The sequence below is a fragment of the Streptomyces sp. NPDC053755 genome (genome assembly GCF_040677675.1).
In the GTDB taxonomy this organism is placed as follows: Bacteria; Actinomycetota; Actinomycetes; order Streptomycetales; family Streptomycetaceae; genus Streptomyces.
In genome coordinates, this window is sequence record NZ_JBFASK010000013.1 from 1 (window position 1) to 115,343 (window position 115,343).

The 115,343-nt window shown below is 73.2% G+C and carries 94 protein-coding genes and 1 pseudogene (1 of these 95 running past the window's edge); 51 read left to right on the forward strand and 44 right to left on the reverse strand.

The genetic code is table 11. The features are described from left to right. Window positions 1-268: SH3 domain-containing protein (locus AB0K65_RS15035; RefSeq protein WP_365716401.1), on the forward strand; the 268-nt coding region annotated here is incomplete at its 5' end. Window positions 269-378: 110 nt separating this feature from the next. Here the strand turns inward: AB0K65_RS15035 and AB0K65_RS15040 are convergent. Further along, window positions 379-2,430: an NAD-binding lipoprotein gene (locus AB0K65_RS15040; RefSeq protein ID WP_365716403.1), complete on the reverse strand. Its 2,052-nt coding sequence runs from the start codon at window positions 2,428-2,430 to the stop codon at window positions 379-381. 561 nt (window positions 2,431-2,991) lie between these two features. Between AB0K65_RS15040 and AB0K65_RS15045 the strand changes: the two are divergent. Continuing rightward, window positions 2,992-3,202, forward strand: a pseudogene (locus AB0K65_RS15045) (HGxxPAAW family protein); the annotation flags it as partial. Between the two features lie 96 nt (window positions 3,203-3,298). Here the strand turns inward: AB0K65_RS15045 and AB0K65_RS15050 are convergent. Then, window positions 3,299-3,937 carry an HAD family acid phosphatase gene (locus AB0K65_RS15050; protein ID WP_365716405.1) on the reverse strand — a complete coding sequence of 213 codons (639 nt, stop codon included), beginning with the start codon at window positions 3,935-3,937 and terminating at the stop codon, window positions 3,299-3,301. Window positions 3,938-4,154: 217 nt separating this feature from the next. On the opposite strand from AB0K65_RS15050, the gene AB0K65_RS15055 reads away from it, so the two are divergent. Further along, entirely contained in the window at window positions 4,155-4,283 is a 129-nt protein-coding gene (locus AB0K65_RS15055; RefSeq protein ID WP_365716407.1) for a hypothetical protein, read from the forward strand. Between the two features lie 118 nt (window positions 4,284-4,401). Here AB0K65_RS15055 and AB0K65_RS15060 read toward each other — a convergent pair whose 3' ends face one another. Further along, window positions 4,402-6,198, reverse strand: a complete 1,797-nt coding sequence (locus AB0K65_RS15060) for a protein kinase (RefSeq protein WP_365716409.1) — start codon at window positions 6,196-6,198, stop codon at window positions 4,402-4,404. 308 nt (window positions 6,199-6,506) lie between these two features. Further along, window positions 6,507-8,294: a hypothetical protein gene (locus tag AB0K65_RS15065; RefSeq protein WP_365716411.1), complete on the reverse strand. Its 1,788-nt coding sequence runs from the start codon at window positions 8,292-8,294 to the stop codon at window positions 6,507-6,509. 855 nt (window positions 8,295-9,149) lie between these two features. On the opposite strand from AB0K65_RS15065, the gene AB0K65_RS15070 reads away from it, so the two are divergent. The 3 genes from AB0K65_RS15070 to AB0K65_RS15080 are packed head-to-tail and all read left to right on the forward strand — an operon-like array spanning window position 9,150 to window position 11,047. Further along, a complete protein-coding gene (locus AB0K65_RS15070) occupies window positions 9,150-9,377 on the forward strand; it encodes a DUF2945 domain-containing protein (RefSeq protein ID WP_365716413.1) in 228 nt (75 codons plus the stop codon). Continuing rightward, window positions 9,377-9,718 (forward strand): DUF3140 domain-containing protein, encoded by a 342-nt coding sequence (locus tag AB0K65_RS15075; RefSeq protein WP_365716415.1) that lies wholly within the window; start codon window positions 9,377-9,379, stop codon window positions 9,716-9,718. Before AB0K65_RS15070 ends, AB0K65_RS15075 begins: the two co-directional genes overlap by 1 nt. A 51-nt stretch (window positions 9,719-9,769) precedes the next feature. Continuing rightward, window positions 9,770-11,047 carry a cation:proton antiporter gene (locus AB0K65_RS15080; RefSeq protein WP_365716667.1) on the forward strand — a complete coding sequence of 426 codons (1,278 nt, stop codon included), beginning with the start codon at window positions 9,770-9,772 and terminating at the stop codon, window positions 11,045-11,047. 90 nt (window positions 11,048-11,137) lie between these two features. On the opposite strand, the gene fabV is transcribed toward AB0K65_RS15080, so the two are convergent. Next, window positions 11,138-12,346, reverse strand: coding sequence for an enoyl-[acyl-carrier-protein] reductase FabV (fabV, locus tag AB0K65_RS15085; RefSeq protein ID WP_365716417.1), 1,209 nt, complete (start codon window positions 12,344-12,346; stop codon window positions 11,138-11,140). A gap of 390 nt (window positions 12,347-12,736) precedes the next feature. Next, window positions 12,737-12,934, reverse strand: coding sequence for a hypothetical protein (locus AB0K65_RS15090; RefSeq protein ID WP_365716419.1), 198 nt, complete (start codon window positions 12,932-12,934; stop codon window positions 12,737-12,739). Window positions 12,935-13,121: 187 nt separating this feature from the next. Here AB0K65_RS15090 and AB0K65_RS15095 point away from each other — a divergent pair, with 187 nt between their 5' ends. From AB0K65_RS15095 to AB0K65_RS15105, 3 genes are all read left to right on the forward strand, one after another. Then, entirely contained in the window at window positions 13,122-14,099 is a 978-nt protein-coding gene (locus tag AB0K65_RS15095) for a hypothetical protein (protein WP_365716421.1), read from the forward strand. A gap of 493 nt (window positions 14,100-14,592) precedes the next feature. Beyond that, the gene (locus AB0K65_RS15100; RefSeq protein WP_365716423.1) at window positions 14,593-16,455 is read left to right on the forward strand and encodes an HSP90 family protein; all 1,863 of its coding nucleotides are present in this window, start codon (window positions 14,593-14,595) and stop codon (window positions 16,453-16,455) included. Continuing rightward, the gene (locus AB0K65_RS15105; RefSeq protein ID WP_365716425.1) at window positions 16,456-19,563 is read left to right on the forward strand and encodes a hypothetical protein; all 3,108 of its coding nucleotides are present in this window, start codon (window positions 16,456-16,458) and stop codon (window positions 19,561-19,563) included. It begins immediately after the preceding gene. A 296-nt stretch (window positions 19,564-19,859) separates the two neighbouring features. Here AB0K65_RS15105 and AB0K65_RS15110 read toward each other — a convergent pair whose 3' ends face one another. The 5 genes from AB0K65_RS15110 to AB0K65_RS15130 form a co-directional block, all read right to left on the reverse strand. After that, window positions 19,860-19,997, reverse strand: coding sequence for a hypothetical protein (locus AB0K65_RS15110; RefSeq protein ID WP_365716427.1), 138 nt, complete (start codon window positions 19,995-19,997; stop codon window positions 19,860-19,862). Next, window positions 19,994-20,590 carry an NUDIX domain-containing protein gene (locus tag AB0K65_RS15115; protein WP_365716429.1) on the reverse strand — a complete coding sequence of 199 codons (597 nt, stop codon included), beginning with the start codon at window positions 20,588-20,590 and terminating at the stop codon, window positions 19,994-19,996. Before AB0K65_RS15115 ends, AB0K65_RS15110 begins: the two co-directional genes overlap by 4 nt. Before the next feature lie 46 nt (window positions 20,591-20,636). After that, window positions 20,637-22,646 carry an ATP-binding cassette domain-containing protein gene (locus AB0K65_RS15120; protein ID WP_365716431.1) on the reverse strand — a complete coding sequence of 670 codons (2,010 nt, stop codon included), beginning with the start codon at window positions 22,644-22,646 and terminating at the stop codon, window positions 20,637-20,639. Window positions 22,647-22,950: 304 nt separating this feature from the next. Continuing rightward, entirely contained in the window at window positions 22,951-23,292 is a 342-nt protein-coding gene (locus tag AB0K65_RS15125) for a DUF5713 family protein (protein WP_365716433.1), read from the reverse strand. A 195-nt stretch (window positions 23,293-23,487) separates the two neighbouring features. Continuing rightward, window positions 23,488-24,594, reverse strand: a complete 1,107-nt coding sequence (locus AB0K65_RS15130) for an aliphatic sulfonate ABC transporter substrate-binding protein (protein ID WP_365716435.1) — start codon at window positions 24,592-24,594, stop codon at window positions 23,488-23,490. A 1,015-nt stretch (window positions 24,595-25,609) separates the two neighbouring features. On the opposite strand from AB0K65_RS15130, the gene AB0K65_RS15135 reads away from it, so the two are divergent. From AB0K65_RS15135 to AB0K65_RS15205, 15 genes are all read left to right on the forward strand, one after another. Further along, a complete protein-coding gene (locus tag AB0K65_RS15135; RefSeq protein WP_365716437.1) occupies window positions 25,610-26,788 on the forward strand; it encodes an LLM class flavin-dependent oxidoreductase in 1,179 nt (392 codons plus the stop codon). Continuing rightward, a complete protein-coding gene (locus AB0K65_RS15140; RefSeq protein ID WP_365716439.1) occupies window positions 26,785-27,327 on the forward strand; it encodes a GNAT family N-acetyltransferase in 543 nt (180 codons plus the stop codon). The genes AB0K65_RS15135 and AB0K65_RS15140 overlap by 4 nt, the downstream gene beginning before the upstream one ends. A 161-nt stretch (window positions 27,328-27,488) precedes the next feature. After that, window positions 27,489-28,433 carry an amino acid ABC transporter permease gene (locus AB0K65_RS15145; RefSeq protein WP_365716669.1) on the forward strand — a complete coding sequence of 315 codons (945 nt, stop codon included), beginning with the start codon at window positions 27,489-27,491 and terminating at the stop codon, window positions 28,431-28,433. After that, complete coding sequence (locus tag AB0K65_RS15150) at window positions 28,430-29,194, forward strand: amino acid ABC transporter ATP-binding protein (protein ID WP_365716441.1); 765 nt, start codon at window positions 28,430-28,432, stop codon at window positions 29,192-29,194. The genes AB0K65_RS15145 and AB0K65_RS15150 overlap by 4 nt, the downstream gene beginning before the upstream one ends. Before the next feature lie 82 nt (window positions 29,195-29,276). Beyond that, the gene (locus AB0K65_RS15155; RefSeq protein ID WP_365716443.1) at window positions 29,277-30,260 is read left to right on the forward strand and encodes an ABC transporter substrate-binding protein; all 984 of its coding nucleotides are present in this window, start codon (window positions 29,277-29,279) and stop codon (window positions 30,258-30,260) included. A gap of 68 nt (window positions 30,261-30,328) precedes the next feature. Further along, window positions 30,329-30,892 (forward strand): NADPH-dependent FMN reductase, encoded by a 564-nt coding sequence (gene ssuE, locus AB0K65_RS15160; protein WP_365716445.1) that lies wholly within the window; start codon window positions 30,329-30,331, stop codon window positions 30,890-30,892. 109 nt (window positions 30,893-31,001) lie between these two features. After that, a complete protein-coding gene (locus tag AB0K65_RS15165) occupies window positions 31,002-32,117 on the forward strand; it encodes an LLM class flavin-dependent oxidoreductase (protein WP_365716447.1) in 1,116 nt (371 codons plus the stop codon). A 153-nt stretch (window positions 32,118-32,270) separates the two neighbouring features. Next, the gene (locus AB0K65_RS15170) at window positions 32,271-33,599 is read left to right on the forward strand and encodes an LLM class flavin-dependent oxidoreductase (RefSeq protein ID WP_365716449.1); all 1,329 of its coding nucleotides are present in this window, start codon (window positions 32,271-32,273) and stop codon (window positions 33,597-33,599) included. Between the two features lie 19 nt (window positions 33,600-33,618). Continuing rightward, complete coding sequence (locus AB0K65_RS15175; protein WP_365716451.1) at window positions 33,619-35,013, forward strand: NtaA/DmoA family FMN-dependent monooxygenase; 1,395 nt, start codon at window positions 33,619-33,621, stop codon at window positions 35,011-35,013. Continuing rightward, window positions 35,010-36,173, forward strand: coding sequence for an LLM class flavin-dependent oxidoreductase (locus AB0K65_RS15180; protein WP_365716453.1), 1,164 nt, complete (start codon window positions 35,010-35,012; stop codon window positions 36,171-36,173). The genes AB0K65_RS15175 and AB0K65_RS15180 overlap by 4 nt, the downstream gene beginning before the upstream one ends. A gap of 80 nt (window positions 36,174-36,253) precedes the next feature. Then, complete coding sequence (locus AB0K65_RS15185) at window positions 36,254-37,564, forward strand: sulfite oxidase (RefSeq protein WP_365716455.1); 1,311 nt, start codon at window positions 36,254-36,256, stop codon at window positions 37,562-37,564. A gap of 301 nt (window positions 37,565-37,865) precedes the next feature. Next, the gene (locus tag AB0K65_RS15190; protein WP_365716671.1) at window positions 37,866-37,988 is read left to right on the forward strand and encodes a putative leader peptide; all 123 of its coding nucleotides are present in this window, start codon (window positions 37,866-37,868) and stop codon (window positions 37,986-37,988) included. A 119-nt stretch (window positions 37,989-38,107) separates the two neighbouring features. Then, window positions 38,108-39,076 (forward strand): glutathione S-transferase C-terminal domain-containing protein, encoded by a 969-nt coding sequence (locus AB0K65_RS15195; RefSeq protein WP_365716457.1) that lies wholly within the window; start codon window positions 38,108-38,110, stop codon window positions 39,074-39,076. A gap of 99 nt (window positions 39,077-39,175) precedes the next feature. Further along, on the forward strand, window positions 39,176-40,468 hold the full coding sequence (locus tag AB0K65_RS15200) for a S1 family peptidase (protein ID WP_365716459.1): 1,293 nt from the start codon (window positions 39,176-39,178) through the stop codon (window positions 40,466-40,468). Window positions 40,469-40,594: 126 nt separating this feature from the next. Then, window positions 40,595-42,775: a hypothetical protein gene (locus tag AB0K65_RS15205; RefSeq protein ID WP_365716461.1), complete on the forward strand. Its 2,181-nt coding sequence runs from the start codon at window positions 40,595-40,597 to the stop codon at window positions 42,773-42,775. A 99-nt stretch (window positions 42,776-42,874) separates the two neighbouring features. Here AB0K65_RS15205 and AB0K65_RS15210 read toward each other — a convergent pair whose 3' ends face one another. The 6 genes from AB0K65_RS15210 to AB0K65_RS15235 form a co-directional block, all read right to left on the reverse strand. Beyond that, a complete protein-coding gene (locus AB0K65_RS15210) occupies window positions 42,875-43,255 on the reverse strand; it encodes a hypothetical protein (RefSeq protein ID WP_365716463.1) in 381 nt (126 codons plus the stop codon). A 136-nt stretch (window positions 43,256-43,391) separates the two neighbouring features. Beyond that, entirely contained in the window at window positions 43,392-44,411 is a 1,020-nt protein-coding gene (locus AB0K65_RS15215) for a LacI family DNA-binding transcriptional regulator (RefSeq protein WP_365716465.1), read from the reverse strand. 138 nt (window positions 44,412-44,549) lie between these two features. After that, on the reverse strand, window positions 44,550-45,605 hold the full coding sequence (locus tag AB0K65_RS15220) for an ABC transporter permease (RefSeq protein WP_365716467.1): 1,056 nt from the start codon (window positions 45,603-45,605) through the stop codon (window positions 44,550-44,552). Further along, window positions 45,602-46,573 carry an ABC transporter permease gene (locus AB0K65_RS15225; protein WP_365716469.1) on the reverse strand — a complete coding sequence of 324 codons (972 nt, stop codon included), beginning with the start codon at window positions 46,571-46,573 and terminating at the stop codon, window positions 45,602-45,604. The genes AB0K65_RS15220 and AB0K65_RS15225 overlap by 4 nt, the downstream gene beginning before the upstream one ends. Continuing rightward, on the reverse strand, window positions 46,570-48,288 hold the full coding sequence (locus tag AB0K65_RS15230) for a sugar ABC transporter ATP-binding protein (protein ID WP_365716471.1): 1,719 nt from the start codon (window positions 48,286-48,288) through the stop codon (window positions 46,570-46,572). Before AB0K65_RS15230 ends, AB0K65_RS15225 begins: the two co-directional genes overlap by 4 nt. A gap of 263 nt (window positions 48,289-48,551) precedes the next feature. Further along, a complete protein-coding gene (locus AB0K65_RS15235) occupies window positions 48,552-49,637 on the reverse strand; it encodes an ABC transporter substrate-binding protein (protein WP_365716473.1) in 1,086 nt (361 codons plus the stop codon). A 794-nt stretch (window positions 49,638-50,431) separates the two neighbouring features. On the opposite strand from AB0K65_RS15235, the gene AB0K65_RS15240 reads away from it, so the two are divergent. Then, window positions 50,432-53,716 carry a LamG-like jellyroll fold domain-containing protein gene (locus AB0K65_RS15240; protein WP_365716475.1) on the forward strand — a complete coding sequence of 1,095 codons (3,285 nt, stop codon included), beginning with the start codon at window positions 50,432-50,434 and terminating at the stop codon, window positions 53,714-53,716. Between the two features lie 228 nt (window positions 53,717-53,944). Then, window positions 53,945-55,093: a S1 family peptidase gene (locus AB0K65_RS15245; protein ID WP_365716477.1), complete on the forward strand. Its 1,149-nt coding sequence runs from the start codon at window positions 53,945-53,947 to the stop codon at window positions 55,091-55,093. Window positions 55,094-55,417: 324 nt separating this feature from the next. Here AB0K65_RS15245 and AB0K65_RS15250 read toward each other — a convergent pair whose 3' ends face one another. Further along, window positions 55,418-56,395, reverse strand: a complete 978-nt coding sequence (locus tag AB0K65_RS15250; RefSeq protein ID WP_365716673.1) for a GNAT family protein — start codon at window positions 56,393-56,395, stop codon at window positions 55,418-55,420. A 98-nt stretch (window positions 56,396-56,493) separates the two neighbouring features. Between AB0K65_RS15250 and AB0K65_RS15255 the strand changes: the two genes are divergently transcribed. Beyond that, window positions 56,494-57,288, forward strand: coding sequence for a GNAT family N-acetyltransferase (locus tag AB0K65_RS15255; protein WP_365716479.1), 795 nt, complete (start codon window positions 56,494-56,496; stop codon window positions 57,286-57,288). A 59-nt stretch (window positions 57,289-57,347) separates the two neighbouring features. Here the strand turns inward: AB0K65_RS15255 and mgrA are convergent, their stop codons facing one another. Next, entirely contained in the window at window positions 57,348-58,340 is a 993-nt protein-coding gene (mgrA, locus tag AB0K65_RS15260) for an L-glyceraldehyde 3-phosphate reductase (protein ID WP_365716675.1), read from the reverse strand. Between the two features lie 120 nt (window positions 58,341-58,460). Between mgrA and AB0K65_RS15265 the strand changes: the two genes are divergently transcribed. Continuing rightward, entirely contained in the window at window positions 58,461-59,330 is an 870-nt protein-coding gene (locus tag AB0K65_RS15265; protein WP_365716481.1) for a LysR substrate-binding domain-containing protein, read from the forward strand. A gap of 97 nt (window positions 59,331-59,427) precedes the next feature. Here AB0K65_RS15265 and AB0K65_RS15270 read toward each other — a convergent pair whose 3' ends face one another. Then, window positions 59,428-59,967 (reverse strand): hypothetical protein, encoded by a 540-nt coding sequence (locus AB0K65_RS15270; protein WP_365716483.1) that lies wholly within the window; start codon window positions 59,965-59,967, stop codon window positions 59,428-59,430. A 65-nt stretch (window positions 59,968-60,032) separates the two neighbouring features. Further along, window positions 60,033-60,764, reverse strand: a complete 732-nt coding sequence (locus AB0K65_RS15275; RefSeq protein ID WP_365716677.1) for a TetR/AcrR family transcriptional regulator — start codon at window positions 60,762-60,764, stop codon at window positions 60,033-60,035. Between the two features lie 161 nt (window positions 60,765-60,925). On the opposite strand from AB0K65_RS15275, the gene AB0K65_RS15280 reads away from it, so the two are divergent. Further along, window positions 60,926-62,146, forward strand: coding sequence for a saccharopine dehydrogenase C-terminal domain-containing protein (locus AB0K65_RS15280; protein WP_365716485.1), 1,221 nt, complete (start codon window positions 60,926-60,928; stop codon window positions 62,144-62,146). Window positions 62,147-62,231: 85 nt separating this feature from the next. Here the strand turns inward: AB0K65_RS15280 and AB0K65_RS15285 are convergent, their stop codons facing one another. The 7 genes from AB0K65_RS15285 to AB0K65_RS15315 all read right to left on the reverse strand — a co-directional run bounded on the left by AB0K65_RS15285 (window position 62,232) and on the right by AB0K65_RS15315 (window position 73,104). Continuing rightward, the gene (locus AB0K65_RS15285) at window positions 62,232-63,617 is read right to left on the reverse strand and encodes an FAD-binding protein (RefSeq protein WP_365716487.1); all 1,386 of its coding nucleotides are present in this window, start codon (window positions 63,615-63,617) and stop codon (window positions 62,232-62,234) included. Between the two features lie 264 nt (window positions 63,618-63,881). After that, window positions 63,882-64,883 (reverse strand): transcriptional regulator TrmB, encoded by a 1,002-nt coding sequence (locus AB0K65_RS15290; RefSeq protein WP_365716489.1) that lies wholly within the window; start codon window positions 64,881-64,883, stop codon window positions 63,882-63,884. A 128-nt stretch (window positions 64,884-65,011) separates the two neighbouring features. Further along, the gene (locus tag AB0K65_RS15295; protein ID WP_365716491.1) at window positions 65,012-68,746 is read right to left on the reverse strand and encodes a S8 family serine peptidase; all 3,735 of its coding nucleotides are present in this window, start codon (window positions 68,744-68,746) and stop codon (window positions 65,012-65,014) included. 131 nt (window positions 68,747-68,877) lie between these two features. Then, entirely contained in the window at window positions 68,878-70,482 is a 1,605-nt protein-coding gene (locus AB0K65_RS15300; protein WP_365716493.1) for a TROVE domain-containing protein, read from the reverse strand. Window positions 70,483-70,893: 411 nt separating this feature from the next. Beyond that, entirely contained in the window at window positions 70,894-71,244 is a 351-nt protein-coding gene (locus tag AB0K65_RS15305; protein ID WP_365716495.1) for a PRC-barrel domain containing protein, read from the reverse strand. A gap of 127 nt (window positions 71,245-71,371) precedes the next feature. Further along, window positions 71,372-72,484 (reverse strand): serine/threonine-protein kinase, encoded by a 1,113-nt coding sequence (locus tag AB0K65_RS15310; protein WP_365716497.1) that lies wholly within the window; start codon window positions 72,482-72,484, stop codon window positions 71,372-71,374. A gap of 263 nt (window positions 72,485-72,747) precedes the next feature. Beyond that, window positions 72,748-73,104, reverse strand: coding sequence for a phage holin family protein (locus tag AB0K65_RS15315; protein ID WP_365716499.1), 357 nt, complete (start codon window positions 73,102-73,104; stop codon window positions 72,748-72,750). A gap of 378 nt (window positions 73,105-73,482) precedes the next feature. Here AB0K65_RS15315 and AB0K65_RS15320 point away from each other — a divergent pair, with 378 nt between their 5' ends. From AB0K65_RS15320 to AB0K65_RS15335, 4 genes are all read left to right on the forward strand, one after another. Continuing rightward, on the forward strand, window positions 73,483-75,132 hold the full coding sequence (locus AB0K65_RS15320) for a hypothetical protein (protein WP_365716500.1): 1,650 nt from the start codon (window positions 73,483-73,485) through the stop codon (window positions 75,130-75,132). Window positions 75,133-75,268: 136 nt separating this feature from the next. Further along, the gene (locus AB0K65_RS15325; RefSeq protein WP_365716502.1) at window positions 75,269-76,585 is read left to right on the forward strand and encodes a MoxR family ATPase; all 1,317 of its coding nucleotides are present in this window, start codon (window positions 75,269-75,271) and stop codon (window positions 76,583-76,585) included. Window positions 76,586-76,689: 104 nt separating this feature from the next. Beyond that, the gene (locus AB0K65_RS15330) at window positions 76,690-77,949 is read left to right on the forward strand and encodes a VWA-like domain-containing protein (RefSeq protein ID WP_365716679.1); all 1,260 of its coding nucleotides are present in this window, start codon (window positions 76,690-76,692) and stop codon (window positions 77,947-77,949) included. 262 nt (window positions 77,950-78,211) lie between these two features. Next, complete coding sequence (locus AB0K65_RS15335; RefSeq protein WP_365716504.1) at window positions 78,212-79,441, forward strand: cation:proton antiporter; 1,230 nt, start codon at window positions 78,212-78,214, stop codon at window positions 79,439-79,441. A 141-nt stretch (window positions 79,442-79,582) separates the two neighbouring features. Here AB0K65_RS15335 and AB0K65_RS15340 read toward each other — a convergent pair whose 3' ends face one another. After that, the gene (locus AB0K65_RS15340; RefSeq protein ID WP_365716506.1) at window positions 79,583-79,876 is read right to left on the reverse strand and encodes a YkvA family protein; all 294 of its coding nucleotides are present in this window, start codon (window positions 79,874-79,876) and stop codon (window positions 79,583-79,585) included. Window positions 79,877-79,933: 57 nt separating this feature from the next. Continuing rightward, entirely contained in the window at window positions 79,934-80,587 is a 654-nt protein-coding gene (locus AB0K65_RS15345; protein WP_365716508.1) for a TetR/AcrR family transcriptional regulator, read from the reverse strand. A 211-nt stretch (window positions 80,588-80,798) separates the two neighbouring features. Here AB0K65_RS15345 and AB0K65_RS15350 point away from each other — a divergent pair, with 211 nt between their 5' ends. Beyond that, the gene (locus AB0K65_RS15350) at window positions 80,799-81,941 is read left to right on the forward strand and encodes a PP2C family protein-serine/threonine phosphatase (protein ID WP_365716510.1); all 1,143 of its coding nucleotides are present in this window, start codon (window positions 80,799-80,801) and stop codon (window positions 81,939-81,941) included. A 210-nt stretch (window positions 81,942-82,151) separates the two neighbouring features. After that, entirely contained in the window at window positions 82,152-82,688 is a 537-nt protein-coding gene (locus AB0K65_RS15355) for an NUDIX hydrolase family protein (RefSeq protein WP_365716512.1), read from the forward strand. Window positions 82,689-82,697: 9 nt separating this feature from the next. On the opposite strand, the gene AB0K65_RS15360 is transcribed toward AB0K65_RS15355, so the two are convergent. Continuing rightward, complete coding sequence (locus AB0K65_RS15360; RefSeq protein ID WP_365716514.1) at window positions 82,698-83,210, reverse strand: GNAT family N-acetyltransferase; 513 nt, start codon at window positions 83,208-83,210, stop codon at window positions 82,698-82,700. A gap of 490 nt (window positions 83,211-83,700) precedes the next feature. Here AB0K65_RS15360 and AB0K65_RS15365 point away from each other — a divergent pair, with 490 nt between their 5' ends. Together AB0K65_RS15365 and AB0K65_RS15370 are read left to right on the forward strand one after the other, a co-directional pair. Further along, on the forward strand, window positions 83,701-86,472 hold the full coding sequence (locus AB0K65_RS15365) for a lectin (protein ID WP_365716681.1): 2,772 nt from the start codon (window positions 83,701-83,703) through the stop codon (window positions 86,470-86,472). A gap of 21 nt (window positions 86,473-86,493) precedes the next feature. Then, the gene (locus AB0K65_RS15370) at window positions 86,494-88,314 is read left to right on the forward strand and encodes a ThuA domain-containing protein (RefSeq protein WP_365716516.1); all 1,821 of its coding nucleotides are present in this window, start codon (window positions 86,494-86,496) and stop codon (window positions 88,312-88,314) included. A 115-nt stretch (window positions 88,315-88,429) separates the two neighbouring features. Here AB0K65_RS15370 and AB0K65_RS15375 read toward each other — a convergent pair whose 3' ends face one another. The 3 genes from AB0K65_RS15375 to AB0K65_RS15385 form a co-directional block, all read right to left on the reverse strand. After that, window positions 88,430-89,005 carry a hypothetical protein gene (locus AB0K65_RS15375; RefSeq protein WP_365716518.1) on the reverse strand — a complete coding sequence of 192 codons (576 nt, stop codon included), beginning with the start codon at window positions 89,003-89,005 and terminating at the stop codon, window positions 88,430-88,432. A gap of 116 nt (window positions 89,006-89,121) precedes the next feature. After that, window positions 89,122-89,925 (reverse strand): SGNH/GDSL hydrolase family protein, encoded by an 804-nt coding sequence (locus tag AB0K65_RS15380; RefSeq protein WP_365716520.1) that lies wholly within the window; start codon window positions 89,923-89,925, stop codon window positions 89,122-89,124. 232 nt (window positions 89,926-90,157) lie between these two features. Next, window positions 90,158-90,892 (reverse strand): TioE family transcriptional regulator, encoded by a 735-nt coding sequence (locus tag AB0K65_RS15385; protein ID WP_365716522.1) that lies wholly within the window; start codon window positions 90,890-90,892, stop codon window positions 90,158-90,160. A gap of 58 nt (window positions 90,893-90,950) precedes the next feature. Between AB0K65_RS15385 and AB0K65_RS15390 the strand changes: the two genes are divergently transcribed. Continuing rightward, window positions 90,951-92,171, forward strand: coding sequence for an erythromycin esterase family protein (locus AB0K65_RS15390; protein WP_365716524.1), 1,221 nt, complete (start codon window positions 90,951-90,953; stop codon window positions 92,169-92,171). 18 nt (window positions 92,172-92,189) lie between these two features. Here AB0K65_RS15390 and AB0K65_RS15395 read toward each other — a convergent pair whose 3' ends face one another. The 4 genes from AB0K65_RS15395 to AB0K65_RS15410 form a co-directional block, all read right to left on the reverse strand. Next, window positions 92,190-93,302, reverse strand: a complete 1,113-nt coding sequence (locus AB0K65_RS15395; protein WP_365716526.1) for an ABC transporter substrate-binding protein — start codon at window positions 93,300-93,302, stop codon at window positions 92,190-92,192. Between the two features lie 337 nt (window positions 93,303-93,639). Further along, entirely contained in the window at window positions 93,640-93,903 is a 264-nt protein-coding gene (locus AB0K65_RS15400; protein WP_365716528.1) for a hypothetical protein, read from the reverse strand. A 197-nt stretch (window positions 93,904-94,100) separates the two neighbouring features. Further along, complete coding sequence (locus AB0K65_RS15405; RefSeq protein WP_365716530.1) at window positions 94,101-94,625, reverse strand: transglycosylase SLT domain-containing protein; 525 nt, start codon at window positions 94,623-94,625, stop codon at window positions 94,101-94,103. 457 nt (window positions 94,626-95,082) lie between these two features. Next, a complete protein-coding gene (locus tag AB0K65_RS15410; protein WP_365716532.1) occupies window positions 95,083-96,429 on the reverse strand; it encodes a nicotinate phosphoribosyltransferase in 1,347 nt (448 codons plus the stop codon). Between the two features lie 269 nt (window positions 96,430-96,698). Between AB0K65_RS15410 and AB0K65_RS15415 the strand changes: the two genes are divergently transcribed. Then, the gene (locus AB0K65_RS15415) at window positions 96,699-97,148 is read left to right on the forward strand and encodes an SRPBCC family protein (RefSeq protein WP_365716534.1); all 450 of its coding nucleotides are present in this window, start codon (window positions 96,699-96,701) and stop codon (window positions 97,146-97,148) included. Between the two features lie 208 nt (window positions 97,149-97,356). Further along, window positions 97,357-98,193, forward strand: coding sequence for a hypothetical protein (locus tag AB0K65_RS15420; RefSeq protein ID WP_365716536.1), 837 nt, complete (start codon window positions 97,357-97,359; stop codon window positions 98,191-98,193). Between the two features lie 7 nt (window positions 98,194-98,200). Here AB0K65_RS15420 and AB0K65_RS15425 read toward each other — a convergent pair whose 3' ends face one another. From AB0K65_RS15425 to AB0K65_RS15440, 4 genes are all read right to left on the reverse strand, one after another. After that, the gene (locus tag AB0K65_RS15425; protein ID WP_365716538.1) at window positions 98,201-99,154 is read right to left on the reverse strand and encodes a YihY/virulence factor BrkB family protein; all 954 of its coding nucleotides are present in this window, start codon (window positions 99,152-99,154) and stop codon (window positions 98,201-98,203) included. Continuing rightward, on the reverse strand, window positions 99,154-99,849 hold the full coding sequence (locus AB0K65_RS15430) for a phosphatase PAP2 family protein (RefSeq protein ID WP_365716540.1): 696 nt from the start codon (window positions 99,847-99,849) through the stop codon (window positions 99,154-99,156). The genes AB0K65_RS15425 and AB0K65_RS15430 overlap by 1 nt, the downstream gene beginning before the upstream one ends. Window positions 99,850-99,896: 47 nt before the next feature. Further along, on the reverse strand, window positions 99,897-100,103 hold the full coding sequence (locus AB0K65_RS15435; RefSeq protein WP_365716542.1) for a DUF6011 domain-containing protein: 207 nt from the start codon (window positions 100,101-100,103) through the stop codon (window positions 99,897-99,899). Window positions 100,104-100,207: 104 nt separating this feature from the next. Beyond that, window positions 100,208-100,822 (reverse strand): GNAT family N-acetyltransferase, encoded by a 615-nt coding sequence (locus tag AB0K65_RS15440; protein WP_365716544.1) that lies wholly within the window; start codon window positions 100,820-100,822, stop codon window positions 100,208-100,210. A 181-nt stretch (window positions 100,823-101,003) separates the two neighbouring features. On the opposite strand from AB0K65_RS15440, the gene AB0K65_RS15445 reads away from it, so the two are divergent. Genes AB0K65_RS15445 through AB0K65_RS15490 form a run of 10 tightly spaced genes read left to right on the forward strand, consistent with a single transcriptional unit; the run spans window position 101,004 to window position 112,375 of the window. Next, a complete protein-coding gene (locus tag AB0K65_RS15445; protein ID WP_365716546.1) occupies window positions 101,004-102,293 on the forward strand; it encodes an ATP-grasp domain-containing protein in 1,290 nt (429 codons plus the stop codon). Beyond that, window positions 102,290-103,204, forward strand: coding sequence for a DUF364 domain-containing protein (locus tag AB0K65_RS15450; protein ID WP_365716548.1), 915 nt, complete (start codon window positions 102,290-102,292; stop codon window positions 103,202-103,204). The genes AB0K65_RS15445 and AB0K65_RS15450 overlap by 4 nt, the downstream gene beginning before the upstream one ends. Next, a complete protein-coding gene (locus AB0K65_RS15455; protein WP_365716550.1) occupies window positions 103,201-104,322 on the forward strand; it encodes a pyridoxal-phosphate dependent enzyme in 1,122 nt (373 codons plus the stop codon). The genes AB0K65_RS15450 and AB0K65_RS15455 overlap by 4 nt, the downstream gene beginning before the upstream one ends. Next, the gene (locus tag AB0K65_RS15460; protein WP_365716552.1) at window positions 104,319-105,377 is read left to right on the forward strand and encodes an enolase C-terminal domain-like protein; all 1,059 of its coding nucleotides are present in this window, start codon (window positions 104,319-104,321) and stop codon (window positions 105,375-105,377) included. The genes AB0K65_RS15455 and AB0K65_RS15460 overlap by 4 nt, the downstream gene beginning before the upstream one ends. A gap of 2 nt (window positions 105,378-105,379) precedes the next feature. Next, entirely contained in the window at window positions 105,380-106,636 is a 1,257-nt protein-coding gene (locus AB0K65_RS15465) for an MFS transporter (RefSeq protein WP_365716554.1), read from the forward strand. Window positions 106,637-106,694: 58 nt separating this feature from the next. Beyond that, window positions 106,695-107,516 carry a class I SAM-dependent methyltransferase gene (locus AB0K65_RS15470; protein ID WP_365716556.1) on the forward strand — a complete coding sequence of 274 codons (822 nt, stop codon included), beginning with the start codon at window positions 106,695-106,697 and terminating at the stop codon, window positions 107,514-107,516. Beyond that, a complete protein-coding gene (locus AB0K65_RS15475) occupies window positions 107,513-109,075 on the forward strand; it encodes an ABC transporter substrate-binding protein (protein WP_365716558.1) in 1,563 nt (520 codons plus the stop codon). Before AB0K65_RS15470 ends, AB0K65_RS15475 begins: the two co-directional genes overlap by 4 nt. Next, window positions 109,072-110,019, forward strand: coding sequence for an ABC transporter permease (locus tag AB0K65_RS15480; protein ID WP_365716560.1), 948 nt, complete (start codon window positions 109,072-109,074; stop codon window positions 110,017-110,019). Before AB0K65_RS15475 ends, AB0K65_RS15480 begins: the two co-directional genes overlap by 4 nt. Beyond that, window positions 110,016-110,825, forward strand: coding sequence for an ABC transporter permease subunit (locus AB0K65_RS15485; RefSeq protein WP_365716562.1), 810 nt, complete (start codon window positions 110,016-110,018; stop codon window positions 110,823-110,825). The genes AB0K65_RS15480 and AB0K65_RS15485 overlap by 4 nt, the downstream gene beginning before the upstream one ends. Beyond that, on the forward strand, window positions 110,822-112,375 hold the full coding sequence (locus tag AB0K65_RS15490) for an ATP-binding cassette domain-containing protein (protein ID WP_365716564.1): 1,554 nt from the start codon (window positions 110,822-110,824) through the stop codon (window positions 112,373-112,375). Before AB0K65_RS15485 ends, AB0K65_RS15490 begins: the two co-directional genes overlap by 4 nt. A gap of 282 nt (window positions 112,376-112,657) precedes the next feature. Here AB0K65_RS15490 and AB0K65_RS15495 read toward each other — a convergent pair whose 3' ends face one another. Together AB0K65_RS15495 and AB0K65_RS15500 are read right to left on the reverse strand one after the other, a co-directional pair. Then, on the reverse strand, window positions 112,658-113,320 hold the full coding sequence (locus AB0K65_RS15495; RefSeq protein ID WP_365716566.1) for a class I SAM-dependent methyltransferase: 663 nt from the start codon (window positions 113,318-113,320) through the stop codon (window positions 112,658-112,660). A gap of 142 nt (window positions 113,321-113,462) precedes the next feature. Continuing rightward, window positions 113,463-114,122, reverse strand: a complete 660-nt coding sequence (locus tag AB0K65_RS15500) for a DNA alkylation repair protein (RefSeq protein ID WP_365716683.1) — start codon at window positions 114,120-114,122, stop codon at window positions 113,463-113,465. 405 nt (window positions 114,123-114,527) lie between these two features. Between AB0K65_RS15500 and AB0K65_RS15505 the strand changes: the two genes are divergently transcribed. After that, window positions 114,528-115,343, forward strand: the 5' portion of a protein-coding gene (locus tag AB0K65_RS15505; protein WP_365716568.1) for a class I SAM-dependent methyltransferase. It continues 12 nt past the right edge of the window; the window shows 816 of its 828 coding nt (coding positions 1-816); the start codon lies at window positions 114,528-114,530; its stop codon lies off the right edge, out of view.

Consider the following 115,343-nt stretch of genomic DNA (forward strand, 5'->3'; position numbering starts at 1 on the left):
CGGTGGTGGCGGGGGTGGGACGTCGGTGACGGCGTGGGCCGAGGCCAACGTACGCTCGTGTGCCTCGACCACCTGCAACATCGTCAGCAAGGTGTACCCCAACCAGTCCTATCCCGCGCACTGCTGGGTCGTCGGACAGAAGATCACCGCCGAGGGCGTCACCAACGACAAGTGGATCCGCCTGCCCCTCAACGCCGGCGGCGTCGGCTACGTCAGCGGCATCTACCTCAAGGGCGACGAGACCGGCGGCGTACCCACCCCGTGCTGACACCCGGCACCCTGACCGGCAGGCAGGCACAGGCGCCGGGTTCCCTGCCCGGCACCGGCGTCCGTCCCTCCCGGGACACCCTCGGGAGGGACGGACGCCGTGCGTGACGTTCAGCTCTCCGCCACGACGATCACGCAGTCTCCCGGCTCGAACCGCACCGTCCCCCGCTTGTCCGGGTTGACCGTGACGCCGTAGGACGGGCCCGTCGAGGACGCGGCACGCAGGCGGTATCCGATGGCGCACTCGCGACGACGGCGCGCGGACTCGACGACGGTGGCGAAGGTGACCTCGCGATGCGGAAGGACGTAGTCCTCGGCGGGCTTGAGATGGATCTCGCTGCCGTCCGCGGTGAAGAGCTCGTCGAAGAGGCCCGCGAGATGCCGGTTCTCCGCGATCTGCGTCATGAGCAGGCTGATCAGCCGGCCGCTGACGATGAAGTCGGCGCCCTGGCGTACCGGCGCCAGCAGGCGGTTGCGGTCGTCGGTCATCTCCGTGATGACGGGCAGCTCCCGTCGGGCCGACTCCTCGACGGCCCGGAGGTGGAGCAGGGTGACCAGCGTCCGGTCGTCCGTCTCCGCGTCCTCCGTCGTGGGGTGGCTCTCGTCGCCGATGACCATGACACTGTCGTACGACGGGACGTCCAGCCGGGCCAGTGTCCGCCGCTCGGTGACGTCGCCGCCGACGAAGCTCACCGACAGGTGCCTGAGCGCCCCGCCGGCGGTGCACACCGCGTCGAGCGTGGCGTCGTCACCCAGGGCGACGACGTCGAGGGTGGAGCCGGGCCGTACGTACTGGTCGAGCTGCTCGATGATCAGCGGGGCACGCCGGTTCCAGCCGAGCAGGAGCAGCCGCTCGGCCGCCCGCGTCCGGGGCGGCACGGTGACGATCGCGTCCCGGTCCACGGCCCCCGCGGACGGGACGGAAGGGAGGGGCACGGCGGGCGCCGGGGGCGGGAGGGGCGTGCGCCGTGCGAGGGTGCCGGCGGACCGGCCGGCGTCCGCCGTCGGCACGGCCGCGCACGCACGGCGGGAGCGCGCCGCGGGGAGGATGCCGACGGTGGGAGCGGGGACGGCGGTCGGGGCCGTGTCGTCGTCCTCGGCGATGACGACGAGCCGGTCGCCGGCGCCGATCCGGGTGTCCGGGCACGGGTTCACGGCGAGAGTGCCGTCGGCGTGGACCAGGCCCACCACCGAGGAGGTGGCGAAGGCACCCAGGGCCTCGCCGAACGGGCGGCCGGCGAGGGCGCCCGCCGGTACGACGTAGAACTCGGCGCCCGCGAAGTCGAGCAGCTCCTGGTAGACGAGGGAGAGGCCGGGCTGGCGCGAGGTCTGGACGAGCAGCCGGGCGACGATGTCGTCGATGCTGAGCACGTGCCCGTGCCGGCGTGCCGCCAGTGTGGCCGCCAGGTGGTGCCGCGGATCCCGCACCGCCGCCACGACCACACGGTCACCGGACGGTTCACCCGTCGCGTCCAGGGCGAGGAGCGTCTTGACGACCTGCGAGTCGCCGTTCCGGCCGCCGGGCGGGAGCACCACGACCGCCTTGGCCGTCTCCGGGCTCACCAGGGCGAGGACCGTCGGGTCGGTGGTGGGACCGCTGCGGCAGATGATCCGGGTGGTGCCGGTGTGGGGGACGTGACCGGCGATCTCGGCGTCCATCTCGGCTTTGTCCTTGTCGGCGAGGACGGCGACGGCCGCCCTGCGCTGGTTGGCGTTGGCGGCCACCAGCTCCGTGATGACGGGGTACACCTGGTCGGACCAGCCGAGCAGTACCGTGTGCCGCTGCTCCAGGACCACCGACCGTCCCAGCCGCAGCGCCATCAGGCGCTCACTGAGGCCCGTCGTGATCAGGCCGACGAGTGCCGACACGAACAGCAGGGCCACCAGCGCCAGCAGGACGGAGGTCACCACGTAGAGGGGCGGCCCCACCTCACCGCCCAGCCGCAGGGTGCGTCCGACGCTCTGCCAGACGGCCGCCACCCGGCCGGAGAACGTGGCCGGCGCCGCACGGTCCGCCCAGACGAGCACCACGCTCGCGGGGACCACGATCGCGAGGCACACCAGCGAGAGCCAGCCGATGAGCACCGGTGTGCCGTAGGCCATGAGGTTGTCGAACCCGTACCGCAGACGCGACCAGGTACGGGACGCGCGTGGTGCTGCCATGAGTCCCCCTGAACGACTGCCGCACGCACACGCTTTCGCGGCACGTGCGTCCCTCGGTCCTGCGGCCCAGTGTCGTGGCACGCACCGCCGAGCGCCCGGCTTCGGCACGCCCTTCACCCGCAGGTGGCACACACCTCACCCCCCTGCCGTACCGGCCTGGCGCGGGGCGGAGGCCGCGCCGAGGGCGGCACGCCTGGGGCGTGCCGGGTGTCGCGGGGCGGGCGGGACTTCCGTGGCGCGCCCCGCGGCAGGACCGACTCCACGCATCCGCCGTCCACCCGCAGCGCGCCAACCCCTCTGGACCGGCCCACCCCGCCGCGGCCCGCGTGGCCGGTCACTGCCCCCGGATCTCGTCGACTGAGAGCTGCGTCGCGGCCCGCGCGCGCTCGAACCGGTCGGCGAGGACGGCTGTGTGGCCGCGGCAGGTCGGGTCGGTGACGTGAAGTCCCGGCTTCTTGGCGATGGACGGGCACCTGCCACGCCCTGGTCGGGCTCACCTTCTCCGGCGGTGCGACGGTCGCCGCGTGGGTCCCGGGCTTCCGGCCCGGGCTTGCCGAGGTCGTCCTGGCGGCCCTGGTCACCTGGGCGCTCCATCTGGGCGGCCAAGGGCAAGGCGAGCGGCCCGCGTGTGCCCGCCGAACAGTCCTGGCGCGCGAAGGACCGGACGGCCTCGCAGGGCCACCCGGACTGCGTGGGCTGCCGCATGGCGGGGCGCGGCCGCTCCGCGCCCGCGGTCGCGACGGTGAGGCGGCCGGCGGCCGAAGCCGCCTGAGTCCCGGTCGGGCGCCGGGGAGTCGTGGCCAGGGAAGGGCGGTGCGCCCTCGGCGGCGGTGCGAACGATCCGTCCCGGCGCCGAGGGCGGCGTCCGTCAGGACAGCTTGCCGCCGTAGTCCGGCAGCTTGAAGGTGCGCTCGGCGTGGCCGCCGACGAGGTCGGTGGTGTTGTTGCCGATGTTGGCGATGATCGTGTAGCCCTTGGCCTCGATCTCCGCCCGCTGCGCCGTCTTGTACGTGCTGACCGGCCCGAACAGGTCGGGCAGCGAGCGCACGTACAGCCCGTCCACGGGGTAGCCCGCCTGCTTCAGGTTCCAGTCCGTCAGGGAGTAGATGATGCCCGGACGGGCGGTGACGAAGAAGACGGCCACTCCGCGGTCGTGCGCGCCCCGCACCAGGTCGCGTACGTCGGCGATGGCCGGGGTGGGCAGCTCCCAGAACGGGTGGAAGTCCGTCTCCAGGGAGGAGTTGTCGATGTCGAGGACGATCGCCTGCCTCTCTTCGTCGGCGTCCTCGGAACGCGCCTCGATGTACGGGCGGGCTTCGGCGACGACCGCCGCCACGTCACGGCGCCAGGTGGCGTAGTCCACCCCGCCGAGGGCGGCCGACGAGAGGGTGGTGTGGTTCTCGGCGGCGGTGGCGGCGGGCGCCGGGCCGACGACGAGGAGGGTGGTCAAGGCGACGGACGCGGTGGCGCCTGCGGCGGCGCGTCTGCGGAGGGGGGTGGAGGGCATGTGGGGGCTCCCAAGGAGTCGACCGGGTCACTGGTTGACATGCTCGCGGCCAATACTGGACGGTAGGCGTCCAAAGGGCTACCGGTCGGTAGCCACTTTCTGAGCGGACGCCGACATCCCGGTGGGGCCGGGCGCGGGGTGGGGTCCCGAGGGCGGCGTGCGTGGCCGGTTCGCGACGGGGCGGCATCCGGCTACCGCTCGAAACACGATGCGGACGGTGGTGGACCTCCTGGCCGCGAACCCGCGGGAGGTCGTGTCGGTCTTCCTCGAGGACCACGTCAGCGCCGACCGGCTCGGCCGGTCGCTCGGAGCGGTACGAGGTCTCTCACCGCTGCTCTTCCCGTGACCCGAACGTCGTCTCCGCCGACCACCGGACGTCGGACGGCAGCGGCCACGGGCCGGCGTCGGTCGTGGCAGCTCGACGCGCACCCGTGAGGGGGCCGGGCCGGCACCGGTGGCGGTGATCAGGACGCCGGGTGGCTCGACACGACCTTCCCCTTGGTGTCGGCGGCCAGATAGCCGACCGCGTTGTATTCGTTGATGAGGTAGAACCGCAGCGTCGGAAGGTCGTCGTTGAAGGTCCAGCGGTCGGCGATGACGTAGCGCATCGTCGGGCGCTCCACCTTCAGTTCGCGCTCACCGCGCTGCATCAGCGCCGGAAGGCTGTCCCACGGCAGGGTGGCGACGTCGAAGGGCTGGTCGTCCGTCGCGCTGATGGTGCCGCCGGGGCCGGTCCTGCGGGCGACGCCGTCGCGGTACTCGTACGCGTCGTAGGTCTTCGCACCGGGCCGGGTCGGGATGGCGGCCAGGGCGTACCCCTCGTATACCGTCAGCTCCTTGAGGGTCGTGCTGCCGCCGGCCTTGCGGAACGCCTCGATGACGGTACGGATGTTGGCCGGGGTGAGAAGGCTTCCGCGGGGCGCGGCGGCGTCGGAGTCGGCATCAGCGCCGTCGGCGCCTCCGCTCCCCGTCGCGCTCCCGCTTCCGTTCCCCGAGGAGGTCCCTTGCCCCGTGCCCGTGCCCGTGCCGGTCACGTCCCGGCTGGGGGTCGAGCCGCCCTTGGCCCCGGGGTCGGCGGTGCCGTCGGGGATCAGTTTCACGGCACCCAGCACGGCGGCGGCCGCCAGCACGAGCGAGGCCGCGATCACGGCGGCGCGGCGGCCCGGGCGTGTGGCGACGGCGGTGGACGGGACGTGCGGGCCGAAGCCGTCGGCGGCCGCGCGGGAGGGCACGGTCGGCGCGCCCCAGGCCTGCTGCCCCGGCGGCGCGTAGGCGGGGTGGGGATACGGCGCACCGAACGGGCCGGAGGAGGACGGACCGGCGGGGGCCGAGGGGCCGGACGGGGTGAAGGGGGTCGGCGGGATGGAGGGTGTGACGGCCGGTGCCGCGCTTCCGGACGCGTGCGCTCCGGGTGCGGTCGCGGTCGACGCCTCGGCCAGGAGCCGGTCCAGCTGCGCCCCGTCGGGGCGCAGCGCGGGGTCGCGCACCAGCAGCCGCTCGAGTACGGGCGCCAGGGCACCGGACCTGACCGGCGCGGGGATCGGGTCGTCCAGGACGGCGACCACCGTCGCCAGGCTCGTGGCGCGGCGCAGCGGGTGGTGGCCCTCGGCCGCCACGTACAGAAGCATGCCGAGCGACCACAGGTCGGAGGCCGGATTGCCCTCCTCGCCCCGCACCCGCTCGGGGGCGATGAACTCGGGCGAGCCGATCAGGTCCCCGGTGGAGGTGAGCCGCGAGGTCGACTCGCTGAGGACGGCGATGCCGAAGTCCGTGAGGACGGCCTGTCCGTCCGAGCGGAGCAGCACGTTGGCGGGTTTCACGTCACGGTGCTGGATGCCCGCCGAGTGGGCGGAGCGCAGGGCGGACAGGACCTGGCGCCCGAGGGCGAGGACGTCGGGGACGGGCATCGGGCCCTCGGCGAGCCGGTCGTACACCGAGCGGCCCTCGACGAGTTCCATCACGATCCAGGGGTGCGAGCCGTCCTGGGGTTCGACGATGTGGTGGATCGTCACGACGTGCGGGTTCGAGAGCCGTGCCAGGGCGCGGGCCTCCCGGACGGCCCGTTCGCGCAGCTGCGCGGCGAGTCCCGGGTCGGCCTCCTCGACGGCCGGGTCGGGCGGACGGACTTCCTTGAGGGCGACGTCGCGGTGCAGGGCGATGTCGCGTGCTCGCCAGACGGTGCCCATGCCGCCGCTGCCCAGCCGGGAGATCAGCTGGAACCGCCCGTCGACCAGTGGTCTTCCGTCCTCACTCGTACTCATGGGCGGTCATCGTAGGCGGTGCCGGTGACACCCCGTCCCCCGGGCGTCACCCCTGGGACGGGGGCGAGCCGGCGCCCCGGGCGGAGAGGCGTCGGCACCCCGTATGCCGGGCCCGGCACACGGCTCAGGCCCCGAGGACGAGGCGGCGGCGATGGTGGGCCCCCGCGCCCCCTTCCAGCGCGCGGGAGCGGTCCGTCCCCGGCGCACCCGAGGTGCGCCACAGGGGGCCGCTCCCGTGTCACCGGCTCCGATCTCCGGGGGCACCGTCTTCCGGTGGGTCCCCCGGAGGACGGGGGACCCACCTTCCCTCACTGTCCGGCGGTGGTGTTCACGCACTCCTGGAACGGGCTCTGCTGGAGGCACCGGGGAAGTGTGTCCTCCCACTCCGCCAGCCGGTCCGTGGCCGCGGTGCGTTGCGCGGGCGCGGAGTCCGGGCTCTGGGCCACCTTCATCGTGTCGTTCACCTGCTTCGCGAAGTCGGTCGCCGCGGCCTGCTGCGCGGGCGGTGTACCCGGCTTCAGGGACGAGACCAGTATCTCCGTCGTCGTCTTCACGACATTCGTCGCCGTCACCTTCACCGAGGCCGGCGCGCTGGAACCGAGGATGCCCACCAGCACGCTCGTGGTCGTCTTCACCGTGTTGGTGACCGCCACCTTGACCGCCGGCGAGGCGCCCGACTTCAGCACGTCGACCAGGACGTTCGTGGTGGTCTTGACGGTGTTGGTGACCGCCACCTTCAGCGCCGGCGAGGCGTTGGACTTCAGGACGCCGACGAGGACGTTGGTGGTGGTCGTCACGGTGCTCGCCACGGCGACCTTCACCGAGGTGGGGGCACCCGACTTCAGGACGTCGGTCAAGACGCTCGTGCAGGTCTTGACGGTGTCGGTGACCGCCACCTTGACGGCGGGCGGGGCGTTCGACTTGAGCACGTTCACCAGGACGGTGGTGGTGGTCGTCACGGTGTTGGTGACCGCCACCTTCACCGACGCGGGAGCGCCCGACTTCAGGACGTCGACCAGGACGGTGGTGGTGGTCGTCACGGTGTTGGTGACCGCGATCTTCACCGAGTCCGGGGCGTTGGAGGCGAGGACGTCCACCAGGACGCTCGTGGACGTCTTGACGGTGTTGGTGACCGCCACCTTGACGGCCGGTGTGGCGTTCGACTTGAGGACGTCGACCAGGACGGTCGTGGTGGTCTCGACGGTGTTGGTGACCGCCACCTTCACCGACGCGGGAGCGTTCGACTTCAGCACGTCCACCAGGACGTCGGTGGACTGCTTCACGGTGTTGGACACCGCGATCTTCACCGATGCCGGTGCGTTCGACTTGAGGACGTCGACCAGGACGGTCGTGGTGGTCTCGACGGTGTTGGTCACCGCCACCTTCACCGACGCCGGGGCATTCGACTCCCTGACGTCCACCAGGACGTCCGTCGACTGCTTCACGGTGTTGGTGACCGTCGCCTTGACCTCAGGCGGCGCGGCCGACTTCTCGACGCCTGCGAGGACATCGGTCGACTGTTCGACGATGTTCGCGAGCGTCACCCGCTCCGCCAGCGGTGTGTTCGGGTCCTCGATCACCTTCAGCGTGCTGCTGAGGTTGTCCGCCGTCTCCTTGACCTCCGGGGAGGCGCCCTCCTGGTTCGCCAGTTCCTGGACTCCCTGCTTCAGCTCCGGCGTCTGCTTCCGCAGCTCCGCGTTCTGTTCGGCCGGCGGACGTTGCTCCTCCTCGTCCTTGGGCGGCTGCGGCGGCTGCTGCTCCTCCTCCGGCGGCGGGGGCTGCTCCTCCTCGTCCTTGGGCGGCTGCGGTTGCTGTTGCTCCTCCGGTGGCGGCGGCGGGGGTTGCTGCTCCTCCTCCGGCGGCTGCTGTTCCTCCGGTGGCGGCGGGGGCTGCTCCTCCTCCGGTGGTGACGGCGGCTGTTCCTCCTCCCCCGGAGGCGGAGGCGGAGGCGGTGCGGCGGGTACCGCGGCCAACGCCGGGGCGCGGGCCGGGGAAGCCGCCTCGGCGCTCGCCAGACCCGGCGACAGCGCGAGCACCGCAGCCAGGCAGGAGGCGCCCACGAAACGGAGAACATGGTGCTGGGCGATGGTGGACATGGTCGGATCCAAATGTGCTGGGCACAGACTTCTCGGCGCCGTGATGCCCGTCCCTGAGGGCGGCGACGGCCCGGGGCCACGGAGATTTACCACTCAAACGTGGCGCAGGCGTGTACAGGACCCACTCTTCTACCCCGTCGCACATCCCGCAACGTGGCCCGGGCCGTGTCCGCCTCACTGCCCTCCCCGCGGCAGCGCATGGACGTCGACCGGTGGCACCCGAAGAAAGTGGAAGCCGAAACGACCCGGCCGCACCGGTGTTGGCGGTCGGGGCCATCCCCCCGCCGCTCTCCGCGGCGCCGGCGTCCGGCGCCCCCGGCGCACCTGCCGCGTCCCGCTCACCCGTCGGTTCCGAGACGGCCGGCCGGAGCGGCACGCCGGAGTACGTCCGCCGCTCCGCCGCTCCCCCGGCCGACCGGGCGCGCCGGATCGCCGAGGAGAAGTCGGTCACCCCGTCGCAGCTCGCGCCCGCCCGGGTGCTGCACCGGGGAGCGGTGCAGGTCCCCGGGACCAAGCGCCGCAGCCTCCTGGAGGAGAACGCCGCCGCCACCGGTCACCATCACCGCCGACGACCTCGCGGCCATCGAGGCGGTCGCCCCCGCGGCAATCGCCTCCGGTGACCGCCATGCGCCCGAACTGACGACCTCCCCGAACGGCTGACGCTCACCCCGACGCGCCCGGCACCCGGGCGGGGCACCGGCCCGGCCGCCTCCGCGCCGTGCGTATGCCCGGCCGTACTCCTCCGCTGCCTTTCCCCGTGCGGACAGGGGCGTACGGGAGCAACCTGGGCTCTAGGAACCGCCCCGCGCGCCGTGCCGCCGGGATGGTGTGACCGGGAATCCGAAGGAGAACGCGATGTCGAAGAAGGACGGCCTGGGCAAGGGGGACAAGGTCTCCTGGAAGAGCCATGGCCAGACCGTGACGGGCAAGGTCAAGAAGAAGATCACCGACCGCACCCAGGCAGCCGGCCGGACCGTCGACGCCTCGAAGGAGGAGCCGCAGTACGAGGTGGAGAGCGACAAGTCCGGCCGTTCCGCCGTGCACAAGCCCGGCGCCCTCCGCAAGAAGGGCTCGCGCTCCTGATGGCGAGCAGGCAACAGGGCGACGACCGGGACGAGATCGTCTCCGCCTTCGAGGAGGCGGTCAACATGACCGCCGGCCGGCTGGAGAAGTGGCTCGCCACCGACGAGTCCAGGAGCGTCGGACAGAGCGACGGAGGCGAGAGCGTCGGGCACGCGTCCGGCAGGCGCATCGTCGAACTCCTCCGCACCAAGAAGGCCGATCTCAGCGACGACGACCTGGCGCACATGCGCAAGGTCACCGGATACGTCCACCGCCACGTCAGACAGCGACCGAGCGGTGATGTCACCGACACCCGGTGGCGTTACTCCCTCATGAACTGGGGCCACGACCCGAAGCGATGACCCGTCGGGACGCCTCGGCGGACACGCATGAAGAGGGCCGTTTCGGACAGGATGGGCCGGGTGATCCTTTCCGATGGCGTCTACCTCGCGATGGGCTTGGGCGCGCTCGGCGCGGCCGTCGTGCCGAGGCTCGTGTTCAAGCGGCCCCTGTCCATGCCGATCGTGTTCCTCGCCGCCGGCGCGCTGGTGGCCGTGCTGCCGTTGCCCGTGCCGACGGTGGATCCCGTGCGGGACCGGCTGTGGGTCGAGCACGCGACCGAGCTGTGCGTGATCGTGTCGCTCATGGGGGCGGGCCTGGCGCTCAACCGGCCCTTCGGCCGCCGCGCCTGGGCGGGCCCCTGGCGCCTGCTCGGCATCAGCCTGCCCCTGACCATCGCCGGTACGGCCCTGCTCGCCGCCCTCCTGCTCGACTGGCCGCCGGCGCTCGCCCTGCTCGTCGCCGCGGTCCTCGCACCGACCGACCCCGTGCTCGCGGCCGAGGTGAGAGTGGGGGAGCCCACGGACGCGGAGGACGACGAGGACGAGGTCCGCTTCGCCCTCACAGCGGAGGCGGGGCTGAACGACGGCCTGGCCTTCCCGTTCGTCCTGGCCGCCCTCGCCCTCGCGACGGCGGCCGGCGACGGCTGGTCGGGCGAGTGGATCGGCCGGTGGCTGCTCGTCGACGTCCTCTTCAAGATCGCGGCCGGCGTGGCGGTCGGGTTCGTCGCCGGGCGTCTGCTCGGCCGGATGTTCTTCCGCGCGCAGGCGAACGCGCTACGGCTGTCGGAGCACATGGAGGGGTTCGTCGCCCTGGGCGCCACGTTCCTCGCCTACGGCGCGGCCGAGCTGCTCCACGGCTACGGCTTCCTCGCGGTGTTCGTGACCGCCTGCACCATCCGCGCGGCCGAGCGCAGCCACGGCTACCACCGGGTGCTGCACGAGTTCACCGAGCAGATCGAGCGGCTCCTGACCGTGTGCCTGCTCTTCCTCCTCGGAGGTTTCCTCGTCACCGACGGCCTGCCGGCCCTCACCTGGCAGGGCGCCCTGGTCGCCGTCCTCCTCGTCCTCGTGGTCCGGCCGGTCGCGGGCCTGCTCGGTCTGCTCGGGTTCGCGGCGGGGCCCAGGGAGAAGACGGTCACCGCCTTCTTCGGCATCCGCGGCATCGGCTCGCTGTTCTACCTCGCGTACGCGCTCGGGCACGGCACCTCCCTGGTGGCCGACGAGGCGCGGCAGCTCTGGGCGGTGGTGGCCTTCGCCGTCCTGATCTCGGTCGTCCTGCACGGCGTCGCGGCGACACCGGTCATCCGGCGCCTCGACCGGTTGCGGCGCACCTCACCCGCACCTCCCTGAGGTGCGACCGCGCCGACCGCGCCGACCGCGCCGACCGCGCCGACCGCGCCGACCGCGCCGTACGCGGCGGGCGGGGGCGGCGCGGCGGGGTCAGGCGGCGGGAGTGGGCCAGGGGACGTCGGTCTCGACGGCGGCGGTGTAGTCGAAGCCGGGGACGGAGAAGCCGTACAGGCGGCGCACCTCGTCACCGAACCAGTCGAGGTCGGCGAGTTCACCGATCGTGTCGCTGGTGGCGGTGGACCAGCGGTCGGCGACGGCGCTCTGCACGGCGGGGTCGAGCTCCCAGGTGTCGAGGCGGACCCGGCCCTCGTCGTCGCAGTCGAGGGGGCGGGCGCCGGTCAGCCGGTCCCACAGCTCCACCAGTTGACCGATCGGGGCCACCATCGCGTCGCCGAGGACGCCGCGCAGCAGTCCGACGTACAGGGCGATGCCGGGAACGGCGGTGGAGGACTGGGTGACGGCGGCGGCGTTGACCGAGGTCACCGCCCGGCCGCCCACGGTCTTGCCGAGGCGCTCGTCCAACACGCGTGCGGTGGCCTCGAGATGGGCCTTCGCGGCGCCGATGGTGCCCTGACGGTAGATCGCCGCCGTGAGCGGCGAGCCGATGTAGGACAGCGCGGCGGTGGTGAAGCCGTCGGCCAGCAGGCCCCGGTCGGCCAGGAACGTGATCCACCGCTCCCAGTCGGCGCCGCCCATCACCGCCACGGTCTGCTCGATGTCGTCGCCCTCGGCCGGCGCGGCGGTGATCTCCTTCACCTCCGGAGCACCGGACTCGTCGAAGACGAGCGTCTTGGTCGTGTACGGCGAGCCGATCGGCTTCAGGACCGATGCGTACCCTTCGCCCGTGTCCGGGTCGGTACGGCGAGGCGCGGCCACCGAGTAGACCAGGAAGTCGAGCCGTCCCCCGAACCGCTCGACGAGGAGGTCGGCCACCTGCTCCTTCACCGCGTCGCCGAAGGCGTCGCCGTTGAGGAAGACCATGTCCCGTCCGTGCTGCCGGGCGAGCCGGGCGGTGGCGGCGGTGCGGTACCAGCCGGCCGTGCCGGTGCGCCTCGCCGGTGCCTTCTCGAAGCACACGCCGATGCCGCGGATGCCGACGCGGGCCAGACCCGCGATCGTGGCGGCCAGGCCGTACCCGGCGGACGAGCCGATGACCAGGGCCACCGGTCCTTCGCCTCCGGGGGCCGCCGGCGCGGGCACGGCCCGCCACATCTCCTCCACCAGCCGTCGGCAGCCGCCGGGGTGGGAGTCGAGGAAGAGGAAGCCCCGGCTCTTGGGCACGATGACGCGTTCGCTCACGATGTGGTGTCCCGGGTGTCGTCACGGACAAGGTCGCGGCGGCCGGCTCGGCCACCCCGTCCCGCAAGTCTGCGCGCGTGCGGAGGATGGTGGTGATCTTGACCGGCACAAGGATGACGGGGCGCGCTTGGAGGGTTCCCACTGGCGCGGGCGGGGCGACCGGCCCGGCGGGCTGCCGGCGACCAGCCGGGTGTCACCCTTCGTGCCCGAAGTCAGGGCGGGTTGCGAAAGCCCCGCCTGTCCCGCGCCGCCTGGCACGCCCGCTCGCCGCGTTGTCGGGATCGTCCGAGTCCTCCCCCTGCACGAGGACGATCCTCCGCCCGGCGATCGCACGCACCGGACGCCGAGGCGCCCGCCCTCCGGGCGGAGGGCGCTACGTGCGCAGCCGCCTTAGTCCCCGCTCGAGTCTCCGTTGCGGCCCAGGCCCCGGCGCCCGTTCCGGCCGGTCCGGCGCACGAGCCGGCCGGCGGCGAGCGTGCCGGCTGCCACGGCGCGGACCCACCCGGGCCCGCCGCGATCCGCCCACACCACGCACACGCACCCGCCGACGACGAGCGCCACGACGCCCAGCAGTACCAGAACGGTCACTTTCCACCCCTGTACGAGTCCTACGGTCGCGGCGATTCTCCCAGGCCGCCCGCAGGCATCATCGCCGACCCGTTCGACATGGATACGGGTGTGCGATTGTCGGTCGCGCGTGATAGTCACTACACCCACGGGGCGGGCTGAGGGTGATCATCGACCTCCCCGTTCGAACATGACAAGGGGTGGGGACATGGCGTTGCTCCGCGATTGGGGGCTCACGCTGGGGAAGTGGACAGGACGGCCCGTCGCGCAGATACAGAAGGACTCCGGCGATCCCGATGTGTGGCGTGTGCGGCAGGCTGCCGAGGCGGCGGACTGGGCCACGGTGCGGGACGTGCTCGAAGCGCGTCCCGAGAGCGAGGACCGCACGGAGCTGCTGTGGGCCGTGGGCGACACCGCCGACGTGGAGCACTGGATCGCGCCCGTCATCGAAGCGGAACCGGACGCAGCGCTGCCTCGCCTCGTGGCAGGGGTCCGTCACGTCAACTGGGGCTGGGAGGCCCGCACGGGGGCCCGGGCGAAGGACGTCTCCCGTCGGCAGTTCGAGCTGTTCCACGAACGACTGCGCACCGCCGAGCAGTGGTTGTACGACGCAGCCGAACGCGAGCCGCAGTGGACCTCGCCCTGGCACGCCCTGCAGACCAGCGGCCGCGGCCTGGAGGTCGGTCAGGCCGTCGCACGCCGCCGCTTCGAGGCGACGGTGCGGCGCGACCCGCACCACCTGGGAGCGCACCAGCAGCAGTTGCAGCAGGTCTGCGACAAATGGGGCGGCTCGCACGAGGGGATGCACGCCTTCGCACGTGAGTCCGCCTTCGGCGCACCGGGCGGTACGCTCCTGGGCCAGCTCGTCGCCATCGCCCACCTCGAGCAGTGGCTCTCCCTCGACGACGGAGCCGACGCCGCCTACATGGGCCGGCCCGAGGTGAGGACGTCGCTGCGGGAGGCCGCCGACCACTCGATCCGGCATCCGGACTTCGTCCGCCGAGGGCTGTGGAACCAGGTCTTCAACACCTTCGCCATGGCCTTCGCGCTGGCCGGGGAGCGCGAAGCGGCGCGCGAGTGCTTCCGCGTCACGGACGGCCGCGTCAGCGAGTTCCCCTGGTACTACATCAACGGTTCCGACCCCGCCGCGGCCTATCGGCAGCAGCGTTCGGCAGCCGGGCGCTGAGCCGGGGCACGACGAGGTCCGAGGTGTCGGGCTCCGAGGGCGCCGCCGGTCGCCGACGGCCCGCACGGGCACGGCGCTCGGCCGGTCGCCTCGCGGTCACGGCCGCCGCGACGCATCGCCGGCGCGGTCGGCGCCGTCGGCCACGGCGACGGAGCCGCGCACCGGGACCGTCCGTCGTCGGCCTCACACCCCGGCCGTCCGTTCGGCGCGGACACGTCCGCTCGCCGGATCCGACGCGGCCGTCGGAGGCCGTGACCGTACACGGCCTCCGACGGCCCGTTCCCCGGACGCGGCCACGTCGCCGTCGGCCCGTCGGCCCGTCCGTCCGACACGGCCGCCTCGTCGTCGGCCCCGTACTTCCGTACCTCCGTACTTCCGTACTTCCGTACCTCCGTACTTCCGTACCTCCGTACCTCCGTACCGCTTCCGTCCGTACCCGCTCCCGCCCCCGCTCGCTCGTACCGCGGGAGCGCCCACCGAAAGACTTCGCCAGGTGCCTCACTCCGAGACCACTCACTCCTTCCAGGTCGACTTGCGCGGCCTCGTCGACCTGCTCTCCCACCACCTCTACTCGAGCCCCCGCGTCTACCTGCGCGAACTCCTGCAGAACGCCGTCGACGCCATCACCGCACGGCAGGCCGCCACGCCCGGCGCGCCCGCCACCATCACCGTGCGCACCGGTGACACCCTCACCGTCACGGACACCGGCATCGGCCTGACCGAAGCCGACGTCCACCGCTTCCTCGCGACCATCGGCCGCAGCTCCAAGCGGACCGCCGAAGGCGCCCTGGACGGGGCCGGGCTGGACGCCGCCCGGGGCGAGTTCATCGGCCAGTTCGGCATCGGCCTGCTCGCCTGCTTCGTCGTGGCCGACGAGATCACCGTGCTCAGCCGCTCCGCAGCCGACCCGGCCGCGCCCGCCGTCGAGTGGCGTGGCCACTCGGACGGCCGCTACACGATCCGCACCCTCCCCGCCTCGGCCATGCCCGAACCGGGCACCACCGTCCGCCTCGTCCCGCGCGCCGACAACGCCGAGTGGACGAGCCCGGAGCGGGTCGTATCCCTCGCCCGGCACTACGGCGGCCTCCTGCGCCACGAGGTCACCGTCGTCGGCCCTCGGGGCGAGACCCACCGGGTCAACGAGACGCCCCCGTGGGAGCAGACCCACCGCTCCCCGCTCGCCCGCCGCGAGGCGCTGACCGCGTACTGCCGCGGACTCTTCGACTTCACCCCCCTCGACACCATCGAGCTCGACCTCCCGGCGGCAGGACTGCGCGGCGTCGCCTACGTCCTGCCCACGGCCGTCTCCCCGGCGCAGCGCGCCGGGCACCGGGTGCACCTCAAGGGGATGCTTCTCACCGACCAGGCGCCCGAGCTGCTGCCGGACTGGGCGTTCTTCGTCCGCTGCGTGGTCGACACCACCAGTCTGCGTCCGACGGCGTCCCGGGAGTCGCTGTACGAGGACGGCACCCTGTCCGCCGTACGCGACGCCCTGGGCGAGCGGATCCGTGACTGGCTCACCGGACTCGCCGCCAGCGACCCGTCCCTGCTGCACCGCTTCATCGACACGCACCACCTCGCGGTCAAGGCGCTCGCCCGCTACGACGACGAACTGCTGCGCATCGTGCTGCCCTGGCTGCCGTTCGAGACCACCGACGGCAACGTCACGCTCGAGGAGTTCGCGCGGACGCACCCGACCCTCCTGGTCACGCGCAGCGTGGAGGAGTTCCGCCAGGTCGCCCCCATCGCCGCGGCCGCCGGCCTCGGTGTCGTCAACGGCGGCTACACCTACGACCGCGACCTCGTGCTCCGGCTGCCCGAGATCCGGCCCGGCACGTCCGTCACCGACCTCGACCCCGCCACCGTCACCGCGCACCTCGACGCCGTGGACCCGACCGCGGAACTGCGTGCGGCGGCCTTCCTCGCCGTGGCACGGGAGACGATCGGCGTCCACGACTGCGACGTCGTCCTGCGCGACTTCCAGCCGGTCACCGCGCCCGCGCTCCTGCTCGACAACCGCGAGGCCCGGCACGAGCGGACCAGGGCCGGCCTGGCCGCCGACAGCGACGGACTGTGGGCCGACATCCTCGGCTCCCTGCGCAACGAGACCCCCCGGGCCCAGCTCGTCCTGAACCACCTCAACCCGCTGGTACGCCAGGCGATCACGATCACGGAACGCGGCCTGGCCGTGACGACCGCCGAGGCCCTCTACGGCCAGGCGCTGCTGCTCAGCCGCCGCCCGCTCCGGGCGAGCGAGAGCGCCCTGCTCAACCGGGCCTTCATCGGCCTGCTCACCCACGCCATGCACCACTCCGGCACGGCGGAACCCGGCTCCGAGCCCCGGAAGGAACTGTAGATGCTGGACACCCCCGAGGCCGTGGTCGAGGCGCTGCGCGAGAACAACGACCGCCCCCACGGCCTGCAGCGCACCATCACCGCCGAGGAACTGGTCGAGGCCGCCGAACCGTTCGACAAGCACGACGTCCTCGTCACGGCCCTGCTGGAACTGATGTCGGCGTACGAGTTCACCGGCGAGCACCGCAAGTCGCCCGTCACCTTCGCCCGCCTGCTCAAGCTGTGGGACACCGCGCCCGAGGCCTTCAGCCAGTGGGAGGCCCACCAGGTCTTCTGGCGCTTCAAGTGGGTGACCACGTCCCTGCTGCAGGTACCCGAAGTGCCCCTGGCCACGATCCACGGCTGGATCGACCAGATGCGCACCCGCTACGAGAAGGCCGGGCACGGCATGCAGCCGGTGGCGGCGATGCGCTACCACGTGGCCGCCCACACCGGCCTCGACGCCGACACCGCCTACGACCTGTGGGCCACCCGGCCCCGTACCGAGCTGAGCGACTGCGAGGCCTGCGAGACCCGGCACTTCGCCTGGCACCGGATGGCAGCGGGGGACGACGCCGCGGCCCTCGCGAGCTGGCGACCGGTCCTCGACGGGGCCATGGGCTGCACCGAGGAACCGCAGATGAGCCAGGCGCGCGCCCTGCTGCCGCTGCTGCGCACGGGCCGGGCGGACGCGGCCCGGTGGGACGAGGCCCGCTCCCACCATCTCACCGGCTACCGGCGCGTCCGTGGCAACACGGGCATGCAGGAAGAGGTCGGACTCCACCTGGAGTTCTGCGCCCTCTCGCGCAACGAGGGGCGCGGACTGGAGATCCTGGCGGAGAACCGGCCGCTGTTCGAGGCGACCGGCGCGCCGCTGGCCCGCCTGGGCTTCCTCACCGGTGTCGAGGTGCTGCTGGCCCGTCTCGTCGACGACGGGCACGCCGACACCGCCGTCGCCGGCCCGCCCGGGCGGAACTGGACCGCCTCGGCGCTCCTCGCCCATGCCCGGGCCGAGGCGGACCGGCTCGCGGCCGCGTTCGACGCCCGCAACGGCACCACGGCGGTCGGGGACCACCGCAAGGCGCGCCTCGCCCGAATCCCGCTGCTCGACGAGCCGCTGCCGCTCGGACTGCGGACCACCGTCCCGCGCTCGACCGCCGGGGATCCGACGGCGGTCCCCGCCCCCATCGCCACCGCGGCCTTGCCGGAGATCCCGGAGGACTTCGTCTCCCTGGTACGCGAGGCACGGCGTCTGTCGGCCGAGGGCCATCCGGGCGGCAGCAGGCTCTGGAGCCGTGTCGCCGAGCGTCTGGCCGAGGCGAACACCCCGCACGACGAGCGGCTCGGCCCGGAGGGCCTTCTCCGTGCCGAGCTGGCCGAGCACCGGGCCCACCTGCTGTCGCAGGAGGACGTCGAGGCGGAGAGCATCACCGAGCTGAAGCGGGCGGCCGAGCTGTTCGAAGGGGTCGGCATGCCCTGGCACGCCCTCTCCGCCCGCACGCGTGCCTTCGCCTGGGAGGCGGCCCCCGGCAACCGCCCGCACGGCACGAAGGGCGAGGCCGGCACCGAAGCGAACGACGGCACCGAAGGGAACGACAGCGCCGAGGGAGCCGACGGCGTGGACGCCGGGGTCTTCGACGCGGTTCCGGTCACGGACGGCGCGGTGCGGGACACGGTCCGAGCCGGCCTCGACGAAGCGCTGCGGGCGGTGGAACTCCTGATGACCCGGGCTCCGCTGACCGGCGAGAACCCGGGGGAGGGGGAGCCGGAGCCCATGGCCGAGAGGGCCGCGGAGCGCGTACGTGAGTACCTCGGCGTGCTGTACTCCTGCACGTTCGCCGCCTACCAGGGGGCGCTGGCACAACTGCCCGAGCCCACCGACTCGGCCGTCGAGCGGTTCGACGTGCAGGCCGCGACGCTGCGCCGCGAGGCGGAGCGCCTGTCCGTCCCCCATCAGGTCGCCAACGCGCGGCAGTTCGTGGCCGACATGGCCGGCCGGCGTGGTGACGTGGCGAGCGCAGAGACCGAGCTGCGCGCGGCGCTGAAGGACATCGAGGCCGCCGGCCGGCCCTGGCGCGGATCGCGCCCGCGCGCCCTGCTCGCCCAGACGCTGCTGGCCAGGAACGAGCCGGCGGAGGCGGTGGAGCTGCTGCACCAGGCCATCGCCGACGCCGTCCGCCACGACGACACGGAGTTCCCGCTGGCACCCACGTACGCGCTGCTCGGTCACGCGGCGTCGCATCTGGGCGACCACGGCGGCGCGGTGCGGCACCTCTCGGAGGCCGCGGCACGGTTCGACCAGGCCGGGGCGCACGACGAGGCCACCGACGTGCGGCTCCAGCTGGCCGACGTCCTGGCCCGCACGGGTCAGCAGGCGGACGCCGTCGCCGTCCTGGAATCCGTCCTGTCCGACGAGACGTCCTCCGGCCTCGACGAGCGAGTGCTCGCGCAGACGCGGCTGTCCCTGGCGCGGGGACTGCGGGACCTGGAGGAGTACCTGCCGGCGGCCGAGGAGTTCCTGCGCCTCGCGGACACCGTCGCCGGGTGGCGTGACGACCGGGTCGTCCACACGCTGGTGGCGGCGGAGGCGGCCACCGCCCTGGCGATGGCGGACCGCTGGGACGCGGCCGCCACGGCGTACGCGCGCGCCGTCGCGTCCCACGCCGAGGCACCCCACCCGTCCCTGATCACGCACATGATGTGCGAGTTCGCGCGCCTCACCATGCTGTCCCGGGGAGCCGACGGCCTCGACACCGCACTGGACCACCTGAAGCAGGCCGACGGGGTCCGGACCGCCGTGCCTGAGGACACCGAGGGATTCGTGCCCTGGTACGAGGCCGGCACGGTGCACTACCGCCGGGCCCGCGTCCTGGCGGAGGCCGAACGCTTCCCGGAGGCCCTGGCCGAGGCGGAGGCGGCGATCGCCGCCCACGAACAGGGCGGGGAGCACGGCGAGGTGCCGCGTGCGGAAGCGGTCCGGATCGCGGCCCTGATCGAGGGCAACGGCCTCGACCGCGTGAAGGATGCCATCGTCCGTCTCACGACGGCGGCGGCGCGGTGCCGCCAGGCGGAGCTTCCCGAGGCCGCCGAGATCCTCGACGCCCTGCGGCAGGACTTTCTGAACCGCTAGGGAGGGTCCGGAGAGTATCGGCGTCCGCCCGGAGGGCGGGGCCGCGGCGTGCGGCCCGTGCGCTCGCAAGGCGGAAGGGGAGGTATGACGACCGACGACACGCGGCCGGGGGCACCTCCCGTGGGGCTACGGGGAGGGCGTCCGGGGCGCCGCGACCCGGGCGAGACCTCACGGACACGGCCTCAGGGCCTCCGGCCCCGCGGGACGACCGCGGGGCCGGAGGCGTCGTGGCACTCCCCGGTGCTCGGGCGTGTCCCACGGCCGCTCGCCCTGCCCGGTCGTTCCGCCGGGCCCTGTCAGAGGTGGTCGGAGCCGTAGACGGCAGCGAGGTGCGGGGGCCGGTCCGCCTGGTCGGTGAAGAGGACGCTGCCGAAAGGGGACGCCTTGGGCAGCGTCTTCGCGTACTCCTCGGGCGGCGGCCACGTCTCGCTCATGTCCGTTCCCCTTCCTCTGCGAGCTGCCCGGCGCCGGACTCCCGCGCCGCGCCGGGCGGCCGCCCGCCCCGTCGGCCGTCGGCCACGAGGCGCAGCCGGTCCGCCGCCGCGTCGTACGCGATGGCGTCCCCTGGTTCCTGGAAGTGCACCGCGATCCGGGCCCCGGCCCGGTAGGCGTCGAGACCGGCCCTGCAGTAGGCGACCATCGGCTCCGGCAGGCCGTCGAAGGCGAACCACCGCATGGCGTCGCACACGTCCGGCTCCATGACACCCGGGACGCCCTGCCAGCGACGGACCTCGAAGAAGAATCCGACGCGCGCCCTTCCGCCCGGCCCCCGGTGATGCACCGTGACGGCGGCGAGCACATCGGCCGGATCCACGCCGAGCCCCGTCTCCTCCCGCGTCTCTCGGACGAGAGCGGTGACGACGTCCTCCTCCGGCCCGTCGAGGTGGCCCGACGGCAGGTGCCACATCCCGGCGGCGTACACGTCGCCGGCCCGCCGCGACATCAGCACCTCCGGCCCCCGTACCCCGTCGCGGCGCGCGATCAGGTGCACGTCCAGCGGCTCGGTATGCCGCCCGCCCCCGCTCACGAGGCTCCTCGCCGGACGGTGGCGTCCGGCCGGGGTGGGGTGGTCGTCATGAGGCGGTCCCTTCGACGGGCGCCGCGCCGCGGGGCTGGTAGCCGCCGGCCTGGAGGGTGAACATCCGGGCGTAGGCGCCTCCGAGGCCCATGAGGTGGTCGTGGGAGCCGGACTCGACGATGCGGCCGGCGTCGAAGACGTAGATGCGGTCGCAGTCGACGACGCTGGCGAGCCGGTGGGAGATGAGGACGGTGATCTGGTCCTCGCGCGACCGGCCGCGCAGCACCGCTTCGTAGACGGCGTGTTCGGAGGGCGGGTCCATGCTCGCGGTCGGCTCGTCGAGCAGGAGGAGGGCCGCGTTCTTGTAGAGCCCGCGGGCGACGGCGATCTTGGCCCACTGGCCGCCGGAGAGTTCCTGTCCGCCGCGGAAGCGTTTGGAGAGCAGCGCCTCCCACTGCCCGGGAAGCGCCTCGACGACCCGGTCTGCGCCCGCGGCCCTCACGGCGGCGAGGGCCCGTCCGGGATCCGCCTCCGTGAGGCTGCCCGTAGAGACGGTCACGTTCGACAGCGCGCTGAAGGGGAAGCGGACCGGATCCTGGAGGACGCAGGCGACCCGCTGTTGCAGCGACCGCGCGTCCATGGTGCGTACGTCCACACCGTCCCAGCACATCCGGCCCCGCTGTACGTCGTGCAGCCCGGCGAGAACCTTCGCGCAGGTGCTCTTGCCCGAGCCGTTGAGCCCCACGAACGCGACGGTCTCGCCGGCGCTGAGCGTGAGGGACACGCCGTTCAGCGCGGGGGCTTCCCGCCCGGCGTAGGTGAAGGAGACCTGCTCCAGGCTGATGGTCCTCACCCGCTCCGGGGCGTGCACGTCCGAGGTGCGCTGCTGGAGACCGCGACAGCGTTCCTGGACGGCCAGGAGGTCGTCGACCCACATCGCGTGCTCGTACAGCAGGTGCGCGACTTCCACGAGCCGGGTGAGCGAGGTCTGTCCGACCTGGATGGCGAGGACCGCTCCCGCGCCGACGGCCAGCGGGAGCCAGCCGGCGATCAGCATGGCGCCGAGGGCGCCGTACGTGATCCCGGTACCGAGACCGCCGACTCCGCGTCCGGCCAGATTGAGCAGGGCGGCCCGCACCCCCAGACGGGTGTCCTCCTCGGCGATACGGGTGATCAGGCGCCGGTGCTCGTCCAGGAGCGCACCCTGCGCCGTGTCGGAGCGGAGTTCGGCGGCGGCGTCCTGGTCGAGGAGCAGCCATGAGAACACGCGCACGCGCCGCTGGAGGGCGTTCCAGCGCTTGAAGGAGTGAAACCTCGCCCGGGCGCTGTGGACGGCAGCCATGCCGACGGGCAGGACGGACAGCAGGAGCAGGGGGAGCAGAGCGGGGTGGAGGACGCCGAGCACTCCGATCGTGCCGGTCAGGCTGAGGAGGGCCGAGGCGAGGGAGACCACCTGGGCGACGATCTGCCGGGCGTAGAAAAGGCCCCGGTCGTTCGCGCGGTAGACCTCGTCGTGCCAGTCGGCGTCCTCCACCACCTCCAGGCGCACGTGCGCCGTCAGCCGGAAGAACTCGCTCTCCAGGGCGGTCCGGATCTTCGGGGTCACCCGCGCCTGCGCCACCGCGACCGCCGCCTCCGCCAGGGCCCGCGCGGCGAGGAACCCCACCACGAGCAGCACCTGGGGGACGGCGGCGCGCACCCGGTCGGGTGTCGGCCCCTGGGCGAACAGCTCGCGCAGCACGGCGACGCCCGCGATCAGTCCGAACGCGGTCATCGCCGCCGAACCCAGCTGGCAGACGACCACCGTGGCCGTCGCACGCCGATCGGCCCGCCAGGCCAGCCGGCCGATCCGCCGGGCGATCCGGGGCAGCCGGACGAGGACCTGGCGTACCGTCGCCTCGGCGGAGGCTCCGTCGTGGACGGACCAGTAGGTCTCCTCCATCTCCTCGGTGATGTCCTCGCCCGGGGAACCGCTCGGCACGGCCCGGGGCGGCAGAGGGAGCGGAGCGTTCCGTGGCGGCGGGACGGTGCCGTCCGCGGCCTCCGTGCGGGTGTCGTCACTCATGCCGCCCACCTCGTGGGGTGGGCGGAAAGGGCGTGCGAGGGGCACATGCGGACCTCCTGGAACGAACCGTCAGGCAGTTGTGGAGGTCAACGAGAGGTCCCCGCCTTTCGAACACACGTGTTTCGGTCGAGGTGGGAACCGCGCGACAGAGCGGGCGGGCGAGCGTGCTCGGTACACGGACCCTTGCCGGTCAAGGCCCATGCCGCAGAACGGAGTTGGCCGAAACGCCGATGTCTCGCCGCAGCGGTCGACCGGTCGGTCGACCGCCTCCGCGCGCCGTGCCGCGACGGCCTCGCGCCGGCGTTCACCACTCCCGCGGGGCGATCAGCTCCTCCGCGTCGGCGTCCTCGAAACCGTAGGCCGACGCGACGAACCAGAAGTCCTCGGCGATCTCCTCGCGGGCGACCGTCTCGATCTCGCTTCCGGCTGCCTCGAACTCCGCCTCCAGATCGTTGAACTCCTCCGTCGCGGCGTGGGTGAGAGCGTAGAGGGCGGTCAGGTCCGAGGGCTGCCCGGCTTCGATCCGCTCGCACAGCCGCAGCAGGATCGCCCGGCCCTTGTCGAGCACGTGATCGGGGTAGTACACGTCCGCGTACAGGTGCCGCAGAAACGCGTGCCCCGCCGTCCGCTGGTTGGTGACCGGCACAGTGATGCCCTTCCCGTGGAGGAACCGATGCGCCGATCATGCACCCCACCACTGACAGGACGACGCGCCGACCGGGCAGCCCTTCCCGAGGGACCCGGCCGACGCGTCGGCGAGCCGCGTCACCGCACTCACTCGCGGGGGCGAACCCGCTCCGGTGCGCGCGTCACGCGTGGACCGCCCGTGTGCGCACGGGAATCACTTGACGCCGAGACCGGCGTCGGCGACCTCGGGCTGCCCCGCGGCCTTGAGGACCTTGTTGAGCGGCTTCAGGTCATAGATGCCGTTCAGGTCGGGCTGCTTGAGGAGGCCGGCCTTCACCGCGTGGTCCGCCTGGGCCTGGAGCGTGGCGGCCAGCGGGTCGTTGGTGAACTGGATCGACGGCCAGGCGGCGTCGATCACCTTGGCGCCGAGGGGCTTGCCCGTCAGCTCCTTGAGCTTGGCGTTCGCCGACGCCTTCGCCTTGTCCGGGTTGGCGTTGATCCACGCGTTGGTCTTCACCACACCGCGCAGGACGGCCTCGACGACGTCGGGGTGCTCGGCGAGGAACTTCTGCGACACGATGATGTTCGTGATCACGAACTTCTTGTCGGGCCACAGCGTCGACTCGTCGAGAAGGACCTTCGCGCCCTCGCTCACCAGCTTGGAGGCGGTCGGTTCCGGCACCCAGGCGCCGTCGATGGACCCGGAGGTGTAGGCGTTCGGGGTCACCTTGTTGTCCGTGCGGACCACGGAGACGTCGCCCTTGCCGCTCTGGGCGTCGACCTTCCAGCCCTTCTCGGAGATCCAGTTGAGGAAGGCGACGTCCTGGGTGTTGCCGTGCTGCGGGGTGGCGATCCTCTTGCCCTTGAGGTCGTCCAGGGTCTTGATCTTGTCGGGGTTGACGACGAGCTTCACGCCGCCGGAGGCCGAGCCTCCGACGATGCGCAGGTTCGTGCCCTTGGACTTGGTGTAGCCGTTGATCGCGGGGGAGGGGCCGATGAAACCGATGTCGATCGAGTCGGCGTTGAGCGCCTCGATCTCGGAGGGGCCGGCGTTGAAGGTGGACGCCGTGATGGTGGTGCCGCCGAGTTCCTTCTGGAGGATGCCCTCCTGGACGCCCACCAGGGCCGTGGCGTGGGTCAGGTTGGGGAAGTAGCCGAGCCGCACCTTGTCGGCGGAGAGCTTCTCGGCGTCCGCCGCGACCTTGGGCTGCGCGGCGTCGTCGGAGCCCTCCGAGCCGTAGCCGCAGGCGGTCAGCAGAAGGGGAAGCGCGGCTACGGCGGCGAGGGTACGCAGGGTGGTGAGCGGTCTTGCGGCAGACACGGAGTGTCCTCTCGGGCGGATCGGTGATCGCTGAGCGATCAGGGAGTCAGGGAGGTGCGGGACATACCGCTTCTCTGCACGACCCGGCTGCCCCGGCGCTCCACTCCTCGGCCGTCGGAGGCGGGCCCCGCGCAGGGGCCGGGCATGCCGTCATCGAGACCGGAGAGCGGAACGAGGTGGGTGTGCGCGGCCGTGGACGTGCGGGATCCGCCCGCGAGGGCGGAGCGAGGGCGCGGTGGTGGTGCGGAGAAGTGCGGGGACGGAGGCGTCAGAAAGGCCGACAGAGGGCACTGGACGCGCGGCCGAGATCGATGTGACGACGCGAGGCCAGGAGGGGCGACGACGGCTTCGCGCGGTCGAGCGTTCCCATGGCCACCCCCTTATCCCTAGTTCTCCTACCTGGTTGATAGGGATCGTGGCAGAAGGAGGCCGCCACCCCAAGAGGGTGTTCGCATGATGGACTTATGCATCTCGCCATACGAGATATGCGAGGTGAGCGCTGGTGTCGCGGCACGTGTGGCGGCGACGTAACCACAGCCGGGGCCAACCGGGTTGGTGCCGGTCCGGCATCCGGGCGCCGGTTGACGGGAAGCGCGAGTAATGCTCAAGTGTTCGCATGATTGCTGAGCGGCGCTTGGTCACCCGTGACCACATCGACTTCGGTCGGGTGTGGTCCGCGGCGTGTTGCGCCTGACTCGGCAGTGGGCCGTCTGACCGGCCCTTCCTCTCCCGCGGCGCCGTCGCCGCGGGCTGCTCCCGCCCCTCGCCCCACCGCCCCGCACACGCGCTGAACCCGCGTACGGACGGTCCCGCGAGCGCGGACGTGCTGCCGTAACCCCCTCCCGCCCAGGGCTCCGCCCTCGGCGTCGTCAGCCTCGCCCCGTCCCGCGGCCGCGCCCACCTGGACGGCCACCGCAACCCACCGTGCCGGGGGCGGCTCCGTGCTGCCCGCCTGCCACCCCTCCCGGACACACCACCCCTCGGCACACGAGGACTTGAGGAAAGGTCATCTCCCATGCCTGTGGAGTTCCTCGGCATCGCCGCCACCCACGACGGGTCGGAAACGACCGCGCGCTCCGGCGCCGCCTTCGACAAGCAGTACACCCTCCGGCTCGCCCGGGCGCACGAGGAGCACGGCTGGGACCGGGTGCTGTTCGCCTACGGGTCCGGATCGCCGGACCCCGCGCCTGCGGCGGCCTTCATCGCGAGCAGGCTCGACACCCTGCAGATCCTGCTCGCCCATCGGCCGAACGTCTCGTACCCGACCTTCGCCGCCAAGACGTTCGCCACTCTCGACCGGATCAGTGACGGCAGGCTGACCGTCCACTTCATCACCGGTGGCAACGACCACGAGCAGGGCCGCGAGGGCGACACGCTCTCCAAGGACGAGCGCTACGCACGCACCCGCGAGTACATCCGGATCGTCAAGAAGATCTGGACCACCCACGAGCCGTTCGACCACGAGGGCGAGTACTACCGCTTCCACGACTTCGTCAGCGACGTCTTCCCCGTCCAGCAGCCACGGCCGGACGTCTCCTTCGGCGGTTCCTCCGCCGCGGCGTACGAGGCGGGCGGCGCCGAGGCCGACGTCTACTGCCTCTGGGGCGAACCGCTGGCGAGGACCGCGGAACAGATCGAGGCGGTGAAGGCCGCCGCGAAGGCCGCGGGCCGCGCCGACGTCCCCCGCATCCAGGTGGCGTTCCGGCCGATCATCGCCCCCACCGAGGAACTGGCCTGGGAGAAGGCCCACCGTACGGTCGGCGCCATCCGCGCCCGCCGCGAAGCCGGTCTCGTGCGCCACCACCGCGCGGGAGCACCGGAGAACGCCGGCTCGCAGCGGCTGATCGCCATCGCGGAGGCGGGGGAGCGCTACGACCGGGCGCTCTGGACGCCGACCGCGGCCGCCACCGGGGGCGCGGGCAACTCCAACGCCCTGGTCGGAACCCCGGAGACGGTGGCCCAGGCCCTGCTCGACTACTACGACCTCGGCGTCGACATCCTCTCGGCGCGCGGGTACGACCTGCTCGACGACGCCATCGACTTCGGGCGGTACGTCATCCCGATCGTCCGCGAGGAAGTCGCCAAGCGCGACGCCCGACACGACGCAGGGCGCGGTGGCGGGCACGACGCCCGGCGCGACGCGGCGCACCTGTCGGCCGGCGGTCCCGAGCCGCTCGTGGCGGTCCACCGATGACCGCGTCGCCCGACTCCCGCGCCCCCGAGCTGTCCGTGGTCCGTGTCCCGGTCTCCGACCCGCGCGTGGTTCCGCTGCTGCGCGGGCTCGGCGAGGAGTACACGGCCCGCTACGGCGACTTCGCCGAGGCCGAACTCGCCCGCTATCCCGACGAGGAGTTCGCTCCCTCCCACGGCGGCGTCCTGCTCCTGCTCCTCGAGGGCGGCGCCCCGGTCGCGGGCGGAGCGTTCCGCCGGTACGACGGGACCACCGCCGAGTTGAAGCGGATCTGGACGCACTCCGCCCACCGCAGACGCGGACTGGCCCGCCGGGTCGTGGCCGAGCTGGAGCGGGAGGCGGACGGCCGGGGCTACCGGCGCATCTACCTCACCACGGGGCCCCGCCAGCCCGAGGCACGGGGCCTCTACCTGGCCACCGGCTACACACCGCTGTTCGACACGAGCGCCGACCCGGAGATCATCGGCGTCCTGCCCTTCGAGAAGTACCTCCGTCCCGACGCGCGTACCGGAGAAGGCCCCCGCCCTGTGAACCAGCCGTGAACCCACCCGGAGTCCGCTCCCGCGCCCGCGTCCGCTCACGTCTGCGTCTCGTGGCCGACGACCCGGCCACGGCCGCGCGCAGGACGGGCGACCCGGCGCCGGGCGCGCGCCACGCCGACGTCCCGACCGCGCTCCCGGCCGGCGCCCCCGGCGCTTCCGGCCTGCCCGACTCGCCCAGAGTCGTCCCCGCCCGCCACTACGGCCGGTGGATCGCCGGCGCCGCCGTGACCGTACTGGTCCTGCAGTTCGCTCACGGACTGGCCACCAACCCGGTCTGGGAGTGGTCCGTCTTCGGCGCGTACTTCTTCTCCGAGACGATCGTCCAGGCCGTCGGCGTGACGCTTCAGCTCACCGCCTACGCCACCGCGCTCGGCTTCCTCCTCGGCACCGTCCTGGCCTTCATGCGGCTCTCCCGCAACCCGGTGCTGCAGACCGTCGCCTGGTCCTACATCTGGATCTTCCGGTCCATCCCGATGATCGTTCAGCTGGTGTTCTGGTTCAATCTGAGCGCCCTCTACGAGACGCTGGGCGTCGGTATCCCCTTCGGCCCGGTCTTCTGGTCCGTCGACAGCAACAGCCTGATCGGCACGATCGGCGCCGCCCTCATCGGGCTGTCGCTCCACCAGGCCGCGTACGCCGCCGAGATCGTGCGCGGCGGCGTCATCTCGGTCGACCCGGGACAGCTGGAGGCGGCCGCCGCCCTCGGCATCCCCCGGCTGCGGCAGATCCGCCGGATCGTACTCCCGCAGGCGATGCGGGCCATCCTCCCGACGGCCGGCAACGAGATCATCGGTCTCCTGAAGGGCACCTCGGTGGTCTACGTCATGGCGATCGGCGAACTGTTCTACCAGGTCCAGGTGATCTACGGCCGCAACGGCAGGGTGATCCCGCTGCTGCTGGTCGCCACCGCCTGGTACGTGCTCCTGACCTCGCTCCTCTCCGTCGCGCAGTACTACGTGGAGCGCCGCTTCGCCCGAGGCGCCGACCGCACGCCGCCGCTCACCCCGCTCCAGCGTGTCCGGCGCCTCGTCCGGAACCTCCGCGCGGCTGCGGCGCGGCCCGACCAGTCCGTCATCCCCCTCAAGACCCTGGGAGAAGCCCGATGAGCGAGGTGATGGTGGACGTCCACGGCGTCCACAAGAGCTTCGGCCCCCTGGAAGTACTGCGCGGAGTGGACCTCCAGGTCCGCGCCGGCGAGGTCACCGTGATCCTCGGACCGTCAGGCTCCGGGAAGTCCACGCTGCTGCGCACCATCAACCACCTGGAGAAGGTGAACCGCGGCTGGATCAGCGTCGACGGCGAGCTCATCGGCTACCGCCGCTCCGGCGACAGACTGCACGAACTGAAGGAGAAGGACGTTCTGCGGCAACGCACCCACATCGGGTTCGTCTTCCAGAACTTCAACCTCTTCCCGCATCTGACCGTGCGGGAGAACCTGGTCGAGGCCCCGGTCGCCGCGCTGCGCCGCCCGCGCAAGGACGCCGTCGAGGCGGCCGGCCGGCTCCTCGAACGGGTCGGCCTCGCCGACAAGGCGGACGCCTACCCACGGCAGTTGTCCGGCGGCCAGCAACAGCGTGTCGCCATCGCCCGCGCGCTGGCCCTCGAACCCAAGGTGCTGCTCTTCGACGAGCCCACCTCGGCGCTCGACCCGGAACTGGTCGGCGAGGTCCTCGACGTGATCAAGGACTTGGCCCGTTCCGGAACCACCATGATCGTCGTGACCCATGAGATCGGCTTCGCCCGTGAGGTCGCCGACACCGTGGTGTTCATGGACGACGGAGTCGTCGTCGAACAGGGGCCGCCCGCCGCCGTCCTGGATGCCCCGCGGCACGAGCGCACCCGCGCCTTCCTCTCCAAGGTCCTCTGAACCGACGCGCCGCCCGCGAGCGGTTCCCGACCACCCGGCCCCACCCCCTCACATGTCGCACGCCCACGCAAGGAGAACGCCCGTGTCCGTCCCTCTCGCCCGCCGCACCAGCGCAGCCGCGCTCGGACTCGCCACCGCCCTCGTCCTCGCCGCCTGCTCCAACCCCTCGGACGGCGGTACGACGGCGGTGGCGGATACGACCGGAGCCCGTACGAAGATCAATCTGGGCCCGGACCAGAACCGCGTCCGCACGGGCAAGGTGGAGTCCATAGCGGCCAAGGTCCCCGAGGAGATCCGCAAGAGAGGCACCCTGGAGATCGTCGACTCCTCCGGCTCCTCCGCGCCTTTGACCTTCCGGGCCACCGACAACAAGACCGTCATCGGCGTCGAACCCGACCTCGCCCACCTGGTCGCCGATGTCCTGGGCCTCAAGGCGCACATCAACACGGTCTCCTGGGAGAACATCTTCATCGGCCTCGACAGCGCCAAGTACGACGTCGGCTTCAGCAACATCACCGTCACCGAGGAGCGCAAGGAGAAGTACGACTTCGCCACCTACCGCAAGGACGACCTCGCCTTCGAAGCGAAGAAGGGCAGCGGCCTGAAGGTGACCGGACCCGCGGACGTGGCGGGGAAGACCGTCGCGGTGGACACCGGGACCAACCAGGAGAAGCTGCTGGTCGAGTGGAGCAAGGCGAACGAGAAGGCCGGCCGCGAGCCGGTGGACATCACGTACTACCAGAACGTCAGCGACACCTATCTCGCGCTCCAGTCCGGCCGCATCGACCTCTACCTCGGCCCCAACCCGGTCGCCGCCTACCACGTGGCCACCACCGGCAAGACCGAGGTCGTCGGCACCCACTCCGGCGCCGGCGCCACTCTCCAGGGGCTGATCGCGGCCACCACCAAGAAGGACAGCGGGCTGGTCGAGCCGCTCGCCGCCGCGCTCGACGAGATCATCGCGAACGGCACGTACGCCAAGGTCCTGGACCGCTGGGGGCTCTCGGCCGAGGCGGTGCGGAAGTCGGAGATCAATCCGCCCGGCCTGCCCAAGGCCAAGCTGTAACGCCTCCCGCGCCACCCCCCCCCCGGTCACCCCCGGCTCCGAAGCCCCAGCAACCCGAAGGATTTCCCATGGCCATCGTTCTCTCCGTCTCCGGGAGCCCCTCCGCCGCCTCCCGCACCGCCCGGCTGCTGCGCCACCTCGACGCCCGGCTCGCGGACCAGGGACACGACGTGATCCCCCTGGACGTGCGCACCCTGCCCGCCGAGGCGCTGCTGGGCGCCGACGTCACCCATCCCGCGATCGCCGAGGCGGCCGCGCTCTTCGCCCGGGCGGACGGCGTGGTGATCGGCACGCCCGTGTACAAGGCCGCCTACTCCGGGCTTCTGAAGTCCCTGCTCGACCTCCTCCCGCAGTACGCGCTGGAGGGCAAGACGGTGCTCCCCCTGGCCACCGGCGGCACCACGGCCCACGTGCTCGCCATCGACTACGCGCTGCGCCCGGTTCTCGCCTCGATGGGAGCCGCGCACATCACCCCGGGCTGGTTCACGCTCGACAAGGACATCGCGGTGGGCGACGACGGCACCCTCCTGGTCGCCTCGGGGACGGCCGAAGCGCTGACTCAGGTCGTGGACCGATTCTCCGCCGCGCTGGGCGGCGTCCCCCGCCCGGCCCTGCTCGCGGCCACCGGCTGAGCGGGAGACACCCCGCCCGGCCCACCCCGACCCGTACCGCGCACCGGGCCCTCGCACCCGCGCACACGGACCTCACCATCCCCTCCCGTTCACGAAAGGTGTGTAACCGGTGAGCCTCACCTTCCACTGGTTCCTGCCCACCAGCGGCGACAGCCGGCATGTCGTCGGCGGCGGTCACGGCACCGTGGTCCCGGCGGCCGGTTCCGACCGGCCGCCGACCGTCGGCTACCTCGCCCAGATCGCCCGCGCCGCCGAGGACCTGGGCTTCGAAGGCGCTCTCACCCCCACCGGCGCCTGGTGCGAGGACGCCTGGCTGACCACGGCGATGGTCAGCCGTGAGACCGAGCGGCTGAAGTTCCTGGTCGCGTTCCGGCCCGGCTTCGTCGCGCCGACCCTCGCCGCGCAGATGGCGTCCACCTACCAGCGGCAGACCGGCGGGCGGCTCCTGCTCAACGTCGTCACGGGCGGCGAGAGCCGTGAGCAGCGTGCCTACGGCGACTTCCTCGACAAGGACGCCCGCTATGCCCGTACCGACGAGTTCCTCGACATCGTCCGGCGGTTGTGGCGGGGCGAGACGGTGTCCCTGAAGGGCCGACATCTCCAGGTCGAGGAAGCGGAGCTGACCCGGCTGCCGGACCCGGTGCCCGAGGTCTACTTCGGAGGCTCCTCGCCGGTCGCCGGCGAGGTGGCGGCCCGCCATGCGGACGTCTATCTCACGTGGGGGGAGCCACCCGCCGCGGTCGCCGAGAAGATCTCCTGGGTGCGGGGACTGGCGGAGAAGGAAGGCCGGCGGGTCCGCTTCGGGATCCGGCTGCACGTCATCACGCGCGACACCTCCGGGCAGGCCTGGGCCGAGGCGCGGCGGCTGCTCGACGGCTTCGACCCCGAGACCGTCCGCACCGTCCAGAGCGGACTGGCCCGCAGCGAGTCCGAAGGACAGCGGAGGATGCTCGCCCTGCACGGCGGCAGCGCGGACGGCCTGGAGATCCACCCCAACCTCTGGGCCGGCATCGGCCTGGTGCGCGGCGGTGCCGGCACGGCGCTCGTCGGCGACCACGACGAGGTCGCCGAGCGCATCGTCGAGTACCACCGGCTCGGCATCGACGAGTTCGTGCTCTCCGGCTACCCGCACCTGGAGGAGGCGTACTGGTTCGGGGAGGGCGTCCTGCCCAGGCTGGCCGCCCGCGGCCTGTGGGCCCACCCCGGCCGACGGGTCTCCACCTGAGGCCGCGTCCCAAGCCGCAAGCCGCAAGCCGCACGGCCCACGGCCCATGGGCTCCCGCGCCTCGGGCTCCGGGCCCCTGTGTTTCGGGCCCCCGGCACGGGCCCCCAGGGCCCTCACGGTCCGCTACGGTTCGATCAGGAAGGCTTTCTCGCCGTGTCCACCCCTTCGTCCCCTTCCCATTCCTCCTCCGCGCTGCACCTCGCCGTCGCGCTCGACGGCGCGGGCTGGCATCCCGCCGCGTGGCGCGAGCCCGCCGCCCGGCCGCGCGCGCTCTTCACCGCCTCGTACTGGGCCGACCTGGTGTCGGAGGCCGAACGCGGCCTGCTCGACTTCGTGACGTTCGAGGACGGCCTCGGCCTGCAGTCCTCGCACCCCACGCACGGGGACGCGCGCACCGACCAGGTGCGGGGGCGGCTGGACGCGGTGCTCGTCGCCGCCCGCGTCGCCCCTCTGACCCGGCACATCGGACTGGTGCCGACGGTCGTCACCACCCACACCGAGCCGTTCCACCTCTCCAAGGCGATCGCCACCCTCGACTACGTCAGCGCCGGCCGTGCCGGCGTGCGGGTCCGGGTGTCGGCGCGACAGGACGAGGCGGCCCACTTCGGCCGGCGTACCCTCCCCGCGCTCGACGGGCAGGAGGGGGAGCCGCGGTTCGACGACCCCGCGGTACGGGCACTGATCCACGACCTGTTCGACGAGGCCGCCGACTACGTCGACGTGGTGCGGCGCCTCTGGGACAGCTGGGAGGACGACGCCGAGATCCGGGACGTCGCCACCGGCAGGTTCGTCGACCGGGACAAGCTGCACTACATCGACTTCCGGGGACGGTACTTCAGCGTCAAGGGACCTTCCATCACGCCCCGGCCGCCCCAGGGCCTGCCACCGGTCGGCGCGCTCGCCCACGAGAACCCGACCGGGGCGCCGTTCCGGCTGGTCGGCCGCTCCACGGACCTCGGGTTCGTGACCCCGCACGACACCGACGACGTCCGCGGCATCGTCGCCGCCGTCCGGGCCGAACAGGACGCCGCGGGACGAGCGGGCGAACCGCTGCACCTCTTCGGCGACCTCGTCGTCTTCCTGGACGACGACCCCGCGGACGCCGTGGCCCGTCGCGACCGTCTCGACTCCCTCGCCGGCCGTCCGTACACCGGTGACGCCCGCGTCTTCACCGGTACGCCCGCTCAACTGGCGGACCTGGTGCGGGAGTTCGCGGCCGCCGGCCTGACCGGTTTCCGGCTGCGGCCGGCCGTCGTCGGTCACGACCTCCCGATGATCACGCGGGGCCTGGTGCCGGAGCTGCAGCGCCGGGGCGTCTTCCGGCGCGCCTACGAGGCCGACACCCTGCGGGGGCTGCTGGGACTGCCCCGCCCCGCCAGCCGCTACGCGGCGACCTCGCCCCCCTCGGCCGGGGCGGCGACCGAGGCTTCCGCCTCCGCCTCCGCCGCCTCCACCCCCGCCGCCCCTGCCACCGCCGTCTGAGCCGGAGGACCGTACGACCATGAGCAAGCCGCTCAAGCAGATCCATCTGGCCGCCCACTTCCCCGGCGTCAACAACACCACCGTGTGGAGCGATCCGGAGGCCGGCAGCCACATCGAGTTCGGCTCGTTCGCCCACTTCGCGCGGACCGCCGAGCGTGCCAGGTTCGACTTCCTCTTCCTCGCCGAGGGGCTGCGGCTGCGCGAGCAGGGCGGCCGCATCCACGACCTGGACGTGGTGGGGCGGCCCGACACCTTCACCGTCCTGTCCGCACTCGCCGCCGTCACCGACCGCCTCGGCCTGACCGGCACGATCAACTCCACCTTCAACGAGCCCTATGAGGTGGCCCGCCAGTTCGCCTCCCTCGACCACCTGTCCGGCGGCCGCGCCGCGTGGAACGTCGTCACCTCCTGGGACGCCTTCACGGGCGAGAACTTCCGTCGCGGCGGTTTCCTCCCCGAGGAGGAGCGGTACTCCCGGGCCGAGGAGTTCCTGGCCACGGCCCACGAACTCTTCGACTCCTGGCGCGGGGACGAGATCGTCGCCGATCAGGCGGCCGGCGTGTTCCTCCGCGACGCGCAGGCCGGCGCCTTCGCCCACAGGGGGCGGCACTTCGACATCCAGGGACGGTTCGACGTCCCGCGCAGTCCCCAGGGCCGTCCGGTGATCTTCCAGGCGGGCGACTCCGAGGAAGGCAGGGAGTTCGCGGCGGCAGACGCCGACGCGATCTTCAGCCGGTACAGCACCCTCACGGAGGGACAGGCGTTCTACGCCGACGTGAAGGGCCGCCTGGCCAGGTACGGCCGCCGGCCCGACCAGCTCCTGATCCTGCCCGCCGCGACCTTCGTGCTCGGCGACACCGACGCCGAGGCGGAGGAACTCGCCCGGGAGGTCCGCCGCCGGCAGGTCAGCGGAGCGACGGCGATCAAGCACCTGGAGTTCGTCTGGAACCGGGACCTGTCGGCGTACGACCCGGACGGCCCGCTCCCCGACATCGACCCGGACGTCGGCGAGCACACCATCGCCCGGGGCCGGGCGCAGGTGCGGATGTACCGCGACCCGCTGGCCACGGCGCGTGAGTGGCGCGAGCGCGCGGCCGCCCACCAGTGGTCCATCCGCGACCTGGTCATCGAGACCGGAAGCCGCCAGTCCTTCGTCGGCTCCCCGGCCACCGTCGCCCGCACCATCGACGAGTTCGTCCAGGCCGACGCCGCCGACGGCTTCATCCTCGTCCCCCACATCACCCCGGGAGGGCTCGACGCCTTCGCCGACACGGTCGTACCGCTGCTCCAGGAGCGCGGGGTCTTCCGCGCCGACTACGAGGGCACCACCCTGCGGGACCACCTCGGCCTGGCCCACCCCTCCGGCCCGGCCCGCCGCCTGCCGACCGCCCGCAGAGGAGCCCTCACCCCATGACCGGCGTCCCCCTCGGAGTCCTCGACCTCGTCCCGATCCCGTCCGGCTCCACCGCCGCCGAGGCGCTGCGCAACTCCGTCGACCTCGCCCGGCGGACCGAGCGGTACGGCTACGCCCGCTACTGGTTCGCCGAGCACCACCTCAACCCCGGCCTCGCGGGCACCTCGCCGGCCGTCCTGCTCGCCCTGACGGCCTCCGCCACCTCGACGATCCGGCTCGGCTCGGGCGCGGTGCAGCTCGGCCACCGCACCGCCCTCTCCACCGTCGAGGAGTTCGGCCTGATCGACGCGCTGTACCCCGGCCGCCTCGATCTGGGCCTCGGCCGGTCGGGCGGCCGTCCGGCGACAGCGACGACCGCCCCGCCGCCCGGCCGCACCTCACCTGCGTCCCCGGCCCCGCCCGGCACCGTCACGCCCGTCGTCGACGGCCGCACCCCCAACGGGCTGCTCATCCCGCCCCCGTTCTCCTTCGAGCATCTCCTCGGCTCACCCCGCGTCGCGCTCCAGCGGAGACTGCTCCAGCAGCCGCACGCCGAGCCGCAGGACTACGCCGAGCAGGTCGACGACATCCTCGCCCTGCTCGCGGGCACCTACCGCTCGCCGGACGGCATCGAGGCACACGCCGTACCGGGTGAGGGAGCCGACGTCCAGGTGTGGATCCTGGGCAGCAGCGGGGGACAGAGCGCCGGGACGGCCGGTCGGCGAGGACTGCGCTTCGCCGCGAACTACCACGTCAGCCCGGCCTCCGTACTGGAGGCCGCCGAGGGGTACCGCGCCGCGTTCCGGCCCTCCGACGTCCTCGACAAGCCCTACGTCAGCGTCTCCGCCGACGTCGTCGTCGCCGAGGACGACGCGACCGCGCGCGAACTCGCCGCCGGCTACGCCCCCTGGGTCCGCAGCATCCGCAGCGCCGAGGGTGCCATCGAGTTCCCCACCCCCGCACAGGCCCGCGCCCACGTGTGGACCGACGCGGACCGGGCGCTGGTCGCCGACCGCGTCGACACCCAGTTCGTCGGCACACCCGGACACGTCGCGGACCGACTGGAACAACTCCAGGAAGCCACCGGCGCCGACGAGTTGCTGATCACCACCATCACCCACGGCCACGCCGACCGCGTGCGGTCGTACGAGCTGCTGGCCGAGGAGTGGCGACGCAGGTGACAGCGTCGCTCCCGCCGTCCTCATCCGCCGACGCCCCCTGTCCGTCCCCCGCTCCCTCCGCTCAGGACGAGGTTCCCACGATGCCGTCGCACACCCCCGCCACCACGCCACGCTCACGCCACGACGAGGCCGCCTACGACAGCCGCAGACTCCGCCAGTACCTCGCGGGCGAGGCCAGGGCGGACGGAGTCACCCGCCGCCGGCTGCTCGCCCTCCTCGCCGCCACCGCCGCCGCGACCACCCTCCCCCGCGCCGCCCAGGCGAGGGCGAGCGCGTCCGCCACCCCCGCGACCGCCGGCTCCCCGATCGTCAAACCGCTGCCGCCCGAGTGGTTCGTCCAGCGCGGCACCAACGCCGAAACCCGGTGGGAGGCGCTGCGCGGAACCGGGCACCACACCCCCAACGAGCTGTTCTTCGTCCGGAACCACACCACCACCCCCGTACTCGAAGCCGCCGACTGGCGGCTGCGGCTGTGGGGCGACGGCCTGCGCGGCGGGCGCGGCGAGGACAGGCCGGTCGAGTTCGGGTACGACGACCTGCGAGCGCTGCCCGCCGTGACCCGGACCGCGTTCGTCGAATGCGCAGGCAACGGCCGCAGCCACTACACCACCCAGCAGGGCGAGACGGTCTCCGGTACGCCGTGGACCCTGGGAGCCATCGGTGTCGCCCGCTGGCGCGGGGTGCGCCTGGCGGACGTCCTGCACAGGGCGGGGCTGACCCGGTACGCCGTGGACGTGCAGCCGCGCGGTCTGGACGCCGAGTACCTCAGCGGAGGCGAGAGCCTCGGCAGGGTGCGCCGCCCCCTGCCGGTGGCCAAGGCAATGGACGACGTACTGCTCGCGTACGAGATGAACGGCGAGCCGCTGCCGGCCGACCACGGGCATCCCGTGCGCGTGCTGGTGCCGTCGTGGGTGGGGATCGCCTCGGTCAAGTGGGTCGGCGACATCGAGGTCTCCGCTCGGCCGCTCTACTCCCCATGGAACACCACCTTCTACCGGCTGTTCGGCTCCGCTCACCCCGAGGGCGGCAGCGCTCCGATCGGCCGGCAGACGACCAAGAGCGCCTTCGAACTCGCGAGCGGGGCGACGTTCACGGCGGGGGAGGGGCGGGTGCTGCACGGCCGGTCGTGGTCCGGTGCGGGAGGCATCGTCCGGGTCGACGTCAGCACCGACGGCGGGAGCAGCTGGCGCCCCGCCCGGCTGCACGACCGGCCCCGTCCCGACACCTGGACCCGCTGGTCCCTGCCCTGGCGCCCCGACACCCCCGGCCCCACCCACCTCCTCGCCCGCGCCACGGACTCCGCCGGCCGTACACAGCCGGTGACCTCCGTGCCGAACACCCAGGGCTACCTCTTCGACGCCGTGGTGCGGCATCCGGTGACGGTGCTCTGACATCGCTCTGACACCTGCGCACCCGGTTCCGGCACAGGTACGCATGCAGGGCTCCGCGAGCGCGCTCCCGCCCGTCGGGTGCTCGGGCGCGGTGCCACCAGGCAGCCCCGGCCCCGGGAACGAAGGGCCGGGGCCGCTCCGCGTGAGCGGCCGACCGGCGGCCCCCACGACGTCCTCGGATTCGTCCACCGGGCCATCCACCATGTGAGACCACGACGCGGAAGTCGGCAGGCCCCCTTGACGTGTCGGGACGGCCGCTCGACACTCCCACGTAGTATCCCTGGCGAATAGGTAGGAAATGATGGAGCGTCCGGAGCCGGCCACCGACCGAGTGACCCGCTCACGTCGACCGTCTCCCCTCCTGACCTCCCGCCGCCACATCGACCTGCTGCGTGTCTGCAGCGCGGCGAGTCCTCTGGACTGACTGCGGGGCTCCGCGTACACCGCCGACTCCCGCACGGGCGGGTGCCGTCGCCGGCGCCTGCCCGCGACCCGCCGCCCGCACCGTCCCAGAGAACCCGTCACCGGACCCGGGAGACAGACATGTCCGCAACACCCCTGACAGCCGTGCCGTCCTTCCCGTCCCCGCCCTCCTTCCGAGGCCGGATCGGCCGGGACGCGCGCAGCGGTCACTACGCCGCCCCGCGCCGCTACCGCCTCCACCTCTCCCCGTCCTGCCCGCACTGTCTCCGTATCGCCGTCACCCACAGCCTGCTCGGTCTCGCCGACATCCTGCCCGTGACGCCGCTGCCCGCCGTCCCCGACGGTCCGGACGGCGAACACTCCGAGCTGCGCCCGCTGTACGAGGCCAGCGCGCACCACTATCCCGACGCCGCCACGGCACCGGTGCTCAGCGACGACTGGACGGGCCGGATCGTCAGTACCCACACCCCCGACATCCTGCGCGACCTCGCCCTGCACTTCGGCGACCGCGGATCCGGCCGGCCCGTGCTCCACCCGCACGGCACCGAAGCCGGAATGCGGGCTGTCGACCACCTCTGCGAGCAGGGCGTCAACGCCGCGGCCCAGCGCGCCGGACAACCCGGCGCCGACAGGGCGGTGCGGGACTCGGCCCTCACCCGCCTGCTCCGCACGCTGCACACACTGGAACGACGGCTGACCTCCAGGACGCACGTCCTCGGCGACGCACTCACCGCGGCCGACGTGCAGGTGTGGGTGACGCTCGTGCGCCTCGACACCGTCCACCGCTGGCACCTGGACGCCGCCGCCGTCCACCGCATCGCCGACCACCCGCGCCTGTGGTCCTACGCCCGCCGTCTCTCCGCCCACCCGGCCTTCGGCCCCCACCTCGACCTCGACGCCATCGCCCGCCGGCACCACGCGCAGTGCCGCGGCCTGGAGGGTGCCGGGGCGGCCGTCCAGATCCTCGACTGGGGCGGTGGCGCCGCCGGCGACCCGGACGGCGGGGCCGCCGGTGCGCACACGACCCGGTGCGGCCCGGCTACCGAGCGCGCGGCAGCGGCGGCGAGCGGAGATTCCATGCGGCGGTGATGAACGCAGACTCCCCGCCCTCCGTATGAGAGGCCGGACGCGTCCCCCGGTCGCCCCGTCGGCGATCTCGGTCCGGAACCCCTTGCTGGAGGCGAAGAGTTGAGTCACAGGCGCATACCCAAGCGGAAGGCCGTTCTCGCGGGAGCCGGGGCGGTGGGAATCATCGCGGCGGCGATCCTGCTACCGCAGGCCAATGCCTCCCAGGACGGCACGGGGGAGCCGTCGGGCTCGCCGAGAAGGATGAGCGCCGCCGCGGCCGCGGAGGTCCTGCCGCGGCTGGGCAAGCAGCTCGGTGACTCCTACGGCGGCGCGTACTACGACGCGGACCGGCGGCAGCTCGTCGTCAACGTCGCGGGCGGCGGCGACACGGCCGCCGCCGAGGTCAGGAAGGCCGGCGCCGTCGCTCGCAGCGTGCGCAACAGCCTCCCGGCACTCACCTCGGCGATGGGCTCCCTGAGCGCCGGTGCGCCGGTCCCCGGCACCGCGTGGGCCGTCGACCCGAGGACGAACCGGATCGTGGTCACCGCCGACCGCACCGTCACGGGCGAGCGGTGGGAGGAGATCGAGGGCGCGGTGCGCTCGCTGGGCGACGGGGTGGCCACCCTCCGCAAGTCCCGGGGCGAGTTCAGGCCTTTCATCGAGGGCGGCGACGCCATCTTCGGCGGCGGATCGCGCTGCTCGCTCGGCTTCAACGTCACCACCCAGGAGGGGCAGCCCGGCTTCCTCACCGCGGGACACTGCGGCGTCGCCGTCGCGCAGTGGTCGGAGCAGCAGAACGGCGAACCGATCGGCACCGTGCGGGAAGCCGTCTTCCCCGGCGAGGGCGACTTCGCACTCGTGACGTACGACGACCCGGACACCGACGCACCGAGCGCCGTGGACGTCGGCGACGGCCGGATTGTGGAGATCGGGCGGGCGGCCGACGCGGCGGTCGGACAGCAGGTGTTCCGCATGGGCAGCACGACGGGACTGCGGGACGGCCGGGTGACGGGCCTCGACGCCACGGTGAACTACCCCGAGGGCACGGTCTCGGGACTCATCCAGACCGACGTCTGCGCGGAGCCCGGTGACAGCGGCGGAGCCCTGTTCACCCGGGACGGCGACGCCGTCGGCCTCACCTCCGGCGGCAGCGGCGACTGCACCTCGGGCGGCGAGACGTTCTTCCAGCCGGTGACCACCGCCCTGGACGCCGTCGGCGCCCGGATCGGTGCCGGCGACGCCGGAGACGGAGGGGCCGGCGACGCGGGCGCAGGTGAGGGAGCCGGCGGCGGAGGCGCCGACGACGGCGACGCGGGTGCCGGCGGAGCCGACGACGGTGCGGACGCCGATGGGGGCGTCGGCGCCGGCATCGGCGGCATCGAGGAAGGAGGAACCGGGACCGCCGTCGGCTGACGGCTGGAAGGAAGGCGGCCCCGGACATCACGGATGTCCGGGGCCGCCGCCATGCCTCCCGCCGTCGAACGAGACCGGGGGGCCCGGATCCCTGGCGGTCCGTCGTCACGAGCGACGAGTCCCGCCGTGTCGCGGCGGCTCACGCTCCCGGTCCCGGTCTGCGGCAGCCCGCGCGCCGACCCGCTGGTCGCGCCGGTGCCGGTCCGGACCGACGTGCTCGGCCAGGGGACCTCCGCACGCGTCTCGGAAAGCCGACGCGCCGCCCGAGGTGACCGGGACGCCACCCTCCTCGTTGGGCACGGCATGCAGCCGTACGACATCTCCCACCGCCCTGTCATATCCGCCCCGGCGGACCGCCCTGCCCGCCCCTCGCGGAACGACGCGGAGGCGGCCCTCGTCGAGCACTATCCGCGCCTCGTCCGGCTCGCCCACACCGTCCTGCCGCCCGCTCTCGGCCGGCACCGCAGGGTGCTCACCGCGCACTCCCTCGTGCAGAGGGCCCTCTCGGGGGCCGACCGCTCCCGCCGTGGGCCCGCCCGCCCCGGCCCGGCGCTCCCCGCCCAGCGCGGCCATGACGATCCGGCCCTCGCGTGGCTGCGCGAGCGCGTGGTCGCCGGAGCCTTGCGCACGGCCGCCCGCCCCTCGCGCCTCCGCGTCCGGCCGCTCCTCCCCGTCGTCCTCGGACTGCGGCTGTTCCCCCGGGCCGGCGGGGACGGCGAACTCGCCCTGGAACGCGAACTGGGAATCGTCGCACCGCAGATCAGGGCCGCCTTCGCCCTTCGCGTACTCGAAGGCCTCACCCCCGGCTCCACCGCCCGCCTGCTGACCGCCGCGGGGGTGGCCGACGCGCGCGCCGCCCTCCAGGACGCCGAACGCCTCGCCGCCACCGCCGGCACCGATGCCGAATCGCTCCTGCACGGAGCCGAGTTCGACGCCTGCACCGTACAGACACGCCCCACGGACCTGCTGCGCCGCCGGCAGCGCCGACTGCTCGTCGTGCTCGCCGCGGCCCTGCTGCTCACGGCCGCCGCGACCGCGACCGTCACGCTCCGCCCCGAGCGGGAGACGCGCGAGACCACCGCCCCCGCCTCCCTCGCCCTCGCGGTCGACCCCGCCCGACTGGTCCGCGCCCCCGGACAGCTCTGGGCCGACACGGCGCGCGTCGACCTCACCGTCTGGCCCGCCCGGGGCGCGCGGACCGGCGACACGGCGCTGCTGTCCCGCGCGCTCGACGCGTGGGCCCGCGCCACGCTCCCGCCCACAGCCGACGAACGGGCCGGCCTCCGCGTCACCCTCACACCCGGAGCAGCACCGGCCCCGCCCATCGCACCGGCACAGCTGCTCTTCGCCGGGACCGTCGACGACACGGCCGTCGTCCTCCTGTACGACCGCCGCCGCCTCGTCCGCTACGCCGAGCCCCTCACCGGGCGGGGCCCGGCGGCCGTCGAACTCGCCCTCGCCGACGACACCGACGTGACCACCGGCGCGGCCGTGGTCGTCGGCAGAGACGCCGACCGGGCACGGTTCCTCCTCGCGCCCTGGATCGACCGCAGCGCCGTACGGGACCTGCGGCGCCCGAGCCGGGACGGCGCCCCGCTGGCGGTCTCCCCGCACGGGCTCACCGACCCCGTGCCCCGGATGGCGGGAGACTGCGGCCGGGCGCCCGTGCTCGAGCTGCGCTCGTCCGCGAGGATCGTCGAGGACCACTCCTTCCTCCTGGCCGACCTCGGCGACCTCACGCCCGCGCACCTGAGCTGGACCCCGCCCCCCACGACCGGAACCCTGGCACGCCAGCCGCGCGAGGCCACCTCGGCCGCCGGGCTCGCCGCCTGGGGCCGCTCCGCCTGCTCGCTGACGGCCCTGGGCGGTACGGGCGTACGCGCCGTCAACCGCTGGGAGTTCGCGGAACACCCCCTCCCCGGGGGCGTCGGCCGCGCGACGTGGACGTGCACCCGCGCGGAGGACGGGGAAGGGCGTGCCCGTGTCTCGGTGGCGGTGGAGGCGACCAGCGGGACGACCCGCCCGGTGCCGGGCCCGGTACCCGAGCCGACGGACACCGCGGCGTGCAGCCGCTTCGGACAGCACGTGCTCGCCGGGACCTACTGGACCGCTCCCTCGGGAGCCCGCCACTACCTGGCGGCGGGCAGCCGCCGGCTGACCGGCGTCACCGCCCGGGGCGCCGTCTCCGCCTCCGTCCGGGGGCCGCTCCTGGCCGTGCGTACGACGGCGGAAGGACCGGTCCGGCTGACGGGAACGGTACCCGGCGCCGGAGAGGTGCGGGGCTGGGGCGAAGGCGGGCTCGGATAGGGCGCCGGACGGACGGGATACCGAGAGGCGGGGAGCCGAGTCGGGCGCACGGTGCACGACAACGCGGTCCCCGCCTCCGGTATCCCCCGGGCCGTGCTGTCAGCCGAGGCCGGCGGTCCGCCCGGCCGTCTCCGGCGTCGTCCGCCCGGTCCGCCGCGGCGCGGCGGGAAAGCGGAACTCGGTGCGGCGCGGGTGAGACGGGCCTGGCCGGACCACCGCGCTGGGGTAGTCCGGTCGGTTGGGAGCGTCCCGGACGTGCTGGGTCTCCAGGCACACGGCTCCGTGGCGGCGCAGGGGGAGGCCGTCCGCGGTGGTGAGGGAGCCGTCGAGCCGGTTGGCCGTGTACACCTGCAAGCCCGGTGCGGTGGTCCACACGTCCATGACACGCTTCTCGCCCGGCGCGGCCAGCCGGGCGGCGCGGAGCAGCGGGCCGCTCGGGGCTGTGCCGAACGGCCGACGGCGGATCGTGGGTCGGGGCATGATGAGTCCTCGCGGCAGACGGACGGCGGTGGGGACGCGCGTGCCGGACGTGGCGGCCGGCGGTGGAGGGCGTTCTTCGTGGTCGTCGTGACAGGCCCCGAGGTCTGTCCCCCCGGGGGGAATGAGGGGACAGACCTCACGGGTGGGAGCCGCCGCCCGTGGACTCCCTGATCACGAGCCGGTACCCGGGCCTGATGCGCCGGGCCTCGGACACGGGCCCGCCGACGAGCCGTGCGACGAGGCGGTCCACGGCGTGCCGGGCGATCGCCTGCTTGTCCGGGGCGACGGTGGTGAGGCTGATCGCGCCGAAACGGCTCTCCTCGATGTCGTCGAAGCCGACCACGGCGATGTCCTCGGGCACCCGCAGGCCGCGTTCCGTCAGAGTGCGCATGGCCCCGAGGGCGATGAGGTCGTTGTACGCGAAGACAGCGTCGGGCCGGGCGCCCCGGTCCAGGAGCGCCGCCATGGCCGCCGCTCCGTCGCCGCGGCCGTAGCCGTCGGTGGCGACGACCAGGGCCTCCTCGGCTTCCAGACCCGCGGCGGCCAGTTCCTCGCGCCAGCCCCGCAGGCGCAGGTGGGCGGGCTGCCGCTCGCGGCCGGTACGGGAGCCGAGGAAGGCGATCCTCCGCCGCCCGAGGTCGAGCAGATGGCCGACCGCGTGACGGGCCGCCGCCACGTTGTCGATGGCGATCTGGTCGTACGGGGCCTCGTACTCCCGCTCGCCGAGCAGGACCAGTGGCGAGGTCTCCTGCCGGGCGAGCAGATCGTCGTTCTCCAGATGTATGGGGCTGAGGATCAGTCCGTCGATGACGTGGGAGCGGAACTCCTGGCAGACCAGCAGCTCCCGTTCGCGCAGTCCCGCCGTGTGATCGACGAGCACGGTGTAGTCGTGCTGGGCCGCCGCGTCGATCACGGCGCCGGCCAGCTCCGCGAAGTAGGGGTTGCCGAGCTCCGGCACGGCGAAGGCGATGATGCCGGTGCGGCCCTTGCGCAGGTGCCGGGCCGTGAGGTTCGGACGGTAGCCGAGTTCGTCGATGGCCTGTTGCACCTTCGCGCGCATTCGGGGCGTGACGTGGGGATAGTTGTTCACCACGTTGGAGACGGTCTTGATCGAGACGCCGGCCCGCTGCGCGACGTCCTTGAGGCTGACGCCCACGGAACTCCTCTGTTTCGGCTCTGATCGGCTGGGGCCGGTGGACGGCCGGACGGGTGGCCGGTGACCGGTGCCGGGGACCCGGGAGGGCCCCTGCCCCGGGACTCCGGTGGGCCGGGCGTTCGCGTGACCGCCGTGGCGTCAGAGCGTTCTTCTGCTGCGTGAAACGTACCGCTGTGCGACGACCACGAGGATCAGGAAGCCGCCGCTGACCACCGACTGGTACGACGAGTTCAGGGAGCCGATCTGGTTGATCAGGTTCTGGATCACGGCGAGCAGCAGGACGCCCCAGAGGGTGCCGCTGACCGAGCCGGCGCCGCCCACGAGCAGGGTCCCGCCGATGACGACGGCCGCGATGGCGTCGAGCTCCATGCCCGCGCCGATGATCGTCACTCCGGACGAGAGCCGGGCCGCGTTGAGGGCTCCGGCGAACCCCGCGAGGAGTCCGCTGAGCACGTACACCGTCACCTTGGCGCGGGCGACGGGCAGCCCCATCAGGGTGGCGGCGTCGGTACTGCCGCCGACCGCGAACAGGGTCTGGCCGAACGAGGTGCGCTGGAGGATGAGGCCGCCGGCGCCGAAGAGCGCGAGAGCGACGAGGATCGGGTAGCCGAAGCCGGCGACGCCACCCTGGCCCAGCTCGCCGAACGCCGAGCCCTTGGGCACGAGGTAGGTCGTGGCGCCTTCGTCGGTGAGGGCGAGCAGCAGCCCGCGTGCCCCCAGCAGCGAGGCGAGGGTCACGATGAACGGCGCCATCCCCGCACGGGCGATCAGCAGACCGTTGAGGGTGCCGATCGCTCCGCAGACCACCAGGGGGACGAGCAGCGCCGGCAGCAGCCCCCACTGCGAGGCCCAGGCGGCGAGCACGCCGCCCAGGGCGAAGACGGAACCGACGGACAGGTCGATGCCCCCGGTGATGATCACCAGCGTCATGCCGAGCGCCACGATCGCCAGGAACGACGCCTGCACCAGCACACCGCGGGAGTTGTCGAGGGTGGCGAAGGCGGGATAGGCGAAGGAGGCGATCACGACGACGAGGAGCAGGACGGCGAGCACGCCTTGACGCTGCACCAGCGAGAGGAGGCGTGCGGAGACGGACACCTCGGCGCCCGTGCGGTCCTCGGCCGCCGCGCGTCCGGGGGGCGGGGGCGACGGGGCGCCCTTCCGCCGGGTGGTGAGGGGTGAGGTGAGGTTCATCGGGATCGGCGCTCCCGTGCGACGTAGACGGCGGCGACGATGATGGCCGCCTGGGCGATCTGGGCGGTGGAGTCGGGAAGATCGTGCGTGACGAGCGTGGCGCGCAGCAGCTGCATCAGCAGCGCACCGGCCACCGTGCCCAGGACCCGGACGGAGCCGCCGCTGAGCGGGGTGCCGCCCACCACCACGGCGGTGATGGCCGAGAGCTCCATCAGGGTGCCCAGCGAGGAGGGGTCGCTCGCGGTGAGGCGGGCCGTGGCGAGCACCCCGGCCAGGGCGGCGAACACGCCGCACAGGATGTAGACCCCGGTCAGTACGCGCTTGACGGGCAGTCCGGCCAGGGCGGCGGCCGACCGGTTGCCTCCGATGGCGACGACCTGGCGCCCGAACGTGGTGCGGTGGACGAGGAGGGCCACCAGGATCGCCAGCCCTCCGGCGACGAGCACGACCAGTGGGACGCCGAGGAGGCTGCCGGTGCCGAGGGCCAGCAGGTCGGGGTTGACGATCTGCTTGAGCCGGCCGTCCGCCATCACCAGGGCCAGACCGCGGCCGCCGACGAACAGGGCCAGGGTCGCGACGATGGGTTGCAGCCCGACCACCGACACCAGGGTGCCGTTGATCGCGCCGACGACCGCGCCGGCGAGCACGGCGATGACCAGGGCGGGCACGAGTCCGTACCCGAGGTACAGCGGCAGCAGGGCCGCGGCCAGTGCCATGGCGGAGCCCACGGAGAGGTCGACGCCCTCCGTGCCGATCACCAGGGCCATCCCGAGGGACACGATGACGATCGGGGCGACCTGGATCAGCTGGGTCCTGAGGTTGTCGGCGGTGAGGAAGTGGTCGGTGAACACCGCGTTGAAGAGCAGGAGTACGGCCACGGCGGCGTACACGCCGTACTCCTGGAACCAGGCGGCGACCGGCCGGGTCGCGGCGGCGCGAGCCGGTGCCGCGGGGGCCCGGGTGGTCATCGGGGGTCCTCCTCGGTGCCGGTGGCCGGGTCCCGGTCCTGTGCTCCGGCGGGCGGTCGCGGCGCGGGCACGGTGGGGTCGACGTCAGGTCCGGCGCCGGGCGGGCCGGCGGGGGCGGACGGGAGCGGAGTCCCCGGGGTGTCCGGGGGAGGGCCGTGGTCCGCGAGGGCGGCGAGCAGGGCGTCCTCGGTCACGTTCTCGCCCACGAGTTCCCCGGCGGTGCCGCCGTTCCTGAGGACGACGATCCGGTCGGCGCCCTCGACGAGTTCCTCGATGTCGGACGAGATGAGCAGGACGGCGAGTCCCTCCCGCGCAAGGTCGTCGATGAGGGCCTGGACCTCGGCCTTCGCCCCGACGTCGATACCTCGGGTGGGCTCGTCGAGCAGCAGCACCTTCGGCTCGAGACAGAGCCAGCGCGCCAGGAGGACCTTCTGCTGGTTGCCCCCAGACAGTTCGCCGACCTTCTGCTCGGGACTGGACGCCTTGATCCGCAGCCGTCGGATGAAGGCGTCGACGACCCGGTCCTGCCGCGCTCGCGAGACGATGCCCGCGCGCGAGAGCCGGGGGAGTGCGGCGAGCACGATGTTCTCGCGGACGGAGAGGCCCGGGACGATGCCTTCCGCCTTGCGGTCCTCGGGCAGCAGGCTGATCCCGGCGCGGATGGCGCTCGCGGAGGAGAGGCGCCCGGGCGGGGCGCCGTCGACGCGGACCTCACCGGAGTCCAGGGGAAGGGCGCCGGCCAGCGCCTTCGCGGTCTCGCTGCGGCCGGAGCCGAGCAGGCCGCCGAGGCCGAGCACCTCGCCGGGGTGGAGCTCCAGCGACACACCGTCCAACTGGTGCCTTCGGACCAGGCCGTCGGCGGTCAGCACCGGCGTGCGCGCGATGTCATGGCCCTTGGCGCCGAAGCTCGTCATGCCGTGCCGGCGTACCTCGGAGACGTCCCGGCCCAGCATCATGGAGACCAGTCGCACGCGGTCGAGAGCGGCGAGCTCGCCGGTGTGGACGTGCCGCCCGTCGCGGAGCACCGTGACCCGGTCGCATATCCGGTACAGCTCGTCCATGCGGTGGCTGACGTAGACGACGGCGATGTTCCGCCGGCGGAGGTCGCCGATGACCCGGAAGAGGGTATCGACTTCGCGGGGCTCCAGGGACGACGTGGGCTCGTCCATGACGACGACGTGTGCCTCGACCGACACCGCGCGGGCGAGCGCGACCATCTGCTGGGTACCGATCCCCAGCGTGTGCAGGGGGCGGCGCGGATCGACGGTGACACCGAACCCGTCGAGGAGTGCCGTCGCCTCGGCGTGCATCCGCGCGAAGTCGATCAGGCCGAAGCGGTTCCTCGGCTCGCGGCCCAGGAAGATGTTCCGGGCCACGCTCATCAGGGGAACCAGGTTCACCTCCTGGTAGATGGTGGAGATACCGGCCGCCTGCGCCTCGGACGGGCGGGCGAACCGCGCCGGCCGCCCCGACAGGAGCAGTTCGCCGCTGTCCGGCCGGTGTACGCCGGTGAGGACCTTGACGAGGGTGGACTTGCCGGCGCCGTTCTCGCCGACGAGCGCGTGGGTCTCGCCCGCGCGCAGCGTGAACGAGACGTCGTCGAGGGCGACCACGCCGGGGAAGCGTTTTCCGACGCCGCGGGCCTCCAGCACCGTCGGCGCGGGCGAGGGCTCGGTGCCGCTCGCCGCGGACGCTGCCGCTTCGGGGGGTGCCATGAACGTGGCCTTCCGGAGATGGATCGTGGGAATCGTCAGGGGGCGTCCGCGCGGCGCCGTCGGTGGACCGGGGCCGGCGTGGGTGGACGTGGTGCTCGCCGTCGGGGAACGCGGGGCCCGCCGTGGGCGGGACGTGGTGCTCGCGCTGGGTGGTTGCGGGACCGCCGTGAGCGGGGAGGGCGTCGGCGGTCCCGCCGTCCCCTCACCGTCCAGGGCGGGGCGCGGCTCGGCCGGAAGCCGCGTCCCGCCCGGTCGCGGACCGGTCAGTAGGCTCCGCCGAGGGATTCCTTGGCGTTGGACGGGTCGTAGGCGCGGTCCGAGATGATGACGTCCTCGGCGATGCCCTCGCCCGCGTAGAACTTCCGAGCGGTGGCGAAGGCGAGCGGCCCGAACCGCGGGTTGGACTCGATGACGGCGTTGAGTTCGCCGTCGGCCAGGGCCTGGACGGCGTTGCGGGTCCCGTCGATGGACACGATCTTGATGTCCTTGCCGGGAGCCTTGCCCGCCGCCTTGAGCGCGGTGACGGCGCCGAGGGCCATCTCGTCGTTCTCCGCGTAGACCGCCGTGATGCCGGGCTTGGACTGGATCAGCTGCTCCATGACCTGCTGGCCCTTGTCACGGGCGAACTCGCCGGTCTGCTGGGCGACGATCTCCAGTCCCGGCGCCTCGGCCGCGACCCGGTCGACGAAGCCCTTGGTGCGGTCGGTGGTGACGCTGTTCCCCGACGAGCCGAGCAGGATGGCGACCTTGCCCTTCCCTCCGGTCGCCTTGATCATCGCGTCGGCCGCCCGCTTGCCCTGCTCGACGAAGTCCGATCCCAGGAACGCCAGATAGTCCTCGCACGCGGTCGCGTTGACCTTGCGGTCGATGGTCAGGACGGGGACCTTCTTGGCCGCCGCGGCCTGGAAGGCGGGCTCCAGGCCGTCGGAGTTGAGCGGGGCGACGATCAGGAACTGGGCGCCCTGCGCCAGCATGTCCTGGATGTCGCTGATCTGCTTGGACAGCTGCGACTGCGCGTTGGTGGTGAGGAGCTTCCTGACCCCGGCCTTCGCGGCCTCGTCCTTGATGGACTGCGTCTCCGCGATACGGAAGGGGTTGGCCTCCTTCTCCGACTGCGAGAAGCCGACGATCGCGTTCTCGAGGTCGAGTTTCGGCGCGCCGTACGCGGTGAGGGTGCAGCCGGGGCCCGCGGAGGCCGTCGGCGTCTGCACCGTCTGCGCTCCCTGGCCGGCGTCGCCGCCCGTGTGGTCGGTGGTCTCCGACTTGGCACAGCCGGAGAGCGCCATCGTGACGGTGGTGGCGACGACGCACGCGACGGAGAACGTGCGGGATCTCTGCGGAAGGAACATCGGGGAACACTCCTTGGCGGGGGACAGCACCACCGAGTGGCGTGCGGTCGCGCGGGGTGATCGGGCGGAGCGGGTCTGCCGCGACGGGCCGGCAGATCTGGCGCATGCGTAGGGAAAACGGCGTAGGTCACCGAGATCAAGGCTCTGACCTGCGGGAATGGCCAGTCGGAGCGGTCGGCCGACGGGCGGTGGCTCCGGCTTTACAACGTTATAACGGTGGGTCGGCAAGCGGGGCAAGAGTGCGGCGCGACGTTTCCGGAACGCCTTGCCCGGCGTGCTCCGGCAGTCAACCGGGCCGACCTGCACGGCGGATGACGTCGCATCACCTCGTCGGTGCGCGGGGTCTGGACAGCCTCAGGGCGGCGTGCTGTCATTCCGCTGCACGCATGTTTCCAACGTTGGAATGAGGGTCGTCCCGTGCTGCCCGGCGCGTGGTCGGCACACCCGCCGGCCGCCCCGCCGTCATGTCGACCCGCCCTACCGACCCGTCGTACCGACACGCCGTCACACCATCACTCGCCGTCCCCCGAGACCTCGTAGTGACGCCCCGCCCCTCCGTACCGACACCCCGTCACACCGACACCCGCCGTACCGAGACCCCGTACCGCCACCGTCTTTCTGACGCCCCGTCATGCCCGCTTCCCGCCGCGCCGTCGCGCAGAGCCCGCCGACGCGAGGGAGGGGCCCCGCCGGACACCCATCCCGAGGACCGCCGCTCACCGAGGTGGTCGCGCCGTCACGTCCCCTCCGGGTCCGGCCGCTCTCCGAATCCCCTCTCCACGAGGAAAGACTCGATGACACGACGAAACACCCGCTCCCGCACGGGAATCCGGGCGCTGCTGACCGCGGCCGCCCTGGTACTGCCCACCAGCGTCCTGACCCCCACCGCCTCGGCCGCGGAGCCGGCCGGATCCGTATCCTCGCGGTCGCTCGCGACCGCCCACGACGCCGCCATCGAGGTGCACGGCCTCAAGGGCGAGTACTTCGCCATGTCGGCGCCCGGCGCCCGGGACTTCGCCGAACTCGGCGGCACGTCCCTCGACCCGCGGATCGACTTCGCCGGGCTGACCGGCACCTTCCAGAGCCTCACCGGCCGCAGTGAACACACCACCGCCCGCTGGACGGGCCTGATCGAGGCGCCGATCACCGGCGCGTACACCTTCCACGGCATCGGCGACAACGGCTTCCGCCTCTTCATCGACGGGAAGCCGGTCATCGACCACTGGGTACCCGACTGGGACAGGGAGCAGACCAGCGCCCCGGTCGGTCTCGTGGCCGGCGAGAAGCACCAGTTCCGCCTGGAGATGTTCCAGGACGTCGGCGGGGCGAACATGTTCCTGCGCTGGTCGACTCCCACGATGGGCAAACAGCTCGTGCCGGAGTCGGCGTTCACGCCGCCCGCCGACTTCGAGGTCTATCCGGTCGAGCCGACCGTCCCGGAGAGCGGTCGGCAGCTGCGTCTGAGGTTCGACGACAGGGTCTCCGGCCTCGCGGCGGTCAAGGACCACCTCACGGTCGAGGCCGACACCACGCCCATGCCGATCAGCTCGGTCGCCGTCGCGCCGGACGACCCGCACGCCGCGCTCGTCACGCTCGCCGAGCCGATCCAGAAGAACCAGCAGGTCCGGGTCGACTACGACGGCCAGGGCGGCCTCAAGAACGGCGGCGAGACCGTGCCGCGGATCCTGCGCACGGCGGCCAACGCCTCCACCCACCGTCTCACCACCGAATGGGGCGACGAGCTGGACGAGAAGAACCCGCTGCCGGAGTACCCGCGCCCGCAGCAGGTCCGCGCCAAGTGGAAGAACCTCAACGGGCCCTGGCAGTTCGCCGGTGCCGCCACCGGGGAGCAGCCCGTCTTCGGCAAGGACCTCGACGAGAGGATCATCGTGCCCTTCCCGGTGGAGTCCCAGCTCTCCGGTGTCGAACGGCACGAGGACCACATGTTCTACCGCCGCCTCGTCACCGTCCCGAAGGACTGGAAGGTGGGCGCGGCCGGCAAGGGCAACCGGCTGAAGCTGAACTTCGGCGCGGTCGACTACCAGGCCCGTGTATGGGTCAACGGCAAGCAGGTCGCCGAGCACACGGGCGGCTACAACGCCTTCGGCGCCGACGTCACCGACGCGCTCGAGGGCACCGGACCGCAGGAGATCGTCGTCGCGGTCACCGACACCGGCGGCGCGAACCAGCCGACGGGCAAGCAGTCCACGCATCCGGGCGGCATCTTCTACACCCAGTCCTCCGGCATCTGGCAGACGGTCTGGATGGAGCCGGTCGCCCCCGTGTCGATCGACGACATCGTCACGACGCCCGACGTCGACTCCGGCAGTCTGGCGGTGACCGTCGCGTCCGGCGACGCCACGTCCCGGGCCCGCGTCGACGCCGTCGCCCGCGACGCGCGGGGCAGGGTCGTCGGCCGTGTCACCGGACCCGCGAACGCCGCGCTGCGCCTGCCGGTGGCGAAGCAGCGCCTGTGGAGCCCGGACGACCCGTACCTGTACGACCTCGAGGTGAGGCTCACCGACGGGAAGTCGGCCGACAGGGTCGACGGCTACTTCGGCATGCGGAAGATCGGGATCGAGAAGGTCGGCGGCTTCCCGAAGCTCGTGCTGAACGGCAAGCCGGTCTTCTCCCTGGCCACCCTGGACCAGGGCTTCTGGCCCGACGGCCTCTACACCCAGCCCAGCGACAAGGCGCTCGCCTTCGACCTCGAAGCGCATAAGCGGCTCGGCTTCAACGCCGTCCGCAAGCACATCAAGGTGGAGTCGCCGCGCTGGTTCTACCACGCGGACCGGCTGGGGCTGCTGGTCTGGCAGGACTTCGTCTCGGGGAACCTCACCCACGAGGCGGGCCGCAGGGCCTTCGTCGACCAGGGCCGCGAGATGATGCGGCAGCACCACAGCTCCCCGTCCGTCATCGGCTGGATCGTCTTCAACGAGGGCTGGGGAGAGTGGGACCGCGAGGAGACCGGGCGCATCGCCGAGTCGGTCAAGGCGGGCGACCCCTCCCGTGTCGTGAACGCCCACAGCGGGGTCAACTGCTGCAACTCCAAGGGTGACTCGGGCAAGGGCGACATCATCGACCACCACGACTACAACAACACCGACCCGGCCTATCCCGACACGCGGCGGGCCGCCATGGACGGCGAACACGGCGGCTTCACCCTGCGCACCCCCGGGCACATGTGGCCGGGCGCCCCGACCGTGATCTACAGCGGCGTCGCCGACAAGGAGGCGCTGACCCGCACGTACGTCGAGAACACCGAGCGGTTCTACCTGGAGGCGGCCGGCGCCGAACTCTCCGGCTCCGTCTACACCCAGATCTCCGACCTGGAGAACGAGCTCAACGGCCTCTACACGTACGACCGCCGGGAGATCAAGGTCGACCCGGTGCGCGTCCGTGACATCAACCGCAAGGTCATCGCCGCCGGAGCGGCCGCCGGCGGGCGCACCCCCGCCGCAGGCGGCGGGGCCTGGTCCCTGGACGAGGGCTCCGGCACCGTCGCCCGCGACTCCGGCCCGAACGGCCACACCCTCACCCTGACCGAGGGCACCGCGTGGACCTCCGGGGTCCGCGGCAGCGCGCTGACGTTCGACGGCCAGGGCCGCTACGCCGAGACCGACGGCCCGGTCATCGACACGACCGCGAGCTACACCGTCTCCGCGTGGGCCACGCTCGACTCCCTGCCGGGCAACTACGCCACCGCGGTGAGCCAGGACGGACGCCGCCAGGAGAACCCGTTCTACCTGCAGTACGGGCAGGGCGCCTTCGCGTTCAGCACGTCGGGCGGGAACCGAGCCCGGCACGTCACGACCCCTCGACTCGGCCGCTGGTACCACCTGGTGGGCGTGCGGGACGCGGACAGGAACGAGATCCGGCTCCATGTCGACGGCGCGCTCGTGGCGACGGCGCCGTCCGGGCCGGCCGATGTGAGCACCGGCCCGCTCGCGGTGGGGCGCGCCCGCTGGGGCGGCGGGAACGTCGACTTCTGGAACGGCGCGATCGACCAGGTCCACGCCTTCGACAAGGCGCTTTCCCCGGAGGAGGTGGCCGCGCTCCACACGTCCGAGCGTCCCTGAGGGAGGCTCGCGGGGCCGCGCGGCCGGAGCCGGGCGGCCCGGGTTCCCCGGTGCGCGAGCCGGCTCGGCGCGCACCGGGTCTCCGGCGTGTCCGCCGCCGGGGCGTGAGCACCGAGCGACCGACGGCCGAAACTTGGTATGGACCTGTCATGCCCTCGGGGCCTACCGTGGCCGCCGAACACCTGAGAGCGCTCTCACGCGCTCCGTGCCCCCACACCAGGAGGTCTCGTGACACGCACCATGCCCCTTCGCTCCGCCGCCGCGGCGCTGATGCTCGTCCTCGGTCTCGGCTCCGCAGGCGTCGCGAACGCCGCCCCCCTGCCCGAGCCGCGCCCGTCCTCCCCGTCCGCCTCGGACGGTCTGCTCGACGCCCTGCGCCACGACTTCGGACTGACCGCCGCCCAGGCGGAGGAGCGGCTGCGGGCGGAGAAGGCCGCGACGGCCGTCGAGACGCCCGCCCGGAAGGCCGCGGGCGGCGACTACGCCGGGTCGTGGTTCGAGCCCGCCACGGGACGGCTCGTCGTCGCCCTCACCGACCGCACCGAGGAGGCCGAGGTGCGCGCGCTCGGCGCCGACACCCGGATCGTCCGGCACAGCGCCGCGGAGCTGGACCGGGCCAAGGCGCGACTGGACGCGCTCTCCGCCCCGGCGGGCGTGGCCGGCTGGCACGTCGACCCCCGCTCCAACAGCGTCGTCGTCACCGTCGTGCGCGCCGAGCGGACCACGCCCGCCGTCCGCGCCTTCCTGGCGAAGGCCCGCGACACCGGCCTCGTCACCACGGCCGAGACCGCCGCCGCGCCCCGTACGTACGCCGCCGGAACCGTCGGCGGCGACCCGTACTACACCGGCAACGTCCGCTGCTCGATCGGCTTCTCCGTGCACGGCGGATTCGTGACCGCCGGCCATTGCGGACGGGCCGGGGCGGCGGTGCGCGGCTGGGACGGATCCGCCATGGGCACCTTCCAGGGCTCGTCGTTCCCCGGCGACGACTACGCGTACGTGAGCATCCACAGCGGCTGGTGGACGGTGCCGGTGGTACTCGGCTGGGGCACCGTCCCGGACCGGCTGGTGCGCGGCTCCGCCGAGGCGCCCGTGGGCGCGTCGATCTGCCGCTCCGGCTCCACCACGCGGTGGCACTGCGGCACCGTCCTGGCCAAGAACCAGACGGTGAACTACAGCCAGGGCGCCGTCCACCAGATGACGAAGACCAGCGTGTGCGCCGAGGGCGGCGACTCCGGCGGCGCGTTCATCAGCGGTGACCAGGCCCAGGGCGTCACCTCCGGCGGCTGGGGCAACTGCTCCTCCGGCGGCGAGACGTGGTTCCAGCCCGTCAACGAGATCCTCGGCCGCTACGGACTGACCCTGCACACGGCCTGACGGGTGCCGGAGCACGACGAAGGCTCCTTCCGGGCGTCACCGCGCCCGGAAGGAGCCCGTCTCGCCGTCCCGGTTCGGTCCCGGGTGAAGCTCCCCGTCAGGGCGCCCACGGCGCTCCGAGGACCGGCTGCTGTCGGGCGCCGCGGGCATCGACACCCCGTCAGTCGGCCGGGATACCGCCCCGCATGCGTCCATTGGTGTGTCACCGCGTCGAACGGCACGGGAGGGACCGCGAAGCGCGTCGGGCCCCGCCGGGCCGGCGTACCCGGTCCGAACGCGGACACCGGCGGGAGCCTGAAGTTCTTCGAGTGACCGCCGCCCCGGTCAGGTGGAGGCGGGGGCGGGGTCGTCGTCCCAGGCCAGCGAGGCGATCCTCCACCCCGCCGGCGTCCGGACGAACTGCGTGGTCTTGTGGCCCGAACCCTCGAACCACTCGCCGTGACGGAAGCCGGACTTGCGGTACTCGCTGAACCGGTGGGCGACCGATCCCACGACCTCCGTCCGCTCGGCGACCTCCCACTCGGAGAACTCCGTCAGCGTCCCGTCCGTGAGCATCCTCTGCCGTGGCGCGATGAACGCGTCGAGATCGTGGATGACCGGCTCGTCACCGGTGTTCGCGATGATCCGTCCCTGGGGGATGAAGACCTCGCGGATGACGTCGAGATCGGGCCTGCGGCCGTCCGTGTTGGTGAAGGCGCCGACGAACACACCCATCAGCCGGTCGAGTTCGGCGCGGTCGCCGGCCCCGGACGCGTCCCCCGTCGGCGGCCACTCGTCGGCCAGGAGCGACCAGACCTCCACGTCGTACCGGCGGCCCCGGTACGAGGAGTGACTCCGCAGGACGCCGTCGCGGCTCATGCCCAGCCGTCGCGCGACCGCGATGCTGCGGGTGTTGCCGGCGGCCGCCCACCATTCGACGCGGCTCATCCCGCGCTGCCGGAAGGCCCAGTCGATCAACTCCCGGCAGGCCCGGGTCACCAGGCCCCGCCCCTCCCCGGCCGGCTCGGCCCAGCAGCCGACCTCGCACACCCCGGAGGCGCCGTCGAACCGGGTGAACATGACACCGCCGACCAGCGTGCCGTCCAGCCAGATCCCGTAGATCCGTCCCGCGTCCTGGGCCTGGCGGTCGGCGTAGCGCTGCAGGGTGGCCGTGGCCGACACGAGGTCGGTGCTGAACGTCGCCCAGGGGATCCACGGATCGACGGAGCCGCGGGAACGGTCGATGTGGGCGAGGAACTCCCGTGCCTGCCAGGGCTCCAGGGGGCGGAGCACGGCGTGGTCGCCGAGCGGCAGCGTGAACATGAGGGCCTCGCTCTCCGGAGTACGTAACAAGCGTTCGGTATGTACGCTAGCAGCATGCCCGCCGCCGCACCCGGGCCATGGCGCCGTAGGCTGAGCGGGTGACCCTGCGTACCCTCCACGACCGATCCGTCCTGGCCGCCCGCTTCGGGAGCGACCCGGAGATGCACCTGATGGAACTGGGCGACCTCGACGACCTGTTGTGGCCCTACACCACCTGGTACACGGTGTCGGACAGCGGCCCCGTCGCGCTGCTGTACGCGGTCGGCGACATCCCGACCCTGATCGCCTTCTCCCGCCCCGATCAGGCCGCGGAGCTGGAGGAGCTGGCCGGCGCGCTGTTGCCCGTCCTGCCCCGGCGCTTCTTCGGTCACCTGACGGGTGCGGGGGCCAAGGTCCTGGAGTCGGCTTATGCGGTGGAGCGGAACGACACCCTGGTCCGCATGGCGCTCACCGACCCCGGCCGTGCGGTCCCGCCCGAGGACGGCCCCTGGCTGCCCGCTCCGCTGGGCCGGGCCGACCTGCCGGAGCTGCTCGCGCTGTTCGCGCAGGCGTATCCGGGCAACTGGTTCGACCGGAGGATGCTGGACACCGGCCAGTACGTGGGCGCCCGGCGCGACGGACGGCTCGTCGCCGTCGCCGGGGTGCACGTCTACTCGCCCGCCTACCGCGTCGCCGCGCTCGGGAACGTCACCACGCACCCCGACGCACGGGGCCAGGGGGCGGGCGGAGCCTGCGTGGCCGCGCTCTGCCACCGGCTCGGCCGGAGCGTGGACCACATCGGGCTGAACGTCCGCGCGGACAACGCCACGGCCGTCGCGCTCTACCGCAGGCTCGGCTTCTCGGAGGTCACCCGGTTCTCCGAGGCCACCTTCACCGCGCCGGGGACCGGGTGACATCGGGGCCGCGCGCTCCCGTCACCGCGCTCCGGTGGCCCGCGTACCGACAGGCCGGCTCACGGCCGGACCACGGCGTCGATGCGGGCCAGCTCCTCGGCGTCGAAGTCGAGGCCGCCGAGGGCGGCCACGCTGTCCTCGAGCTGACGGGCGCTGCTCGCCCCGACCAGGGCGGAGGTCACGCGCCCGCCGCGCAGCACCCACGCGAGGGCGAGCTGCGCGAGGCTCTGGCCCCGGGACGCGGCGATGTCGTTCAGGGCGCGCAGCCGGGACACCAGCTCCGCGGTCACGGCGTCGCGGTTCAGGAAGGGGCTGTCACTCGCGGCGCGCGAGTCCTCGGGGATTCCGTCCAGATAGCGACCGGTGAGCAGGCCCTGCTCCAGAGGGGAGTAGGCGATGGAGCCGACCCGGAGTTCGTCGAGCGCGTCCAGCAGGCCCTCCTCCTCCGGGCGCCGGTCGAGCATCGAGTAGCGCGGCTGGTGGATGAGCAGCGGAGTGCCGAGCTCGGCGAGGATGCGCGCGGCCTCGCGGGTCTGCTCGGCGGAGTAGTTGGAGACGCCGACGTAGAGAGCCTTGCCCTGTTGGACCGCCGAGTGCAGGGCGCCCATCGTCTCCTCCAGGGGAGTGTCCGGGTCGAAGCGGTGCGAGTAGAACACGTCGACGTAGTCCAGACCCAGCCTGCCCAGGCTCTGGTCCAGCGACGACAGCAGGGACTTGCGCGAGCCCCATTCGCCGTACGGCCCCGGCCACATCAGGTACCCGGCCTTCGTGGAGATGATCAGTTCGTCGCGGTAGGGGGCGAAGTCCGACTTCAGGAAGCCACCGAGCGCGGACTCGGCCGCACCGGGCGGCGGGCCGTAGTTGTTCGCCAGGTCGAAGTGGGTGATCCCGAGGTCGAAGGCGCGGCGCAGGATGGCGCGCTGGGTCTCGGCCGTGCGGTCCGGGCCGAAGTTGTGCCACAGGCCCAGTGACAGGGCGGGAAGCCGGAGGCCACTGCGTCCGGAGCGACGGAAGGGCATGTCGGCGTAACGGCCGGGGTGTGCGGTGTACAACACGACTCCATGGCGTGAGGGGTGCGGTCCCAGGAGTGGGCTGCACCCAATCTGCCCTGGTCTGCGACCATCGGTCCAACAGGAGAATCCGATGGGATTCAATGGTTAGGCTGCTCAATCATGGAACTGCGTCACCTTAGGCACTTCGTCGCCGTCGCCGAGGACAGGCACTTCACCCGGGCCGCCGAGCGGCTCATGGTCTCCCAGTCGGGTCTGTCGGCGTCGATCCGCGCGCTGGAGCGGGAGCTGCGGGCGCCGCTCTTCGTACGGTCCACTCGTCGGGTCACGCTGACGGAGGCCGGCCGCGCGCTGCTGGGCGAGGCGGAGCGGATCCTGGCGCAGGTGCGGGCGGCGCACGACGCGGTGGCGGCGGTGCAGGGCGTGCTGCGCGGCACGCTCGCGCTGGGCACGGAGCAGTGCATCGCCGGTGTGTACGCGGCGGGGCTGCTGGCCGCGTTCCGGCGACGCCACCCGGACGTGGAGATCCGGCTGCGGCAGTCGGGATCCCTCGATCTGGCCGAGGACGTCGCCGCGGGCCGCCTCGACCTGGCCTTCGCGTACCGCACCCGAGCCGACTCCGACCAGCTGCGCTCGGTGCCGCTCGCGACCGAGCCGATGACCCTGCTGTGCCACCCCGGGCACCCGCTCGCTTCGGCCGGTGCGGCCCTCGTGCCCGACGACCTCGCGGGGCACGTCTTCGTGGACTTCCACCCGGACTGGGGCCCGCGCCGGGCCACCGACGCCGCCTTCGCCGCCGCGGGCGTGCGGCGCAAGGTCGCCCTGGAGGTGAACGACGTGCACAGCCTGCTCGACCTGGTGGACGAGAACCTCGGAATCGCCGCCGTACCCCGGCACTTCCGGCACAAGCGCGAGGCGCTGAGCGCCCTCCCCGTGCAGGGCACCGGAGGGGCGGTCTACGAGACGGTCGCCCTGCTGCCGCCTGCCCAGGCCACCAGCCCCGCCGCCCGGGCCCTGCTGGAACTCCTGTAGCTCCCGTATCCCGTCGTCCTGTCACGCCGCCGGAGTGTCGTCCGTACGACCCCCGGGTGGATCGGCGGCCCGAACCGGCCGGTGCGGGCCGGCGGACTCACGGCGTGGGCACGGGCTCGCGAGGGGCGGACGCCGCACCGGTCACCGTCCAGGCGGCCGTGGTCCACAAGGACAGCGCGGCGGTGACGCCGACGACGAGACGCACCGTCGTGTCCGGGCCGTGCGTCGCCCATACGGCGAGGCCGCCGGTCCCCGCCAGGACGAGAAGGGCGGCCGGCAGCCGCAGGCGCGGCTGGGAGAAGACCACGGCGAGCGGGAGGAAGTGCAGTCCGGCCACCAGCGCGACCAGCGGCGGGATCAGTACCGGAGATCCGGCGCGGCCGCACACGACGGCGATGACGATGATGAGGAGCCACTGCAGCGCGTTGATCCGGTGGAACCGCCGTCGCAGGTGTGCCGGTAACGGCCCACCCGCCGACGCGGGCAGCAGCCTCTGCGCCGCCAGCATCAGACCCAGCGCGAGCGCGCACCCCACGACGATCGCGACCGGCCGGACCCAGCCGTCGAAGGCACTCGTGCCCAGCAGCCACCAGCCCGCACCGAACAGTGCGAGGAACCCCACCCCTGATCTGAACATGCCCGCACTGTAGTGCGGGTTCCGTCCCGGTGGGTGGGATTCCCGTGCTCTGCGCGTATCCACCGTCACGGTGCGCGCACGGGCCGCGCTTCCGGCCGGAGCGCCTGGAGCCGGGCCTCGGCGCTCGACAGCAGCATGTCCAGGGCCACCGGGTACGCGCTGTGGGTCATCCGCGCGGCGAGCAGGGGCGCGGTGGCCGCGATGTGCGGGTACTCCTCGGCCGGCAGCCGCGCGTAGGTGGACTCCCACTGCTGTTCGTCGGAGATCCGGGACGCCTCGGTCAGGGCGAGGGAGCCGGCGTCCAGGGCCGCGAAGGCGAGGCTCTGGTCGATGAAGGCGTGGTAGATCAGGACCGCTTCAGGGTCGGGGAAACCGACGGTGCGGAGAATGCCGAGCACGGCTTCGTCGGCGGCGATCTCGCGGGGGCGGCCCGTCACGCGGCCGGCCGTCAACAGGGCCGCCTGGGGGTGGGCGAGATAGGCGCCGTGGATGCGCAGGCCGAGGGCCCGCAGGTCGGCGCGCCAACGGCCGGTGGCCGCCCATCCGTCGAGGGCCCGGCCGATCAACTCCTCGCCGATGGCGAGAGTGAGGCCGTCCATGCCGTCGAAGTAGCGGTAGAGGGTGCTCGGGTCGGCGCCGAGGGCGGCGCCCAGCCGACGGGCGGACAGCCCGGCGCTCCCGTGTTCGCGCAGCATCCGCAGGGCGGTCTCGACGATCAGCCGCTCCGACAGGACGGTCCCCTGCCGGGTCGGACGCCTCCTCCTGCGGGCCCCCTCGGGGACGACCTGCTTCGCCATCATGTGCCTTCCCTCCGAAGACGGCCCTCGCCGCCCGCGCCGAACGGCGGCGTGGCCGGGGGCCTTATGCCAACACCATTGACCTTAGTCCGCCCGCCCCGCTTTCATCCCCTTCCATGAGGCGCGGACCTCCGCGAACCTCACGGAGAGAGGGATTCGTCATGCGTGTTCTGCTTGTGGGCGCCGGCGGCGTCGGTACCGCGATCACCCGGATCGCGGCCCGCCGGGACTTCTTCGACCACTTCGTGGTCGCCGACTACGACATCGCCCGTGCCGAGGCCGCCGTGGCGGCGCTCGAGGACGAAGCCTGCCGGTTCGTCGCGTGCCGGATCGACGCCTCCGACGAGTCCGCCGTCGTCTCGCTCCTCGCCCGGGAGCGGTGCGACGTGCTGTTGAACGCGACCGATCCGCGTTTCGTGATGCCGCTGTTCGAGGCGTCCCTCACCGCGGGCTGTCACTACGTCGACATGGCGATGTCGCTGTCGCGGCCGCACCCCGACCTGCCCTACCGGGAGTGCGGCGTCAAGCTCGGCGACGAGCAGTTCGCACGGGCCGAGGCATGGGAGAAGGCGGGCCGGACGGCCCTTGTCGGCATGGGGGTGGAGCCGGGTCTCTCGGACGTCTTCGCCCGGTACGCAGCCGACGAACTCTTCGACGAGATCGAGGAGATCGGCATCCGCGACGGTGCGAACCTCACCGTCGAGGGCTACGACTTCGCGCCGTCCTTCAGTATCTGGACGACCATCGAGGAGTGCCTGAACCCGCCCGTGGTCTACGAGCGCGAGCGCGGATGGTTCACCACCGAGCCGTTCAGCGAGCCCGAGGTGTTCGACTTCCCCGAGGGCATCGGACCGGTCGAGTGCGTGAACGTCGAGCACGAGGAGGTGCTCCTCGTCCCGCGCTGGGTGGACGCCCGGCGGGTCACCTTCAAGTACGGACTGGGCGACGACTTCATCGGCAAGCTGAAGGCCCTGCACGCGCTCGGACTGGACTCGACCCGGCCGGTCGGCGTCCGTGACGCGGACGGCGAGCCGGTGCGGGTCTCCCCCCGTGACGTGGTCGCCGCCTGCCTTCCTGACCCGGCCACGCTGGGCGAGCGCATGACCGGCAAGACCTGCGCGGGCACCTGGGTGACGGGCACGAAGGACGGCCGCCGACGCGAGGTGTACCTCTACCACGTGGTGGACAACCAGTGGTCCATGCGCGAGTACGGTTCCCAGGCCGTGGTGTGGCAGACCGCCGTCAACCCGGTCGTGGCGCTGGAACTCCTGGCCTCGGGAGTGTGGGCGGGGACGGGCGTGCTGGGTCCGGAGGCCCTGCCGCCGCGCCCCTTCCTGGACCTGCTGACCGCCTACGGTTCGCCGTGGGGCGTGCGCGAGTAGGACCGGAGCCCCGCTCGCCCGGTCAGGACCCCCTTGCCCCACGGCGCCCGTACCGGCGGCGTGCGCGCACCTGTCCGCGTCTCGGTCAGAAGATGCGCTGGCCGGGCGTGAGGATGCCGTCCGGGTCGTGGCGGTGCCGGGCGGCCCGGAACTCCGGCCAGAAGGAGCCGAAGTGCCGCACCCAGTCGTCCGTGGTGAGCGGTACCGAACCTATGGGGTACCAGCGGCCGCCCGCGGCGAGCGTGGCGTCGTACTGGCGGCGGTTCGCGGCCACCATCTCCTCGGCGGAATCCGCTCCGGGGGAGGCCGTCTTGAGGAGGGAGAAGAGGTAGGCGAGCTCGCCGTCGGGCATGACCGGCAGCGGGGTCCGGCACAGGGCGGTGGGGACGGGGTACAGCAGGACGACCGCGCTCGCGCCGAGCGCCGTCGCCTTGAGGCCGGACAGCGTCTCCGTCACGACCTCGTTCACGGTCGACGCGGGGAGCAGGCTGTCGTACCAGGGGTGGGGACGCTGCCACTCGCCCATGGCGGTGAACGCCTCCACGGCCGGGGCGAGCCGGTTGAGGAAGTCGAAGTAGTCCACGTCCCGCACCTCGAGCGAGGTGTGACCCAGGTCGTCCGTCAGCCGTGCGTCGTCGTCGGCGGTGCCGTCGTAGGCGGCCGCCTCGATCATGTAGGTCCAGCCGTCCGGGGTGGGCAGCGCCTGGCCGACGAGGTAGTCGAACCGTCCCTCCTCGACGAGTGCGGCCTGCCGTGCGGTGAGCGCGGCCACGCTGTCGAAGAACAGGACGTAGTGCCGTACGGAGCGGGGCGCGGGAACGAGGGAGAGGGTGGCGCGGGTGATGATCGCGCACTGCCCGAGACCGCCGAGGACGGCACGGAAGAGGTCGGGGCGCACAGTGGGCGAGCAGGTCGCGATCTCGCCCTCGCCGGTGACGACCTGGAGTTCGAGCACGTTGGCGACCTGCGTACCGTACCGGCCGATCTGCCCGCCCAGGCCGCCGGCGGACAGCGTGCCGCCGACGGACAGCTCCAGATAGTCGGTGAAGGCAGGCGGGGTGAGGCCCCGGGTGAGCGAGGCCCGGACCAGGGCGCTCCACCGCGCGCCGCCTCCCACCAGGGCGGTGCCGTCCTGGATCTCGACGGAATCCAGGGAGCCGAGGTCGACGACGAGCCCGGCGGGCACCTGCGCCTGGCCGTTGGTGGAGTGCCCCTGACCCCGCCCCGCGACCTTCAGCCCTCGCTCCCGGCAGTAGCGGACCATCGCGGCGACGTCCTCGGCCGAGCCGGGCCGGAGGACCGCGGCGGGTGCCTGGCGGACCAGACCGCCGAAGTCGGCGGACGCCGCCGCGAGGGACGCCTGGTCGAAGCACAGCTCCCCGTCCAGGGCGGGGGCCGCGTCGAAGACACCGCGGGCGCCGGGGGCGACGCCCGGGGCGGGCTGCTGCGCGGGAAGGCGAGGAGACGTCACGCTTACTCCAGTCGACGCGGGGTCAGGGCGCCGCCTTCCCCTGCCGAGCGGGCGTGCGGCGACGTGCCGGTCCGGAGCCCGGCCAACGACCCCGGTATCCGACACAGTTCCTTCACAGTGTGATCAGTTCATGGCGTAACGTCCACCAGAAGAGCCGAGTTGGCGGCCTCCGGCCCTGTGAGGGGGCCGAGTCCCGGCACAACGGGGCAGCACCGTCACACGCGTGTGGCCCGCCACGGGCCGCGGAACGGTGGGAACACGCCGTCAGCGCGGCTCCACCCAGCCGTGCCGGACGGCGTGGCCGCCGAGCTGCATCCGGGTCCGGACTCCGGCCATGTCCATGAGGTGGCGCAGACGCCGGTGCAGCGTGCGCGGCGACAGGCCGAGCTGGGTCGCGGCGGTCAGGTCGGTCAGCCCGGCCAGGAGGAGCGCCAGGATCTTGCGGTCGAGTTCGCTCGGACCGCTCCCGCCCAGCTCGACGGGGGGCGCCGGCTCTCCGCCGCTGCCCGACAGTCCCGACAGCTCCAGCGGGTGCGCGGCACGCCAGACCGTCTCGAACAGGGCGTCCAACGCGTCCAGCAGCCCGCTGCGGTGCAGGAGCACGGCGCCGGGCTCGCCGTCCGGGGTGACCGCGAGCGGCACGAGACCGAGGTCGGCGTCGGCCAGGACGAGCTTCATGGGCAGCTCGTCGGCGACCCGCAGGCGCACGCCTTTGCCCAGCGCGTCGATCGCGTCGTCGACGATGCCCGGCTCGCCGAGGACGGCCCGGTCGAGGACCGCCCGGAACTGCACGCCACGGCCGATGGCCGCCGGCTCGGCCGTGTTCTCGTCGGGGGGAAGGGCGACGAAGGGCGCGGTGATGAAGCTGCGGACCTGCGTGCGGGCCGCCTGCTGTACCTGGAGGAAGCGATGACGGATGGCGTCGACACCCGTGACCACCTCGATCAGATCGCTGATGCTGCTCCCCGTCATCGCCGCCCGGTGTTCCTCGGCGAAGGTCACCAGAGCCTGCTCGGCCCTGCGCAGACCGTCCCGCCGCTGGCTGATGAGGGCGCCGAGCGCCATGGCAGGCGGGGCGGCGGTGAACCGGCCGTCCGCCGACCTGGTCGCCAGGCCCCAGCCGACCAGGCGGGCCAGCGCCGTGTCGACGTGGGCCCGGGGCAGGCCGAGCGCGTCGGCGAGCGCGTCGGCGGGGGAGTGGGGCCGTCCGAGCAGCGCCCGGTAGACGTGTTCGGCGTCGGGGTCGAGGCCCAGGACATCCAGCATCGGCGACCGACTCTCCTCCGCTTGTCGCAGCGGGAAGAGTATGGGCCATGGCGGCAGATTCCGGATAGTCCCTGGTGGGAGCGGGTGGGGCCCCGGGGAGTCGTCTCCCCGGGGCCCGACGGGACGGTTCATCGCAGGCCGTACGCCCGGATGATCTCGTTCTTCACGCCGAAGCCGCTGTCCGTCGCGGCGCTCGCGCGGAGGGAGACGTAGCCGCCCGGCTTCCCGGCCGCCCTGAACGATCCCGTCCAGGAGCCGTCGGCCCCCTTGGCCAGGGCCGTCTTCCGCCAGGTGGCGCCGTCGTCGTACGACACGTCCAGCGTCACCGAGGTCACGGAACCCGGCACCGTGCCGAGGTCCATCGACACGGGCTCCAGCCTGATCCGCTGGGTCGTGCCGGCCTTGACGTCGCCGCGCAGGTCGGTCTCCAGCTCGTAGTCCAGGTTCAGGACCGAGAACGGCTCGAAGAAGTCCGCGTCGACGGTGTCGGACATGAACGTCCACTCGGTGTGCGTACGCGTCGACAGCCGGAAGACGTCACCGGGCCGCTCCACGTCGAGCACGGCGCGGTAGGGCAGGTTCCCCGCCGGTACCTCGACCCACTGCATGTCCCCGCTGACGGGGTTGTCGTGGATCAGCGTGTCACCCTGGAAGACGCGCAGATGAGACGGTGTCTCACCCCACGGCAGGTAGCCGCCGAGACGCATCGTGTCGCTGGCCGAGGCCCACGCCTGCACGTTCCAGGTCATGTGGTTCCGCCAGCGGGAGTTGTACACCCCGAAGGACTCGCTCTGGGCGGGACGGGTGACCGGCGCGAACCAGTCCAGCCGGGTGGTGCCGCCCTTGGCGTACGTGTTGTCGCCCGACACCATCGTCCACGGCAGGGGACCGTCGGTGCCCTGGGTGTGGAACTCCCTCCACACCTGACCCGGGGTCACCCACTCGGTACGGGTGCCCGGGTGCCACTCGGGCTCGGGGAAGTTGAAGGACGGGCTGAGGGTGAAGTCGGAACGGTAGCCCTCCGCCGACCGGCCGCCGGCGGCGGCGTAGTAGCGCGCGTCGATCCGGGCGAGGTCGTCCTTCGCGGGCTTGTAGACCAGGGCCCGGTCCGGGACCTGGCCGGGGTAGTCCCGGGTCAGGTCGTAGACGTACGGCGTGTACTCGGTCTGCGTCACGGTCAGGGGGCCGGAGCCGGCCTTGGCCATCGCGAGGAGGGTTTTGCCCGCGTCGCGGTGCACGGTGGCGACGGGGATGGCCGACTCGCCGACGTACTCCATCAGGGTGCCGACACCGTCGTTCACGACGATCAGCGCCTTCGCACCGGCCGCTACCGCGGTCTCGGCGCGCTCCTGGGGCGAGACCTCGTCGCTGCGCTCGACGACGACGACCTTGCCCTCGGCCTCGACGTTCCCGTACGAGGCCGCCGCGCCGTCGCCCGCGTAGACGGTGTCCAGCCTGTCCGTGGACGTGCCCAGCGCGCTGCCCGCCTGCACCCGCGCCTCGAAGCGAAGCCGGCCGCCCAGCGCGCTCAGAGCGAGTTGCGGCTCGCCCTTGCGCCAGCGCGTGATCAGCATGAAATCGCCCCGCTTCATGGCCTCCGTCGGCGCGACATAGACATCGTCGTACGTCGGCGGCACCACGTAGGCGCTGCGGTAGTCCAGGTACGGGTCGAGGCCCTCGTAGTGGACGTTGAAGTCCACCTTGCGCTGGCGGTCCTCGGTGAGCTGCGGCGCCTCGGTCCGCAGCAGACGGGCCTTGCTCGCGTCCAGCACGACCTCCGCGGGACCGTCATCGAGCACGGTCTCCGGATCGACGAGCACGGCCACACCCGAGCGGTCCGCCCTCTCGCCCGCCACGTCGAGGTACCCCGCGACGGTGTAGAGGCCGGGGGCCATGCGCATCGTGGTCGAGCCCTCGACGTAGACGTTCCACGGCCAGACGTCGCCGGCCAGGTTGATGCCGACCCAGCCCGCGGCGGGCTTGCCGTCCTTGCCGACCAGCTTGATGCTCAGGTCGTAGCGCTCCTCCTCCTTGAGCAGCGCGACGGACGTGCGGGTCACCGGCCGCCCGGTGACCGCGTCGGTGGCGGTCACGTAGCCGGCGTGCCGGCCCGCCGAGGCGGCCTGCGGGTCGCCGGTCACCGGCACGGCGGCGGTGCCGCCCGCCGGGACGGTCACCTTGTCCGCTCCGAGCGTGAACGGCCCGTCCTCGACGGTCAGCGCGAGGTCCAGCGTGACGTCGGCGGTGCCGGTGTTGGTGAAGGTCAGCTCCTTGGCGACGGCGACGTCGCTCGGCTGGTGCGGCCACGTGTAGTTGCCGAAGTAGAGCGATCCGGTGGCGCGGACCGTGGTGCGCACGGCGGCGGCCACGTCGAGACGGCCGGTGCCGACCTCGTACGGCGAGTACCCGCCGTCCAGGCCCTTCGCCGTGCTCGTCAGGTGCTCCTTGAGCTGTGCGCCGGTCCAGTCCGGGTGCCGCTGGGCCAGGATCGCCGCCGCTCCTGCGACGTGCGGGGTGGCCATCGACGTGCCGCTGATGGTGCGGTAGAGCCCCTCACCGCCGTCGGTCATCTCCCGCGAGCGGGCCGCGGTGATGTCCACGCCGGGCGCCGCGATGTCCGGCTTCATGCCGCCGCTGAAGGCCAGCGGGCCGGTGCTGGAGAAGGAGGCGAGGCGGTCCTCCTTGTCCGTGGCCGCCACGGTCAGCGCCGAGGCGGCGGCACCCGGCGCGGAGACGGTCTCCGGGCCCGCGTTGCCGGCGGCTATGACGAACAGCGTGCCGTACCGCTCCGAGAGCGCGTCGACCGTCCGCGACATCGGGTCGCTGCCGTCCGTCGGATAGGAGTCGCCGAGGCTCATGTTGACGACGTCCGCCCCGGACTCGGCGGCCCACTGCATGCCGGCCATGACCCAGGAGTCCTGGCCGTAGCCCTCCTTGCCGCCGAGCACCTTCCCGACGAACAGGTCGGCGTCGGGGGCGACGCCCTTGTGGCCGCCTCCGGACGCGGCGCCCGAACCGACGATCGTGCCCGCGACATGGGTGCCGTGCCCGTTGACGTCGGTGACGGCCTCACCCGGCACGAAGCTGGCGGTGCCGTCGATCAGGCCCTCGAAGTCGGGATGGTTGACGTCGATTCCGGTGTCGAGCACCGCGACCTTGACGCCCTTGCCCGTGTAGCCGGCCGCCCACGCCTCGGGCGCGCCGATCAGCGGCACGCTCTCCTTCAGGCTGGCCTTCACGCGACCGTCGAGCCACAGTTTCTCCACGTTCGCACCCAGCGTCGCGCTGCCCCGCGGGGCGACGGCGGTCCAGAAGGTGCGGGCCTGCCGCTTCTCCGTGCTGAGCACTGTCCCGCGGATGCCCTGGAGCCTGCGGGTGAGCCTGCTGCCCCGGGGGGCCGTCGGCTCGGCGGCCGCGCGGTTCGTCGCCGCGGCGTACGTCGCGATGAGCGGCACGGCGGCCGACTGCGCGTCGTCGTAGCCCATCTCGATCAGGTCGGTGACGTTGAACAGCCGCTTGTCCAGCTTGTCCGTGCCCAGCAGGGGCACCGCCTCGTCGGGGACGACGAACAGGTCGCCCCCGACCTCCTGGACCTTCACGCCGCCGACGGCGCTGTCCGGCCGGTCGATGTCGGCGGTCTGCCTGCCGTCGGCCATCGTGGTGACCGTGACGACGTCGCCGGTGACCAGGGTGACCTTGTGGGTGGCCGACGGCTTGGCGGGAACGGTGGGCTTGCTCGGGGCGGCCTGTGCGGGCGCTTGCAGAACGGCGAGCCCTGATGCCAGCAGGGGCACCGCGGCGGCGACCGAGAGCAGTCGCCGGCCTCTGCGCCCGAAGGCGGATGAGTGCGAGGGGGAGAACATGCCATGGGTCTATCGGCCGGTGGCGCCGGGGTGAAGGCAGGTCGGCGGCAAGTCCTCGCCATGGCAGACACTTGCCAGCCGCGAATCCCCGGAATCCAGTGAAACCGGACAGGGACGCCCACGGTTCCGCCCTAGGCCGGGTCGGCGCTCCACGGCCAGGCGGCGCGGCGGCCGGACTCGACGAGACCGACCATCCGGAAGGCGGCGTCGGTGAGCCCTCCGAAGGTGTGCCGGTGAGGGCCCGCCGGGCCGTGGGCGGGCTGGTACCCCGCCAGGTTCCAGGTGTAGACCGGGATGTCCTCCGGCACCGGCTCGGCCGGCCCGCCGGGGCCGTAAGGCGACGCCTGCTCGTCGGTGACGACGAGGACCCGGTCGTGTCCGCTGTAGTGGGTGCGGACCGCCGTCGCGGTGGAGGTGCCGCCGAGGCGGTGAAAGCGTTCCGCCATCTCGAGGACCGGCTCTCCGGCCCGGTACGGCACGACCTTGCTGGACCAGCCGAACTCGACCAGGTCCGCCTGCTCGGCGCGCAGGGCCAGCGCGGAACCGAACACGGCCGCCGCGTCCGCCCGGGTCAGCGTGGACCGCTCGGAGACCGTGTCCCAGAACATCGAGTCCGACCGGTCCACCAGGATCAGCGTCCGGCCGGGCAGGGACGGTACGTTGCCCAGCGAGTGGCCCAGCGCCCGCTCCAGCGGGGCCTTCCAGCGCGGCGACGGCGCGTGCCGGTGGGCGGCGAGATAGCGGAAAGGGAACTGCCTCGACCGGGAGACCTCCACGGGGTCGGAGATGCGCTCGGCCACCCGGGCCGCCGCCTCGTCGGAGATTCCGGCCTCGTCGAAGTTCCGCAGGTTCCGCAGGAGCGCCATCGGCGCCATCGAGGGGAGCACGGCCTCCCACACGGCGGCGTCCAGCGGTCCGTGGAGCCAGCCCGCCAGGGCCTCCCAGGTCATGCCCGCCTCGGCGAGCCGCTCGGCGCCGTCCGGTCCGGTCACGACGGCCCGCCGCTCGGCCACCGGCAGCTCCCTGAGCGCCCGTCGGGCGGTGAGCAGCCGGTCGGCGGCCGGCGGAACGGCCTGCTCCGGATGGTGCCGGCGGTCCAGGGCGTAGCGGAAGAGCGCCCCCTGCCAGGGCTTGTCCGGGGCGGGGGAGGCGTGCACCACGTTGAGCACGTCGCCGAAGCGGAAGTCCCGGGACTCGGTGTCGTACTTCAGCAGCGACCGGGACGAGTAGAGGCGGCGCACGGCGTCGGCGACGCCCCGCTTCACCGGCTGCGGTACCTTCCGCCCGTACGCAGCCGTCCAGTGCGCGAGCAACTCGCCGGGCTCGTCGGCGCGCTGGAGAACCGAGTCGATCACGGACCGGTTGGAAGGGCCCGCGCACGCCCCTGCCCGGAGCCGGGCCCGGACGTACGCGGCCGCGCCCACCAGGGACGCCGTGCGCATGTTGCCCTCGCTACGGAGCCAGCGCAGCAGGCCGGCCGTCCACTCGGGGTCGTCGACCGCGAGCGTGCCCACGAGCCGGGCGTAGCGGTCGTCGCGCTCCTGGCCGCTTTCGTAGAAGGTCCGCTGGGAGACGAAGTTGCCGACGGCCAGCAGGAAGAGTTCGTCCCGGGGCTCCCGCACGAAGGCCGGGCCGCCTTCGTAGGTCAGGGCGGGCGGCGCGGCGGGCGAGTGGTGGGCCCTCGGCGGGGCGGGCGCGGTACGGGCCGCCGCCGAGATGTGCGGGGCGACGAGCATCTCCGGCCAGATCTTGGAGACGCGCTGGGCGTGACGAGGCAGTGAATCCCCCCGGATCCAGAGGAACGAAGGGCCCCGGCCGGGAGGTCCGACGACGGACGGGGCGAAGGGCGGCCGCGCCTCCGAGATCAAGGGGGCTGCGGCGTCACTTGGTTGTCAGAGGAAGGAGCCGCAGCCGAGCGCACCGGGGGCGCGGTCGCACCGCCACGGTATGCGGGCCGCCGGCCGCGCGCCAGTGATTTGTTCTCCGCCCCCCCCGCGGACAGCACGCCTGCCGCCGCGTCCGGGACGCCGTCCTCGCGCTCGATGCCGCACCGGATTGCGGAACGGGACGTCGGCGGGACGCAGGAGTCCCGTCGGGGCGGGCGGGGGATCCGGCGCCGGCGGGACTCCTGTGAGGCGTCCCGGTGCCTACCGGAAGAACGCCAGGTAGTAGTCGGCGAACTTCATGCGGTGCTGTCCGTCCGTGTCCGGCTCGTCCGGGACGAACTCCGGGGCGTCCTTGATCTGCTCCTTCGTGCGGCTGACGAAGACGGTCTCCGTCGCCCTGTCCACGGCGGTGATGATGCCGGCCGGGATCACGACGTGTTTGCCGAGGATCCACGGTCCGGTGTCCACGACCAGGTGGCAGCAGCCGACGTCCGCGGAGTGCTTGTCGACCTTTCCGATTCCGCCGTCCGTCGCTTCGACCTGGAATCCGGTCAGGTTCATGTCGGCCGCGTGGGTCGCGGTCTCGGAGAAGGACCAGATGTCGGGGAGCATGCCCACTTCCTTCCTGCGGGGCCCGCGGGGAGTCCACGGCCCGTGCTGACTCTCCTTGTTGCCCGGCGCGGGCGGTTCACACCGCGGGACCCGCCGAGCCGCCGGGTCGAACCCCGCCCGGGCGCCGTCAGCCCCGGCCGTCGGTCTGGGAGGGGGGAGCGGTCCGGAGGATCTCGGAACGCGCAACGGAGTCCGCCGCAGCGCCGATCGAGCCGGTGAGCGTGACGCCGAGCACCGCCAGTGCCGTGCCGGTGGCGAGCAGGGCGCGGCCCGAGCGCAGGGAAGCGGAGGCCGGGGGAGGGGAGTTCGGGGGCGACGGTTCCTCGCCCGGCGCCGCCGCGAGCGCGAGCCCGGCGCCACCCGTGCGGGCACGGCCACGCCGGCACGGCGGCCTACGGGTGCCCGCCTCCGCGTCCGCCATGGCGGCCAGCCTCCGTGCGCAGGCCTGGGCGTCCGGCCTGTTGGTCCCGTCCGCGTCCGTCATGGCCTCCAGCAGCTCGACCAGATCCGCCGGGAGACCGGGGGGAAGGACCGGCGGCCGGTGCAGCCGCGCCAGTGCGGCCTCCAACGGCGTGCCCGGGTACTCCAGTTCACCCTTCAGTGACTCCAGGAGCACCAGCCCGAGGCTGTAGACGTCGGACGCCGGCGCCGCTCCTTTGCCCAGCACCTGCTCCGGGGCCATGTAGGCCGCGGTCCCCACCAGAGTGCCGGTGGTGGTGTGGGCGGTGGTGGTGTCGAGCAGCCTGGCTATGCCGAAGTCGGTCAGATAGGGCGAGCCCGCCCCGTCGAGGAGGATGTTGGACGGCTTGACGTCGCGGTGGACGACACCGGCCTCGTGCACATGGGCGAGCGCCGAAGCCAGGGCGGAGCCGACCCGGGAGACGTCGGCAGGTGCCAGCGGGGCGGTGGCGATGCGCCGCCGCAGCGTCGTCCCCTCGACGAGCTGCATCACCAGGAAGGGCTGGCCGTCGTCCTCGCCGGAGTCGTACACGGTCACCAGGCCGGGGTGCCGCATCCGGGCCAGCAGACGGCCCTCGCCGTAGAAGCGTTCCTCCGTCTGGGACTCGCTGCCGGGCCGGAAGACCTTGACCGCCACCGGCCGCCGTAGTCTCAGGTCCAGCGCCTCGTACACGTCGGCCGCACCTCCACGCCCCAGCAGGTCGTCGAGCCGGTAGCGGCCGGCGACCACGTGAGCCGTGAGCCGGAGATCCGGTCGGACCGACCACGCGCGGACCTTCATCTGTGCTCCCTGGATTCCGTTGTCACCTTCCGCTGTCCGCTCGCGGACGTACGTCCAGGCCGGGCCGATGCGTGGCCCGTGAGCGCCGGGGCAGCGGCGGACGCCGTGCGGCCCGCCCGCGGATCCACCCGTGTGCGAGCACGGAGTACGCGTGCCCCCTGAGCCCCACAACATCCGCGGAGGGCCGGAAATTCCGGAGAGAGTCGTCGACTCGCCTGCTCGCGACCTTGGTTGGGGACGGTCCTGCGAGCGGGGGGAGCGCGTCAGTCGGCCAGTTCGTCGGCCACGTCCTTCACCGTGTCCAGCGAGACCGCCAGCGCCTCCCGCGACGCGGCTCGGGCCCGACGCAGTCGTTCGTAGCCGTAGCCGGCGAACGTCGCGGCGCCGATGCCGTACACGGCGGCGAGCGCCCCGGCCGCCCGCTGCGCCGGCCACACCCGCTCCAGCGCCCGCACCGCCGACTCGTGCGCGGCCAGCAGGGCGAGCACTCCGAGCACCCCGCCGGCCCCCAGCGCGGCCGTGCCCCGGCGCCCCTCGGACACGGCGGCCACCCACTCCGCCTTCACCTGGTCGACGTCCTCACGGACCATCTCGATCACATCGCGTGACAATGCCTGCATGTCTTCCCGGTACCCCTGACGAGGCCGTGTACGCGAGGGCTTCGACCCGGCCCCCATGCTCGTGTCCGGAAGGTCTCGCCTGGGCCGCGGTGTCCCGCGCCCAAGGACGCGGCCCCGCCGGCGCGTGAGCGCGGGCGGGGCCGGTCGGGATTCCCATGGCGGTGAGAGACCCCTGGAGGAAGCGGTGTTCGCTTCGCCGTGCTCAACGATCAACGGCGCGCGCGGTCACGGGCAGCGGGGGGCCACCGCCCGTCGAGCGCCGTTCGATCACCCGGCCGAAACCCCCTGGGGGATCGAACGGCGGTGGGCTACGATGCCGGAGATGATGAACCTCTCCTCGTACCGATTGGGGGACTCGTTCGCACAAGGTGAGTGCTGATGGCACATCACTTCGCGAACGGGATTCCGACCCGCCTTCTGATGTGGCGGCGCGTGCGCGAGTACGCCGTGCCGCCGTCCATGATCGAGACCGCGACCGCACGGCGTGCGGTCGGTGACTGGGCGGGGGCCTGCGCCGCCGCCCGGATCGACGTCGATCTCGATCTGCGCGCCGTGGCCGACCGCCACGGCACCGATCTCGCCGGCCGGCTCCGTGCCGACCTGCGTCGCCTGGCGCCGGATCTGCTCCGCTGGCACATGCCCCGCATCGCTCCCGACGGACGGCTCCGGCCCGGTCTCACCCTGACGCTGGCTCGTTACGGCGGTGCCGACGCCGCGCCGCTGAGCCTGGTGGTGCGCACACCGCCGGCCTGGGCGGACGCCGGACAGCGCATGTCGCTCGCCGTGTGGGACGGCTCCGGGTACGACGTTCCCGGCCGCGCTTCGCACATCCACCCGCATCCGTATCCCGAGCGGCGTTTCCGGTTCGACCTGCACCGGCATCTCTGGGACGCGGCGCGCAGTGGCGACCTGGCCCGGCGGAGCGGCGCGGACGGACCACCGCCGTCGACGGCACCATCCGGCCGTGCCGACATACGCGAGCCGCTGACCGTACCCGGTCCGCTCGGCGTACCCGACCGTCCTGACGTACCCGACGTGTGCGACGTACTCGGCCTGTCGGACCCGGGTGGCCCGCTCCCGGCGCCGGCTCTCCTCGGCGCCCCCTGGGCGGTCACGAGATGGGCGGCCGAGGCGGAGTCGCTGTTGCGGTCCGAAGGGCGCGGTCCGCGCGGCGCGTTCACCGTACGGCTCGGCGCCCGACGGCGCGCCGTGCTCGAACTCGTCGGCCCCGACGACAGCCACGCCCCGGTCCTCCGGCCGCCGCGGGAGTCGCTGCCGCCCCAGGAGGTGGCGGCGCTTCCGCTGCTGCCGGAAGCGGCGGCCCGGACCCTCCCCGATCTGGAGCTGCTGCGCGCCGGACTGATCACGGCGGAGCGGCTGCACCCTCTCGTCGGCGGGGCCCTGGCTCCATCCGTCCCCGCCGCGGCGTCCCGCTCGGTGGGTTCGCCCGGCCCGGTCGTCGTCTCCGGCGTGGCACCGGCCTCCGGCCCGGTCCACACGACCGGTGATCCGCACCGGGTGGAGTGCCGGGGCGAGGTCCACCGGATCGCCTTGCGGGACGGCGTGTTGACCGCTGTCGACCACGACCGGGTCACCCTGCGCAGGGAGGCCTTGCTGGTGGCGCTCGGCGGGCCCGCGCTGCCCTGCTTGCGGGCGATCGACGCGGTGCACCGCAATCCGGAGGCCCTGCCCGCGGTCAGGGAACGGCTCGGCCACGGCGATGTCTCCGGGGCGCTGGCCGTCGTCGTGGGGCTCCTCGGCCCTGGCGCGGTCCTGCGTGACGGTCCGCTCCGGGAGGAACTGATGTCGGCCGCGGCCCGCCGCGTCGACCACGGCCTCTTCAGGGCGGGGCTGGTCCCCGAGCACCCCGCCGCCGGCGCGCGTGGCGGCACGGCGGGGGACGGGAACGCCCCGGGCGCCTCGCCCGCCGAGGCGGGCCACCGTCCTCGGCTCGACCGCCGTACGCCCCTCGTGATGCGCCGCAAGCGCGGCAGCCTGACCCGGCCCCGCACCGGCCTGTCCCGGTGACCGGCTCCGCCTCCTGAACACCTCCTCCACACCACCTCCCGAACTCCGCCGCGCACACCGCGCGTCGAGCGCTTCCTAACCCCGCGACGTCCGGGACGGCTCGCCCCGTTCCCCGATCCCCCTCAGGTGATGCCCCATGACCTCCAGCACCCTCATGCCCACTCCGGCCCCCGCCTCGGTCGCCGACCCGACGGCCGTGAGGCCCGTACCCGCCGCCGCACCGGGAACCGGCACCCGTCTCACCCTGGCCGACGACCTCCTCGGGCTCCTGCGGACGACGACCACCGAGCCGCGCCCCGACGAGCAGCTCGAAGCGCTCACCCTGGCCGTCGCCGCCGACCTGCCCGTACTGCTCTGGGGCGAACCGGGCATCGGCAAGACCGCGGCCCTGACCCAGCTCGCCACCTCCCTCGACCTGCCGCTGACGACCGTCATCGCCAGCGTCCACGAGCCGTCCGACTTCTCCGGACTGCCCATCGTGGGCGACGACCCGGCGGTACGGGGAGTACCGATGGCGCCCCCGCAGTGGGCCGTGGAAATCGTCCGCGCCGGGCGGGGCCTGCTCTTCCTCGACGAGCTCTCCACCGCCACCCCCGCCGTCCAGGCGGCGCTGCTCCGGGTGGTCCTGGAGAGGCGGGTCGGCACGCTCAAGCTGCCGCCGGGCGTGCGGATCGTGGCCGCCGCCAACCCGCGCGCCTCGGCGGCGGACGGATGGGAGCTGAGCCCCCCGCTGGCCAACCGCTTCGTGCATCTGCACTGGGTGCACGACCGGGAGGTGGTGGTACGCGGACTGGGAGGGGTCTGGCCCCGGGCGGAGCTGCCCCGGCTCGCCCCCGACCGGCTGCCGGAGGCGGTGGCCTTCGCCCGGCGCGCGGTCTGCGGCTTCCTGGAGGCCAGGCCGAAGCTGATCCACCGGCTGCCGACCACCGAGACCCGGCGCGGGGGCGCGTGGCCCTCGCCCCGGAGCTGGGAGGCCGCGCTGACCCTGCTGGCCTTCGGAACGGCGGCGTCCGTCTCCCGGGAGGTGCTGGCGCTGCTGGTCCGAGGAGCGGTGGGGGACGGCCCGGGCCTCGAACTCCTCGCCCATCTGGACCGGATGGACTTGCCGGACCCCGAGTCGCTGCTGGCCGATCCGTCCCGCGCCGAACTGCCGGAGCGCGGTGATCTGCGCCAGGCGGCGCTGGAGGCGGTGGTGGCAGCCGTCGGGGCGCGCCCGCAACGGGAGCGGTGGGAGGCGGGCTGGGCCGTGCTCGTCCGCGCACTGGAGACGGGCGCCCCGGATCTGCTCGTCGCCCCGGCGACGGTGCTCGCCACGCTGCGCCGCGACGACTGGGAGATCCCGGCGGCGGTGGAACGGCTGGCCGGGGTGATCGATCTGGCCCGGCGCGCGGACCGGTCGGTCGGACGCGCAGCGGCGGCCGACGCCGGGCGCGTGACGCGGGCGCGCCGATGACGAGGGCCGTACGGCCCCCGGCGCCGTACCGCACGTCCCCGCCCCCGCTTCCACGCCCGATGTCCCCGCCCCCGCCGCCCCGTCCGGTGCGGGCCACCGTGCCGATGCCGCCGGCCGGCCCGGGCCGGCCGGGCGGTGCGCCCGGACTTCCGCTGGACAGGGAGAAGTTGCTGGCCGCCCGGCTGCACGCGGTCACGGTGCGTCCCTATCTGGCGGCCGCGCTCTTCGCGTTGCACGTGGTGGAGGACCGGTCGGTGCCCACCATGGCGGTCGACGCGTACTGGCGCTGCTACGTCTCCCCGGGCTTCGTGGCGTCCACTCCGGTCGAGGAGCTTGCCGGGGTCTGGGTGCACGAGGTCTCCCACCTGCTCCGGGATCACCACGGGCGGGGCGAGCGCTACGCGAGCGAGCACGGCGAACACGGACCGGGGGAGCGCCTGCGGCGCAACATCGCCGCCGACTTCGAGATCAACGACGACATCTACGGCGACGGTCTGCCCCGGCCCACCGGGGCGGTCATGCCGTCGTTGCTGCGGCTGCCCGAGGGGCAGCTGATGGAGGAGTACCTGCGCACGGCGTCGATGTCCGGACTCGCCGCCGACCTGGCCTGGCTGGACTGCGGCAGCGGCGCCGACGGGCACGAACGGCCCTGGGAGCTGGGGCCCGACGGAGCCCACGGGCTGAGCAGACAGCAGCGGGACGCGGTCCGCTTCCGGGTCGCGGAGGGCATCAAGGGCCGCCCGGGTGACGCGCCGGAGGGGTGGCGCCGATGGGCGGAGGAGGCGTTCCATCCGCCGCAGCCGTGGAAGCGGCTGCTGGGGGCCGCGATCCGTTCGGCCGCGGGAGCGCCCGGGGTGGGCGAGAACCACAGCTACCGGCGCCCGTCCCGGCGCTCGGCCGGCGTCCCCGGGGTGGTGCTGCCGAGCCTGCGCCGCACGCCGCCCCGGGTGTGCGTGGTCATCGACACCTCCGGGTCGGTGAGCGACGCCGAGCTGGGCGGCGCGCTCTTGGAGGTGGCGGCGATCTCGCGGGCCGTGGGCGGGCGGCGCGACCTGGTCTCGGTGATCTCCTGCGACGCGGCGGCCGGTGTCGCCGTGCCGCTCTGCCGTGCGGAGAACCTCGAACTGGTCGGGGGCGGCGGAACCGATCTGCGCTCCGGGTTCGCCCGGGCGCTCCGCACCCGGCCACGTCCGGACGTGATCGTCGCCCTGACGGACGGCCAGACGCCCTGGCCCTCCGCGCAGCCGCCCTGCCGCACCGTCGTCGGTCTCTTCCCCCGGCCGGCCCGCGCCGTGGACGAAGAGAACCCCGACTACGTCCCCGACACGCCGCCCGCCTGGGCACGTGTCGTCACCATCGCCTGACACCTGGACGCCGGCCATCTGACGGGCCCGCCGGATCCGGCCGCCTGGCCATCCGGCGGGCCCACCGGGCCCACCGGGCCCGGCGTCCCAAGCCGCCCGGCGTCCCCCGAGCCGCCGCGGCCCGGGCCTCCCCGGTGTCGCCGTGCCGGAGCGCGGCCCGCCGCACGAGGGTGAGGCGGCCCCGCGTCGGCGTGCTCGCGCGGGTCGGCGCGGTATCCGCTCTAGTCTGCGCCTGTAGCGGAAGACCCCTTCGAAAGCGCGGATGCTCTTGCTTGCCGTCACTGTCATCGCGGGCATTCTGTTCACCTGGTGCGTCCTCGCGCACCGGCTCGCCCGGTGGAGCATCACCGCGCCGATCGCCATGATGGCGGCGGGCATCGCCCTCACCAGCGGCTCGGACCCGCCTCTCGTCTTCGACTTCGGCGACATGGCGGGCTTCGAACACGCGGTGGAGGTCGTCCTCGCGCTGCTGCTCTTCGTCGACGCGACCGAGGTTCCCTCGGGAGTCATCCGCCGGGAGAGGAGCGTCGTCGCCCGCCTCGTGGGCGGCGCGCTGCCCCTCACCCTGGGCGCCGCCTTCCTCACCGCGCTCGTCTTCTTCCCCGACCAGCCCGGATGGATCCTGGCGGCGCTGGCGACCGTGGTCGTCCCCCTCGACCTTGCGCCCACCGCGGCCGTCGTGCGGGACAAGCGGATCCCGGCGCGGCTGCGCGAGGTGCTCAACGTCGAGGGCGGCCTCAACGACGGCATCGTCTCACCGGTGTTCCTGCTGTGCGTCGCCGCCGCCGGGGAGGCCCACACGGGCGGCGGCGACTACGCCGAGGCCGTCCTCGACGCCGTCGGATCGGCGGCCTGGGCCGTCCTGGCCGGATCGCTCGTCGGTACGGTGGCGGGCCGGCTGCTGCGCCTGGCCTGGGCGAAGGGCTGGACGCAGCCCGCGGCGACGAGGCTGGGGGTCCTGAGCGTTCCCGTCGCCGCGTACAGCCTGTCGTCGGCCCTGGGCGGCAATGGATTCGTCGCCTCCTTCGTGGCGGGCGTCTGCATCGCGCCGGCGATGAGGCATCTGCCCAGGGACGCCGTGGAGATGACCGACGACCTGGTCACGCTGCTGACGCTCGCCCTGTGGTTTCTGTTCGGACAGATCGTCAACGACGAGTTCTGGGACGGCTTCCACCTCACTGTCATCCTCTACGCGCTCCTGGCGGTCACGCTGGTGCGCATGGTGCCCGTGATACTCGCCCTGATCGGTACGGATCTGTCCCTGGGCGACCGGCTCTTCCTGGGGTGGATGGGGCCCCGGGGTGTGACCTCGGTGGTCTTCGGCCTCCTCGCCGCGGTCGAACTGCGCGAGGAGGGCGGCGGCTTCATCTCCCGGGTGATGGTGATCACCGTCATGATCAGCATCGTGCTGCACGGCCTGAGCGCCGAGCCCCTCGGCCGCCGCTACGCCCGCCGTCGGGCCACGTCATCCGAGCCGGAGCGCGTGGCCTGACCGGTCTCCGGCTCGGCGAGCGCGCGCGTGGTCCGAGCCGCCCACGCGGTGCGTCCCGCCCGCGTGCGCCCCGCCCCCGCACGGCGTCCCGCCCGCGCACCCGCTCGCTCCGCCGGGCGTCGGTGCTCGGCCGAGGGGCGCTCAGCCCGGCAGCTCCTTGCGGTCGGCCCCGCTCCTGGCCGCCGCCGCGTGCAGCGCGCGTAGCGCCACCAGGAGAACGCCGACGTCGTCCAGGTACACCGGGTCGGGGAGCAGGTCGACCGGCGACACCGTGTAGATCACCGCGGTCCAGAACAGCGCCTTGGACTGCAACGGGACACCGGAGTCCCTGAGCAGTCTGCGTGCCCGGAAGACGCGTACGAGCAGTACGGCCGCGCAGGCGGCCACCGCGAGCGCCAGAACCGCGGCCACCACGAGCCAGAGGGAGTTGTCCATGGGTCCTCTTCTACCCGTTCGACGGGCTGAGACGTCGGCGGAGGCCGTGAGCGGCCGTCAGGCCGGGTGGGGCGGCAGGTCGTCGAGTTCCGCCGCGAAGAACAGGGCGGGGTCGAAGCCCATGCCGGTGAAGTGACCCGCGAGCTCCAGGGACAGGACTCCGTGCAGCCGGGTCCAGAAGGCCAGGGCCCGGTGGAGTGCGGCCGGCGGGGCGGGGTGACCCTCGGCCCATGCCCGGTGGCCGTCCAGGTGTGCGCCGAACGGTGTGGTGGGACCCTCCGGGGGAAGCGCCGCGCACGCGTCGAGCAGGAGGGCCATCATCTCGGAGGCGATGGCGGTGATGTCCTCGGGGGCGTGGTACCCGGGGACCGGAGTGCCGTAGACGAGGAAGTACCGCTGGGGGTCCTCCAGAGCCCAGCCGCGCAGGGCCTGGGCAAGCCCGGCGAGGTCGGCGCCGGAGGCGGAGGCCGTGCGGAGGGTGGCGGCGAGGCTGCGGTACGCGTCCCGGACGAGTGCGGTGATCAGCTCGTCGCGGCCGGCGTAATAGCGGTAGAGCGCGGGTCCGCTCATGCCCATCTGCCGGGCGATCGCGTTGAGGGAGAGCGCGGACGCTCCCGCCGTGGCGATCTGGTCCCAGGCGTGCTCCTTGATCTCCTCGCGCACCTGGGCGCGGTAGCGCTCCCGCGGGGTCTTCGCGTCCGTCCGCGCCACGAGCGCCTCCTTCCTCGGCCGGGCCCATACACCCCGACGATTTCGGGAGGGGCTATTACGTAGCTGTTGACCTATGGCGGTGGTTGTAGCCTCTCACGAAAGCGTGTGCCGCTAGCGATGCCGGCTCGTCCGTCGAACGACAGGGGAACCGGGCGCCCGGCACCCGGAGCGCCGCTCTGCGGCCGCGTCGCGACTGGTGCAGAGTGGGGGTGTGGACCTGCGGCGACGCGTGACGGATCCGAGGCGGCTCTGGCGATCGGGTCACGGGCTGCTGGTCATCCCGCTCGGGCTGATCGTCGTGATCACAGTCGTCGACGTCCTGGCTCCGGGAGACATCCATCTGGGGCCCCTGCTGATCGTCGCCCCCGCCATCACGCCCTGGTTCGCGGGCGCCTGGCTGACCGGTCTGGTCGGCGCGCTCACCGTGGCGGCTCAGGTGGTCATCGCGCTGCTGCGGGACCGGGACGAGCTGTTCTCGACCAACCACCAGGTGCAGATCGCGGCCCTGGCGGTGCTCTCGACGGTCATCGTCGTCTTCTGCCACCAGCGCGAGCGCCGTGGACGTCAACTGCGCAAGGCCCGCTCCGTGGCCGAAGCCGCCCAACGCGTGGTCCTGCGTCCGCTGCCCCACCGCATGGGCCCCCTGCGGATCGCCTCGGTGTACCGGGCGGCGGACGACGAAGCGCAGATCGGCGGGGACCTGTACGCGGCGGCCCGCACCGCGTACGGCACCCGCCTGCTCATCGGCGACGTCCGGGGCAAGGGGATGACGGCCATCGGCGAGGCCTCCGTGATCATGGGCGCCTTCCGCGAGGCCGCTCACCGGTCGGCCACTCTCGCCGAACTCGCCGGCGCGCTCGAGGACAGCATCTGCCGGTACCTGGCCGAACACGCCCCCCACGCCGAGTCCGACGACCTCGGCGAGCACTTCGTCACCGCCCTCATGGTCGAGATCCCCGACGACGACCCCGTCACCCGGATGATCAACTGCGGGCATCCGCCGCCCCTGCTGCTGAACCGGCACGGTGTGACCCCGCTGTCCCCGAGCCACGCCGAGCCCCCACTGGGCATGTGCGACCTGCCCAGGACCGACCCGACCCCCGACACGTTCGCCTTCGACGCCGACGACACGCTCCTGCTCTACACCGACGGCGTCATCGAGGCCCGCTCACCCGACGGCTCCTTCTACCCCCTCGCCGAACGCGTCGCCCAGTGGACCGGCGCCGCCCCCGAGCCGCTGCTGGACCACGTACGCACCGATCTCACGGCCCACGTCGGCGGACACCTGAACGACGACGCGGCCGCGGTGGCCGTCCACCGCACCCCTCGGCTCGATCCCGCCCCCACCCCGTGAGAACCCGTCGCCGGGTGGGGACGGCCGGCCCACCGGAGGGTGGCGGCCGTCCGGGGCGTCGCCCGCCGGCCCGGAGCGAGCGCTGTCCCCGGGCCCCGGGCGTCCGATCGCCTCCGGTGGCGAAGTCCCTCGTCGGCGTGCCCGGAACTCCGTTCCGACTGGCGGGCCGATGATCTGGGCGGAGGACCGTCCGGAAAGTATGATCAGGCGATGTCTGACATGACCGAGACCACGCACGGATGGCTGACCGGGGACGAGCTGGAGAGCGCTCGGGCACGGATGCCCATCCTCTACGTCGACGCCGTTCCCGTACGCGTGGACGAGACCGGCGAAGTCACCAGCATCGGACTGCTCCTGCGGATCGGTACGGACGGAACGATCAGCCGGACCCTGGTGTCCGGCCGCGTCCTGCACCACGAGCGGGTCCGCGACGCGCTGCTGCGCCACCTGGAGAAGGATCTCGGTCCGGTGGCGCTGCCCCATGTGCCCGCTTCCCTCCAGCCCTTCACGGTGGCCGAGTACTTCCCCACCGCCGGTGTCACCCCCTATCACGACCCTCGTCAGCACGCGGTGTCCCTGGCCTACATCGTGCCGGTGACCGGTGACTGCCGTCCCCGGCAGGACGCCCTGGACCTGGTCTGGTTCAGTCCGCGGGAGGCCGCCTCCGCGGCCGTGCAGAACGAGATGCCGGGCGGCCACGCCGTCCTGCTGAAGCAGGCCCTGGCGCACGTGGGGCAGTCCTACTGAGAGGCGGGGTCAGTCCGGCGGGGCGACGAGCGGCTTGACGAGGAACCGGCAGGCGTCGGCGACCTCGTGCCGCACCCCGTCGGCGTCGAGGTAGTGGTAGCGGTCCAGGTAGTGGCACCCGGTCTCCTGGTAGCCGAGGCGTAGGTAGAGCGCGGCCGCGCGGTGGTTCCGGTCGTCCACGCCCAGGCCGATCCGTGGACGGCCGTGCCGCCGGGCCCGCTCCTCGGCGGCGTGGACGAGGGCCGACCCGATGCCCCGGGACCGCAGGCGGGGCGGCCACACGACGAGGCCGTTCACCTCGGGACAGGCGGGATGGCGGGCCTGGACCGCGGCGGCGTCGCAGCCCTGCCACAGGATCTGCGTGGTTCCGACGGGGACGCCGTCGGACCAGGCGACCAGGAAGGTGGCGAGACCTCGCCGCTGCCTCTCGAACCGCTTGGCGTGACGGAGTGTGCGCCCCGGTGAGGGGATGTGGCTCTCCAGGACGTCGAGGTCCTCCTCCCGGCAGTCTCGGATGTCCATCCGCGCTCCTTCCATGGCGGTCGGCGGCCGCCCCCGACCGGACGGGGGCGCCCGGTACGTTCCGGTGGCTCACCGCCACTCCACAGCAACGGCAGGGGACGTGTCGAGAGTGCCGAAGGTCCGGTGACCGCGGGGGACGAGGGCCCGGTGGCCGTCCGGGCGCCGAGGGCGGGAGGGCGGCGTGCGGCGGCTCCCGGAGGCCGAGTGACGCACGGGACGACCGCTCCCTTCTTTGTCCTGCCGGGGGAAGAAGTTCGCGATGCCGCTGCGAAAGGTCTTACGGGTGGCGGGGAAGCGCGCTAACTTCCCTACGGGCCCGTCCAGTTGACCGCGGCGACGGGCCTGCCGGCGTGACGGCGCACGCCTGCGATCCCCCGACCGGGCAGCTTCGGCCCGTCGGCCCCCCACCTCTCGGGAGACATCTGTGCGCCAGAAACCCTTCCGTGTCCGCAGAGCCGTCGGCGTGATCGCGCTGGCGCTCTCCACCGCCCTGCTGTCCCCCGTGGCACCGGCGTCCGCTCACGGTGAAGGCGAGGCGGCGGCCGCCGCCGAGGAGTTCCAGCAGGTCACACTCGCCAAGGGCGTCGCCGAGACGGGCGAGCCCATGACCCTGGCCGTGCTGCCCGACCGGGGGGTGCTGCACACGTCGCGCGACGGCACCCTCCGGCTGACCGACGCGGCCGGGACCACCAAGGTCGCCGGGCAACTCCCCGTCTACAGCCACGACGAAGAGGGGCTGCAGGGTGTCGGCGTGGACCCCGGCTTCAGCTCCAACCGGCACATCTACCTCTACTACGCACCCAAGCTCTCCACGCCGGCCGGTGACGCCCCCAGTGACGGCACCGCGGCGGACTTCGCGCCCTTCGACGGGGTGAACCGCCTCTCGCGCTTCACGCTCAGGACCGACGGAACCCTGGACACCGCGAGCGAGAAGAAGATCCTCGACGTGCCCGCCTCTCGCGGCATCTGCTGTCACGTCGGCGGAGACATCGACTTCGACGCACAGGGCAACCTCTACCTCTCCACCGGCGACGACTCCAACCCCTTCGCCTCCGACGGCTACTCCCCGCTCGACGAGCGGGCCTCCCGCAACCCCGTGTACGACGCGCAGCGTTCCAGCGGCAACACCAACGACCTGCGCGGGAAGGTCCTGCGGATCAGGGTCGCGGCGGACGGTTCGTACACCGTCCCGACGGGGAACCTCTTCGCCCCCGGCACCGCCAGGACGCGGCCCGAGATCTACGCCATGGGCTTCCGCAACCCGTTCCGGATGAGCGTCGACAAGGCGACGGGCACCGTCTACCTCGGCGACTACGGCCCCGACGCGGGATCCGCGAGCGCGACCCGCGGGCCGGCGGGCCAGGTCGAGTTCAACCGCATCACCAAGGCCGGGAACTACGGCTGGCCCTTCTGCACCGGGGCCAACGAGGCCTACAACGACTACGACTTCGCCACAGGGACCTCGGGGGCCAGATTCGACTGCGCGGCGCCCAGGAACACGTCACCCCGCAACACCGGCCTCACCGACCTGCCGCCCGCCCAGTCGGCGTGGCTGCCGTACGACGGCGGCTCGGTTCCCGAGTTCGGCAGCGGCTCGGAGTCGCCCATGGGCGGCCCGGTCTACCGCTACGACGCCTCCTCCACCTCCGCGGTGAAGTTCCCGCAGAGCTACGACGGGAACTTCTTCGCCGGCGAGTTCGGCCGCAAGTGGATACGCCGCATAGCCCAGGACGGCGCCGGGACGATCCAGTCCATCAACGCCTTCCCCTGGACCGGCACCCAGGTGATGGACATGGCCTTCGGACCGGACGGAGCCCTGTACGTCCTCGACTACGGCACCGGCTACTTCAACGGCGACGAGAACTCGGCGCTCTACCGCATCGAGCACATCACCGGCGGACGTTCCCCCCTCGCCGTGGCGACGGCCGACCGCACCTCCGGCAAAGCACCGCTGACGGTCGCGTTCTCCTCCGCGGCCTCGTCCGACCCCGACGGCGACGCGCTGCGCTTCGCCTGGAAGTTCGGTGACGGCGGCACCTCGACCAGCGCCGCCCCCTCGCACACCTACACCGTCAACGGCCGCTACACCGCCGAGCTGACCGTCACGGACGCCACCGGGAAGCAGGCGACGGCCTCCGTGCAGATCACCGTCGGCAACACCGCCCCGACCGTGCGGCTCGACCTGCCCCTGGACGGCACCATCCTCGACCCCGGCGCCGCCGTACCGTTCCGCGTCACGGTGACCGACCCCGAGGACGGCACCATCGACTGCTCCAAGGTGAAGGTGACCTTCATCCTCGGCCACGACAGCCACGGGCACCCGCAGACCTCCGCCACCGGCTGCTCCGGCACCGTGCAGACCATCGCCGACGGTGAGCACGACCCGAACGCCAACATCTTCGGCGTCTGGGACGCCGAGTACACCGACAAGGGGGCGAACGGCCAGCCCGCCCTCACCACGCACGACCAGAACATCAGCCAGCCCACCCACCGCCAGGGCGAGCACTACGGCAACGCCTCGGGCGTGCAGATCGTCGACCACGCGCCGGCCCACGGCGGGAAGACGGCCGGCCACATCGAGAACGGCGACTGGATCTCCTACGCCCCCTACGTCCTCGCCAACGCCGACCGCTTCACCGCGCGCGTCTCCTCCGGCGGCACGGGGGGCACCATCGAGGTACGGGCGGGATCCCCAACCGGCACGCTGCTCGGCACGGCGACCGTGCCCGTGACCGGCGGCTGGGAGACCTTCCAGGAGGTCGGCACGGCTCTGACCAACCGCCCGAGCGGCTCCACCACCCTCTACCTGGTCTTCAAGGGCGGCAGCGGGTCGCTCTTCGACGTCGACGACTTCCACTTCGCGATCTCGGGCACCACGCCGACCGGGGGCGAGGTCAGGGGTGTGAACGGCAAGTGCCTGGACGTCGCGGGCGGGGCGAGCACCGACGGTACGCAGGCGCAGATCTACACCTGCAACGGGACCTTGGCGCAGAAGTGGTCGCGTCCGGGGGACGGCACGCTGCGCGCGCTGGGCAAGTGCCTGGACGTGAATGGCGGCGCGACCGCGAACGGTACGAAGATTCAGGTGTGGACGTGCAACGGCAGCGCCGCTCAGGTCTGGCAGCCGCAGAGCGACGGCACGGTGCGCAACCCGCAGTCGGGCAAATGCCTGGACGCCGAGGGCGGTACCTGGAACGACGGCACGCGGGTCCATCTGTGGACCTGCCACGCCGAGGCCAACCAGAAGTGGACCCTGTCCTAGCAGGAAGGAGGCGACACGAAGATGAGACACATCCTCTCCCGTACCGCCGTCTGGCTCGCCGGCACCGCCCTGATCTGCGCGGGCGCCGCGCCCGCCGCGGCGACCGCCGTCCCCCGGACGGCCCGCACGGCGGCGACGGCGGACCCCGCCACCGTCTCCGCCGCACCCCGGGCGGACCGAGCGCCGTCCGGATCGGTCTCCGGCGTACAGGCGGCCGCCGACCCCGCCTACCGGGTACTGGTCTTCTCCCGGACGGCCGGCTTCCGGCACTCGTCCATCGACGAGGGCGTGGCGGCGCTGCGTGAACTGGGCGGTGCGAACAACTTCACCGTCGACGCCACCGAGGACCCCACCGCCTTCACCACCGCCAACCTCGCCCGCTACGCCACGGTCGTCTTCCTCTCGACCACCGGCGACGTCCTGAACGGGACCCAGCAGACCGCCTTCGAGCAGTACATCCGCGGCGGCGGTGGCTACGTGGGCGTCCACGCCGCCGCCGACACGGAGTACGACTGGCCCTTCTACGCCGGGCTCGCCGGCGCGCTGTTCCACTCGCACCCGCACATCCAGACCGCGACCACCAAGGTCGAGGACCGGGCCCACGACGCCACCGCGCATCTTGGCCGGACCTGGCAGCGCCAGGACGAGTGGTACAACTACCGCACCAACCCGCGGACCACGGCGCACGTCCTCGCGTCGCTCGACGAGTCCAGCTACTCGGGCGGCAACATGGCCGGGGACCACCCCATCGCCTGGTGCAAGGCCCACGAGGGCGGCCGGGCGTTCTACACAGGCGCGGGCCACACGGACGAGTCGTACGCCGAGCCGGCGTTGCGCCGCCACCTGCTGGGCGGCATCCGCTGGGCGGCCGGGATGACGGAGGCCGACTGCCAGCCCGAGACCGGCTACACCGCCCTCTTCGACGGCAGCGGAACCGCCGGCTGGCAGCAGGCGGGCCCCGGCTCGTTCTCGCTGGCCGACGGGACCCTCACCTCGCAGGGCGGGCTCGGGATGCTCTGGTACGCGGGCCGGGAGCTGACCGGTGACTACTCGGTCAAGCTGGACTGGCGGGCCGAGGGCGACGACAACTCCGGGGTGTTCATCGGCTTCCCCGCCTCCTCGGACCCCTGGTCGGCGGTGAACAACGGCTACGAGATCCAGATCGACGCCACCGACGCCGCGGACCGCACGACCGGCGCCGTCTACGGCTTCAAGTCCGCGGACACGGCCGCTCGCGACGCCGCGCTCAACCCGCCGGGGGAGTGGAACACGTACGAGCTCCGGGTCACGGGCGAACGTCTGGAGATCTTCCTCAACGGTCGGAAGATCAACGATTTCACCAACACCGACCCGGTCCGCAGCCTGCGCCAGGGCCACATCGGTCTCCAGAACCACGGCGAGGGGGACACGGTCGCCTTCCGCAACGTCCGGGTCGCGACCTCCGGGGGCACACCGCCCCCGGCCGGAGGCGAGGTCAAGGGCGTGAACGGCAAGTGCCTGGACGTGTCGGGCGGGGCGACGGCCGACGGTACGCAGGTGCAGATCTGGACCTGCAACGCGTCGGCCGCCCAGAAGTGGTCCCGGCCGGGGGACGGCACGCTGCGCGCGCTGGGGAAGTGCCTGGACGTGAGCGGGGGCGGGAGCGCCGACGGCACGAAGATCCAGCTGTGGACGTGCAACGGCAGCGGCGCACAGGTCTGGCAGCCCCAGGGTGACGGTACGGTGCGCAACCCGCAGTCGGGCAAGTGCCTGGACGCCGAGGGCGGTACCTGGAGCGACGGCACGCGGGTCCACCTGTGGACCTGCCACACCGGGCCCAACCAGAAGTGGACCCTGCCCTAGCCGGCCGGTCCGCCTCCGACCCGGAGTGCACCGCCCCTCCCGAGGCCGCCACACAGACCTCGGGAAGGGCGGTAGCGCCCCCGCGGCCGCCTCCGGCCGTGGGGGCGGCGGTCGTTCAGCAGCCGCCGCAGTTGTAGAAGGTCACGTCCCAGTGGTTGCCTTCGTCGGCGTAGATGTTGCCGGCGCCGGACTTCCATTGCGGGGAGCCGTCGCCGCGCACGCCGATGTAGGTGAACGTGTTCCTGATGTAGTTGCCGACGCAGGTGTACTTGCTGAAGTCGAGCTTGTAGCCGTTCCAGTGCGAGTACGTGCCGGAGGCGTGGCCGGTCTCGGTGCCGCCGGTGATGTTGAGGGCGCAGCCGCTGGCGCTCTTGAGGGTCTGGGCGCCCTGCGCGGTGGCGAGGTTGAGCTGCTCGAAGGACGTGCAGGTGGGGTTGGACCGGTCGGAGCAGCCGCCGGACGAGGACCATGTGATCCCCGAGGCGCGGAACATCGAGGTCGCGGTGGCGTGGCTGATCTTGGTGGCGGCGTGGGCTTCGCCGGCGGAGGTGAGGACGCCGACGCCGGGGGCGAAGAGCGCGCCGAGCACGAGGGCGAGGGCGGTGAGGACGGAGCGGAGTGCCCTTCCCCGGGTACGGCTCGCGGGGGTGCCGTCGGCCCGGGAACCGGTGGGGACCTGCGGAGACTTCATGAGCGTTCCTCCTGGTGCGGATCGGGTGGGGCGCGTGAGGCCGGGCGGCGCGCCCCGGGTCTACCCGCGTCGACTGCTGGGCGCGGAAGATCCGGGGGGCGTTGCCCGGGGAAGGATCAGACGGCGGAGCGGAAGGCGGGCAGATAGCCGCCGGAGTGACCCGTGGCGGTGGGGTGGTAGCTGTTGGAGACAGGCACCGAGACGCTGTGCAGCCAGGCCGCGCCCGAGCAGATCTCGTGGCCGGTGAACTCGTCCACGACGCTGGAGTAGGAGAAGCCGGCGTTCGCGGCCTGCTTCGCGAGCATGGCGTTGAGGGCGTCGCCGCCCCGGTTGATCGCGGCGCGCTCGGTCTCGCTGAGGCCGGCGATGCAACTGCCGTTCAGCTGGTAGAAGCGCGGGTAGCCGAGCACGACGACGCGGGCCTGGGGCGCCTTGCTCCGGATGGCGGCGTAGAGGGACGAAAGGCTCCCGGGCAGCGTGCTGTCGATCTGCCCGATGGCGGTGTTCACGGCGTTGACGCAGGTCGCCTCGCTCTGCAGGACGCAGGTCTGCATGACGTTCGCGAACCCGACGTCGTTGCCGCCGGCGGTGACGCTGACGAGCGTGGTGGAGCTGGTGAGCGGAGCCAGCTGGCTGCTCTTGACGGTGCTGGTCGTCGCTCCCGAACAGGCGGTGAAGGAGAAGGAGGCCGGAGCGTTGGCGGCCGCCCAGAGGGACGGGTACGCCTTGCTGCTGCGTTGACAGCTGCCGCTGTCGGACAGATAGCTTCCGGCGCCCACTCCCGAGGAGTAGGAGTCGCCGAGAGCGACGTAGCGCTCGCCCGCAGCCGCCGCGGCGAAGGCGGGCTGGGCCATGCCGAGGGTCGCGGCGACCAGGGCCAGCAGGGTGGGCAGGGCCCATCTCAATCTAGACGTGCGCATGACAAAGAACTCCCTGAAGCGTTGTGGGGAAAAGGAGTTGTTGAAGTGTCACTCTTCTAGCAGTGGTCGCCGCGGTCGCGATAGACGTGCGGATCGGTTTGTTTCCGCGGGTTCCTGCACGAGGCGCGGGCGGCGCCCGGCGCGCAGGCCCCTTCGTCGCAGGTCGGAGCCCGGGAGGGACCGGCATCCGTGACGCCCGGCTCTTCCCTCTCCTTCGCCGTCGGCCGGCGCCTCATCCGCGCTCGCGGAGATACGCCTCCAACTCGGCGGCGCCGGTGAGCATCGCCCGCCCGCGGGCGGACAGCCGCCCCTGCCAGTCACCCAGCGCGGCCTCCAGCGGCTCCAGCCCGCCGGCCGCGCGCACCCGCGCGATCAGCGGGGCGATCCGCTCCAGCGGGTAGCCGCCCCGCCTGAGCTGGTGGGTCAGCCGGGCGTCCCGAACGTCGGCCTCGTCGTAGACCCGGTACCCGGTCATCGCGTCGCGGCGCGGGCGCACGACGCCGGCGGTCTCCCACGCGCGCAGCGTGGCGGGCCGGATGCCGAGCCTGCGCGCCAGCGGCCCGATGTGCGTGGCTCCGGATCCGGCGCCCCGCGCGTCGGGCCCGGCCGTCGCGGCGGACTCCAGGCCGCGGAGCGCGCTCTCCACGGCCCGGAGGGTCCGGCGGTCGTCGAGGAGCTGGGCGTGGCTCTCGTCGACGAGGCGGAGCGCCTCGTCGACGGCGCCCTGGTTCACGGCCCGCATGATCGACGCCGCCGCCTGGTGGCCATGGCCGGGGACCAGGGCGAGGAACGCCCGCAGCGCCGTCGCGTGCAGCGGCGTGTAGGTGCGGTAGCCGTGGGCCGTTCGACCGGCGGCCGGCAGGATGCCGGCCTCCTCGTAGTTCCTGACCGCCTGGGTGGACAGACCGTGCCGACGGGCCAGGTCGATCGGCCGCAGGTGCCTCGTGGTTTGAAGGTTTCGGCCCATGCCGCCGACGGTATCGCGCGAAAGTCTCCACCGGGGGTTCAAGGATAGCGTTGAAGGCATGGCGACCGACATCACGCACACCGCCCATCCCGTCGAGGCTGCCGCCGTCATGAGGCTGCTTCCGGCCCGGCCCCGGCTCCTCGCCCTGGGCGAGCCCACCCACGGCGAGGACTTCCTGCTCGACCTGCGCAACGAACTCTTCCGCCGCCTCGTCGAGGAGGAGGGCTACCGGACGATCGCGATCGAGAGCGACTGCCTGCGGGGCCTCGCGGTCGACGCCTACGTCACATCGGGCGAGGGCGCGCTCGACGAGGTCATGGAGCGCGGATTCAGCCACGGCTGGGGCGCGTTCGAGGGCAACCGCGCGCTCGTACGCTGGATGCGGGCGTACAACGACGGCCGGCCCGCCTCCGGGCGCCTCCGCTTCGCGGGCGTCGACGGCCCGCTGGAGATCACCGCGGCCGAGAGCCCCCGGCAGGCCCTCACCGCGCTCCACGACTACCTCACGGACCGGGTGGACGCCGATCTGCTCCCCTGCACCGCGCAGACGCTCGACCGCCTGCTCGGCACCGATGACCGGTGGACCGAACCCGAGGCCATGAGGGACCCGGCCCGATCGGTGGGCCGCTCGGCCGAGGCAAGGGAGTTGCGCCTGCTCGCCCACGACCTGGTGGCGCTGCTCGACGCGCAGACGCCCCACCTGATCGGGGCGACCTCGCGGGAGGACTGGGACCGTGCGTGCCTGTACGGCCGCACCGCCACCGGACTGCTGCGCTACCACCACGAGATGGCCGACACCTCGCCGGCCCGCATGGCGCGACTGTGCGCGCAGCGGGACCTGATGATGGCCCACAACCTCCTCGCCGTCGCCGCTCGCGGACCGGCTCTCGTCCACGCCCAGAACGCCCACCTCCAGCGGGAGAAGAGCACGATGCGGATGTGGCAGGGGCCCGTGGAGTGGTGGAGCGCCGGCGCGCTGGTGAGCGCACGGCTCGGCGAGGGGTACGCCTTCGTGGCCACGGCGCTCGGCACGATCCGGCACCGGGGAGTGGACGCACCGCCACCGGACACCGTCGAGGGCCTCCTCTACGCCCTCCCGGAGGACCGGTACGTCATCGACACCACGCGTCTGGCCACCTCACTCGGCGACACGCCACCCGCGCCCCGGGTGTCCCCCTGGTTCGGGTACGCCCCGTTCGACCCGGCCCACCTGGCGGACTGCGACGGGATCGTGTTCGTCAAGGACGTCCCGCAGTGCTCGGACCGCGTATCCCGGTGACCGGGCGACCGTGATCTCTCAGCCGACGTGCAGGACCCGGAAGCGGTCCGGGTCCGCCGGGTCGCGGTCGGCGACATGGATCGGTGCCCCCGCCCACTGCCACACCCCGGTGCCCGGCGTGCGGGCGAACCGGATCGGACCGCGGGTGCCCTCGACCGCCACGCGCGGCCAGGACGCGGCGAGGGCCGCCCGGTCCGTGCCATGGGAACGCAGCGCCGAGGCGAGGACGGTGACGGTGTCCCAGCCCTCGAAGGCGACGAACGAGGGGGCTTCGCCCAGCCGTTCGCGAAGCTCCTTCCCCACGCGTTCGCCGAGAGGGCCGAGGCGCTCGGGAAGGTAGCGCAGGAACGGGATTCCGGCGCCGTCCTCGCGCAGCGCCGCGGACCATGAGGCGAGCTCCGGCTGTCCGGCCGGGGCGCCGATCAGGACATCCGCGAGCCGTCGGTCGCCGCGGACGGCACGGACGAACGGCACCGCCGGCTCCGGCTGCCCGACCAGCAGGAGCAGCGCCGTCACGCCGTGGTCGACGAGCGCGTCGCACAAGGCCTCGGGGGTGAGCGCGTCCGCGTCGAGTTCCATGACGGTGCCGTCATGGGCGGCGAGGTGTTCGCGCAGCACGCGGACCCCGGACGCCCAGTACACGCTCGGCTGGGCCGCCACGGCGATCCGCCGCCTGCCGTCGCCCAGGAGGAAGTCCGCGTAGATCCGCCAGCCGCGGGACTGCGGCGGGGCGAGGCGCGCGACCCACGCCGTCGGCTCCTCGGTCAGCGCGTCGAGCACCGCGGACGAGCAGAGGAACGGAACGCCGAGCGCGTCGGCCCGGGCGGCGGCGGCGCGGGCGACCACGCTGTGGTACTCGCCCACCACGGCGGACACCCCCAGGCCTGCCAACTCGTCCACGGCCGCCGCGGCCCGCGCCGGATCGGCCGCGGTGTCCCGGACCACCAGCTCCAGTGCTCTGCCACCGATCCCGCCGGCGGCGTTGACCTCGGCCACGGCCAGGTCGAGCCCTGCCAGCAGGTGCCGGCCCGCCTCGACCCAGCCGGGCCGCGTCAACGGGACGAGAGCGCCCAGGCGGACGGAGGACCCGCCCGCCCGCTCGGCCGTGGGCGGCGACGGAGGCGTGTTCATCGGGTGGCGTCTCCCCAGCAGGTGTCTTGTCGAGCGTGCCAGGGTCGCGGCGGCACGCCCGCGTGATCAGGCTGCCGGCCATTGGACCCGTCCCCCTCGCTGCGGGGCAAGCGGTTTTCCCGGTCGCCGGGCTGCGGAGGGGCGGGACCAGGAGGTCCTCGGCCGTGGAGACCGCGGGGGCCGGCACGGTGACGGGGGAGAGGCCCTCGCGCTCGTCGACGCGGGTGACGAGGTCGGTGTGCTCGGCCGGGGCCGGCGTGCGCGCCCGGCGCCTCCCGCCACCGACGCGGCGAAGTGCTCCGGGATGCCTCGGTGCGAGGCATCCCGGAGGCGGGGGTCAGCGACCGGTCAGGGACCCGACGGTGCCGGTGGCGTGGTCGATGACGTTGCCGTGGGAGCAGTTGTCGGAGTGGTCCCCCACCCAGTCGCCCAGGACGGGCACGACCGCGACCTCCTGGAGGCACACGGCGGCGGCGGTGAAGTTCCAGTTGTTGGCGGCGTTGACGCCACCGCCGAAGTTGCTGTCGTTGTCGGCGAACGCGGGCGGGGCGACCGAGAGGGCCGCGGCGGCGAGCAGGCCGCTGGTGATGATCTTTCGCATGTCCTGAAAACGCCGTTCTCCCCGGCTGGTAACGGCCTGGAGTCGCGAGGTGCTCTGGCGAACGGGCGATGTCCTGGGGTGGCGCACACACGACGTCGGGCCCCGTCCTCACGAGGAGGACGGGGCCCGACGGGTGTTCGGCGCGCGTCGGCGACTCGTTCCCGCGGGCGGGAGCGCGATGGGGCCGGAGCCGGGGATCAGTAGGCGGAGTCGACGTTGTCGATCGAGCCGTACTTGTCGGCCGCGTAGTTGGCCGCCGCGGTGATGTTGGCGACCGGGTCCGTCAGGTCGTGCGGGGTGCCGGCGACGTGGTAGGCGTCGAACGTCGGCTGGATGACCTGGAGCAGGCCCTTCGACGGCGTGCCGTTCTGCGCGTTCACGTCCCAGTTGTTCTGGGCCTTGGGGTTACCGGAGGACTCACGCATGATGTTGCGGTGAAGGCCCTCGTACGTACCGGGGATGTCCTCGGACTTCATGATGTCCAGGGCTTCCTTGATCCAGCCGTCGAGGTTGTCGGCGTACTGCTTCTTCGCCTTCTTCGCCGGAGCCTCCGCCGCCGACACCTGGGCCGCCGCGACGTTCGCCGTGACCGGTGCCGCCTGGGCGGGCGACGGGGCCAGCGTGAGCGCTGCCGCCGCGGCACCCGCGGTGGCGATACCCGCGACGGAGAGCTTACGGAATCGGGCGATGCGGCCGGCGGTGTTCTGCGTGGGGGCGGTCATACGTGGGTAACTCTCCTAGCTGAGACAACAGGGGGTGCCGACCGGGAACGGTGCGGCGGAAGCGGAGCGGTGTCCGCGTGGTGGCCGGGGCGGTCGGCCGGACTCGTTTCGTGTCCGGCCCGGTGCCGTGCTCCCCGGGACGACAGCCATGGTTAGGGGCGCTTCCCGTCCGGCGCAAGGATGTGACGTACTACCCGACCGCGTGGCACGGGTCCGCGGCGCGCCTCGCACGCCGCCCTGACGCGGGCCGATGGCCCTGCCGCGTACTACCTCGCTTAGAACGTGACTTGGCTCCTATGCGGGGCGTCACAAGCACGGGCGTCGCCGAGGGCTGCCGTATCACGCACCGGTGGAAGCGGCTCACGCTGTGTGGGCGCGTCCGGGCCGCCCGCTCCCCGCGCCCGAATCCGGCGTCCGGCGCCACGCGATGCCCGGCGTGGGCGTCGCGACGGCCTCGTCACTCCTCCGGCGTCCGCCCCGGGCCCGGCCGCGCCTCGATCCGGTGGCGGACCACCGTCGTGAGCACCGTCAGGCGCGTCGACGGCGCGGGCGCCGGGGCCGTGGGGTGCTCGATCCGCCGAGCCCCGTCCGGCAGTGCGGCGAGGTCCGCCTCGAAGCGGGCACGGGCGGCGGCCAGGGGGTCGGGCGGCGCGGTGCGCAGCCCGCCCCGCATCACGGTCCGCAGCAGGGGTTCCGTGCCCGGGGGCGGTTCCTCGTTCGCCAGGCCGACGACGTCACGCAGCCCCGGGCCGCGGAAGACCTGCTTGGGTCCCGGAGCCGTCGCCTTCGCCGTCGAGAGCTTCATGACCGGATGCCCGTCGTACTCGACCAGCTTGTACGCCGCGTCCAGGTAGGGGGCGTCGGCGGCCGTGCCGACCTTGGTCCCCACGGCGTAGGCGTCGATCGGCGCCCCGTCCCGTACGAGCCGGTCGACGCCGTACTCGTCCAGACCGCCGCTCACGATGATCAGCACGTCGGCGAGCCCGGCCGCGTCGAGCGCGGCGCGCGCCCGGCGGGCCAGCGCGCCCAGGTCCCCGCTGTCGAGGCGGATCCCGCACTCGGGACCGAGCCCGAGGTCCGCGAGCACCCGCGCGGCCGTTGCGACACCGCGGTCGGTGTCGTAGGTGTCGACCAGGAAGGTCACCGGCCCCGGATGGGCACGGGCGAAGGCCCGGAACGCCTCCTCCTCGGAGGCGAAGGCCTCGACGTACGAGTGGGCCATCGTGCCGGCGGCCGGGATGCCGTACCGGCGCGCGGCGGCGACGTTGCTCGTGCCGGCGAAGCCCACCAGGGCGCACAGCCGCGCCGCGCGCAGCCCGGCCTCGGGCCCGTGGGCGCGGCGCAGCGAGAAGTCCACCACGGGCCGGCCCCGGGCCGCGAGCACGCAGCGGGCCGCCTTGGAGGCGATCGCCGTCTGGTGACAGACGAGGGAGAGCAGGTACGTCTCCACGAGCTGGGCCTGGGGGAGCGGCGCGGTGACCTCCAGGAGCGGCTCACCGGCGAAGACGAGCCGTCCCTCGGGGAGGGCGCGGACCTGCCCGTCGAAGGACAGCCCGCGCAGCGGTTCGAGATCCTCGACGGGCCGCCCCAGGGCGTCCGCGAAGTCCCGCACGTCCGACCTGCCGACATGGAAGCGGGAGAGGTAGTCCAGGGCCGGCTCGAGGCCGGCCGCGACCAGGAATCCGCGGCCCGGTGGCAGGTCCCGTACGGAGAGGCTGAAGGTGGCGGGTGCCCGCATGTCCTCCCGCAGGTACGAGAGCGCCATCGTGACCTCGTAGAGATCGGTGGTCGTCACCTCGGACATGCTTCGAGCATGCGCGGTCGGCAGGCACCTCGCACGGGGACCGTGTCCCCCTACCCGCTCGCGACCGGGGGCCGACGGGGCGAGGTAAGGGGTGCCGGGCGGCGTGGGCGGCCCCGGGTGGGCCGGTTGCCGAGGAAACGCCGGTGCGGCGGTCTCGGTTGGGTGGTGTCCCGGGCTGTGAGGCGGGGCGGGACGCCGCCGCGGGGAGGCATGGAGCGACAGTCGCCGGCCGGACGCCGGCACCCGATCGCGCTGGAGGGATTGTTCTGATGTCGCAGGTGAAGGAATCGATCGAGGTCGACGTGCCGGTGACGACGGCCTACAACCAGTGGACGCAGTTCGAGTCGTTCCCGCAGTTCATGGACGGGGTCGAGCGCATCGAGCAGCGCAGCGACACGCTCACGCACTGGGTGACGAAGATCGGCGGGGTGAAGCGCGAGTTCGACGCGGAGATCACGGCGCAGATCCCGGACGAGCGGGTGGCCTGGGTGACCGTGAGCGGCCAGGCGGAGCAGTCCGGGCTCGTCACCTTCCGGCCCATCGACCCGGCCCACACCGAGGTGACGCTGATGATGGACTTCGACCCCGACGGGGTGGCGGAGAGCGTCGCCGACAAGCTGGGATTCATCGACCGGCAGGTCAAGGGCGACCTGAAGCGGTTCAAGCACTTCATCGAGGAGCGCGGCGCGGAGACGGGTTCCTGGCGCGGCGGTGTCTGATCCCCGCCGCCCGCCCCGCCTCCCCGGGTGCGGACGCCTCCCGGGTGGGTGGGGCGGGAGGGAGCCGTCACGGTCCCGGAACCATGGCGGCGCAGTGCCTTGGTCTTCCTGTCTCATCCTCGGCCTCGTCGTCGCCCGGGCGGTCGACGTGCCGGCCTGGGGCCGGGAGAGAAAGCGGATATAACGCTCGAAGGGGTACGGTCGCCCGGTGGGCACAACGACGGAGCACTCCGAGGGAGCGGGACCGTTCACGACCCGGCTCACCTGGCCTCTCGAGGGCGGGGACACCGCGGTGTGGGAATCGCGCCCGGCCCGGAAGCGCGCACGCCTGACCGTACGGGCCGAGGGCGGGAGGGAGCCCCTCGCCCGGCCGGCGGACGGCGTCTCGCTCGTCCGGATGCGGAGGCTGAACGCCGTCGCCGCCGGCGCGTTCACCGTGGGTGGCACGCTCTTCGCCCTCGGCGCGGGTCTGTCGCAGTTCGGCCCGAGCGGCATGACGAGCGCCTGGATCTACTTCGCCGGCGGACTCTTCTTCAACACCGGCGGGTACGCCTCCCTCCTCCAGTCCGTCAACGCACCCCGTCGCGACGCCGTCGCCGGAAGGCTCGCCTCGCAGCGCTGGCGGTGGTGGAGCTATCAGCCCGACCGGATCGGCTGGCTCAGCACCTTCCTGCTGTTCGTCGGCACGCTCGTGTTCGGGATCAACCTCGTGGGTTCCCTGCTGGACGGGCTTTCGGTCCAGCAGGTGAACAGGCTGGTCTGGGCACCCGACCTGGTGGGGTGCGTCCTGTTCCTGATCTCCGGTCACCTCGCGCTGGTCGAGGTCTGCCACGGCCGGCCGCGTGTCCGCGCGCATGACCTCGGCTGGTGGATCGTCGCCGTCAACCAGCTCGGATCGGCCCTGTTCATGGTGTCGGCCCTCGCGGCCTTCACGCGGCCCGCGACCGGCGACCTGGTGAACGTCGCCGTCGCCAACTGGGGGACGCTCACGGGAGCCGCGTGTTTCGCCGTCGGAGGGGTGCTGCAGTTCTCCGAGCGCCCCTGACGCGGGCTCAGACCCCTGGATCCGGTCTGGCGGGACGCGTCACTCCCGCGCGTACGGCCTCCAGCTGGGCGGCGAACGCCAGGCCCAGGAAGAGGGCCAGCGAGGTCAGGTAGGACCACAGGAGCAAGGCCATGACCGCGCTCAGGGGCCCGTACACACTGGTGAAGGAGCCGCTCACTCCGACGTACAGGCTCAGGCCCCAGGTCGCCCCGTTCCAGAGCACGAGATAGAGGACGGCGCCGAAGGCGAGCCAGGTGTAGCCGGGTTGGTCGCGGCGCGGGGAGAGCCGGAAGATCGCGCTGGTGGCCAGGACGGCGAGGAGCACGCCGACCGGCCAGCGCAGGATCTCCCACGCTCGGGTGGTGCCCGGCCCGAGGTGGTACGTCTGCGTGGCGGCATGGGTCAGATCGGAGCCGAGGACGGTGAGGAGGAAGCTCAGCCCCAGCGGCAACCCGGCGAGCACGGCCATGGCCAGCCCCCAGGAGTACTTGAGCGGAAAGGGCCGGTCCCGCTCGTTGCCGTAGATGCGGTTGGCGCCGCGCTCGACCTGGCACAGCGCGGTGGTGACGTTGACGAGGGAGAACAGCAGGCCCAGCCAGAGGGCCGCCTGGCCCCCGTCGCCCGCGTGCCTGCGGCTCAGTCGCAGCGCTTCGTCGACCATCTCCTGGCTGGGGCCGCTGGTGATCCGGCGGATCGTGAGTTCGGCGACACGGCCGATGCCCTCCGTGTGCAGGGCACCGGACAGGCCGATGGCGGCGATGGCCAGCGGGACGAGCGACAGGACCGTCTGCAGCGCCAGGGCCCGCGAGTGGCTGAAGCCGTCGGCGTAGCGGAAGCGTACGAACGAGTCCCGTGCCAGGCTCCAGCCTCCGTACCGGCGCAGAGCGGCCCATGCTTCGTCGCCGGACAGTTCCTCGCCCCGGACGTCACGTCTCTGCGGTACGCGTGTGGCGGTGCCCATCATCGTCCTGTCTGCCGGGGAAGGGCCCGTTCCCCGGCCGGGGGACGGGCGGAGAGGAACACGGAACCCACGACGACCAGCGTCACGGCGCCGTTGACCAGGCCCCCCACGACATCGGTGGGGTGATGCATGCCCCGGTACATCCGCGACAGCCCCACGGCGACGGGAATCAGCAGCAGCACCAGGGCGGCGTACCGCCGGGCGCCGTGCACACAGGCCAGCACCAGCACGGCGATCCCTCCGTACAGGGCGACGGACGCCCCGACGTGACCCGACGGGAAGCTCGACGTCGGCGGGGCCGTGTCGAGGTGGGGCACGTCGGGCCGCGGCCGTTGCACGCACATCGTGACCACGAGGAACGTCGTCGACTGCACCACGGTCGCCGCGCCGAGAAAGGCGGCCTCCCGCCATCGCCGCCCGCCCGACAGCGTCAGCAGAGCGGTGACGCACACCAGCGTCACGCCGACGACGGCCTCCGTGTCGGCCAGCGCCGACAGCCACTCCGACAGGGTGTCCACCGTGGCGCCGCGAAGGGCGAGGACCCCGCGGACGACCGGCCCGTCCACGGAGGACAGCAGGACGCCCGCATGGGCGGAGGTCACCGCGAGGCCGAGCCCCACCATCAAGGTCGTCTGCACGGGGACCAGCACCACGAGCCACGAGGGCCTCGCGTCCGCGCCTCTGCCTGTCGTCATGGGATCCTCGTTGCCCGTCGCCGCCGGATGATGTGCCCCGGCGGGCCTCAGGTTCCGGGCAGCGGTTCCTGGTCGACCACGTGCTCGGGGGTGGAGGGCGGCCGGCGTGACGGGTCGCAGTGGGGTCCGTAGCCGGTGAGACGGGATTCGGGGCTGGTGAGCTCCCGGCCGCAGCGCCGGCAGTAGCGGTGCCGGTACCCGGTGACGGGGTCGTCGACGAGGGCGGACTGGCGGGACGCGGGGCGTCGGGGCATGACCCCATTCTCGCGGCGGTGGTCGGGCGCCGCGGCGGCGGCCCGGCAGGACCCGTCCGCGACGTTCTCGCCCACGGGTGCGCGCGCGACGGGCCGGGCGCGCCTCAGAGCCCGCCGAGTGCCGACCGGTCGTCGAGCCGGCCCGCGCCCGCCGCGGCCGCGACCGGGAGCGGGATCTCGAAGTGCACCGTCCCGTACCCGCCGTGCTCGCCCGTCGTCCGCGCGTCGCAGACCTCGTCGGCCATGCTGCGCCAGAATGCCTCGGCGCCGGGGATGTCGACGTTGGTGTGCAGGTAGACGGTGTCGTATCCGGGGGCACCCGCGGCGAACCCGCAGGCGGTCCTGACCATGGCGCGGGCCAGTCCGTGGCGGCGGTGGTCGGGGCGTACGTACACCCGCAGGAGCTGCGCCGTACGCCGGGACGCGTAGCGGTCGGCGAGCCAGCGTGGATGCGGGGGGTGGGCCGGGCCCCGGGAGTGCAGCGCGGTGGTGCCGACCACCTCGTCGCCCAGGACGGCCACCACCAGGGCGTGGCGGGGATGCGCGAGGTAGGTGCCCTCGATGTCCACGACGTCGTCGTGCCACCGGGGCACGTATCCGTAGTCGAACTCCCGGTAGAACGTGTCGAGCATGACGCTGCGCGCCCCCGGCACGTCCGCGGGCCCGGCGAGCCGTACCGCGTACGGCCCGGTCTCCTGTCGTGGCGTCAGGTCTCTCATGGCGCGGTGGCTCCCTTCGGTGCTCCGGTCCTCTTGATCGGCAGGCTACCCGAGATCGCCTCTATTGGAAATGAAAACGATTTCAGATAGCTTCCTTCTCGGTCCGGTGCGGACGCCTCCCTCAGGCGCTCCGCTTCGCAGTCACGCCCCGCTCCGGCGGAGCATCCCGAGAGGAAGTCCCTTGGCACATCTGCTGGTTGTCGAGAGCTGGGTGGGATCGATGAGCACGCTGCTGCCCAGGGCGATCCGCGAAGGCGGTCACGAGTTCACCTTCGTCACCCGCGACCTGCACCACTACCTGCGAGGCGCCCGGCCCGACGGCGGCCCGCACCCCCTGCTCGCCGCCCGCAACATCATCACCGCCGACACCAACGACATCGACGGGCTGCTGTCCCGGCTGGAACGGCTGCACGCCGTGCTCGCCTTCGACGGCGTGGTCTCCTCCTGCGACTACTACCTGCCGGCCGTGGCCCGGACGGCCGAGCGCCTGGGCCTGCCGGGGCCTGCCGCGGAGGCCGTCGAGGCGTCCTGCCGCAAGGACCTGACGCGCCGTGTGCTGGCCGGAGCAGGCGTGCCGGGCCCCCGCTTCGCGCTTTGCGGGGACGCGGCACAGGCGGTCGAGGCCGCCCGCGACATCGGGTACCCGCTGGTGGTCAAGCCCGTGGACCTCTGCGCCGGGATGCTGGTCCGTCAGGTCCGAGACGAGCGGGAGCTGGAGCTCGCATGTCAGGCGCTCGCGGACTTCCCCGTGAACGCGCGTGGCCAGGACCGGGCTCCCGTCGTCCTCCTCGAACAGCTCCTCACCGGTCCGGAGGTCAGCGTCGAGACCGTCTCCTCCGCAGGCGTCACGGAGGTGGTCGGAGTCACGGACAAGAGCATCGGCGGCGCACCGAACTTCATCGAGACCGGTCACATGTTCCCGGCCGCGATGGCGCCCGGCCCGCAACGGGACGCGGCCGACACGGCCCTGGCCGCCGTCAGGGCTCTCGGCCTCGACCACGTCGTGTGCCACACCGAGATCAAACTGACCCCCGACGGCCCCCGGGTCATCGAGGTCAACCCCCGCCCGGCCGGCAACCGCATCACGGAACTGGTCCGCCACGTCACCGGCATCGACCTCGCCGCCGTCTGCGTGGACGTCGCCCTGGGCCGTACGCCCGATCTCGCCCCCCGCCCGACCGGCGTGCGCAGTGCCGCCATCGCCTTCCTCCTCCCCGACACCGACGGCATCCTCACCGGCATCGAGGGCGCCGACGCGGTCCGGGCCGAGCCCGGCGTACTGGAGCTCACCCTCGCCGAGACGGGCCGGTCCGTGCGCGCCGCGACCAGCAACAACCAATACCTCGGCCACGTCATGACCGCCGACACCCGGGGCGACGGCGCCCGGGAGGACGCCGAACGGCTCCTCTCCGCGCTGCGGCCCACCTACCAGGAGTGTCCGGCCGAGCTGTCCCCGGCGGTGCCGGCATGAGTGCCCTCACGCTCCACGAGCCCGCCGTACGCACCGTGGACGAGCTGGTCGCGCACGTCCGCGCCGGTGGCTACGGAACCGACCCCGCCCAGGAGCGCGTCGCGCTCGCCTTCACCACCAGCCAGGCCGTCCGCCACGACGGCCGCAGCAGCGGATACCGCAACGAGGTGCTCAGCCTGCGCCTGCACGCCGCGGTCGGATCCTGCGCGGTGGAACCGGGAGCACTGCCCGCGGCGGCGCTCGACGACTGCGTCGGGGCGTCGGTCGCCGCGCTTCTCGAGCACCCCCTCCTGCCCGTGCGCATCGCGGCACTCGACGCCTACCTCGCGCACGTGCGCCCCCACACGCCCGACCACGGCGCCCGCCCCTGCGCCCTGCCCGCCGGGAACTCGCTGCAGAGGTCCCGGGCCCGGGCCCGCGCCGTCATCGACCTGCTCCCCGCGACCGGGCCCCGCCGCGTCCTCGTCATCGGGGTGGTCAACTCCCTGCTGGAGCGGCTGCGTGAGCGCGGTCTCGCGTACGTCCCCTGCGACCTCAAGGGCGGCGTCACCGAATGGGGCGAGACGGTACGGACCGACGCCCTCGCCGAGCTCGCCCACTGCGACGCGATCCTCGCCTCCGGCATGACCCTCGGCAACGGCACCTTCCAGCCGCTGCTCGACCACGCGGCGGCCACCGGCACCCCCCTGGTCATGTTCGCCCAGACGGGCAGCGCGATCCTCCCGAGGTTCCTGCGGGCCGGGGTGAGCGCCCTCTGCGCGGAGCCGTACCCCTTCTTCTGGCTCGACGGCGGCCCCGGAACCATCCACCGCTACGACGGTCCCGGAACCGATATCCGCGACGGCGGCCCCGGAACCATCCACCGCTACGGCGGTCCCGGAACCATCCACCGTCACGGAGGCGCCCGGTGACCACCGCACTTCCCTTACACCGCCCGCCGTCGCGCAGCGCCCACCCGGAGCTGCTGACACTGATCGGGCGCACCCCGCTCGCCCGGATCCGCACGGAACTGCCTTCCCCGCACCCCGGCTTCTGGGCCAAACTCGAATGCCTCGGCGCCGGCGGCATGAAGGCCCGGTCCGCCGTGTCCATGCTCCGCGGCGCCCGTCTGCGCGGCGAACTCCGCCCGGGCGCCACCGTGGTCGAATCGACCTCCGGCACCCTCGGCATCGGGCTCGCCCTCGCCGGGCAGGCCCTCGGGCACCCGGTCGTCCTCGTCGGCGACCGTGAACTCGAACCCTCCATGCGGCAGTTGCTGCACGCGTACGGCGCACGGCTGGAGCTGGTGGAGCGGCCCGCCGTCGAAGGCGGCTGGCAGGCCGCCCGGATCACCCGGCTGCGCGAGGTCCTGGCCCGGACACCGGACGCCTACTGGCCCGACCAGTACAACAACCCCGACAACGCCGCCGGTTACCACGCCATGGCGGCCGAACTGTGCGAGCAGATCGAGCACCTGGACGTGCTGGTCTGCAGCGTCGGCACCGGCGGACACAGTGCCGGGCTCATCGGCCCGCTGCGACGTCGCTGGCCGCGGCTGAAGGTCATCGGCGTCGACTCCATCGGCTCCGCCATCTTCGGCCAGCCCGCCCGGCCCCGCCTCATGCGCGGGCTCGGCAGCAGCATCCACCCGCGCAACGTCGCCCACCACGCCTTCGACGAGGTCCACTGGGTGGGCCCCGCCGAGGCCGTCGACGCCTGCCGCCGGCTCGCCCGCACCAGCTTCGTCAGCGGCGGCTGGAGCACCGGCGCTGTCGCGCTGGTCTCCGCCTGGGCCGCCCGCGTCGAGACCGGCGCGGTCGTCGCGACGGTCTTCCCCGACGGCCCGCACCGCTACCTCGACACCGTCTACGACGACGACTACTGCCGCGCGCACGGCCTGGACCGGCCCGACCTCGCGGTCCGGCCCGTCGAGATCCCCCACCCGCACGCGACCGAGGCCATCGGCTGGACCCGCTGCCGCACCGTCGTCACCCCCCTCACGGCGAACCGGCCGCTCCTGCCCCCACCCGCCCGGGGAGGCACCGCATGAGACTGACCTGGCACACCACCGAGCTGGAACTGGCCGAGCCCCTGCGCATCTCCCGTTCCGTCATGGCCCGCCGCGACGCCGTGTGGGTCGCCGTCGAACACGGCGGTCTGACCGGCTGGGGCGAGGTGGTCAGCAGCGACTACCTCGGGCTGCCCACACCCCGCATCCTCCGGCACCTCAGCGCGGCGCGCCCCGCCGTCGCACGCCTGCCCGACCCCGAGACCGCGTGGCACGCGCACCTCGCCGACCCGATCCCCGGCTGGTCGGAGCTGCCCGCCGGTGTGCTCGCCGGACTGGAGGCGGCCCTGCTCGACCTGACCGGCAAGCGCGCCGGAAGCCCCGCCCACCGGTTGCTGGGCGCCCGGACCGCGCCGGCCGCGCGGACCGCCCGGACGATCGGCATCGTCGCCCCCCGGGCGGCGGCCGCTGAGGCCGCCCGTCTCGTACGGAGCGGCTTCACCGTCCTGAAGGTCAAGGCCGGATCGCCCGATCCGGCGGACGACCTCGCCCGGGTGGACGCCGTACGGACCGGGGCTCCCGGGGTGAGCCTGCTCCTCGATCCCAACGGCGCCTGGAGCGAGCGCCAGGCCGTCGACCTGCTGCCGCGCTTCGCCGAGCTGGGCGTCACCGCTGTGGAGCAGCCCATCGCCCCCGGCACCCCGCACGGCCTCGCGCGCGTGGCGAAGGAGTCCCCGGTCCCGGTCATCGCGGACGAGGACGCCGTCTCGTACGAGGACGCCGTCGCGCTCGCCGGCCTGGTGCACGGGGTCAACGTCAAGCTGGCCAAGTGCGGTGGGGTACGCAACGCCCTGCGGATCCACGAGGCCCTGCGCGGCTCCGGGACGGACCTGATGCTGGGGTGCCTGACCGCCAGCTCCCTCGGCATCGCCCCGGCCGTGCACCTCGCCGACCGGGCCCGCTGGGTGGACCTCGACGGACACCTGCTGCTCGCCGGCGACCCCTGGACGGGGATCGGCGGCGCCGACGGCACCGTACGGGCCGGCGACGCCGCCGGTCTCGGCGTCCGGCGCACCCACCGGGTGGACATACCGTGAGGATGCTCGGCTCCCTCCGGAGCTTCCCGCCCGCCGTGCGGCTGCTCCTGGTCAACCAGCTCGGAGTCAACACCGGCTTCTACCTCCTCATCCCGTACCTCGCCACCCATCTCGCCGACGACCTGGGACTATCGGCCGCCGTCATCGGTGTGGTCCTCGGTCTGCGCAACCTCAGCCAGCAGGGCCTCTTCCTGATCGGCGGCTCCGCGGCCGACCGGCTCGGCGCGCGCGGTGTGATCATCGCGGGATGCGCCCTGCGCACCGTGGGGTTCGGCCTCTTCGCCCTCGGCGACGGCCTGCCGCTGCTGCTCGCCGCGTCCGTACTCAGCGGGCTGGCGGGGGCGCTCTTCAACCCCGCCGTACGGACCTACGTCGCCCAGGAGGCGGGAGAGCGCAAGGCGGAGGCGTTCGCGCTGTTCAACGTCTTCGCCACCGGCGGGGCGTTGCTCGGCCCCCTGCTCGGCACGCTGCTGCTGCTCGTGGACTTCCGCGCGGCCGCCGTCACCGCGGCCGGCGTGTTCGCCGTCCTCACCCTCGCCCAACTGCTGGTGCTGCCCGCCCGGGAGGTGCCGGCCCCCGCCACCCGCGTCCTCGGCGACTGGCGCGAAGTCGCCGGCAACGGCCGGTTCCTGGCCTTCTCCCTCGCCATGGTCGGCATGTACGGCCTGGAGAACCAGCTCTACCTCCTCCTGCCCCGCGCGGCCACCGAGGCGTCCGGCTGGAGCGGCTCGGTCGGCCTGCTGTTCCTCGCCGGGACCGTCGCGAACCTGCTCTTCCAGCTGCGCATCACCCGCGCCCTCGAGAAGCGGGGGACCCGGGGCCGCTGGATCGCCACCGGTCTGGGCGTCATGGCCCTGGGTTTCCTGCCGCCGATGCTCGTGGCGGGCTCCGCCGCGGCCCCGCATCCGCTGCGCCTCGTGCCGGTGCTCGCCGGAGCCCTCCTCCTGCACCTCGGCGTGATGGTCGCGCAGCCCTTCGTCATGGAGCTGATACCGGCCTTCGGGCGCGCGAACCTGACCGGCACGTTCTACGGCCTCTTCTACGCGATCTCCGGTGTCGCGGCCGCGGCGGGCAGCGCCGCGATCGGCTGGTCCATGGACACCGCCGGCCACACCGGCCTGGCCTGGCTGCCGTACGGGTGCTGCCTCGCCCTCGGCCTGGCCTCGGCCGTCTCCGTCGACCACCTCCGACGCCGCGGCGTCCTGCCCGCCGGGCAGACCCCCGACGCGGTGGCCCCCGCGCGGAGCGAGTCCCGATGACCGCGGCTCCCGACGCGATGGCCCCCGCCCCTTCCGACCGGCCCCGAAGCGAGAACCCATGACCCCGACGTCCGACGGCAACCTCCTCACCGACCACCCCGAGCTCTACGAAGAGCGCTTCCCCGACCCCGACCGGCTCGCCGCCCGCTGGACCGAGGACGTGCTGGCCCGGCACGGCGCCGGCCCCCGCGTCCTCGACGTCGGCTGCGGCACGGGGCGTGACGCCGCCTGGCTCCACCACCGGGCCGGCCGGCGCGTCACCGGCATCGACACCTCCTCGGCCATGCTGGCCCACGCGGCCACGCACCATCCGGGCCCCGACCACCACGCGGCCGACATGCGCGACTTCGACCTCGGCACGCGCTTCGACGCGATCGTCTGCCTCGACAGCGCCCTCCTGTACTGCCACACCAACGAGGACCTCACCTCCTTCCTCGCCCGCTGCCGCGCCCACCTCACCCCGGGCGGCCTCCTCGTCGCCGAGATGCGCAACGGCGCCTTCTTCCTCGGCGGCACCGATCTCCTCGACGGACCGAGCGTCAGCACCTTCACCTGGCGGGACACCACGTACACCTCCCGCACCACCCTGTGGATCGACCACGGCGCACAACTCCTGCGCCGCCGCCGGACCTGGACCGCGGACGACGGCAGCCCCGCGCAGGAGCAGCACTCCGCCTGGCGGCTCCTCTTCCCGCAGGAGCTACGCCATTTCCTCACCACCGCCGGCTTCGAGGTCCTCGCCCTGCACGACGGACCCGGCCCCCGCACGGACCCACCGTGGAGCGAGGGCGACCTCCCCCACGGCACCGCGCACTCCGACCGCCTGCACCTCGTCGCCCGGCTCACGCCCCGCCCCGACAACGGAGACCCCACCCCATGAACGACGTCCGCTCCCTCCTCGCCCGCAGAGGCTTCCTGCTCGCCACCGGCGCCACCGCCCTCGCCCTCACCGCCGCGTGCGGCACCGGCGCCACCCCGGACACCGAGAACGCCCCGGACGGCACACCCCAGGCCGGCGGCCGGCTGCGTGCCGCCTTCGCCGGCGGCGGCGCGAACGAGACCCTCGACCCGCACGCCACCAACCTGTTCGTCGACGCCGCCCGCGCGAAGGCGCTCTACGACAAGCTCGCCGACTTCGGCGCCGATCTCGCCGCCGTCCCCCGGCTCGCCGAGAAGTGGGAGCCCGACGACGCGCTCGCCACCTGGCGCGTCACCCTGCGCAAGGCCACCTTCCACGACGGCCGGCCCGTCACCGCCGAGGACGTCCTCTACAGCTACCGCCGCATCGCCGACCCGCGGGGCACCTTCCGGGCCAAGGCATCCCTGGAACCGATCGACCTCGATGCCAGCCGCGCCCTGAACCCCTCCACCGTCGAGTTCCGGCTCAAGCGCCCGTACGCCGAATTCCCCAACGTCCTCGCCGCCTTCGGCACCTACATCGTCCCCGCGGGCACCACGGCCTTCGGCAAGCCCGTCGGCTCCGGTCCGTTCTCCTTCGTCTCCTTCACACCGGGCAGCTCCCTCGTCGTCAAGCGCAACGACGCCTACTGGGAGGGCGCCCCGTACCTCGACACGCTCGAATTCGTCATCGCCTCCGAGGAGTCGGCCCGCGTCAGCGCCCTGCTCGGCGGCCAGGTCGAGTACGCGCACGAGCTGAACCCGGCCACCGCCCGCACCCACGAGGGCCAGGGCAGGATCGACGTCATCCGCCTCCCGGGCAGTGCCATGCAGGGCTTCGTCATGAAGACCGACCGCCCCCCGTTCGACGACCCCCGGGTCCGCCGGGCCTTCTTCCTCATCGCCGACCGGAAGGAGCTCGTCGACGGCGCCCTCTCCGGCGCGGGCGAGATCGGCAACGACCTCTTCGGCAAGGGGTACCAGTACTACGCGGACACACTCCCGCAGCGCGCGCAGGACCTCGCCAAGGCCCGCGCGCTCCTCAAGGAGGCCGGCGCCGAAGGCCTGAGAGTCACCCTCGACACCGCACCCGCGGCCACCGGCTTCGTCGAGGCCGCCGGCATCTTCAAGGAACAGGCCGCCAAGGCCGGCGTCACCGTCGAGGTCCGGGTGGGCAACAAGGACACCTACTGGAAGGACATCCTCTCCTCGGGGACCTTCGCCTCCTACCGCTCGGGTGCGATGCCGATCGAGTCCCACATCTCGCAGCGGCTGCTGACCGGCTCGACCACCAACGCCACCCGGTGGCAGCGGAAGGACTTCGACGACCTGTACCGGCAGGCACAGGCCACCCGCGACGAGAAGCGGCGCGGCGCGCTGTACGAGCGGATGCAGCGCCGCCTGTACGACGAGGGCGGCTTCCTGATCTGGGGCTTCGCCGACTGGATCGTCGCCACCGCACCCCGGGTCCGCGGCGTCTCCGACCAGGCCCCCGCCAACACCCTGGACTGGGCCCGCTTCGACAGGATCTGGCTCGCGTGACGCCGCACCTGGCGTGGATCGGCCGCCGCCTGCTCCTCGGGCTGGGACAGACGGCGGCCGTCGTCCTGTTCGTCTTCGCCCTCACCGAGGCGCTGCCCGGTGACGCGGCCGTCGCCCTCGCCGGGGACCAGCCGGACCCCGCCCGCATCGCCCGCATCCGCGAGACGATGGGCCTCGACCGACCGGCCGCCGAACGCCTCGTGGACTGGGTCGCCGGCCTGCCACGGGGCGACCTCGGCACCTCCCTGATCAGCGGGCGGCCCGTCATCGGCTATCTGACCGCCGGTCTCGGCCCCACCCTCCTCCTCGCCGGAGCCACCCTGGCCCTGCTCGTCCCGCTCTCCGTGGGACTCGGCGTCCTGGCCGCCCGGCGCGAGGGCGGGGCGGTCGACCGGACCGTCAGCACCCTGACCCTCGCGGTGCACGCCGTGCCCGAATTCGCCGTCGGGGTGCTGCTCGCGACCCTCTTCGGCCTGTGGCTCGGCTGGCTGCCGCCCACCGCCGTCGGCGCCGACCCCTTCACGGAGCCGGCCGTCCTGGTCCTGCCCGTCGTGGTGCTGCTCGCGCGGCCCGTATGCACCATCAGCCGGCTGGTGCGCGCCGGGATGATCGACGCGATGGCGTCCCCGTACGTCGCGCAGGCCCGCCGCTACGGCGTTCCCGGCGCCCGCGTCACCTGGACGCACGCCCTGCCCAACGCCCTCGCCCCAGCCGTCCAGCAGCTGGCCCGGACCTGCGACTGGCTCCTCAGCGGAGTGATCGTCGTGGAGGCGCTCTTCGTGATCCCCGGCCTCGGCACCGTACTCCTGGAGGCCGTCGCCGCACGCGACGTCCCGGTCGTCCAGGGCATGGCCGTGGTCTTCGGAGTCGTCACCGTCCTGGTCAACCTCGCCGCCGACCTCGTCGCCCGGCGCTTCGCACCCCGGTCCGAGGTGGCGGCGTGAAACGGCGTCCCGCACGGTCCCTCCTCGCTCTCGCGCTGATCGCCCTCCCCGTCCTGCTCGCGCTGGTCGGCCCCTTCGTCGCGGGCCAGGCCGGCCCCCGTTCCGTCTCCTTAGACTCCGGCGACGGGCACTGGCTCGGCACCGACTTCGGCGGACGCGACGTCTGGCGGCAGGTGCTCCTCGGCGGACGCTCCGTGGTGCTCGTGGCGATCGCGGCCACCGCCCTCGCGTACCTCATCGCCGTCCCGCTGGGCCTCGCCGCGGCCCTCACCCGCCGCCACTGGCTGGAGGAGGCGCTGATGCGGCCCCTGGACGTGGTCCTCGCCGTCCCCTCCCTTCTCCTGGTGCTGCTCGTCGCGGCCACCCTGACCCCGGGGCTGCCCGGACTGGCCCTGCTGGTCGGCCTGGCCGCCGTACCGGACGCCGCTCGCGTGGTGCACGCGGCCGCCGTCGAGATCTCCTCCCGGCCGGCCGTCGAGGCGCTCCGCATGCAGGGCGAGTCCTGGTGGCGCACGGCCGTCGGGTACGTCGCCCGCTCCATGCGCCGCACGCTCGCCGCCGACGCGGGGATCCGCCTCACCGGAGCCCTGTACCTGGTCTCCACCGCCGCCTTCCTCGGCGTGGGCGTCGCGCCGGACGCCGCCGACTGGGCGGTCATGGTCGACCGCAACCGCACCGGCCTGTTCCTCCAGCCCTGGGCCGTGGTCGTGCCCGCCCTGCTCATCGCGGCCCTCTCGATGGGGACGAACCTCCTGTTCGACGCCGCCCTCCAACGCCAGACGACCCGGAAGGAGACGAGGAGATGAACCTCGTCGCGGAAGTACGGGACCTACGGGTCGCCGTCGGCGGACGGACGATCGTGGACGGCGTGAGCCTCGCCGCCCGGGCCGGCCGGATCACCGCCGTCATCGGACCGTCCGGCAGCGGCAAGACCACCACGGGGCTCGCCCTCCTCGGCGAGTACCCGCCCGGAGCCGCCGTCGAGGGCGACGTCCGCAGCCCCGCGGGGCCGGTCGGATACGTACCCCAGCATCCGGCCTCGGTCCTCAACCCCGCCCGCCGGGTCGGCGCGCTCCTCTCCGACATCGCCGCCCTGCGGCGAGGAGGCCGCCGCGCACGCGGGGCGCGCGTCGAGGAGGCGCTGCGTCTCGCGCAGCTCCCGGACCCGGCAGGCGTTCTGCGCCGCTTTCCCCACCAGCTCTCCGGAGGACAGCAGCAGCGGGTCGTCCTGGCGCAGGCACTGCTCCTGGGTGCCCGGGTCATCGTCGCCGACGAACCCACCACCGGCCAGGACGCCGTCACCAAGCAGGGAGTCGTGGCCCAGCTGGCGGCCGTCGCCGCACAGGGCATCGCCGTCGTGCTGCTCAGCCACGACCTGGACGTCGTACGGGAGCTGGCCGACGAGGTCGTCGTCATGCGGGCCGGGCGCGTCGTGGACCGGGGGACGGCGTCGTCGGTCCTGGCGGCCCTCGCCCCCGACCGGCCCCGCGCCACGCGCGTGCCGCGCCCCCGTGGACCGGTGCGCCTGGAGACACGGAGCCTGACCGCCCGGCACCACACCGCCCACGGGGCCGCCGTGGTGCTGAGCGACATCGGCATCTCGGTGGCGGCCGGGGAGTGCCTGGCCCTCGTCGGCAGGTCCGGCAGCGGCAAGACCACCCTGGGACGCTGCCTCGCCGGGCTGCACCGGACGTACGAGGGCTCGGTGCTGCTCGACGCGGCGCCGCTCCCGCGCAGCCTGCGCTCTCGGAGCCGCACCGAGCTGGCCGCCGTGCAGTACGTGTTCCAGGACGCGAAGGCCGCCTTCGACGAGCACCGGCCGGTCCTCGACCAGGTCGCCCGCAGCGCGGTACGGCTCCGGGGCGCGGCCCCCGGGGACGCGCGGCGCGGCGCCCTGGGCACCCTCGCCGGACTCGGTCTCGGCGAGGCCCTCGCCGGGCGTCGCCCGGGACAGCTCTCCGGCGGCGAACTCCAGCGCGCCGCACTCGCCCGTGCCCTGCTGGCCGAGCCCCGGGTCCTCGTCTGCGACGAGATCACCTCCGGGCTCGACCCGGCCACGCGGACCACCCTCCTCGACGCCCTGGCCCGGCTCCGTGAACGCGTGGACCTCGGCCTGGTGTTCATCACCCACGACCTGGCGGCCGCCGCCACCCTCGCGGACCGGATCGCGGTCCTCGACTCCGGCCGCGTCGTGGAGACCGGCCCGGCCCGCGAACTGATCGACGCCACGGCACGCCCTCACCCGGGAACTGCTCTCGGCGCACGCGACCGCACGGTCACCCGTGACCGCACCGCCCCCCAAGCCTCCGACCTCGCGAGATCGCAGGCCAGGGCATTGCGGGGCGTGACGGCTTGATGAATGACTCCCGGCCGTGCCGAACTTCCCGGATCTCCCTGCACGCTCTGCGGGACCAGGCCGAGGCCCCCTCTCGGCGCTGCCCAGCGCATGGGCCTTGCGCAGGCGACCGGACAGGTTGCGCGTCGCAGGCTCCCCGCCGCTTCGGGCGGTCGCCGACGAAGTCCCTTCACCTGTCCCCGATGCGCGCCGCGGTCACCCCGGGGGACTCTCCCCGGGGCTTCGGAAAACCCGGGCCGGGAGGGTCCCGCCTGCGCACGTCCCGGGTCGTGGGCTGCCGCGTCAGGGGCGGCGGGCGTAACAGAAGAGGTGCTCCTCCGGTTCCGCCAGGCCGCCGGCCGGCCGGAACCGGGAGACCGCGTGGTGCAGCACCTCCAGACCGCACTCCTCGCGCAGCCGACGCACGTACTCCTGTGCCGAGAAGCTGGAGACCTCCACGCCGCGCCCCATCCACTCGATGCGCACACCCTCCACGTCCGCCGGCACCGTCGCCGACACCAGATAGCCGCCGGGCGCCAGCCAGCCGGCCATCGCCTCCAGTGCCGCGCCCGCCTCGGCCCGGCTCATCATCAAGAGGGGGAAGAAGGCGCACACGGCGTCGAATCCCCCCTCCGGAGGTTCGAACGCCCGGACGTCGCACTGCTCGAACCGCGCCCCCGGCACCTGGGCGCGCGCCAGGTCCACCATGGTCCGGGAGACGTCGATCCCGGTCACCTCACAGCCGGCGCGCACCAGGCGTTCGGCGACCGGCCGCCCCGTACCACTGCCGACGTCGAGCACCCGCGCGCCCGTGCCGAGCCGGGCGGTCAGCCAGTCGACCGCGGCCACCTGCTCCGGCAGCCCGCCGAAGGCATCCTCGTAGGCGAGCCCCAGCCCGTCGAACAGCTCCGCCGCCGACAGCACGCCCGTCTCCGCGGCGGACTGCTTCCTCTCCCCGTCCCGCACAGCGTTCCCCTCTCCTCCGCACCGCCGCGACCCGTCGTGATGTCAGGGCCTGCCTACCCCGTCGACCACGCGGTCCATGCCGACGGCGCCGCACGCGACCCGATCGCCCCGCGTCCGCCGGCCGCCGCGTCCGTGGGACTCCCTATGTCTCCTGCTGCCGGCGGACCATCTCGGTGATCCAGACCGGCGCGAACGGAGACGTACAGCCGGGGGGAGTGGGGTAGTCCTTGAGCACCCCGAGGCGTTCGCCGATGTCGAGCGCGCGGGCGCGGTGTTCGGCGTGGTCGATCCCGATCCGGGCCAGGCAGTGGTTCATCGCCCACTGCAGGCGGTCCGGGGCGTCCCGCATCTCCGCCTCGATGACGTCGAGCAGTCCCGCGAGATCCAGACCCGCCGGCCTCTTCGCCACGCGCTCGGCGGTCAGCGCCCAGCCGGCGCTCGCGACCACCGGATCCGGGTCGGCGGACCAGGACAGACGCAGCTCCTCGGCGTGCGGGTTCTTCTTCACCACGTGGTTCACGAGCCAGTCGTGCACCTTGGGCGTGCGCGCCTCGCGCACCATGGTGTCCAGTTCCTCGCGGGTGAACGCCTTCGGGCGGCAGACCAGGATCGCCAGCAGCCGTGCCGCCGAGTCATCCGTCTCCCACAGCCGGCCCGCGAGTTCGTGCTGCGTCTTCAGCCGCTTCGCGAGTGCGCGCAGCTCGCCGAGGTTCACGCCGTGGTCGTCGCCGTGCCTCTCGTTGACGGCGCGTACCCTCGCGTTCTCGAGCGCGGCCAGCTCGGCCGTCACCTCGTCCACCATCGCCTCGGTCACCGCCGGCCTCCCGTCCCTCGCGTGCGCGATGCAGCCTACGACGGGAGCCGCCCGGCCGGAATGCGCGCCGGCCGGGCGGCACCGCTCCGCCGTCCGGCGGCGCGGCCGCGTCACCGGGGGCCGGTCCCCGGTCTCTCGTGCACCCACTCGGCCGCTTCGTGTGCCACGTTCGCGGGGCAGAGGGGCTCGGGCCCGGCGCGTCCCGGCCGCGAGGGCGGCCCCTCGTGCAGGATCGGCCGGGTGGCGGCCCGGGGACGGGCCGCCCGGCACCGCCCACCGCTGAAGAGGTCCGGCCATGCACGTGTTCGAAGACCCGCCGTTTCCGTACCTCGCCGACCGGGCGCCGGGGCTCGTCGCGCTCGCCACCTCCGACACCACCACGGTGACGGCGACATGACCACCGCTTCGCCCGGGGACGACGTACCGGACGGCGGCCGCTACGGCGAAACCGTGTTCCGCCCCGAACAGGCGGGCGAGGGTGAGCGCATCGACTTCGGGGCCCTCGCCTACGACGACATCACCCTGGCGCGACTGCGGGCGCTGGGCGTCGGCCCCGGGTGGAGGTGCCTCGACGTGGGCGCCGGCACCGGCACGGTCTCCCGTCGGCTGCTGGACGAGGCCGGGGTGGCGAGCGTGCTCGCCGTCGACCGCGACGTGCGCTTCCTCGCCGAGCGCCCCGTGCCCGGTCTGGACGTACGGGAGGCGGACATCACCGCCCCGGGCTCCGTCCCCGGCAGGTTCCACCTCGTCCACGCGCGCTTCGTCCTGATGCACCTGCCGGAGCGCGAACACCTGATCGCCCGGCTCGCCGGACTCGTCGAACCCGGCGGTGTACTGGTGCTCAGTGACGCGGTCGACCTGACGACCGACCGGACACCCACCACGCCCTACACCGCGGTCATGCGCGCGATGTGGCAGGGCCTGCGCGCCACCATCGGCACGGACATCTCCTGGGTGCCGTCCTACCCCCACCTGCTCCGTGCCGCGGGGCTCCTGCCCGTCGCCGCCGAGGTCCATGTGCCGCCGCTGGTGCCCGGCAGCCCGATCAGCCGTTTCTGGGCGGACACCTGGGAACGCAGCAGGGCGGCGATGCTCGCCACCGGCCTGGTCGACACCCGGGCCGTCGACGAGGCGATCCGCTACCTCGCCTCCGACGCGTGCGCCGCGCTGTCGGCCGGCATGCTGACCTGCTGGGGACACCAGCCGGCC

Bases quoted from the DNA above. Each gene is read 5' to 3' on its own strand.
- AB0K65_RS15040 (WP_365716403.1), bottom strand. From the start codon at position 2,430: ATGGCAGCACCACGCGCGTCCCGTACCTGGTCGCGTCTGCGGTACGGG.
- AB0K65_RS15050 (WP_365716405.1), bottom strand. From the start codon at position 3,937: ATGCCCTCCACCCCCCTCCGCAGACGCGCCGCCGCAGGCGCCACCGCG.
- AB0K65_RS15060 (WP_365716409.1), bottom strand. From the start codon at position 6,198: ATGAGTACGAGTGAGGACGGAAGACCACTGGTCGACGGGCGGTTCCAG.
- AB0K65_RS15065 (WP_365716411.1), bottom strand. From the start codon at position 8,294: ATGTCCACCATCGCCCAGCACCATGTTCTCCGTTTCGTGGGCGCCTCC.
- AB0K65_RS15070 (WP_365716413.1), top strand. From the start codon at position 9,150: ATGTCGAAGAAGGACGGCCTGGGCAAGGGGGACAAGGTCTCCTGGAAG.
- AB0K65_RS15075 (WP_365716415.1), top strand. From the start codon at position 9,377: ATGGCGAGCAGGCAACAGGGCGACGACCGGGACGAGATCGTCTCCGCC.
- AB0K65_RS15080 (WP_365716667.1), top strand. From the start codon at position 9,770: ATGGGCCGGGTGATCCTTTCCGATGGCGTCTACCTCGCGATGGGCTTG.
- AB0K65_RS15095 (WP_365716421.1), top strand. From the start codon at position 13,122: ATGGCGTTGCTCCGCGATTGGGGGCTCACGCTGGGGAAGTGGACAGGA.
- AB0K65_RS15105 (WP_365716425.1), top strand. From the start codon at position 16,456: ATGCTGGACACCCCCGAGGCCGTGGTCGAGGCGCTGCGCGAGAACAAC.
- AB0K65_RS15110 (WP_365716427.1), bottom strand. From the start codon at position 19,997: ATGAGCGAGACGTGGCCGCCGCCCGAGGAGTACGCGAAGACGCTGCCC.
- AB0K65_RS15120 (WP_365716431.1), bottom strand. From the start codon at position 22,646: ATGAGTGACGACACCCGCACGGAGGCCGCGGACGGCACCGTCCCGCCG.
- AB0K65_RS15135 (WP_365716437.1), top strand. From the start codon at position 25,610: ATGCCTGTGGAGTTCCTCGGCATCGCCGCCACCCACGACGGGTCGGAA.
- AB0K65_RS15140 (WP_365716439.1), top strand. From the start codon at position 26,785: ATGACCGCGTCGCCCGACTCCCGCGCCCCCGAGCTGTCCGTGGTCCGT.
- AB0K65_RS15150 (WP_365716441.1), top strand. From the start codon at position 28,430: ATGAGCGAGGTGATGGTGGACGTCCACGGCGTCCACAAGAGCTTCGGC.
- ssuE (WP_365716445.1), top strand. From the start codon at position 30,329: ATGGCCATCGTTCTCTCCGTCTCCGGGAGCCCCTCCGCCGCCTCCCGC.
- AB0K65_RS15175 (WP_365716451.1), top strand. From the start codon at position 33,619: ATGAGCAAGCCGCTCAAGCAGATCCATCTGGCCGCCCACTTCCCCGGC.
- AB0K65_RS15180 (WP_365716453.1), top strand. From the start codon at position 35,010: ATGACCGGCGTCCCCCTCGGAGTCCTCGACCTCGTCCCGATCCCGTCC.
- AB0K65_RS15185 (WP_365716455.1), top strand. From the start codon at position 36,254: ATGCCGTCGCACACCCCCGCCACCACGCCACGCTCACGCCACGACGAG.
- AB0K65_RS15190 (WP_365716671.1), top strand. From the start codon at position 37,866: ATGGAGCGTCCGGAGCCGGCCACCGACCGAGTGACCCGCTCACGTCGA.
- AB0K65_RS15195 (WP_365716457.1), top strand. From the start codon at position 38,108: ATGTCCGCAACACCCCTGACAGCCGTGCCGTCCTTCCCGTCCCCGCCC.
- AB0K65_RS15210 (WP_365716463.1), bottom strand. From the start codon at position 43,255: ATGCCCCGACCCACGATCCGCCGTCGGCCGTTCGGCACAGCCCCGAGC.
- AB0K65_RS15220 (WP_365716467.1), bottom strand. From the start codon at position 45,605: ATGAACCTCACCTCACCCCTCACCACCCGGCGGAAGGGCGCCCCGTCG.
- AB0K65_RS15225 (WP_365716469.1), bottom strand. From the start codon at position 46,573: ATGACCACCCGGGCCCCCGCGGCACCGGCTCGCGCCGCCGCGACCCGG.
- AB0K65_RS15230 (WP_365716471.1), bottom strand. From the start codon at position 48,288: ATGGCACCCCCCGAAGCGGCAGCGTCCGCGGCGAGCGGCACCGAGCCC.
- AB0K65_RS15235 (WP_365716473.1), bottom strand. From the start codon at position 49,637: ATGTTCCTTCCGCAGAGATCCCGCACGTTCTCCGTCGCGTGCGTCGTC.
- AB0K65_RS15240 (WP_365716475.1), top strand. From the start codon at position 50,432: ATGACACGACGAAACACCCGCTCCCGCACGGGAATCCGGGCGCTGCTG.
- AB0K65_RS15250 (WP_365716673.1), bottom strand. From the start codon at position 56,395: ATGTTCACGCTGCCGCTCGGCGACCACGCCGTGCTCCGCCCCCTGGAG.
- AB0K65_RS15265 (WP_365716481.1), top strand. From the start codon at position 58,461: ATGGAACTGCGTCACCTTAGGCACTTCGTCGCCGTCGCCGAGGACAGG.
- AB0K65_RS15270 (WP_365716483.1), bottom strand. From the start codon at position 59,967: ATGTTCAGATCAGGGGTGGGGTTCCTCGCACTGTTCGGTGCGGGCTGG.
- AB0K65_RS15275 (WP_365716677.1), bottom strand. From the start codon at position 60,764: ATGGCGAAGCAGGTCGTCCCCGAGGGGGCCCGCAGGAGGAGGCGTCCG.
- AB0K65_RS15280 (WP_365716485.1), top strand. From the start codon at position 60,926: ATGCGTGTTCTGCTTGTGGGCGCCGGCGGCGTCGGTACCGCGATCACC.
- AB0K65_RS15290 (WP_365716489.1), bottom strand. From the start codon at position 64,883: ATGCTGGATGTCCTGGGCCTCGACCCCGACGCCGAACACGTCTACCGG.
- AB0K65_RS15295 (WP_365716491.1), bottom strand. From the start codon at position 68,746: ATGTTCTCCCCCTCGCACTCATCCGCCTTCGGGCGCAGAGGCCGGCGA.
- AB0K65_RS15300 (WP_365716493.1), bottom strand. From the start codon at position 70,482: ATGCTCGTCGCCCCGCACATCTCGGCGGCGGCCCGTACCGCGCCCGCC.
- AB0K65_RS15305 (WP_365716495.1), bottom strand. From the start codon at position 71,244: ATGCTCCCCGACATCTGGTCCTTCTCCGAGACCGCGACCCACGCGGCC.
- AB0K65_RS15310 (WP_365716497.1), bottom strand. From the start codon at position 72,484: ATGAAGGTCCGCGCGTGGTCGGTCCGACCGGATCTCCGGCTCACGGCT.
- AB0K65_RS15315 (WP_365716499.1), bottom strand. From the start codon at position 73,104: ATGCAGGCATTGTCACGCGATGTGATCGAGATGGTCCGTGAGGACGTC.
- AB0K65_RS15320 (WP_365716500.1), top strand. From the start codon at position 73,483: ATGGCACATCACTTCGCGAACGGGATTCCGACCCGCCTTCTGATGTGG.
- AB0K65_RS15325 (WP_365716502.1), top strand. From the start codon at position 75,269: ATGACCTCCAGCACCCTCATGCCCACTCCGGCCCCCGCCTCGGTCGCC.
- AB0K65_RS15330 (WP_365716679.1), top strand. From the start codon at position 76,690: ATGCCGCCGGCCGGCCCGGGCCGGCCGGGCGGTGCGCCCGGACTTCCG.
- AB0K65_RS15335 (WP_365716504.1), top strand. From the start codon at position 78,212: ATGCTCTTGCTTGCCGTCACTGTCATCGCGGGCATTCTGTTCACCTGG.
- AB0K65_RS15340 (WP_365716506.1), bottom strand. From the start codon at position 79,876: ATGGACAACTCCCTCTGGCTCGTGGTGGCCGCGGTTCTGGCGCTCGCG.
- AB0K65_RS15355 (WP_365716512.1), top strand. From the start codon at position 82,152: ATGTCTGACATGACCGAGACCACGCACGGATGGCTGACCGGGGACGAG.
- AB0K65_RS15360 (WP_365716514.1), bottom strand. From the start codon at position 83,210: ATGGACATCCGAGACTGCCGGGAGGAGGACCTCGACGTCCTGGAGAGC.
- AB0K65_RS15370 (WP_365716516.1), top strand. From the start codon at position 86,494: ATGAGACACATCCTCTCCCGTACCGCCGTCTGGCTCGCCGGCACCGCC.
- AB0K65_RS15375 (WP_365716518.1), bottom strand. From the start codon at position 89,005: ATGAAGTCTCCGCAGGTCCCCACCGGTTCCCGGGCCGACGGCACCCCC.
- AB0K65_RS15380 (WP_365716520.1), bottom strand. From the start codon at position 89,925: ATGCGCACGTCTAGATTGAGATGGGCCCTGCCCACCCTGCTGGCCCTG.
- AB0K65_RS15385 (WP_365716522.1), bottom strand. From the start codon at position 90,892: ATGGGCCGAAACCTTCAAACCACGAGGCACCTGCGGCCGATCGACCTG.
- AB0K65_RS15390 (WP_365716524.1), top strand. From the start codon at position 90,951: ATGGCGACCGACATCACGCACACCGCCCATCCCGTCGAGGCTGCCGCC.
- AB0K65_RS15395 (WP_365716526.1), bottom strand. From the start codon at position 93,302: ATGAACACGCCTCCGTCGCCGCCCACGGCCGAGCGGGCGGGCGGGTCC.
- AB0K65_RS15400 (WP_365716528.1), bottom strand. From the start codon at position 93,903: ATGCGAAAGATCATCACCAGCGGCCTGCTCGCCGCCGCGGCCCTCTCG.
- AB0K65_RS15405 (WP_365716530.1), bottom strand. From the start codon at position 94,625: ATGACCGCCCCCACGCAGAACACCGCCGGCCGCATCGCCCGATTCCGT.
- AB0K65_RS15410 (WP_365716532.1), bottom strand. From the start codon at position 96,429: ATGTCCGAGGTGACGACCACCGATCTCTACGAGGTCACGATGGCGCTC.
- AB0K65_RS15415 (WP_365716534.1), top strand. From the start codon at position 96,699: ATGTCGCAGGTGAAGGAATCGATCGAGGTCGACGTGCCGGTGACGACG.
- AB0K65_RS15425 (WP_365716538.1), bottom strand. From the start codon at position 99,154: ATGGGCACCGCCACACGCGTACCGCAGAGACGTGACGTCCGGGGCGAG.
- AB0K65_RS15430 (WP_365716540.1), bottom strand. From the start codon at position 99,849: ATGACGACAGGCAGAGGCGCGGACGCGAGGCCCTCGTGGCTCGTGGTG.
- AB0K65_RS15435 (WP_365716542.1), bottom strand. From the start codon at position 100,103: ATGCCCCGACGCCCCGCGTCCCGCCAGTCCGCCCTCGTCGACGACCCC.
- AB0K65_RS15440 (WP_365716544.1), bottom strand. From the start codon at position 100,822: ATGAGAGACCTGACGCCACGACAGGAGACCGGGCCGTACGCGGTACGG.
- AB0K65_RS15450 (WP_365716548.1), top strand. From the start codon at position 102,290: ATGAGTGCCCTCACGCTCCACGAGCCCGCCGTACGCACCGTGGACGAG.
- AB0K65_RS15460 (WP_365716552.1), top strand. From the start codon at position 104,319: ATGAGACTGACCTGGCACACCACCGAGCTGGAACTGGCCGAGCCCCTG.
- AB0K65_RS15465 (WP_365716554.1), top strand. From the start codon at position 105,380: ATGCTCGGCTCCCTCCGGAGCTTCCCGCCCGCCGTGCGGCTGCTCCTG.
- AB0K65_RS15470 (WP_365716556.1), top strand. From the start codon at position 106,695: ATGACCCCGACGTCCGACGGCAACCTCCTCACCGACCACCCCGAGCTC.
- AB0K65_RS15475 (WP_365716558.1), top strand. From the start codon at position 107,513: ATGAACGACGTCCGCTCCCTCCTCGCCCGCAGAGGCTTCCTGCTCGCC.
- AB0K65_RS15490 (WP_365716564.1), top strand. From the start codon at position 110,822: ATGAACCTCGTCGCGGAAGTACGGGACCTACGGGTCGCCGTCGGCGGA.
- AB0K65_RS15500 (WP_365716683.1), bottom strand. From the start codon at position 114,122: ATGGTGGACGAGGTGACGGCCGAGCTGGCCGCGCTCGAGAACGCGAGG.